The sequence below is a fragment of the Bradyrhizobium sp. Crot121 genome (assembly GCF_059512385.1).
On sequence record NZ_JCAMOR010000011.1, the window covers coordinates 1 to 114525 of the forward strand.

The 114525-nt window shown below is 62.9% G+C and carries 100 protein-coding genes and 1 pseudogene (1 of these 101 only partly in view); 66 read left to right on the forward strand and 35 right to left on the reverse strand.

The window, feature by feature from the left end:
* Nucleotides 1–390: 390 nt before the first annotated feature.
* The 13 genes from AC5ZGW_RS12790 to AC5ZGW_RS12850 form a co-directional block, all read right to left on the reverse strand.
* Nucleotides 391–1008 (reverse strand): Isoquinoline 1-oxidoreductase subunit, encoded by a 618-nt coding sequence (locus tag AC5ZGW_RS12790; protein ID WP_130222272.1) that lies wholly within the window; start codon nt 1006–1008, stop codon nt 391–393.
* A gap of 2 nt (nt 1009–1010) precedes the next feature.
* Nucleotides 1011–1526 (reverse strand): (2Fe-2S)-binding protein, encoded by a 516-nt coding sequence (locus AC5ZGW_RS12795; RefSeq protein WP_130222274.1) that lies wholly within the window; start codon nt 1524–1526, stop codon nt 1011–1013.
* Nucleotides 1523–4300, reverse strand: coding sequence for a xanthine dehydrogenase family protein molybdopterin-binding subunit (locus tag AC5ZGW_RS12800; protein ID WP_130222276.1), 2778 nt, complete (start codon nt 4298–4300; stop codon nt 1523–1525). The genes AC5ZGW_RS12795 and AC5ZGW_RS12800 overlap by 4 nt, the downstream gene beginning before the upstream one ends.
* An 87-nt stretch (nt 4301–4387) precedes the next feature.
* Entirely contained in the window at nt 4388–5479 is a 1092-nt protein-coding gene (locus tag AC5ZGW_RS12805) for a hypothetical protein (protein WP_130222278.1), read from the reverse strand.
* 226 nt (nt 5480–5705) lie between these two features.
* Nucleotides 5706–7883, reverse strand: coding sequence for a xanthine dehydrogenase family protein molybdopterin-binding subunit (locus AC5ZGW_RS12810; protein WP_130222280.1), 2178 nt, complete (start codon nt 7881–7883; stop codon nt 5706–5708).
* Between the two features lie 9 nt (nt 7884–7892).
* Nucleotides 7893–8342, reverse strand: a complete 450-nt coding sequence (locus AC5ZGW_RS12815) for a (2Fe-2S)-binding protein (RefSeq protein ID WP_028164664.1) — start codon at nt 8340–8342, stop codon at nt 7893–7895.
* A gap of 152 nt (nt 8343–8494) precedes the next feature.
* On the reverse strand, nt 8495–9886 hold the full coding sequence (locus tag AC5ZGW_RS12820) for an MFS transporter (protein WP_130222284.1): 1392 nt from the start codon (nt 9884–9886) through the stop codon (nt 8495–8497).
* Nucleotides 9887–10030: 144 nt separating this feature from the next.
* Nucleotides 10031–10816: an ABC transporter ATP-binding protein gene (locus AC5ZGW_RS12825; protein WP_130222286.1), complete on the reverse strand. Its 786-nt coding sequence runs from the start codon at nt 10814–10816 to the stop codon at nt 10031–10033.
* Nucleotides 10804–11859: a dihydrodipicolinate synthase family protein gene (locus tag AC5ZGW_RS12830; protein WP_130222288.1), complete on the reverse strand. Its 1056-nt coding sequence runs from the start codon at nt 11857–11859 to the stop codon at nt 10804–10806. Before AC5ZGW_RS12830 ends, AC5ZGW_RS12825 begins: the two co-directional genes overlap by 13 nt.
* A gap of 8 nt (nt 11860–11867) precedes the next feature.
* Entirely contained in the window at nt 11868–12689 is an 822-nt protein-coding gene (locus AC5ZGW_RS12835) for a GNAT family N-acetyltransferase (protein WP_130222290.1), read from the reverse strand.
* Entirely contained in the window at nt 12676–13713 is a 1038-nt protein-coding gene (locus AC5ZGW_RS12840; protein ID WP_130222292.1) for an NAD-dependent epimerase/dehydratase family protein, read from the reverse strand. The genes AC5ZGW_RS12835 and AC5ZGW_RS12840 overlap by 14 nt, the downstream gene beginning before the upstream one ends.
* A gap of 18 nt (nt 13714–13731) precedes the next feature.
* Nucleotides 13732–14502 carry an ABC transporter permease gene (locus AC5ZGW_RS12845; RefSeq protein WP_130222294.1) on the reverse strand — a complete coding sequence of 257 codons (771 nt, stop codon included), beginning with the start codon at nt 14500–14502 and terminating at the stop codon, nt 13732–13734.
* A gap of 188 nt (nt 14503–14690) precedes the next feature.
* Nucleotides 14691–15338, reverse strand: coding sequence for a TetR/AcrR family transcriptional regulator (locus AC5ZGW_RS12850; RefSeq protein WP_130222296.1), 648 nt, complete (start codon nt 15336–15338; stop codon nt 14691–14693).
* Nucleotides 15339–15437: 99 nt separating this feature from the next.
* On the opposite strand from AC5ZGW_RS12850, the gene AC5ZGW_RS12855 reads away from it, so the two are divergent.
* Nucleotides 15438–16466 (forward strand): ABC transporter substrate-binding protein, encoded by a 1029-nt coding sequence (locus tag AC5ZGW_RS12855; protein ID WP_130222298.1) that lies wholly within the window; start codon nt 15438–15440, stop codon nt 16464–16466.
* Between the two features lie 193 nt (nt 16467–16659).
* Complete coding sequence (locus tag AC5ZGW_RS12860) at nt 16660–18594, forward strand: alkyl/aryl-sulfatase (protein ID WP_130222300.1); 1935 nt, start codon at nt 16660–16662, stop codon at nt 18592–18594.
* 119 nt (nt 18595–18713) lie between these two features.
* Here the strand turns inward: AC5ZGW_RS12860 and AC5ZGW_RS12865 are convergent, their stop codons facing one another.
* Nucleotides 18714–19784, reverse strand: coding sequence for a glycosyltransferase family 4 protein (locus tag AC5ZGW_RS12865; RefSeq protein ID WP_028163060.1), 1071 nt, complete (start codon nt 19782–19784; stop codon nt 18714–18716).
* 311 nt (nt 19785–20095) lie between these two features.
* On the opposite strand from AC5ZGW_RS12865, the gene AC5ZGW_RS12870 reads away from it, so the two are divergent.
* The 4 genes from AC5ZGW_RS12870 (at nt 20096) to AC5ZGW_RS12885 (ending at nt 25984) form a co-directional block, all read left to right on the forward strand.
* Nucleotides 20096–21859 (forward strand): ABC transporter ATP-binding protein, encoded by a 1764-nt coding sequence (locus AC5ZGW_RS12870; protein WP_130222302.1) that lies wholly within the window; start codon nt 20096–20098, stop codon nt 21857–21859.
* Nucleotides 21860–21923: 64 nt separating this feature from the next.
* Nucleotides 21924–24125: an amylo-alpha-1,6-glucosidase gene (locus AC5ZGW_RS12875; protein ID WP_130222304.1), complete on the forward strand. Its 2202-nt coding sequence runs from the start codon at nt 21924–21926 to the stop codon at nt 24123–24125.
* Nucleotides 24126–24171: 46 nt separating this feature from the next.
* Nucleotides 24172–24651, forward strand: coding sequence for a PRC-barrel domain-containing protein (locus AC5ZGW_RS12880; RefSeq protein ID WP_456643517.1), 480 nt, complete (start codon nt 24172–24174; stop codon nt 24649–24651).
* On the forward strand, nt 24641–25984 hold the full coding sequence (locus AC5ZGW_RS12885) for an MFS transporter (RefSeq protein ID WP_130222306.1): 1344 nt from the start codon (nt 24641–24643) through the stop codon (nt 25982–25984). Before AC5ZGW_RS12880 ends, AC5ZGW_RS12885 begins: the two co-directional genes overlap by 11 nt.
* A gap of 45 nt (nt 25985–26029) precedes the next feature.
* On the opposite strand, the gene glgA is transcribed toward AC5ZGW_RS12885, so the two are convergent.
* Nucleotides 26030–27457 (reverse strand): glycogen synthase GlgA, encoded by a 1428-nt coding sequence (glgA, locus tag AC5ZGW_RS12890; protein ID WP_130222308.1) that lies wholly within the window; start codon nt 27455–27457, stop codon nt 26030–26032.
* Nucleotides 27458–27714: 257 nt separating this feature from the next.
* Here glgA and AC5ZGW_RS12895 point away from each other — a divergent pair, with 257 nt between their 5' ends.
* The 3 genes from AC5ZGW_RS12895 (at nt 27715) to AC5ZGW_RS12905 (ending at nt 31291) form a co-directional block, all read left to right on the forward strand.
* Nucleotides 27715–28896: a CaiB/BaiF CoA transferase family protein gene (locus AC5ZGW_RS12895; RefSeq protein WP_130222310.1), complete on the forward strand. Its 1182-nt coding sequence runs from the start codon at nt 27715–27717 to the stop codon at nt 28894–28896.
* A gap of 96 nt (nt 28897–28992) precedes the next feature.
* Nucleotides 28993–30063 (forward strand): alcohol dehydrogenase, encoded by a 1071-nt coding sequence (locus AC5ZGW_RS12900; protein ID WP_130222312.1) that lies wholly within the window; start codon nt 28993–28995, stop codon nt 30061–30063.
* Between the two features lie 145 nt (nt 30064–30208).
* Nucleotides 30209–31291: an isocitrate/isopropylmalate dehydrogenase family protein gene (locus AC5ZGW_RS12905; protein ID WP_130222314.1), complete on the forward strand. Its 1083-nt coding sequence runs from the start codon at nt 30209–30211 to the stop codon at nt 31289–31291.
* A 245-nt stretch (nt 31292–31536) separates the two neighbouring features.
* Here AC5ZGW_RS12905 and AC5ZGW_RS12910 read toward each other — a convergent pair whose 3' ends face one another.
* Nucleotides 31537–31932: a helix-turn-helix domain-containing protein gene (locus tag AC5ZGW_RS12910; RefSeq protein WP_130222530.1), complete on the reverse strand. Its 396-nt coding sequence runs from the start codon at nt 31930–31932 to the stop codon at nt 31537–31539.
* Between the two features lie 400 nt (nt 31933–32332).
* Between AC5ZGW_RS12910 and AC5ZGW_RS12915 the strand changes: the two genes are divergently transcribed.
* Entirely contained in the window at nt 32333–32794 is a 462-nt protein-coding gene (locus AC5ZGW_RS12915; RefSeq protein ID WP_130222315.1) for a hypothetical protein, read from the forward strand.
* Nucleotides 32795–32894: 100 nt separating this feature from the next.
* Here AC5ZGW_RS12915 and AC5ZGW_RS12920 read toward each other — a convergent pair whose 3' ends face one another.
* Entirely contained in the window at nt 32895–34217 is a 1323-nt protein-coding gene (locus AC5ZGW_RS12920) for a dicarboxylate/amino acid:cation symporter (protein ID WP_028163071.1), read from the reverse strand.
* A 121-nt stretch (nt 34218–34338) separates the two neighbouring features.
* Entirely contained in the window at nt 34339–35613 is a 1275-nt protein-coding gene (locus tag AC5ZGW_RS12925; RefSeq protein ID WP_130222317.1) for a serine hydrolase domain-containing protein, read from the reverse strand.
* Between the two features lie 133 nt (nt 35614–35746).
* Between AC5ZGW_RS12925 and AC5ZGW_RS12930 the strand changes: the two genes are divergently transcribed.
* The 8 genes from AC5ZGW_RS12930 (at nt 35747) to AC5ZGW_RS12965 (ending at nt 45716) form a co-directional block, all read left to right on the forward strand.
* A complete protein-coding gene (locus tag AC5ZGW_RS12930) occupies nt 35747–36670 on the forward strand; it encodes an intradiol ring-cleavage dioxygenase (RefSeq protein ID WP_130222319.1) in 924 nt (307 codons plus the stop codon).
* 411 nt (nt 36671–37081) lie between these two features.
* Nucleotides 37082–38401 (forward strand): CmpA/NrtA family ABC transporter substrate-binding protein, encoded by a 1320-nt coding sequence (locus AC5ZGW_RS12935; protein WP_130222321.1) that lies wholly within the window; start codon nt 37082–37084, stop codon nt 38399–38401.
* Between the two features lie 62 nt (nt 38402–38463).
* The gene (ntrB, locus tag AC5ZGW_RS12940) at nt 38464–39360 is read left to right on the forward strand and encodes a nitrate ABC transporter permease (RefSeq protein WP_028163075.1); all 897 of its coding nucleotides are present in this window, start codon (nt 38464–38466) and stop codon (nt 39358–39360) included.
* Between the two features lie 11 nt (nt 39361–39371).
* Nucleotides 39372–40166: an ABC transporter ATP-binding protein gene (locus tag AC5ZGW_RS12945; protein ID WP_130222323.1), complete on the forward strand. Its 795-nt coding sequence runs from the start codon at nt 39372–39374 to the stop codon at nt 40164–40166.
* Nucleotides 40167–40305: 139 nt separating this feature from the next.
* On the forward strand, nt 40306–40731 hold the full coding sequence (locus AC5ZGW_RS12950) for a globin family protein (RefSeq protein ID WP_130222325.1): 426 nt from the start codon (nt 40306–40308) through the stop codon (nt 40729–40731).
* Nucleotides 40732–40741: 10 nt separating this feature from the next.
* On the forward strand, nt 40742–41950 hold the full coding sequence (locus AC5ZGW_RS12955; protein ID WP_130222327.1) for an NAD(P)/FAD-dependent oxidoreductase: 1209 nt from the start codon (nt 40742–40744) through the stop codon (nt 41948–41950).
* Complete coding sequence (locus AC5ZGW_RS12960; protein WP_130222329.1) at nt 41947–44649, forward strand: nitrate reductase; 2703 nt, start codon at nt 41947–41949, stop codon at nt 44647–44649. Before AC5ZGW_RS12955 ends, AC5ZGW_RS12960 begins: the two co-directional genes overlap by 4 nt.
* A 167-nt stretch (nt 44650–44816) precedes the next feature.
* Complete coding sequence (locus AC5ZGW_RS12965) at nt 44817–45716, forward strand: SMP-30/gluconolactonase/LRE family protein (RefSeq protein ID WP_207230888.1); 900 nt, start codon at nt 44817–44819, stop codon at nt 45714–45716.
* 145 nt (nt 45717–45861) lie between these two features.
* Here AC5ZGW_RS12965 and AC5ZGW_RS12970 read toward each other — a convergent pair whose 3' ends face one another.
* Both AC5ZGW_RS12970 and AC5ZGW_RS12975 read right to left on the reverse strand, forming a co-directional pair.
* Nucleotides 45862–46788 (reverse strand): response regulator transcription factor, encoded by a 927-nt coding sequence (locus AC5ZGW_RS12970; protein ID WP_130222331.1) that lies wholly within the window; start codon nt 46786–46788, stop codon nt 45862–45864.
* Nucleotides 46778–50146, reverse strand: a complete 3369-nt coding sequence (locus AC5ZGW_RS12975; RefSeq protein WP_130222333.1) for a hybrid sensor histidine kinase/response regulator — start codon at nt 50144–50146, stop codon at nt 46778–46780. The genes AC5ZGW_RS12970 and AC5ZGW_RS12975 overlap by 11 nt, the downstream gene beginning before the upstream one ends.
* 188 nt (nt 50147–50334) lie before the next feature.
* Between AC5ZGW_RS12975 and urtA the strand changes: the two genes are divergently transcribed.
* The 7 genes from urtA to AC5ZGW_RS13010 all read left to right on the forward strand — a co-directional run bounded on the left by urtA (nt 50335) and on the right by AC5ZGW_RS13010 (nt 57143).
* Nucleotides 50335–51597 (forward strand): urea ABC transporter substrate-binding protein, encoded by a 1263-nt coding sequence (gene urtA, locus AC5ZGW_RS12980; protein WP_130222335.1) that lies wholly within the window; start codon nt 50335–50337, stop codon nt 51595–51597.
* Nucleotides 51598–51717: 120 nt separating this feature from the next.
* Nucleotides 51718–52644, forward strand: coding sequence for an urea ABC transporter permease subunit UrtB (urtB, locus tag AC5ZGW_RS12985; RefSeq protein ID WP_130222337.1), 927 nt, complete (start codon nt 51718–51720; stop codon nt 52642–52644).
* 19 nt (nt 52645–52663) lie between these two features.
* A complete protein-coding gene (gene urtC / locus AC5ZGW_RS12990; RefSeq protein ID WP_130222339.1) occupies nt 52664–53803 on the forward strand; it encodes an urea ABC transporter permease subunit UrtC in 1140 nt (379 codons plus the stop codon).
* Nucleotides 53804–53812: 9 nt separating this feature from the next.
* Entirely contained in the window at nt 53813–54568 is a 756-nt protein-coding gene (urtD, locus tag AC5ZGW_RS12995; RefSeq protein ID WP_130222341.1) for an urea ABC transporter ATP-binding protein UrtD, read from the forward strand.
* 197 nt (nt 54569–54765) lie between these two features.
* Complete coding sequence (urtE, locus tag AC5ZGW_RS13000) at nt 54766–55455, forward strand: urea ABC transporter ATP-binding subunit UrtE (protein ID WP_130222343.1); 690 nt, start codon at nt 54766–54768, stop codon at nt 55453–55455.
* Nucleotides 55456–55485: 30 nt separating this feature from the next.
* Nucleotides 55486–56715, forward strand: a complete 1230-nt coding sequence (fmdA, locus tag AC5ZGW_RS13005; protein ID WP_130222345.1) for a formamidase — start codon at nt 55486–55488, stop codon at nt 56713–56715.
* Between the two features lie 86 nt (nt 56716–56801).
* On the forward strand, nt 56802–57143 hold the full coding sequence (locus tag AC5ZGW_RS13010) for an FmdB family zinc ribbon protein (protein ID WP_028163087.1): 342 nt from the start codon (nt 56802–56804) through the stop codon (nt 57141–57143).
* Between the two features lie 7 nt (nt 57144–57150).
* Here the strand turns inward: AC5ZGW_RS13010 and AC5ZGW_RS13015 are convergent, their stop codons facing one another.
* The gene (locus AC5ZGW_RS13015; RefSeq protein ID WP_130222347.1) at nt 57151–57753 is read right to left on the reverse strand and encodes a phasin family protein; all 603 of its coding nucleotides are present in this window, start codon (nt 57751–57753) and stop codon (nt 57151–57153) included.
* A 286-nt stretch (nt 57754–58039) separates the two neighbouring features.
* Here AC5ZGW_RS13015 and AC5ZGW_RS13020 point away from each other — a divergent pair, with 286 nt between their 5' ends.
* The 3 genes and pseudogenes from AC5ZGW_RS13020 to AC5ZGW_RS13030 form a co-directional block, all read left to right on the forward strand.
* Nucleotides 58040–58342 carry a hypothetical protein gene (locus tag AC5ZGW_RS13020; RefSeq protein ID WP_130222349.1) on the forward strand — a complete coding sequence of 101 codons (303 nt, stop codon included), beginning with the start codon at nt 58040–58042 and terminating at the stop codon, nt 58340–58342.
* A 184-nt stretch (nt 58343–58526) separates the two neighbouring features.
* On the forward strand, nt 58527–59597 hold the full coding sequence (locus AC5ZGW_RS13025) for a glycoside hydrolase family 88/105 protein (RefSeq protein ID WP_130222351.1): 1071 nt from the start codon (nt 58527–58529) through the stop codon (nt 59595–59597).
* A 107-nt stretch (nt 59598–59704) separates the two neighbouring features.
* A pseudogene (locus AC5ZGW_RS13030) lies at nt 59705–59836 on the forward strand (PfkB family carbohydrate kinase); the annotation flags it as partial.
* A 362-nt stretch (nt 59837–60198) separates the two neighbouring features.
* Here AC5ZGW_RS13030 and AC5ZGW_RS13035 read toward each other — a convergent pair.
* Nucleotides 60199–61257 (reverse strand): LysR family transcriptional regulator, encoded by a 1059-nt coding sequence (locus AC5ZGW_RS13035; RefSeq protein ID WP_245474481.1) that lies wholly within the window; start codon nt 61255–61257, stop codon nt 60199–60201.
* Nucleotides 61258–61448: 191 nt separating this feature from the next.
* Between AC5ZGW_RS13035 and purU the strand changes: the two genes are divergently transcribed.
* The 4 genes from purU to AC5ZGW_RS13055 all read left to right on the forward strand — a co-directional run bounded on the left by purU (nt 61449) and on the right by AC5ZGW_RS13055 (nt 65995).
* On the forward strand, nt 61449–62321 hold the full coding sequence (gene purU / locus AC5ZGW_RS13040; protein WP_130222353.1) for a formyltetrahydrofolate deformylase: 873 nt from the start codon (nt 61449–61451) through the stop codon (nt 62319–62321).
* A gap of 19 nt (nt 62322–62340) precedes the next feature.
* Nucleotides 62341–63621 carry an aminomethyl transferase family protein gene (locus AC5ZGW_RS13045; RefSeq protein ID WP_245474465.1) on the forward strand — a complete coding sequence of 427 codons (1281 nt, stop codon included), beginning with the start codon at nt 62341–62343 and terminating at the stop codon, nt 63619–63621.
* 9 nt (nt 63622–63630) lie between these two features.
* A complete protein-coding gene (locus tag AC5ZGW_RS13050; RefSeq protein WP_130222355.1) occupies nt 63631–64539 on the forward strand; it encodes a bifunctional 5,10-methylenetetrahydrofolate dehydrogenase/5,10-methenyltetrahydrofolate cyclohydrolase in 909 nt (302 codons plus the stop codon).
* A gap of 100 nt (nt 64540–64639) precedes the next feature.
* Complete coding sequence (locus AC5ZGW_RS13055; protein WP_165435008.1) at nt 64640–65995, forward strand: MFS transporter; 1356 nt, start codon at nt 64640–64642, stop codon at nt 65993–65995.
* Between the two features lie 223 nt (nt 65996–66218).
* On the opposite strand, the gene AC5ZGW_RS13060 is transcribed toward AC5ZGW_RS13055, so the two are convergent.
* Nucleotides 66219–66560: a hypothetical protein gene (locus AC5ZGW_RS13060; protein ID WP_165435009.1), complete on the reverse strand. Its 342-nt coding sequence runs from the start codon at nt 66558–66560 to the stop codon at nt 66219–66221.
* A gap of 545 nt (nt 66561–67105) precedes the next feature.
* Here AC5ZGW_RS13060 and AC5ZGW_RS13065 point away from each other — a divergent pair.
* Genes AC5ZGW_RS13065 through AC5ZGW_RS13115 form a run of 11 tightly spaced genes read left to right on the forward strand, consistent with a single transcriptional unit; the run spans nt 67106 to nt 79614 of the window.
* Nucleotides 67106–69319, forward strand: a complete 2214-nt coding sequence (locus tag AC5ZGW_RS13065; RefSeq protein ID WP_245474466.1) for a TonB-dependent receptor — start codon at nt 67106–67108, stop codon at nt 69317–69319.
* A 31-nt stretch (nt 69320–69350) separates the two neighbouring features.
* Nucleotides 69351–69524: a hypothetical protein gene (locus tag AC5ZGW_RS13070; RefSeq protein ID WP_456643494.1), complete on the forward strand. Its 174-nt coding sequence runs from the start codon at nt 69351–69353 to the stop codon at nt 69522–69524.
* Between the two features lie 48 nt (nt 69525–69572).
* Nucleotides 69573–70001 carry a ParB N-terminal domain-containing protein gene (locus tag AC5ZGW_RS13075; RefSeq protein WP_130222361.1) on the forward strand — a complete coding sequence of 143 codons (429 nt, stop codon included), beginning with the start codon at nt 69573–69575 and terminating at the stop codon, nt 69999–70001.
* Nucleotides 70001–71392 carry a Y4yA family PLP-dependent enzyme gene (locus tag AC5ZGW_RS13080; protein WP_130222363.1) on the forward strand — a complete coding sequence of 464 codons (1392 nt, stop codon included), beginning with the start codon at nt 70001–70003 and terminating at the stop codon, nt 71390–71392. The genes AC5ZGW_RS13075 and AC5ZGW_RS13080 overlap by 1 nt, the downstream gene beginning before the upstream one ends.
* On the forward strand, nt 71374–72384 hold the full coding sequence (locus AC5ZGW_RS13085) for a PLP-dependent cysteine synthase family protein (RefSeq protein WP_130222365.1): 1011 nt from the start codon (nt 71374–71376) through the stop codon (nt 72382–72384). The genes AC5ZGW_RS13080 and AC5ZGW_RS13085 overlap by 19 nt, the downstream gene beginning before the upstream one ends.
* Entirely contained in the window at nt 72381–73520 is a 1140-nt protein-coding gene (locus AC5ZGW_RS13090; RefSeq protein WP_130222367.1) for an NAD/NADP octopine/nopaline dehydrogenase family protein, read from the forward strand. The genes AC5ZGW_RS13085 and AC5ZGW_RS13090 overlap by 4 nt, the downstream gene beginning before the upstream one ends.
* On the forward strand, nt 73520–75409 hold the full coding sequence (locus tag AC5ZGW_RS13095) for an IucA/IucC family protein (RefSeq protein ID WP_474417411.1): 1890 nt from the start codon (nt 73520–73522) through the stop codon (nt 75407–75409). Before AC5ZGW_RS13090 ends, AC5ZGW_RS13095 begins: the two co-directional genes overlap by 1 nt.
* Nucleotides 75406–76635, forward strand: coding sequence for an MFS transporter (locus AC5ZGW_RS13100; RefSeq protein ID WP_130222369.1), 1230 nt, complete (start codon nt 75406–75408; stop codon nt 76633–76635). Before AC5ZGW_RS13095 ends, AC5ZGW_RS13100 begins: the two co-directional genes overlap by 4 nt.
* A complete protein-coding gene (locus tag AC5ZGW_RS13105) occupies nt 76632–77801 on the forward strand; it encodes an ABC transporter substrate-binding protein (protein WP_130222371.1) in 1170 nt (389 codons plus the stop codon). The genes AC5ZGW_RS13100 and AC5ZGW_RS13105 overlap by 4 nt, the downstream gene beginning before the upstream one ends.
* Nucleotides 77801–78868, forward strand: a complete 1068-nt coding sequence (locus AC5ZGW_RS13110) for a FecCD family ABC transporter permease (RefSeq protein WP_130222373.1) — start codon at nt 77801–77803, stop codon at nt 78866–78868. The genes AC5ZGW_RS13105 and AC5ZGW_RS13110 overlap by 1 nt, the downstream gene beginning before the upstream one ends.
* Nucleotides 78862–79614, forward strand: a complete 753-nt coding sequence (locus tag AC5ZGW_RS13115) for an ABC transporter ATP-binding protein (RefSeq protein WP_130222375.1) — start codon at nt 78862–78864, stop codon at nt 79612–79614. Before AC5ZGW_RS13110 ends, AC5ZGW_RS13115 begins: the two co-directional genes overlap by 7 nt.
* Nucleotides 79615–79705: 91 nt before the next feature.
* On the opposite strand, the gene AC5ZGW_RS13120 is transcribed toward AC5ZGW_RS13115, so the two are convergent.
* The 8 genes from AC5ZGW_RS13120 to AC5ZGW_RS13155 are packed head-to-tail and all read right to left on the reverse strand — an operon-like array spanning nt 79706 to nt 86318.
* The gene (locus AC5ZGW_RS13120) at nt 79706–80554 is read right to left on the reverse strand and encodes a VOC family protein (protein WP_130222377.1); all 849 of its coding nucleotides are present in this window, start codon (nt 80552–80554) and stop codon (nt 79706–79708) included.
* A 22-nt stretch (nt 80555–80576) separates the two neighbouring features.
* Nucleotides 80577–81458 (reverse strand): VOC family protein, encoded by an 882-nt coding sequence (locus tag AC5ZGW_RS13125; RefSeq protein WP_130222379.1) that lies wholly within the window; start codon nt 81456–81458, stop codon nt 80577–80579.
* Nucleotides 81459–81460: 2 nt separating this feature from the next.
* Nucleotides 81461–82210: a TetR/AcrR family transcriptional regulator gene (locus AC5ZGW_RS13130; protein WP_130222381.1), complete on the reverse strand. Its 750-nt coding sequence runs from the start codon at nt 82208–82210 to the stop codon at nt 81461–81463.
* Nucleotides 82197–82520, reverse strand: coding sequence for a non-heme iron oxygenase ferredoxin subunit (locus AC5ZGW_RS13135; RefSeq protein ID WP_207230889.1), 324 nt, complete (start codon nt 82518–82520; stop codon nt 82197–82199). Before AC5ZGW_RS13135 ends, AC5ZGW_RS13130 begins: the two co-directional genes overlap by 14 nt.
* Nucleotides 82517–83278, reverse strand: coding sequence for an SDR family NAD(P)-dependent oxidoreductase (locus AC5ZGW_RS13140; protein ID WP_130222383.1), 762 nt, complete (start codon nt 83276–83278; stop codon nt 82517–82519). The genes AC5ZGW_RS13135 and AC5ZGW_RS13140 overlap by 4 nt, the downstream gene beginning before the upstream one ends.
* A gap of 12 nt (nt 83279–83290) precedes the next feature.
* Entirely contained in the window at nt 83291–83776 is a 486-nt protein-coding gene (locus AC5ZGW_RS13145; RefSeq protein ID WP_130222385.1) for an aromatic-ring-hydroxylating dioxygenase subunit beta, read from the reverse strand.
* Nucleotides 83777–83787: 11 nt separating this feature from the next.
* Nucleotides 83788–85083: an aromatic ring-hydroxylating oxygenase subunit alpha gene (locus AC5ZGW_RS13150; RefSeq protein WP_130222387.1), complete on the reverse strand. Its 1296-nt coding sequence runs from the start codon at nt 85081–85083 to the stop codon at nt 83788–83790.
* Between the two features lie 23 nt (nt 85084–85106).
* Entirely contained in the window at nt 85107–86318 is a 1212-nt protein-coding gene (locus tag AC5ZGW_RS13155; RefSeq protein WP_165435010.1) for an NAD(P)/FAD-dependent oxidoreductase, read from the reverse strand.
* Between the two features lie 172 nt (nt 86319–86490).
* Here AC5ZGW_RS13155 and AC5ZGW_RS13160 point away from each other — a divergent pair, with 172 nt between their 5' ends.
* The 6 genes from AC5ZGW_RS13160 (at nt 86491) to AC5ZGW_RS13185 (ending at nt 92442) form a co-directional block, all read left to right on the forward strand.
* A complete protein-coding gene (locus AC5ZGW_RS13160; RefSeq protein WP_245474482.1) occupies nt 86491–87522 on the forward strand; it encodes an amidohydrolase family protein in 1032 nt (343 codons plus the stop codon).
* A 4-nt stretch (nt 87523–87526) separates the two neighbouring features.
* Nucleotides 87527–88009, forward strand: coding sequence for a hypothetical protein (locus AC5ZGW_RS13165; protein ID WP_130222393.1), 483 nt, complete (start codon nt 87527–87529; stop codon nt 88007–88009).
* Nucleotides 88006–89511, forward strand: coding sequence for an AMP-binding protein (locus AC5ZGW_RS13170; protein WP_245474468.1), 1506 nt, complete (start codon nt 88006–88008; stop codon nt 89509–89511). The genes AC5ZGW_RS13165 and AC5ZGW_RS13170 overlap by 4 nt, the downstream gene beginning before the upstream one ends.
* 31 nt (nt 89512–89542) lie before the next feature.
* Nucleotides 89543–90352 carry an alpha/beta fold hydrolase gene (locus AC5ZGW_RS13175; protein WP_207230891.1) on the forward strand — a complete coding sequence of 270 codons (810 nt, stop codon included), beginning with the start codon at nt 89543–89545 and terminating at the stop codon, nt 90350–90352.
* On the forward strand, nt 90349–91128 hold the full coding sequence (locus AC5ZGW_RS13180) for a 2-keto-4-pentenoate hydratase (RefSeq protein ID WP_130222399.1): 780 nt from the start codon (nt 90349–90351) through the stop codon (nt 91126–91128). Before AC5ZGW_RS13175 ends, AC5ZGW_RS13180 begins: the two co-directional genes overlap by 4 nt.
* 81 nt (nt 91129–91209) lie before the next feature.
* Nucleotides 91210–92442 carry an ABC transporter substrate-binding protein gene (locus tag AC5ZGW_RS13185; RefSeq protein ID WP_130222401.1) on the forward strand — a complete coding sequence of 411 codons (1233 nt, stop codon included), beginning with the start codon at nt 91210–91212 and terminating at the stop codon, nt 92440–92442.
* 107 nt (nt 92443–92549) lie between these two features.
* On the opposite strand, the gene AC5ZGW_RS13190 is transcribed toward AC5ZGW_RS13185, so the two are convergent.
* Together AC5ZGW_RS13190 and AC5ZGW_RS13195 are read right to left on the reverse strand one after the other, a co-directional pair.
* On the reverse strand, nt 92550–93779 hold the full coding sequence (locus AC5ZGW_RS13190; RefSeq protein ID WP_130222403.1) for an ABC transporter substrate-binding protein: 1230 nt from the start codon (nt 93777–93779) through the stop codon (nt 92550–92552).
* A gap of 24 nt (nt 93780–93803) precedes the next feature.
* Nucleotides 93804–94943, reverse strand: coding sequence for an acyl-CoA dehydrogenase family protein (locus AC5ZGW_RS13195; RefSeq protein WP_130222405.1), 1140 nt, complete (start codon nt 94941–94943; stop codon nt 93804–93806).
* A gap of 80 nt (nt 94944–95023) precedes the next feature.
* On the opposite strand from AC5ZGW_RS13195, the gene AC5ZGW_RS13200 reads away from it, so the two are divergent.
* From AC5ZGW_RS13200 to AC5ZGW_RS13215, 4 genes are read left to right on the forward strand one after another with little or no spacing between them, the layout of a single operon-like run.
* Nucleotides 95024–95890, forward strand: coding sequence for a FadR/GntR family transcriptional regulator (locus AC5ZGW_RS13200; protein ID WP_130222407.1), 867 nt, complete (start codon nt 95024–95026; stop codon nt 95888–95890).
* Nucleotides 95891–95945: 55 nt separating this feature from the next.
* Entirely contained in the window at nt 95946–96755 is an 810-nt protein-coding gene (locus AC5ZGW_RS13205) for an enoyl-CoA hydratase/isomerase family protein (RefSeq protein ID WP_130222409.1), read from the forward strand.
* 46 nt (nt 96756–96801) lie between these two features.
* Entirely contained in the window at nt 96802–99003 is a 2202-nt protein-coding gene (locus AC5ZGW_RS13210; RefSeq protein WP_245474470.1) for an acyl-CoA dehydrogenase family protein, read from the forward strand.
* 10 nt (nt 99004–99013) lie between these two features.
* Nucleotides 99014–100201, forward strand: coding sequence for a CaiB/BaiF CoA transferase family protein (locus AC5ZGW_RS13215; RefSeq protein WP_130222413.1), 1188 nt, complete (start codon nt 99014–99016; stop codon nt 100199–100201).
* Nucleotides 100202–100232: 31 nt separating this feature from the next.
* Here AC5ZGW_RS13215 and AC5ZGW_RS13220 read toward each other — a convergent pair whose 3' ends face one another.
* A complete protein-coding gene (locus tag AC5ZGW_RS13220) occupies nt 100233–100715 on the reverse strand; it encodes a MarR family winged helix-turn-helix transcriptional regulator (RefSeq protein WP_245474471.1) in 483 nt (160 codons plus the stop codon).
* A 238-nt stretch (nt 100716–100953) separates the two neighbouring features.
* On the opposite strand from AC5ZGW_RS13220, the gene AC5ZGW_RS13225 reads away from it, so the two are divergent.
* The 12 genes from AC5ZGW_RS13225 (at nt 100954) to AC5ZGW_RS13280 (ending at nt 113591) form a co-directional block, all read left to right on the forward strand.
* Nucleotides 100954–101265 carry a hypothetical protein gene (locus tag AC5ZGW_RS13225; protein WP_130222417.1) on the forward strand — a complete coding sequence of 104 codons (312 nt, stop codon included), beginning with the start codon at nt 100954–100956 and terminating at the stop codon, nt 101263–101265.
* 39 nt (nt 101266–101304) lie between these two features.
* Nucleotides 101305–102624 carry a Rieske 2Fe-2S domain-containing protein gene (locus AC5ZGW_RS13230; RefSeq protein ID WP_130222419.1) on the forward strand — a complete coding sequence of 440 codons (1320 nt, stop codon included), beginning with the start codon at nt 101305–101307 and terminating at the stop codon, nt 102622–102624.
* A 201-nt stretch (nt 102625–102825) separates the two neighbouring features.
* Complete coding sequence (locus tag AC5ZGW_RS13235) at nt 102826–103641, forward strand: PDR/VanB family oxidoreductase (protein ID WP_463326726.1); 816 nt, start codon at nt 102826–102828, stop codon at nt 103639–103641.
* Nucleotides 103642–103676: 35 nt separating this feature from the next.
* Nucleotides 103677–104966 carry a CaiB/BaiF CoA transferase family protein gene (locus AC5ZGW_RS13240; protein WP_130222421.1) on the forward strand — a complete coding sequence of 430 codons (1290 nt, stop codon included), beginning with the start codon at nt 103677–103679 and terminating at the stop codon, nt 104964–104966.
* Between the two features lie 364 nt (nt 104967–105330).
* Nucleotides 105331–106611 carry an ABC transporter substrate-binding protein gene (locus AC5ZGW_RS13245; protein ID WP_130222423.1) on the forward strand — a complete coding sequence of 427 codons (1281 nt, stop codon included), beginning with the start codon at nt 105331–105333 and terminating at the stop codon, nt 106609–106611.
* A 26-nt stretch (nt 106612–106637) separates the two neighbouring features.
* Complete coding sequence (locus AC5ZGW_RS13250; protein ID WP_165435012.1) at nt 106638–107537, forward strand: NAD(P)-dependent oxidoreductase; 900 nt, start codon at nt 106638–106640, stop codon at nt 107535–107537.
* Between the two features lie 58 nt (nt 107538–107595).
* Nucleotides 107596–108438, forward strand: a complete 843-nt coding sequence (locus AC5ZGW_RS13255) for an ABC transporter ATP-binding protein (protein WP_130222427.1) — start codon at nt 107596–107598, stop codon at nt 108436–108438.
* Complete coding sequence (locus tag AC5ZGW_RS13260) at nt 108410–109120, forward strand: ABC transporter ATP-binding protein (RefSeq protein ID WP_130222429.1); 711 nt, start codon at nt 108410–108412, stop codon at nt 109118–109120. Before AC5ZGW_RS13255 ends, AC5ZGW_RS13260 begins: the two co-directional genes overlap by 29 nt.
* A gap of 61 nt (nt 109121–109181) precedes the next feature.
* On the forward strand, nt 109182–110063 hold the full coding sequence (locus AC5ZGW_RS13265; protein ID WP_130222431.1) for a branched-chain amino acid ABC transporter permease: 882 nt from the start codon (nt 109182–109184) through the stop codon (nt 110061–110063).
* Between the two features lie 44 nt (nt 110064–110107).
* Nucleotides 110108–111133: a branched-chain amino acid ABC transporter permease gene (locus AC5ZGW_RS13270; protein ID WP_165435013.1), complete on the forward strand. Its 1026-nt coding sequence runs from the start codon at nt 110108–110110 to the stop codon at nt 111131–111133.
* Between the two features lie 69 nt (nt 111134–111202).
* Entirely contained in the window at nt 111203–112723 is a 1521-nt protein-coding gene (locus AC5ZGW_RS13275) for an aldehyde dehydrogenase family protein (protein ID WP_463326725.1), read from the forward strand.
* 208 nt (nt 112724–112931) lie between these two features.
* Complete coding sequence (locus tag AC5ZGW_RS13280) at nt 112932–113591, forward strand: GntR family transcriptional regulator (protein WP_028163132.1); 660 nt, start codon at nt 112932–112934, stop codon at nt 113589–113591.
* Nucleotides 113592–113627: 36 nt separating this feature from the next.
* Here the strand turns inward: AC5ZGW_RS13280 and AC5ZGW_RS13285 are convergent, their stop codons facing one another.
* Nucleotides 113628–114305 (reverse strand): GntR family transcriptional regulator, encoded by a 678-nt coding sequence (locus AC5ZGW_RS13285; protein ID WP_028163133.1) that lies wholly within the window; start codon nt 114303–114305, stop codon nt 113628–113630.
* A 117-nt stretch (nt 114306–114422) separates the two neighbouring features.
* Here AC5ZGW_RS13285 and AC5ZGW_RS13290 point away from each other — a divergent pair, with 117 nt between their 5' ends.
* Nucleotides 114423–114525: the 5' portion of an enoyl-CoA hydratase/isomerase family protein gene (locus AC5ZGW_RS13290; protein WP_130222435.1), read on the forward strand. Its footprint extends 689 nt past the window's final position; the window shows 103 of its 792 coding nt (coding positions 1–103); its start codon is at nt 114423–114425; its stop codon lies beyond the right edge, outside the window.

Here is a 114525-nt window from a genome sequence, read left to right on the forward strand (position 1 = left end):
TGGAATACTGGATCGTCCGCCGGAGCCTGTCATCGGGCGGCCATTCGGCCGACCCGGTGGCGGACGATGACAGCGGAGAGCTGTTTGACATTCAAATCAGACCTCTCCCCCGTCGTCCCGGGCTTGCGTGCCACGGCGAAGCCCTTGGCGTAGCCGGGACCCGGGACCCATAACCACAGGCCGTTGTGATCTGCTCCGCTACCACCGCTTGCTCGCGCCACAACACCTCCCTGTGGTTATGGGTCCCCGCCTTCGCGGGGACGACGGCGGTGTGAGGTTCTACGGAATCGTAGGATGGGTAGAGCGCAGCAACACCCATCATTCGCGCGGCTTGCTCCGTCGCGATGGGCTTCACTGCGCTCTACCCATCCTACGGGAGAGAGTCGCAAGTCATCTCGCAGGACAAGCTGCGCCGCTCTTCGCCCATGCTTCGACGAGCGCGCCCGCCTGTTTTTGTGTGCCCGGCGCGGGGGAACGGCCGAAACCAGGCTGCCATGCCCAGCCGACCAGCGTATCTTCGCCGATGTGGTGGATCAGCTCTTCGACCTTGCGGCCGCCATTGCGGGCGGGGTCCTTGATCTGGGCACAGATCTCGGCGAGCGACTTGCCTTCCCAACCCATCTCCCGCGGCGCGAGGTGCCATTCCGGGTGGCCCGGTATACGGGCAGGCTCGAAATTGGCGTTGCCGTGACACGCCGAGCACCGTAGCGCCGCCACCCCGTGGCCGTCGGCGCCGCGTGTGACCGGCGGCTGATGCAGCCGGCCCTCGTCGCCCTGGCGCGGCCGGTCGCCGGCGGGATGGCAGTTGACGCAGCGCGGATGCGTCAGCACCTTGCCGAGTTCAGTGAACATCGCCGCCGATCGCGCGTCGCTGTCAGCGATGCCGGCAAAGCTCTCAGGCGAAGCCAGGCCGTGTGATGCGGTCTGCGAGGCCGCATAGCCCGTGACCATGCTCAGGCCGAGCGCCGCGACCACAACGACAATCCGAAAGCGCGTTTCTGAGATCATGGTCAGGCCAGATAACGCTGGGGATCGGCGAGGATCACGTCGCGGACGGCCTCGTGATATTTGATGTAGCCGGTGCAGCGGCAGATATGTCCGTCGAGCGCGTCTTCGATGGTCTTCTCGAGTTCGGTGCGTGCGACCGGCTTCTTCGCGAGACGTTCCAGGAAGACCTGGGCTTCGTTCAGGAAGCCGGCGGTACAGTAGCCGCACTGGAAGGCGAAGTGATCGATGAAGGCTTTCTGAAGCGCGGTAAGCTGGCCATTTCTCGCATGGCCCTCGACGGTCCGGATCGCCTTGCCGTTGAAGTTTGCGGCCGGCACAATGCAGGTCGGACTGGTTTCGCTGGTGCCATCGGGGTTGTCGACGATGATCGTGCAGCTCAGGCACTGTGCGGCGCCGCAGCCGAACTTGGTGCCGGTCATGCCCAGATATTCGCGCAGGAAGTCGTTCATCGAGAGATCGTCGCGCACCTCAATCGGATCGATCGCGCGGCCGTTGACCGTGATGGCAAGCCTTGTCACGCGAGCGCTCCCTTGAGCATGGCCTGGGTGACCGGCAACGACTTGAAGCGGTGGCCGGTGGCGTCGAAGATGGCGTTGAGAAGGGCAGGGACGACGGGGACCATCACGACTTCGGCCATGCCTTTCGGCGGCTCGTCCGGCGACAGTGGCGGCAGCATCTCGATCTCGAGATCGCGCAGCGGCAGATCCGATCCCCGCGCTACCAGATATTGCCCGAGGTTCCATTGCCCGTTGCCGGGACCGCCTTCGTGAGGCGGCAGCGATTCCAGCAAGGCGTAACCGACGCCCATGGCAAAGCCGCCCTGTGACTGACCGAGCACGACTTCCGGCACCAGCGGCTGTCCGCATTCGAGCACGCTGTAGGCCTTGGCGATGCGCAGCGCGCCGGTCGTGCGCTCGATCTCGACGCGAACCAGCGTGCCGCACATCGAGGCGTAGGCCGTGCCGATCCTGTTGTTGTCGGTTGGCGGAAACCACACGCTGACGCGATTGAGCGCGGTGAATTTTCCGCCGCCCCTGCGCACCGCGAGCGCGTCGATCTCCGCCTGGTGCAGCTCGCGGCCAAACCGGAAACCCGCGCGCGACCAGGCCCAGCGCGAGAAGCTGTGGGTGATCGCGCCGGTCACGAGGTTGCGCGCATGCGCGGCTGCGGCGAGCGCCGGCAGTGCGAGCGGCGGAAGGCCGGGCAGGATGAGCTGCCCATCCTTCCAGCGCGCTTTGGCTAAATCCTTCGCCCGCGGATCGGAGGGCGGGATGCGCCAGAGTTCGAGCGCCGCCGGCCACAGGCCGTAGCGGAAGATGACGCGCGCGGCCTCGGCAGCCGCATGTGTCCCGACATGCGCGCCGATCGAGGCGCTGGTGGCCGAACTGATCGCAGGCACCCAGCGCGGATTCCTCGCAGCCGCGTCCTGGGTCTTCTGATCCATCGTGTAGGGATCGCCAGAGGTGACGAGACCGAGCGCATCATAGGTATCGATCCGGGCCACCGACACTTCGTCGGCCACCGCGCCAAGATGGATCGCGACGCGGTTGGCGAGCGCGGTTCCGATGCCATTGCCCATCTCGACATGATCGCAATGGATCGAGATCCTGCCGTCGGCTGCGATCTCGACGCGTCCGAGCGAGCAGTCCGCGCCGGTGCCGTAGTCCTTGGTGACGCAGGCGACGCCGGTGCCGACCAAGACGCCGCTGCTTGCAAGCCGCGCCTTCTCCTCGGCGCGTTGCCGCCAGATCGGATGTGTCTCGAGCTTGTCCAGGATCTCGGGCGTGCGGACCGACACGATGTACGGATTTCCCGTCATGGTCCGGCCGTTCTGCTTGAGCGCATTGCGCCGCCGGAACTCGATCGGATCGAGTAGCAAGGCGTCTGCGGCCTCGTCGATCAGCACTTCGAGCGCGGTCATGGTCTGTATGGTCCCGTAGCCGCGCATCGAGCCCGCGGTCACGCCGCGCGAATGCACGGCCACCGTGGTGACGTCGACCTTCGGCACGTCATAGATGCCGATCGCCGCCGTGGCGCCGACAACCGCCACGCTCGACGAGAAGTTCGCAAGGCCGCCGCCGTCGAGCACGTGATCGGCCGCGAAAGCCTGGATCTTGCCGGTTGCGCGGTCGATCCCGATCCGGGATCGTATCTTGAACGGATGGCGTTTGATGCCGCCCTGGAACTGCTGATAACGGTCGTGCGCAAGCCGGACCGGCCGTCCCGGAAAGAACATTGCGGCCAGCGCGACATAGAGCACGAAGGGCGTGTGGTCGCGGCCGCCGAAGCCGCCGCCGATATAGGTGAACTGCGTGTTGATCTGCGCGGGCTTGAAGGGAGCGCGCGCCTGTCCGAGCAGATACGCGATCGACTCGGTGGCTTCATAGGGCGACTGGACGCCAAGCACGAGTTCGAGATTGCCGCCCCTGTTGTCGTACCAGCCGAGACCGCATTCCGGCTCGAGGAACATTGGATCGACCGACTGGGTCTCGAAGCTGCGGTCGAGCACCACCATTGCGGGGTTCTTCGCATCCAGCTCGGCGCGGATCTGCTCGCCGTACCGCGCCGCCTTGCCGTAGGGTGCCTGCGTCTCCTTCGCGAAGGAGGACCAGACCGGAAGCGTGGTGTCCTGCAGCCGCCCCGGCGTCACCCAGCCGGCCTGGATCGGCGAATACACATCGGGCGACTCGGGCGTTGGGCCGGCCACGCGCGTGAAGCGGAAGGCGGCGTAATTGGGCAGGGAGACCGGGCCGGTCTCTTCGCCTGACTTCACGAAGGTGCCGTCGCGCAGCGCCAGCCGCGCACGATCGAAGGCGTCGAACTGCTCGAAGATCAATAGCGCGACCGGCTGTCCCATATAAAGCGGCGTCTTGCCGACCGGGCAGAACAGATCGCCCGCATAGAATTCAGGGACGCGGGCGCCGATCTTCGCAAGCTCCTCGGCCGTTACCACGACCGACGGCTTCAGCGCGCCGCTCAGGCGTGCGAGGTCCATGCCGAGATAGACGCGCGTCGCATCGCTCGCGCGGACCAGGATCGCGTGCGACGTCGTGGCCGGCCATCCCGGCAGGTCGGCAGCGCGAAAATCGGAGGCGTAGAGCTTGGCGCCGGTGACCTTGGCGACGCCGTCGATGCGACCGCGGCCATCGGCCGCCGGATTCCAGTTTTGCCGTCCCGGCAACACCGCGCGCGCCGGAAAGCCCGCCGGCTCGGCCGCTCCCAATCGTGACAGGCTGAGCGCTATCCCGCTCGCCGTGACCCACTTCACGAACTCCCTTCGCGAAGGCCGCATGCCCCTTACCCCCCTCGGTCAACGCTGTCAGGCGTGCCCGATCTCAAATTATCGTTGCGCCCGAATCACGCACCGATACGAAAAACACTATCGCAAGTCCGCGATCGATGCGGGGCCGGGACCGGGCGTGACCAAGGTCGGCCATTGCTTCGAACCGAATGGCACGGCCGGCGGCAGAAACGTCGTCATGCCGCGCTTCTTGGTCTCGGCAGCAATCGCGACACGCGCATCGCCGCCCATCAATTCATAGTCCATGAGATGATAGTTGCCGAAGAACAGCGAACCGACCGAGCGATCCGCGATGATCCGCGTCAGCGATTCCAGCATGTCCGCGGGCGTCGTTGTGAACGAGATGGTTTCGATCAGGAGCAGGCGGTCATTGATGGCATCGGGACCAAAGAACTGCGCGAGCACACTGAACAGCACGTTGTTCTGGCGCGCCACATAGATGGTGTTGCTCGCGGCATAGGTCTTGTCCCAGTCGGCGCCGAGCTGGGCTTTCCAGTCCGCCAGCACGCCCATCCAGTGCGCAACCTGGGTCTCTGCCGCCCATGCAACATTCTTGGCGAGGTGTGGCGCCTGCTTCTTGCCGAAAGCCTCAAGCGTTGCAAATGGGACGACGTCCTTGGCGAGGCATTCGTCCATGAAGGCGAGGTTGTTCTGCAGGATGGCGCGGTTGTTGTCGCGCCAGCCGGCTTCCATCGGCGTGCGGTCGAGCCCATCGAGCGCCGACTGCATGCGGCTGCGATAGGCGAGCATCGAGCCGCGCCAGGATTTGTCGTCGAGATTGTCGACATAGGGGCCGGCCACTTCGGCCAAGGCCATCGTGCTGTGACCCACCGACTTCAGGAGCTGATAGACGATCGGCACCTGCGGCGCCTCTGTCGGCGCCATTCCCGGACGGTAAAGGATCATCCTGCCGCCGGCGCCGGAAAACAGCGCAAGGATGACCGGATGCTTGCTCAGGATGTTCTTCTGGAAGATCTTTGCCGCGTCGCCATACAGCTCAAACATCGCGGTGTTGAGCGCCAGCACGTCCTTGGTCGCGGTGTCGGCGGGTGTGGTGCTCGTCTTGCCGGAGATCGGCGCCATGTAGGATGGAAGGCCCTGGGCCTCCGCGCCCGCACCGCTACCGCACAACAATAAAGCCGCCACCGCCAAGCCGACGTAGCGCTGCATGCCGATTCCCCCGCCCGTGATTCGCACCGATTCCTCGCCGGGCGGCAGTATTCGGCCATTCGCCTGACGCGCAAGCGACACTTGCCGTGATCAACAGCGTTGGTTGCGGGATGATTGATGCGGTCCGTAAAATAGTGCGTTCATCGAGGAGCGGCGGACCAGTCGCTTGGTCGTCCCGGGTCAAGCCCGGAACGACTCGCTTGTCAGGTCGTGAACCACAACTTCCTTACGCGAAGCTGATGTTCTGCTGCCGTAGCGGTACCGAGCGGATGCGTTTTCCGGTCGCCGCGAAGTAGGCATTCAGCACCGCGGGCGCGGCGACGCCGATGGTCGGCTCGCCGACGCCGCCCCAGAAGCCGCCGCTCGGCATCAGGATCGTCTCCACCTTCGGCATCTCGCTGATGCGCATCGAGTTGTAGGTGTCGAAGTTGGTCTGCTCGATGCGGCCGTCCTTCACGGTGCAGCCGCCATAGAACAAAGCGGAGAGGCCGTAGACGAAGGAACCCGCGACCTGCCGTTCCACCTGCGCCGGATTGACGACGTAGCCAGGATCGGTGGCAGCGACGATGCGATGCACCTTGATCTTGCTGCCGTCGGTCACCGAGATCTCGGCGGCGCCGGCGACATAGCTGCCATAGCCCATCACCTGTGCGAGCCCGCGATAGACGCCCTGCGGCGCCGGCTTGTCCCAGCCGATCCGTTCGGCGACCGCGTTCAGCACCGCCAGATGCTTCGGATGACCCGCCATCAGTTTGCGACGGAACGCGAGCGGATCCTGGCCGACCGCATGCGCGAGTTCGTCCATGAAGCTCTCGAGATAGATCGTGTTCGGATTGATGTTGACGCCACGCCAGAAGCCCGGCGGCACATGCGGATTGCGCATCGAATGTTCGATCAACAGGTTCGGGATCGAATAGCCGATCGCCGCTTCGCCGCTGGGCGCGAGCCCCTGGAATGTCGCGGGATCCATGCCGTTGATCATGGCCTCTGGCCGTAGCCGCGCCAGGATCGACTGGCCGGAGATCCGCATGCGCAGCGCGGTCAGGTTGTTGTCGGCATCGAAGGCGCCGACCATCCGGCACTGGGTAACCGGATGATAGAAGCCGTGCTGCATGTCCTCTTCGCGCGACCACAACAGCTTGATCGGCGTGCCCTGCATCTCCTTGGCGATCAAGACCGCCTGCCGCACATAATCGCTCTGGCCGCGACGGCCGAAGCCGCCGCCCAGGATCAGCTTGTGGACGTCGCATTTCTCAGGCGGAAGGCCTGAGGCTTGCACCGCGGTGGCGAAGGCCGCTTCGCCGTTCTGCGTGCCGCACCAGACATCGAGCTTCTCGCCGGTATGGAGCGCGGTCGCGTTCATCGGCTCCATCGTGGCCTGGTTCTGGTAGGGATAGTTGTAGACGGCCTCGACCACCTTTGCGGCACGCGCGATCTCCGCCATCGCATTGCCGTTCTGGTTGCCGACGAACGCCGCCTGCGACGGCTCGAGTCCTTCGGCCAGCCATTTGCTGATCGTCTCGCTCGAGGTCTTTGCGTTCGGGCCTTCGTCCCACTCGATCGGCAGCGCATCGAGTGCAGTCTTGGCGTGCCACCAGGTGTCGGCGACGACGGCAACCCCGCTGTCGCCGACGCGCACCACCTTCTTGACGCCTTTCATGTTGGCGATCTTGGCCTCGTCAAAGCTCTTCAGCTTGCCGCCGAACACCGGGCAATCCTTGATCGCGGCGTTCAACATGCCTGGCAATTTGAAGTCGATGCCATAGACCATCGCGCCGGTGGTCTTGTCGGCGGTGTCGAGGCGCTTCAGGCCCTTGCCCGCGATCTTCCAGTCCTTCGAGTCTTTCAGCTTCACATCGGACGGCGGAGAGAGCCTGCTAGCTGCTTCCGCCACCTTGCCGTAGGTCGTGGTTCGGCCCGTCGGCAGATGGGTGATGACGCTGCTCGCGGCCGAGCATTCGGAGGCCGGCACCTTCCATTCGTTCGCGGCGGCCTGGATCAGCATCAGCCGCGCGGTGGCGCCGCCCTTGCGGACGTATTCATGCGAGCCGCGGATGCCACGGCTGCCACCGGTCGAGAAATCGCCCCAGGGCCGGCCGCGCGCGGCGCTCTGGCCCGGTGTCGGATATTCGGTCGTGACCTTCGACCAGTCGCATTCGAGTTCTTCGGCAACGAGCTGCGCGAGACCGGTGAGCGAACCCTGGCCCATCTCCGAACGCGCGATGCGGATCACCACCGTATCATCCGGACGGATCACCACCCAGGCGTTGACTTCGGGCGAGCCATCGGCGGCGCGCGCCACCGCCCCGCCAAACGGAAGATTGAAGCCGAGCGCAAGGCCGGCGCCTGCCGCGGCGGTGCCAATCACGAACGCGCGGCGGTTGAGCTTGACGTGCTGATTCATGACGGCACCTCACGCGTTCGCGACGGCGTGGATCGCCTCGCGCACCTGCGCGAAGGTGCCGCAGCGGCAGATATTGGTGATGGCCTCGTCGATGTCCTGGTCGGTCGGTTTCGGGTTGTCTTTCAGAAGCGCCGCTACCGCCATGATCATGCCGGTCTGGCAATAGCCGCATTGCGGCACGTCGTGCTCGATCCAGGCCTGCTGCACCTTGTGCAGCTTGCCCTCGGCGGCAAGGCCCTCGATCGTCGTGATTTCCTTGCCATCAACTTCGCTGACGAGCACGCCGCAGGATCGCATCGCCACGCCGTCGACATGAACGGTGCAGGCGCCGCATTGTGCGATGCCGCAGCCATATTTGGTGCCGGTCAGTCCAATGTTTTCGCGAATCGCCCAGAGCAGCGGCGTATCCGGCTCGACATCGACCTCGATTTTCTTGCCGTTAATTGTGAGGTTAGCCATCGCAATCCCCTTTTGATCCAGTTCCATCAACTAGACCTCGGGGCGAGTGTGACCCGGCCACTAGAACGATTCAAATCAAGAAAATGCGTATGCGAGGAAGCAGGAACAAACCCGAGGGCGCGGTGTTCTTGATCTCTTGCGCCTCGCGCAGATCATGCGCCCTTGGGTGCGACAGCCAGCCGCAGGAAACTCATCGCGCTTCCGAGCACCGCAAATCCGGCGCCTAGCGCGAGTGCGTAGGTGGCGCCTTCGTGGCCGGCGATGGCAAAGCAGAAAGCGGCGAGCGCGGCGCCGATGGTTTGCCCGGTCAGGCGCGCGGTCGCCACGATGCCGCTGGCGCTGCCGCTGCGGTGCGGCGGCGCACTGCTCATCAGTGCCTTCATATTGGGCGTCTGGAAAAAGCCGAATCCGATCCCGCAGATCACCATGCGCCAGACGATATCGGGGATGCTGGGGGAGGCGGGTAGTGTTGCCAAGAGCGTCATGCCGAGGCCGAGCAGGATCAACCCGATACCGCCAAGGATGCCGACCGGGTAACGGTCGGACAGGCGGCCGCCGATCGGCGCCATGATTCCAACAACCAGCGGCCAGGGCGTCATGAAGAACCCGGTCTCGACCTGCGAGCGCATCAGCACGGCTTCGAAATAGAACGGCAGCGAAACGAAGGCGAGGCCCTGGATTGCGAACGAGCAGACCGCGGTCGCTGCGGACAAGGCGAACATCGGGCGGCGGAACAGGTCGATCGGCAGCATTGGCGCCGGATGATCCCGATGCCGGTGCGTCAGCAGCCAGCCCAGCACCACCGCTCCAGCAACCTCGACCAGCACCAATCCCGGCGAGGTCTTGTGCGCGGCGCTGCCGATGCCGATGATGAAGAGACCGAGGCAGCCTGAGGCCAGCACTGCGCCGGGGAGGTCGAAGGCATGCACGGCGCGCGGCGTCTGCGGCAAGGTCTTCATGCCGATGAACAGTGCGGTCAGGCCGAACGGGATGTTGATCGCAAACAGCCACGGCCAGGTTCCGAACGCCAGGATGGCGGAGGCAATCGTCGGCCCGAGGGTGAAGGCGGTCGCGACCACCAGCGCGTTGTGGCCGAAGCCGCGACCGTGCATCCTGCTCGGGTAGACGTAGCGGACCAGCGCGGTGTTGACGCTCATCAGCCCGCTGGCGCCGAGCCCTTGCAGCGTTCGTGCAATGAGAAGGCTGTCCAGCGACCACGCGAGCGCGCAGCCGAGCGAGGCGAGCGTGAACAAGAGGAGGCCGCCGAGATAGATGCGCTCATGGCCGACGATTTCCCCGAGCGCGCCAAGTGGCAACAGCGTTGCGACCAGCGCGATCTGGTAGACGTTGACGACCCAGACGACATCGGCCGGGCTGACCTTAAGATCGGTCGCGATCGCGGGCAGGGCGATATTGGCAATCGCGGTGTCAAGCGAAGCCATCGCGAGCGCGGTGAAGATCGCAGCCACGGCCCAGCGCCGCCGCTCCGGCGGCAAGCCGTCCATGACGGGCGCGACTGGCGCCTTCGCCGCGAGCATGTCCATTGTGGTCAGATTCTCCGGAAGGACAGGATCCCGTCCTCTCGGTCATCTACTACGCGCGCACGGGTTGCCACAGGTATGCGGTTGCATGATGCGTATGCGCAATTCTGCGTTCCGGCTTGGCGTCAGCCGTCCACGCGCGGCGGATCAGGCGTTGGTGCTGAGGCCGAGCCGGTCATAGATGCGCCGGGCGTAGGCGCCGAATTCGTCCGTGGTCTTGATCGGAAGCGCGCGGGGGAGGGGCAATTCGATCGGGAAATATTCCGCCATCCGAGCGGGCCCGGCGGTGAGCACGGCGCAATGGGAGCCCAGGAACACGGCCTCCTGGATGCTGTGGGTGACGAAGATGATGGTCTTGCCGCTCTCGCGCCAGATCCGCAGCATTTCGAGATTCATCTGCTCACGCGTCAGCGCATCCAGCGCGCCGAACGGCTCGTCCATCAGGATCAGTTTCGGGTCATGGATGAACGCGCGAGCGATTGCGGTGCGCTGCTGCATGCCGCCTGAGAGCTGCTGCGGATATTTGTCCTCATAGCCGGCGAGGCCGACCATCTTGAGCAGGTCGCGGGCGCGCTCCCGCGCCGCCTTGATCGGCAGGCCGACGATCTCGGCCGGCAGCAGCACATTGTCGAGGATGGTGCGCCATTTGAGCAGCAGCGCCTGCTGGAATACCATCCCGATATCGCGCGCGGGATCGAACGGCGTCTTCGCGTTGCCGATCTTGATCGTACCGCCATCGGCGCTGTGCAGGCCGGCAAGGATCTTCAGCACGGTGGTCTTGCCGCAACCGGATGGCCCGACCAGCGCCACAAGCTCGCCCTCGGCGATGTCCATTGTGACGTCGGAGACGGCAAGGAACTCGGCTCCCTTGGACCGATAGACCTTGCGGACGTTGCGCAGGCTGATGAAAGGCTCGGCCGTCATGTCAACCATTTCTGCAGGTTCGCGGCGACGAAGCCGTCGTCCGAGAGATCGGCATGCTCGCGGCAGACGCGGTCGATCTCCTGCATCTGGCCCGGGCTGAGACCTTCGTTTGGATCGAGGCACCAGATGCCTTCCAGCAAGCCCTGGCGGCGGAGGATCTCGTGACAGCCTGCGATGCAGCCGTGGAAATTGTTGGCAACGTCGAAGAATGCGCTGTTGCAATCGGTGACGCGGGCATCGAGCGCCAGCAGATCGGCAGGCACCGTATCCTTGTGGCGCGCCGCCTTGCACATCTCGAATTGCCTGATTGCCGTCTGCGTCCACACCGACCAGTGACCGAGCAGGCCGCCTTTGAAGTAGGTGCGGGTCGTAACTCCATTCTCGCGCAGGTCGAACGGCAAGGTGAGGTCGAGCAGGATATGGTCGTCATTGCCGGTATAGAGCGCGACGCGGTCGAGGGCACCAGCCGCGGCGACGCCGCGCAACACGTCCAGGGTGCGATAGCGGTTGAACGGCGCGATCTTGATCGCGATCACATTGTCGATCGCCGCAAAGCGCCGCCAGAAGTCCGCGCTCAGGATGACGCCGCCGACCGCGGGTTGCAGGTAGAAGCCGACCAGCGGGATCTCGCGCGCGACCGCCTGGCAATGCGCGATGATGTCGTCTTCCGACGCGGTCTTCATTGCGGCGAGGCTGAGCAGGCCAGCGTGATAGCCGATATCGCGCGCGGTCCGCGCTTCGGAGATCGCCTGCTGCGTCGGGCCGGCGAGACCTGCGACCATCGCCAGTGGCCGCTTGGTCCAGTTCGCTGCCGTCTCGGCGGCGAGCTCGAGCACGGGCCGATAAAGCCCGACCTCGCGGATCGCGAATTGCGTGGTGTGGACGCCGACCGCAAGGCCGCCGGCGCCCGCGTCGATATAATAGCGCGTTAGCGCGCGCTGATGCCTCTTGTCGAGCGCGCGATTGGCGTCGAGCGCGAGCGGGTGTGCGGGCAGCACGGTGCCGTCGGCGATCAGCTTGCGTATCTCGGATTTGATCTCGCTGTGGTGCATGGCCAATCCTATCCAAATTCCGGGCCGGCGACGGCGAAGGGAAGCTCTTCGCTTTGCGTGGTGGCGCGGCCGAACCGCATGCGCTGGAACGGCCGTTCGATGTTCCAGCCCGCGGCTGTCAATCCGGCGACGAATGATTCCTGCGACGCAATCGCGTCGATCAGGAGCGGACTGGTTTCGTTTCGGCTGATCGCATCGACCAGCGCCAGCGCGTCCGCCGCGCTATCCGCGAACAGTGGTCCGATCTGGCGCGCGGTGCGGCCGTCGCGCACCAGCGCCATCGCGTTGCCGTGGGACACAATACGCGAGCCGGTGCGGGCGCCGAATTCCGCGAGCAGGCCGTTGCGCTCAAATCCCATGGCGCGCCGGTCGCGTGCGGTGAACGTGTCGATATCGGAGGCCGCGAGCGTCACGGGCGCCTCTTGCGCCGGATGTTCGAGCCGCAAGCGCCGAAGCTGCAATGTCGGCGTGAAGCCGAGTGGACCGTACACCGTGGCGCCCGCCGGCGTCGCATCGAGCCAGGTGGTGAGGCCGCGCTGTCTTGCCGCGTCGAGACAGGCATCGACCAGCCGGGTCGCGATGCCGCGGCGGCGCCAGCGTTCGGTCACCAGCACCATGCTGATCCAGGCATTACCGGCGGAATACGGCAGCAGCGCCGCAGTTGCGACCAGATGCGTTCCGTCGCGGACGCCGGACACGATGCCATTGCCGAGGAAGAAGCGCCAGTCGGCCTCGTTCTGGTTCCAGTGCGCTTCGGTCGACAGCGCGAGCCCGGCCGCAGCGTCGTCGACCCCGAGTTGGACAATGGCGACAGGCTCAGTATCGACCATCGCGCACCTCATATTTGGTGGGCTTGCCGAGGCTCGGCATCGCGCGTTCCACCCAGTCCGCGGTCCAGGCGATCAACTGCTCGGTGTCGACGACCGGCAGGCCGAACAGCTTGACCGCTAGCGAGGTGTCGGTCAGCCACGCCGTCGGCTCTTCCTTGCCGACGATCACGGGCTGACGGCCGAAGCGCGCGCCGAACCTGGCGGCGAGATCGCGCACCGCGAGGATCTCGTGGCCGCTGACATTGATGGGCGAAGTCGGCGTCGTGCAATGCGCCAGGCACCGCAGCGCCTGCGAGGCGGCATCGCCCTGCCAGATGAAATTGACATGGCCGAGGCTGACATCGATCGGTGTGCCCGAAAGCACCTTAGTCGCGATGTCGTGCAGCACGCCGTAGCGCATGTCGATCGCATAGTTCAGGCGGAACAGGCGGCCGGGTGTTGCGAATTTCCTGGAGAAGTATTCGAACATGCGCTCGCGCCCGACGCAGGATTGCGCGTATTCTCCCGGCGGGTTCGGCGCCATGTCCTCATCGGAGCCTTTGCCGTCAACCGGCACGAATGGATAGACGCAGCCGGTCGAGAACGCCACGATCCGCGACGCAGGGAAAGCCTGTGCGACCAGCGCTGGGACATGCGCATTCATCGCCCAGGTCAGCGACAGGTCGCCCTCGGCGCCGAATTTGCGGCCAGCCATGAAGATGATGTTCGGCGCCTTCGGCAGCGCCCTGATCGCGGCCTCATCCAACAGGTCGCAATTGATTGTCTCGATGCCGCGCTCCTCCAGCCAGTCCTTCACCGCGGGATCGCTGAAGCGGGCGACGCCGATGACGCGGCGGTCCGGTGCGGCGGCCTTGGCAAGGCCGGCCAGCGTCGGTCCCATCTTGCCGGCGACGCCGAGGATCATGATGTCGCCGTCGACCTTGCTGATATCGTCGATCAAGGCCTGGCTCGGCCGGCACAGCAGGTCGTCGAGCGCTGCAATATCCGGGATCGTCTTCGGCAAAGTGTCGCGCGTGAGCAGCATGGTTCTTCCCCTGGTTTCTTATTGCAGCCGGATGTCGGAGACCACGAACAGCCGTTCAAGGCCGAGCACCAGGCCGTAAAGCGCAACGCCGAGCAGAGTCAGCAGAACGACTGCCATCACCATGGCCGGGGTGTCGAGCGAGGACTGCACCTGGATCATGAGATAGCCGAGCCCGCGCTCGGAGGCGATGAACTCGCCGACGATCGCGCCGGCAACCGCCAGGATAGCGCCGACTTTCATGCCGGAAAACACGTAAGGCAGCGATCCCGGCAATTGGATCTTGCGGAACAGCGTCCAGCGCGAGCCGCGCAGCGATTTGACGAGGTCGAGCAGGTCGGGCTCGACCTCGCGCAGGCCGCGTGCGGTCGTCAGCAGGATCGGAAAGAAGCAGATGCTGAAGGCGATCAGGATGTTCGGAATGATGCCGTAGGAAAACCACACGATGATCAGCGGGCCCAACGCCACTTTCGGGATCATGTTCAGGGTCACGAACAATGGTAGCAATACGAGGCTCACCAGCGGCGACCAACTGAAGATGACGGCAAGCGCGACGCCCACCAGCGCGCCAAGGCAGAAGCCGCCGAGGATTTCAGCGGCGGTGACGAGCAGGTTCGACAGCCAGACATATTTGGCGGAGCTGAGCGTCGCGACGGTCGCGAGCGGCGAGGGCAGGATGAACTTCGGCACCTGGAACGCGTCGACCAGGACCTGCCAGAGCACGATCACGGCAAGATGCACGATCAGGATGATCGCGATGGACCGCGTGGACCGCCCGCCGTCACTGAACACCGATTGCTCCCTCGAAAATGCCGGCCGCTCCCGGCCCTCGCTCTCAGCCTAGCCCGGTCGTATCCATCTTTCAACCATCTGGTTGATTATATCGCCCCGTCATTGCGAGCGCAGCGAAGCAATCCATGGCGCCGTCCGTGGAGACGTGGATTGCTTCGCTGCGCTCGCAATGACGGCGGTGCCAGGGTCTACGGCCGGAGCGACTGCAGCACCAGGTCGGTTACGTGCCGCCGCCGGGCCCGGCGCGCGGCCGTGCTCGACAGGTCCTTGCCGAAGATCGCCGACAGCGTCGGCGTATTGGAGAAGAAGAAGTAGCTGAGTGCCGCGATCGAGATATAGAGGTGCACCGGATCGACGCCGCGTCGGAACACGCCGGCGCGCACGCCTTCATTGAGGATCTTCGAGACCATGCTGACGAGCGGCGAGTGCATGGCCTCCAGCCGGCGGGAGCCGCGGACGTGCCGGGCGCCGCCGCGGTTCTCGTCGTTCAGGAGCACGATGAAGTCGGGATGGGCGGCGAGGTGATCGAACGAGGCTTCGATCAGCTTCTTGATCGCCTGTTCGGGCGGCAGTCCCTCCAGGTTGAGCTCGCGCTCCTGCTCGCGGATCTCCTCATAGACCCATTCGAGCACGGCGAGGTAGAGCGCGTCCTTGTCGCCGAAATAATGGTAGACGAGCTGCTTGTTGACGCCGGCTCTGGCCGCGATCTCGTCGACCCTGGCGCCGGCAAGCCCGTTTTGCGCGAATTCGCGCCGCGCCGCGGTCAGGAGCTTCCGTTGCGTGGCGACGGGATCGCGTCGCTGCGGCTTTGTGTTGTCGGATCGTCTCTTCAGCATTTTCAACCAAACAGTTGACAATTACGCCTGTCCCTTGTTGCATTGGTAACGTCACAAGCAAGGTGCGACAAGGCCGGGTTGCGCACGGGGAGAGTTGCGATGAAGGGTTTGAGGCTTGCAGCCTTGACGCTGGGGTTTGCGCCGGCCTTGGCGTTTGCGCTGGCGGCGTGGGTTGCGCCGGCGCGCGCCGCCGAATCCGTCAATCTGATCCTGAACTGGACGCCGACGGCGGATCATTCGCCGTTCTATTACGCCAAGGCGCAGGGCTGGTACGAGAAGGCCGGCATCGATCTCACGATCGAGACCGGCAAGGGCTCCGGCGTCTCATCGCTGAAGGTCGGCTCCGGCGGCTCGCCGTTCGGCATCGCCGATCTCGCGACCATGCTGGTGGCCAAGAGCAAGGGCGCCGACTTGGTGGCGCTGATGAGCATCTACGCCAATACCGGGCAGACCTTCTATTGGCTGAAGAGCTACGGCGTGAACGGGGTGAAGGATTTTCCCGGCCACAAGATCGGCAACCCGCCGGGCGATGCCTCGCGCGTGATGTGGCCGGCCTTCGCCAAGGCGGCCGGGATCGCGCCTGACTCCGTCACTTTCGTCAATGTCGGCCCGACCGCGAAGATCGCGGCGCTGAAGAGCCACACGGTCGACATCATCAGCGATTTCTACAACGAGCACGATCTGAAGGCGATCGAGTTCGGTGCCGATCTCGGCTACGTCAACTGGAAGGACATCGGGCTCAATCCTTACGGCAATTCGCTGATCGTCAACGGCGCATTCCTGCAGAAGAATCCGAAACTGGTCGAGGAATTCGTGCGGGTCACGCAGAAGGCCTATGCCGCCTGCGTCGCCGACGTCGCGCCCTGCCTGAAGGCGCTGCTCGACCAGGTCTCCGGCCTCGACCGGGAGAACCAGGAACGGCAATGGGAGCGCATCAAGATCCTGATGACGGACGAGTTCACCACGACCAAGGCGCTCGGCTGGATCGACGCCGAGCGGATGAAGAAGGACTACGAGTTGGTGCACAGCTATCTCGGGATGGAAAAGCCGTTCGACGTGAACACGGCGTTTTCGACCAAGATGCTGGACACGAGCATCAAGATGGACGCGAGCAAGGTGAAGAAGTAGCGCGGCCGTTATACCACTTGCTTCCGTCATGCCCGGGCTTGTCCCGGGCATCCACGCACTTGGGCACCCGAAGGAGAGCGTGGATGGCCGGGACAAGCCCGGCCATGACGAGCATTTGACGCCATCGGTCACACGCTCATAATCCTCCTGCGTAAGCCGTGGTCGCTTTGGCTCGCGGCGGGGAGGAACAGACATGACCAACACAATCGCCAGCGAAGCTCCTAAGGACGCCTCGCCTTCCGTGGTCGCGCAGCACGCGGCGATGCTGGATGCATTGCCGTTCTCCGATACGGGTGATTTCGACGATGCCGCGCGCGGCTTCCTCGGCAGGATCGAAAACGCGCATATCGCCAACGCCCAAGGCAGAGTGGTCTGGAGTCTTGCGCCTTACGGCTTCCTCTCATCGGAGGAGGCTCCGCCCACCGTCAATCCCAGCCTGTGGCGGCAATCGCGATTGAACATGCATCACGGCCTGTTCGAGGTGGTGCCCGGGGTCTACCAGGTGCGGGGGCTCGATATCGCCAACATGACGCTGATCGAGGGCGACAGCGGCGTGATCGTGGTTGATACCCTCACCTCGATCGAGGGCGCCCGCGCCGCCATCGAGCTCTATTTCAGGCACCGCGGCAGGCGTCCGGTTGTGGCAATGCTCTTCACCCATACCCACACCGATCATTGGGGCGGCGCCCGCGGGGTGCTCGATGACGAGACATTGTCGAGCGGGCAGGTGCCGATCATCGCCCCTGACATGTTCATGGAGCATGCGGTCTCCGAGAACATCATCGCAGGCCCCGCGATGTTGCGGCGTGCGCAATATCAATTCGGGCCGTTCCTGGCGAAGGGGGCGCGGGGGCAGGTCGATTGCGGGCTCGGCAAGTCGATGGCGGCCGGATCGGTGGCACTGTTGCGGCCGACCGATCTGATCCTCGCCACCGGCGACAGGCGCGTGATTAACGGCGTCGAATTCGAGTTCCAGATGGCGCCGAACAGCGAGGCACCGGCGGAGATGCATTTCTACCTGCCGCGCTACAAGCTGCTGAACCTCGCGGAAAACTGCACCCACAATTTCCACAATCTGCTGCCGTTTCGCGGCGCCGATGTGCGCGATGCCTTGGCGTGGTCGAAATATCTCGGCGAGGCGCTCAAGCTGTGGGGCGGCAAAGCGGAGGCGATGTGCGGCCAGCATCATTGGCCGGTGTGGGGTCGAGAGCGGATCGACACCATGATCCGCCAGCAGCGCGATCTCTACAAGTTCGCGCATGACCAGACCATTCGCCTGATGAACCATGGGCTGACCGCGAGCGAAATCGCGGAGACCATTCGGCTGCCGAAAAGCCTGGAGGGCGCCTGGCACGGCCGCGGCTATTACGGCCACATCCGGCACAATGCGAAGGCGATCTATCAGAAATATCTCGGCTGGTATGACGCCAACCCCGTCAATCTCGATCCGCTGCCGCCGGTCGAGTCGGGCAAAAAATACGTTGAGTATATGGGCGGCGCGGATGCGATCCTGGAACGGGCGCGGAAGGATTTCGCCAACGGCGAATTCCGCTTCGTCGCGCAGGCGGTGAGCCATCTGGTGTTCGCCGAGCCGGGCAATGCCGCGGCCCGCGCGCTGCTCGCCGACACGTTCGAGCAGCTCGGCTATGCCGCGGAAAGCGCGACCTGGCGCAACAGCTATCTGTTCGGCGCGCAGGAGTTACGGCAGGGCATGCCGAAGGCGCCAGCGCGGCCGGCGATGCCACGCGAAACGCTCGCCGCGCTCCGCACCGGACAGCTCTGGGACGTGCTCGGCATTCGCCTCAACGGCCCCAAGGCCGATGGCAAGCGCATCGTCCTGAACTGGGAGTTCACCGACACCAATGAGACCTTCATCCTCAATTTGGAGAATTGCGCGCTGACCTATGTCGCCGACACGCAAACTGGGGACGCCGATGCAAGCTTCACGCTGGCGCGCAGCACGCTGGATGAAGTCATTGCCAAGTTGACGACGTTTCCGGAGGCGGTCGCCAGCGGCAGGGTCAGCGTCAGCGGCGATGCAACGCGGCTGACTGAGCTGATGACGCTGATGGATGAGTTTCCGCGAATGTTCGAGATCGTCGAGCCGAAGCGAACGACGGTGAGTTGACTGGCGCGTAGCGCGTAGGGTGGGCAAAGGCGCGTTAGCGCCGTGCCCACCACCAAGTGTTCGCTCGTAACGGTGGGCACGCTACGCTTTGCCAACCCTACGGCATCTCCGCTCTTCCCTCACTCCGCGCTTGCGACCAGCTTGATGCGCGGCTCGGCCGCTTCCATCAGGTCGCGATAACAGTTGAGGTAGTCGAGCGCCATGCGGCGCGCGGTGAAGCGGGTCTCGAACCGCTTGCGGATCGTCTGCCGGCTCAGCGCCGGAAGCCGGCCGACCGCGCCGACGGCGCTGGTCTCATCCTCGACGATGAAGCCGGTCAGGCCATCCTCGATGATCTCCGGCACCGAGCCGCGGTTGAAGGCGATGACCGGCGTGCCGCAGGCCATGGCCTCGATCATCACCAGGCCGAACGGCTCCGGCCAGTCGATCGGCAGCAACAGGGCGATGGCGCCGCTCAGAAACTCCGGCTTCTCGCGGTCGCTGATTTCGCCGATGAAATCTACCAGGGGGTTGTCCACGATCAGCGGACGGATGACCGCCTCGTAATATTCCTGGTCGGCGCGGTCGACCTTTGCCGCCATTTTCAAGGGGATGCCGCAGCGCATCGCGATCTTGATGGCGCGGTCGACCCCCTTTTCCGGCGCGATGCGGCCGAGCACCGCCAGATAGGACGGGTTGACCGCCTGCGGGGTCAGCAGGTTCTCCGGCAGGCCGTGATGGATCGTCTTCACCCAATTCGCCTGCGGCACCGGACGGCGCTGGGCGTTGGAGATCGAGATCACCGGCACCTCCGGGAACGTATCGAACACCGGTTGGTGCTCGGGAAGGTCCAGCCGGCCGTGCAGGGTGGTCACGAACGGCGTCGGCTGCCGCTGGAACAGCGACCACGGATAATAATCCAGATGGAAGTGGAGGAAGTCGAACTCCTCCTGATCGCATTTCTGTCGGACGCGCTCGAGCAGCACCATGTGCAGCGCGTTGGGATCGCGGACCGATCCATCCAGCCGCAATGCTTTCGGCCAGGTCGCCTCCAGCTTGCCCGAGGTCTGCGAGTCCCCACTGGCAAACAGGGTAACGTCGTGGCCTAACGTGACCAGTTCTTCAGTCAGCCAGTGCACGACCCGTTCCGTCCCGCCATAGAGCTTCGGGGGAACAGCCTCCGTCAGTGGCGCAACCTGCGCGATGCGCATGCTTTCGTCTCCTCTGTGTGATGTGGGATAATCAAGCCCAACCCCATTTGTCCGGCACCGGCATGCCGTAACGGGAACGTTCCCGCACGTGCGAAGTTCCTTTGCTGTGTGGGTCGTTCTTTCTTCCTTCACAGTGTGGTCTTGCTGATGCCATTTGCCGCGAACAAATTTTCGCAACTATCGGTGCTGCAGAATTGTTGCGCAGTGATGGCTTCGCGGTACGAAACATCGATCACTGTCCCTCACGGAATCGTGTGCGGGGCAGTTCACTAAGAAATTCACCTTGCTGCTCAACAGGTTTGCAGGCGCACATGGACAATCTTTCAGGATACGCGCACCGCCCCTTTCCTTTTGTGCTGCGCTATCTGCGGCGGCGGCCCGCATCACACGCCGTAATATTGGGGTGCGTTCTCGGTGCGGTTGCCTGCTCCGTAGGCACGCAGTACGGGGTGAAAAACCTCGTCGACAGCCTATCGGGCGGTCCCGCTCAGGCCGGCGGCGTATGGCTGGCATTCGTTCTGCTCATGTCACTGATTGCGGCAGATAATTTTCTGTGGCGGATCGCAAGCTGGATCGCGAGCTACGCTTTCGTCGGCGTCACCGGCGATCTTAGGCGCGACCTGTTCCGCCACCTCACCGGTCATGCGCCGAGCTACTTTACCGATCGCCTGCCAGGCATGTTGACCAGCCGGATCACCGCGACCTCGAACGCGGTCTATACGGTCGAGAACATGTTTGTCTGGAACGTGCTGCCGCCATGTGTTGCGACCTTCGCCGCGATCGCGCTGATCGGGACTGTAAGCCTGACCATGTCGGCGGTGCTGATCGTCATTGCGGGAACCATGGTGTTCGCGATGTTCCGCATGGCAGCCGCCGGCCGGCCGCTGCACGATGATTATGCCGACAAGGCGGCCGCCGTGGATGGCGAGATGGTCGACGTCATCAACAACATGCCGCTGGTGCGGGCGTTCTGCGGATTGAGCTTCGAGCACGCCCGGTTCGACGCGACCGTGAACCGGGAACTGACCGCCCGGGGCCGCAGCCTGCGCTACCTCGAAAAGCTGCGGCTCACTCATGCGGCGGTGACGGTGGTCCTCACCGTCTGCATGCTAGCGTGGGCGGTCAACCTTTGGCAGCAGGGCGCCGCCACCACCGGTGACGTCGTGCTGGTCTGCACGCTCGGGATCTGCATCCTGAGCGCGACGCGCGATCTGGCGGTGGCGCTGGTCGATGCCACCCAGCATGTCGCCCGCCTGATGGAGGCGCTCGCGACGCTGCTGACCCCGCATGAACTGAAGGATCACCCGGAGGCCGAGGCGTTGATCAAGAGCGGGGCTGCGATCGCCTTCAACAACATCTCGTTCCAGTACCCCGGCGGCATGCAGGTGTTCGACAAGTTCAACCTGCGTATCCAGCCCGGTCAACGGGTCGGGCTGGTCGGGCAATCCGGCGGCGGCAAGTCGACGCTGTTCACGTTGCTGCAGCGCTTCTACGACGTGGAGCGCGGCAGCATCACCATCGACGGCCAGGATATTGCGCGGGTCACGCAGCAGAGCCTGCGCGAGGCGATCTCGGTGGTGCCGCAGGACATCTCCCTGTTCCACCGCTCGATCATGGAAAACATCCGCTACGGACGGCCGAACGCGACCGACGACGAGGTGCTCCGCGCGGCGATCGCAGCGCGCTGCGACTTCATCGAGAATTTACCGGAGGGTATGGATACCATCGTCGGCGACCGCGGCATCAAGGTGTCGGGCGGGCAGCGCCAGCGCATCGCAATCGCCCGTGCGTTCCTGAAAGACGCGCCGATCCTTCTGCTCGATGAAGCGACCGCGGCGCTTGACAGCGAGTCCGAGGAGGCCATACGTGAAGCGCTGTCGCGCCTGATGCGCGGGCGCACCGTGGTCGCGATTGCCCATCGCCTGGCCACGTTGCGCAGCTTCGATCGTGTGGTCGTGCTGCAGGGCGGCCGCATCGTCGAGGACGGGCCGCCCGATATCCTTGTGCAGGGCAGGGGGCCATACCGCGAACTGGTGGTGCGCGAAATGGGCCGCCTCGCCACCCAGGCTGCCTGATCCACAATAGTTGCGTATAGTCAGCGTCCATCGCAAACCCGAGAGAGAGGCGCTCGAGGTCTAAATGGCAGCGGAGATCGTTACGCAGATTTCGACCGTGCGTGTCGTCGAGCAAATCGCGGAATCGCCCTTCTACATTCCGATGACCGGTCCCGCCGCGAGGCCGCGGCGGTCGCTTAAGCATGACGACACGTTCATCGTGCTCGACAGCCATGGCGACATCGGCGCTTCCGCCGGCGGACCCGACGGCCTGTTCAACGCCGATACGCGCTATCTCGCGCGGCTGGAAATGGTGCTCGACGACGTGCAGCCGCTGTTGCTCGGCTCGAATCTGCGCGATGACAACTCGGCGCTGACTGTCGATCTCACCAACTCCGACGTCTATCGGGGCGGCCGGCTGATGCTGCAGAAGGACACGCTGCACATCGTGCGCTCGATCTTCCTCTGGCGCGGCACCGCCTATCAGCGCATCGGTCTGCAAAATCACGGCGATCGGCTGGCGAGCTTCGATCTCACCTTGCTGTTCGACAATGATTTTGCTGATCTGTTCGAAGTGCGCGGCGAGCGCCGGCCCCGGCGTGGCGTAGGCTCGAGCAGGTTGCTCGGCCCGACCGACGTCGTGCTCGAATATGTCGGACTGGACGAACAGTCACGGATCACGGCGCTGCATTTCGATCCCAAGCCGACGCGGCTCGCGGTCAATGCCGCGACCTATCATTTCGAACTGGAGCCCAAGGCGGTCACCTCGCTGTTCATCGCGGTGTCCTGCAACAAGCCGGTCATGCACAAGCCGGTGCCGTTCTTTCGCGGGCTGCTCGCGCATCGCCGTGAGATGCGGCGCTCGACGGCTGGTGCAGCCAGCATCGAGACCTCGAACAACATCTTCAACGAGGTGCTGTGCCAGGCAATGGCCGACCTCAACATGCTGATGACGGAGACGCCGCAGGGCCGCTATCCCTATGCCGGCATCCCCTGGTACTCCACGACTTTCGGCCGCGATGGATTGATCACCGCGTTGCAGATGCTGTGGATCGATCCGCGCATCGCCAAAGGCGTCTTGAAGCGGCTTGCGTTCTTCCAGGCCAAGAGCGTCGATCCGCTTTCCGATGCCGAGCCCGGAAAGATCCTGCATGAGATGCGCGGCGGCGAGATGGCGGCGCTGCGCGAGGTGCCGTTCGCGCAATATTACGGCAGCGTCGATTCGACGCCGCTGTTCGTGCTGCTGGCCGGCCATTATTTCGAGCGCACCGGCGACGAAGCGACGCTTGCGGAACTCTGGCCCTCGATCGAGGCGGCGCTGCAATGGATCGACGGCCCCGGCGATCCAGATGGCGACGGTTTCATCGAATATCAGCGCGCGACGGAGCAGGGCCTCGCCAACCAGGGCTGGAAGGACTCCTACGACGCCATCTTCCATGCCGACGGCAGGCTGGCGGAGGGCTACATCGCGCTCTGTGAAGTGCAGGGCTATGTGTTCGCGGCCAAGCGGCTGCTGGCCAGGGTGGCGCGCCGGCTCGGCTATGCCGACAGGGCAGAGAAGCTCGACAAAGAGGCCGAGACGCTGCGCCAGCGCTTCGAGGACGCCTTCTGGTGCGAGGAACTCGGAACCTATGCGCTGGCGCTCGACGGCAAGAAGGAACCCTGCCGGGTGCGGACCTCGAATGCCGGCCAGCTCCTGTTCACCGGCATCGTGCGCGAAGACCGCGCGCGGCTGGTCGCAGCCGACCTGATGAGCCAGAGCTTCTTCTCGGGCTGGGGCATCCGCACGGTCGGCAGGAACGAGGTCCGTTACAACCCGATGTCCTATCACGATGGCTCGATCTGGCCGCACGACAATGCGCTGATCGCGCTCGGCTTCGCGCGCTACGGGCTGAAACACTCAGTGGCGCACCTGTTCAAGGGGCTGTTCGACGCCGCCAGCTACATGGATCTCCGGCGTTTGCCCGAACTGTTCTGTGGGTTCCAGCGCGAAAGGCGGCGCGGACCGGTGCTCTATCCGGTAGCCTGTGCGCCGCAGGCTTGGGCGAGTGCGACCCCCTTTACGCTGGTGGAGGCGGCGCTGGGGCTCGAATTCGACGCCGCGCGCGGCGAGATCAGGCTGCGCGATCCGCGCTTGCCGGAATTCCTAAATGAGGCGATCCTGCGCGACCTGCAGCTCGGCGCCTCCAGCGTCGATCTGCGAGTCCGCCGCCATAATGGCGAAGTGTCGCTGGAAGTGCTGCGTACACGCGGTCAAATCCAGGTGTCGATCGTGCTGACGCATTGAATGTCGGCCAGAATGTCTAGCTTTATTCCTGGATTGGAGGCCCCCGATGTGGGCGAACATGGTGATGACAATTATTGCCGCGGTCTTTGCCGCAATTGCGGCCGCCCAAGCGGCCGATGATCCGGCGGCACCGGCGCCGGCCAAACCCCCGGCTGCGCAAAAGGAACCGGCGCCTCCACCCTCGGTGACGGTGATCGGCGCCAGGGATGCGCATGGCATTCTCGGACGCGACGTGCGCAGCGCCGCCAATGAGGACATGGGACGAATTGTCGACGTGATCGTCGATCGCGAAGGCACCGTGCGCGCCGCTGTGATCGACTTCGGCGGCTTCCTCGGTGTCGGCAGCCGCAAGATCGTCGTTGACTGGAATGCACTGCATTTCGGCCAGGTCGCCAACAAGAGCGACAGTATCACGCTCGAACTGAACAAGGAGCAGGTGAGCGCGGCGCCGGAATACAAGGAGGATACGCCTCTCATCGTGCTCGGCGCTGCCGGCAGTTTGCGTCCATGGCAATATGACCATTAAAGTCGGAGATACATTGATCGCTCGTCCCTCCTCTTTAACGGACAGGATTGGCGGCGATCGCAGGCGGTCGACGGCGGACGATCACGGTGCGCCACTGGTTCCGGAGTTGCCGGCACCCGAGCCGTCGCGCAAGCCTTCATCCCAGAGCCAGCGCGGTTTAGACTGGTTCATCTTTTTCCTGGCCGATGTGCAGACCGGGTTCGGCCCGTTCGTGGCGGTCTATCTGACCACGCAGAAATGGACCCAGGTCGAGATCGGCTTCGTGCTCTCGATCGGCGGCATCATTGCGTTGCTGGGGCAGATGCCGGGCGGCGCCATCGTCGATGCGGCGCGCTCCGAAAAAATGGTCGCCGGGCTCGCGGTCGCGACCATCGGCTGCGCCGCGCTGGCCTATGCGGTGTGGCCGATCTTCCCGATCGTGGTGGCGGCAGCGACCCTGCACGCGCTCGCAAGCTGCGTGCTCGGGCCGGCGATCGCGGCGATCAGCCTCGGCTTGGTGGGGCCATATGCGATCAGCGAGCGGCTCGGGCGCAATGCCCGCTTCGCCTCGCTCGGCAACGGTTCGGCGGCAGCGCTGATGGGCGCCGCCGGGTATCTGATCTCGAGCCGTTCCGTGTTCCTGGTCACCTTCATCCTCGCGATACCGACCTTGATCGCGCTGTCGCGGATTCGCGAGAAGGAGATCGATATCGCGCAAGCCCATGGCGCCGTTGTCCGCGAGGTGCCCGACAAGAAAGCGACCAGCGTGTTCGCGCTGTGCAGCAAGCGGGCATTGCTGATCTTCGCCGTCAGCATGCTGCTGTTCCAACTCGCGAACGCGGCGATGCTGCCGCTGATGGCGGGCGTGGTGACGATGCGATCCAGTCAGTGGGCGCCGGTGCTGATCGCGGCCTGCATCATCGTGCCGCAGGCGATCGTGGCGCTCGCCTCGCCTTCGGTCGGACGCAAGGCGCAGGCCTGGGGCCGGCGGCCGCTGCTCCTGCTCGCCTTCGGCGCGCTCGTGATCCGCGGCGTGCTGTTTGCGACTGTGCACGATCCCTATCTGCTGGTGGCCGTGCAGATCTTCGACGGCATTACCGCGGCGGTATTCAGCGTCATGGTGCCCTTGATCGTGGCGGACGTCGCCTTCGGCAGCGGGCATTTCAACCTGGCGCAGGGCATCATCGGCACCGCGGTCGGAATCGGCGCATCGCTGAGCACAGTGCTCGCCGGCTATGTCAGCGACAAGTTCGGCAGCAACATCGCTTTCCTGGGCCTCGCGGGCATCGCCTCGCTCGGCCTCCTGATGATCCTCTTGATCATGCCCGAGACGCGACGAACGGCGCCGGCGTGAGTCCCCGCAGCCCGGGTTGCGCTGCGCTCCACCCGGGCTACGGCTCTACGAGATGGCCTGCGGCAGCGCCAGCTTGCGATAGAGCGCGCCGTACAAGGCGGCCGAGATGCTCCAGCTAAAGCTCCGCGCCATGGCGCTGCGGCGCATGGCGTCGAGCCGGTCCTTGGCGACGAACGCCTCGAACGCGCGGTGCACGCCGCCGAGGAAGGATTCCGCCGATGGCTGCGCGAACAGGAATCCAGTCTCGCCGTCCTGGATGGTCTCGGCCAGCCCGCCGGTCTGGTGGCCGATCGGCAGTGAGCCGAAGCGCTGCGCATACATCTGGCTCAGGCCGCAGGGCTCGAAGCGCGACGGCATCAGCGTGAAATCGCTGCCGGCAAAGATCCTTCGCGCCTGGGCGTCGTTGAAGCCGATCGCGACCCCGATCGCGTCCGGCCGCCGCCGGTGTGCTTCCACCAGGGCCTGCTCGATTCCCGGCTCGCCGGAGCCGGTGACGACGATCTGCCCGCCGGCCGCGACGATCTCATCGGCCGCAGACAGCACGAGATCGACGCCCTTCTGGTGCACCAGGCGGGCGACCAGGCCGAACATCGGGCCGCGGGAGACGGCAAGGCCAAACTGCTTGCGGACGTAATCCGCATTGGCCTGCTTGCCGGCCCAGTCGCCGACACCGAACTGCTGCGCGAGCTTGGCGTCAAAGCGCGGGTCCCAGCTCTCGTCGATGCCGTTGAGGATTCCGGTGAGCTGCGCGGCGTCGGAGCGGATGCGCAGCAGGCCCTCGAGCCCGCAGCCGAGCTCTGGCGTCGTGATCTCCTTGGCATAGGTCGCGCTGACGGTCGTCAGATGCGAAGCATAGACGATGCCGCCCTTGAGGAAGGACAGCTTGTCGTAGAACTCGAGCCCGTCGATGTGGAAGGAGCTTTCCGGCGCGCCAATCCGCCGCAACGAGTCTTTCGGGAAGAGTCCCTGATACGCGAGATTGTGGATGGTCAGGATCGAGGGGATGCGCGCGCCGCGCCAGGCCAGATAGGCGGGCGCCAGCGCGGCCTGCCAGTCATTGGCGTGGACGAGGTCGGCTGCCCAATTCTTGTCCAGACTGCCTGCGGCGAGTTCTGCCGCGGCCGACGCGAATCGCCCGAAGCGGATGTCGTTGTCCGGCCAGTCGCGTCCACTCTCGTCGCCGTAAGGGTTGCCCGGACGGTCATAGAGCTGTGGGCACAGCACGACGTAGACCGGCATGCCGTCGCGGGTCGAGGCGCGGCCGATCGAGCATGCGGGCATCTCCGCAAGCGGCGCGCATTCGCCAACGATTTCAATATGAGTGAGTTGCTCGACCACGTCCCGATATCCGGGGAGCATGATCCGGACATCGCTCAGGGGACGCAGGGCTCTGGGAAGGGCGGCTGAAACAGCAGCAAGGCCGCCGACGCGGACGAAATCGTCCATTTCAGTGGTGATGAATAAGACCCTCAAAAAAGCGCCTCGCTCCAACCTGTAAACGACTATGCAAAAATGGTTCCAGTTTTCCTTTGACGAAAATCAAAGGGCCCGCCCAGTCCGGTCTGGTTCAGACGTTTCCCTGTAGAAGCCGCTCCACCTTCTTGTTTGAGCATGGTCCCCGCGCAAGCGCTTCGCGTTTGTCGCGAGGGAAAACCGGTTTCCACTTTTCCGGATCATGCTCTAGGTTCACGCCGCGCCGATAAAAGGTACGGCTCGAGGGAGCTTTGCGAATGACGATAGTCGAGAACGATGAGGGCTATTTGACAAAGAGCCTGGGCGGCCTTCGTGTGCTTGATTTTTCGACGACGATCGCCGGCCCTCATTGCACGCGCATGCTTGCCGATCTCGGAGCGGAAGTCATCAAGATCGAGCCTGCTGAAGGCGAGATGATGCGTACCCGCCCACCGATGCGTAAGCTTTGCTCGACCGCGTTCGGCCAGCTCAATGTCGGCAAGAAGAGCCTGACGCTCGACTTGAAGTCGGCGGAAGGGGTGGAGGTGGTACGCCGCCTCGTCGCGACCGCCGACATCTTGGTCGAGAATTTCCGCCCCGGCGTGATGCAGCGCTTGAAGCTCGATTACGCCAGCCTGCGCGGGCTCAACCCGCGGCTGATCTATTGCTCGATCTCCGGCTACGGCCAGACCGGGCCGTCGGCTGGCCTGCCGGCCTATGCTCCGGTCATCCATGCCGCCTCCGGCTACGACATGGCGCATCTGGCCTACCAGGCCGGGCGGAGCAGGCCCGACTATTGCGGTATCTACATCGCCGACGTGCTGAGCGGCGTCTATGCGTTTGGCGCGATCGGAGCGGCGCTGCATCAGCGGCACAGCAGCGGGGAGGGCCAGCACATCGACGTCTCCATGCTCGAAGCGATGCTGAGCCTGACCTTGAACGAGGTGCAGTGGGCGCAGTTCAAGGTGCGGCCAACGGCGCGGCCGATGTTCGGCCCTGTTGAGACCTCCGACGGCTACGCCATGGTCGCGATCGCCAGCGAGAAGACGTTCCAGAGCTTGATGCAGGTGATCGGTCGTCCCGAATGGGTGAGCGATCCACGATTCGCCAAATATTCCGACCGCCGGGAAAATTGGGCGGCCCTGATGGATGGCGTGGAGGATTGGTCGCGCCGGGTGACGACAGAACAATGCCTCGCCGCGCTCAATGAGGAGGGCGTGCCCTCATCCGCCTATCGCACGGTGGAGCAAGCGCTGGCCGATCCGCAGCTCGCGCATCGCGGCGCTCTGGCCGAGGTCGAGGACGGCGGCGGGACCTTCAAGGTGGTCAACCTGCCGTTCCGGATGTCCGGCGCGAAGGTTGCAGCCGTAAAGCGAGTGTCGACGCTCGGCGAGCACACCCGCGCCTATCTCAAGGAGGCGGGCCTGTCCGACGCGGAGATTGCCGCATTCGCAGGCTAACAGCCGGCAAGGCTGATCGTCGCCCGCCGAGGTTTGTCTCGCGTCGGCAGACGTGGCAATGTTGCCGTAACAACAAAGAATGTTGGGAGAATAAAGATGAAGAGTTTCCAGGTTGCCGAGTTCAACGCCCCCTTGAAGGAAGTCGACCAGCCGACGCCGGAGCCGACCGGGACGCAGGTGCTGATCAAGGTGAAGGCGGCCGGCATCTGCCACAGCGATCTGCATATCTGGGAAGGCGGCTACGATCTCGGCCACGGGCGCAAGCCGCTGTCGCTGAAGGATCGCGGCGTCTCGCTGCCGCGCACGATGGGGCATGAGACCGTCGGCGAGGTGGCAGCGTTCGGGCCGGACGTGAAGCCGGGCGACACCGGTGGCCTCAAGGCCGGCGACGTGGCGCTGGTTTATCCCTGGCTCGGCTGCGGCAAATGCCCGACTTGCCTCGCCGGCGACGAGAATATGTGTGCGGTCAAGCCGAACTCGCTCGGCGTCTATTGCGACGGCGGCTACGCCGATCACATGCTGGTGCCGCATCCAAAGTACCTGCTCAACCTCAAAGGGCTCGATGCCGTCACCGCCGCGCCCTATGCCTGCTCGGGCGTGACCACCTACAGCGCACTAAAGAAGGTCGAGTTCGCCTTCGATTCGCCGATCGTGATCATCGGCGCCGGCGGCCTCGGCCTGATGGCGCTGTCGCTGCTGGAGGCGATGGGTGGCAAGGGGGCGATCGTTGTCGACATCGACGCGCGCAAGCGCGAGGCGGCGGAAGCCGCCGGCGCGCTCGGCACTGTCGACGGCGGGGCGGGCGATGCGCTGGAGCAATTGGCGAAGAAGGCGGGCGCCCCGATCCGCGCGGTGATCGACCTGGTCGGCAACGCCCAGACCACGCAACTCGGCTTCGACTGCCTGGCCAAGGGCGGCAAGCTCGTGATCGTCGGCTTGTTCGGCGGTGGCGCGACCTTCGCGCTGCCGCTGATCCCGATCAAGGCGATCACGATCCAGGGCAGCTATGTCGGCAACCTCCGCGAGACGCAGGAACTGCTCGAACTGGTCCGGACCAAGAAGATTGCGCCGATCCCGGTGACTCCTGTGCCGCTCGCCAAGGCCTATGACTCCCTGCTCGAATTGCAGAAGGGCAAACTAGTCGGCCGCGCCGTGCTGACGCCGTAGGCCGCCACCGTACTCCGCCGTCATGCCCGGGCTTGTCCCGGGCATCCACGTCTTATGGTCGTTCAGCGGTAAGAACGTGGATGGCCGGGACAGGCCCGGCGATGACGAGTTCAAAAACCTTCATTGTTTCGAATGGGGGAATCCCATGTCCGCAAACAACGCCCTCCATATCGCAGTGCTCGGCGGCGATGGCATCGGTCCGGAGGTGATGGCGCCGGCACTCGAAGTGTTGCGCAAGATCGAGGCGGCGACCGGGCTTCGATTCCGCTTCACCGAGGCACCCGCGGGCGCCAACCATTACCGAGAGACCGGCGTCTCGCTGCCGGAATCGACGGTGAGGCTGTGCGAGGAGGCGGATGCGATCCTGTTAGGAGCCTGCGGCCTGCCGTCGGTGCGCTACCCCGACAACACCGAGATCGCGCCGCAGATCGAGTTGCGCTTCCATTTCGATCTCTATGCCGGCGTGCGGCCGGCGCGGCTGATTCCGGGGGTGCCAAGCCCGATCGTCGCCGCGGAGCAGCGCGGCATCGACTTTGTCGTGATCAGGGAATCGACCGAAGGCCTGTTCGCCTCGATGGGCAAGGGCGTCGTCACCGAGGATGAGGCGCGCGAGACCATGCTGATCACGCGCAGGACCTCCGAGCGCCTGTTCGAGTTCTCGTTCCGCCTCGCCGAACGCCGCCAGGCGCGCGGCCGCGTTGGCGGCGGACTGACCTGCGTCGACAAGGCGAATGTGTTCAAGGCCTTTGCATTCTTCCGCGGCATCTTCGACGAGACCGCAAAGCGGCATCCGGATGTCAGGGCCGATCACCTTTATGTCGATGCCTGCTCGGCGCTCATGGTGAAGCGTCCGTGGGATTTCGACGTCATGGTGACGGAGAACATGTTCGGCGACATTCTCTCCGACCTTGCTGCCGGACTGATCGGCGGTATGGGCATGGCGCCGTCAGCCGACATCGGCGACCGCTACGCGGTGTTTCAGCCCTGCCACGGCACCGCGCCCGATATCATGGGGCAGGGCAAGGCCAATCCGACTGCGATGATCCTGTCGGTCGCGATGATGCTGGACTGGCTTGCCGACAAGCATGGGCTGGAGAGCGCGGCGGAAGCCGGTGAACGGATCGAGCGCGCCGTCGACAAGGCCTATGCCGGCGGCATCAAACCGATCGAGATCGGCGGCGGCAACGGCACCGCCGACATCGCCAAGGCCGTGCTGGCGCTGTTGTAGCTTCGAACCCGCGAGAAGAGGGGCCCGACGATCGCGCGACCGATTGTCGCTCTCGGCATCGATGCTGGAACGGACGCGCTTCTGCAAAAGGGCCAAATGCAAAAAGCGCCGCCATCGCGATGGCAGCGCTTCAGCAAAGCCTCGATCCGAACCAACGCATAGCCCGGTGCAGCGTTTTGCCACGGTTCGACGCGCTTGCGCGGATCGATGCGGTCCGCGCCACGAAACGGAGAAGGGCCGACGGCTCAGCCTTCGTTCGCGGCGATCGATTCCATCAAGGACACCAGTTGACGTTGAACCGTCTGGTCCTTGATCTTGCTGTAGGCTCGCAGCAACCTCAGGCTGAAAGCGCTGTCCAGGAAGAGGAGGCTTTCGACCTCGCGCGACTTGTTGTCGCCGTCGTAGAAGAACGTGACAGGCACGTCGAGCGCGGCAGCGATCTGCTGAAGGCGAGCAGCGCCGACACGGTTCACGCCCTTCTCGTACTTCTGGACCTGCTGGAAGCTGACGCCGAGCTTTTCGCCCAGCTCCGCTTGCGAGATCTTTTGCTCCACACGCCGCAGGCGAATCCGTTTGCCCAACTCAATGTCGGGCTTGCCGGCACTGCGTTGCTTCATCTTCTTTGCTGCTGATCTGTTCATTCTGGTTACCCGTCCTTCAAATCGGGAGGCCCTGCGCAGATTGGTCAGGGATTCGTCCATACTTCAGCGTTAACTTTGTCCGGATCGTGAGTTCGTCTCGCGAACCACGGTACTCCAAGCAGACTGTCGAATGGTAGCCAAACGCCGCGTGCTTTGGAAGTATCCAGATACCGGCGTGGTCAGACTACCTAAAGTCGTCAACGCCCGAGATAACTTACGATATCCCGCACTGTGTATTTGGCAAAATATTGGACAAACCACAACTACTACGGGTTGGGTCGACACAGATTTTGAACGCATGCTTACTACCGGCCTCTGCATGCGTGGTTCTACATCCCGTACTTGTACGGGACCTGAACGGCTCTGGATTTGGCCAAAAAATGACAGCGGACATAGCCGCGTGGCGCATCCCTCCCGCGCGTTAGGCGCATTAGAAGGAAAACAGAGCACCAATCACCCGCTGGACAATTTCGCAAAATTTCTGGATCATCTGTTCATTCACGCGCCCGACCACCCGCAGACCTTTGTGGAGAGGCTCATGAAGCGAAGAAATGAAACGCCGCGAATCTATCTCGCAAGTTCGGGAGCGGAAGAAATGCCGGTTGTCCATACCGAAGAACGGTTGCTCTCGCTGCTTGCGACGCTTGAGGAGTGCAGGGACTTCCTCACGGACAAGGCAAGTCCGGAAACGGCGCGTTTGCTGTCGCTGGCCATCCTCGAACTCAGGATGGAGCTGCATCAGGTGACCGACGCCGAGCTCAAGGCGCTGTGCGACCTGATGACTCCGGAGGAGCGGCCGCCGCAGGAAGTAAGGTCGGTCTCCGGCAAGCCGCTGCCGCCGTATCTGAAACTGGTCAAATAGCGCCCGTTTGCGCGTAGCCCGGATGGAGCGCAATCCGGGGCCTAGCCAGATCGTGTGGCGCCCCGGATTACGCTGCGCTCCATCCGGGCTACGATTCACCTCACCCCGCCGTCACGTCGACCAGTTCGTCGCCGTCGAGGACCCGCGTGGCCTTTTCGCGGTCGAGATCGCCTTCCCATGCCGCCACCACGACTGTCGCAACGCAGTTGCCGATCAGGTTGCCGACGGCGCGGGCCATGCCAATGAACCAGTCGACCGACAGCACCAGCACGAGGCCGATGGCGGGAATGGTCGGCACCGCATTCAGCGTCGCCGCCAGGATCACGATCGCCGAGCCCGGCACGCCATGCGCGCCCTTTGAGGTGATCAGGGAGACGCCGAGCACCAGCAACAGATCGCCGAACGACAGCGGCGTGTTGGTGGCCTGCGCGATGAACACCACCGCCAGCGTGAGATAGATCGAAAAGGCGTCGAGGTTGAACGAATAGCCGGTCGGGATCACCAGCCCGACGACGGAGTCCTTGACGCCCAACCGCTCCAGCTTGCGCATGATCTGCGGTAGCACCGCGTCGGACGACGCAGTCGCCAGCACGATGGTCAATTCCTCGCGAAGGTAGGCCAGGAATTTGAGGATATTGATGCCGGCCAGGGCCATGACGCCGCCGAGCACGCCGAACACGAAGATCGCGACCGAGATGTAGAACAGCGCGACCAGCGAGACCAGTTGCTTGAGCGAGCCGACGCCGTATTTGCCGACCGTATAGGCCACCGCGCCGAGCACGCCGAGCGGGGCGGCGCGCACGATCAGCCCCATCGCGCGGAACAGCACCGCCGAGACAGCGTCGATCATGGAGGTGACCTTCTCGCCCTTTTCGCCGCCGACCAGCGCCAGGCTGACGCCGAAGATCACCGCGAAGAACAAGACCTGCAGCACGTCGTTGCGCGCCAGCGCATCGAAGGAGGTGGTCGGAATGATGTTCAGGAGGAAAGCGCCGATGCCGCCGCCCTGCAGCTTGTGGGCGTTGTCGGCATAGGTGTTGAGGGCCTTGGCATCGAGCGTCGAGGTATCGATGTTCATGCCGTGGCCGGGCCCGAACAGATAGGCCAGCAGGAGGCCGACGACCAGCGCGATCGTCGTCATCGCCTCGAAATAGATCAGCGCCTTGACGCCGACGCGACCGACTTTCTTCAGGTCGCCGGCGCCGGCAATGCCGTGCACGACCACGCAGAACACGATCGGTGCCACGATCATCGAGATCAGCTTGAGGAAGGCGTCGCTGAAGATCTTCAGCCCGATCGCGAAGTCGGGGGCGATCACGCCGAGCGCGATGCCGAGCAGCAGCGCGGCAAGCACCTGGACGAAGAGGGATGTGTAGAGCGGCTTGCGGGTTTCGGTAGCTGCTGCGGCTGTGATGCTCGACATGGTCTGCTCCCATGGGTTTTGCCCATGCGTAGCAACTTGCATGCCAAGCACACGTCGCGACGGTTCGAAAGCTGTCGAAGTTCCGCGGCGCTTCACGCGATGCGCCGCGGAACAAAGAGGGTCAAAGGTTGCTGTCGGTGATCGCGGCGTACACCATGGTGCGCAGCTCGCGCCGCAGCGGGTAGGCGCTGGAGGGGAGCACCTGCGTCATGAAGATCGTGATCAATTCTTCCGCCGGGTCGATCCAGAACGACGTGGTTGCGGCGCCGCCCCAATTGTATTCGCCGGGGCTGCCGGCAATCAGCGTCTGCGCCGGGTTCATGGTTACGGCAAAGCCGAGGCCAAAGCCGATGCCGTTATAGGCCGCTTCCGAGAACAGCGAGCGCGACAGGGCCGGCAGGTCGACGCCGCCGGGCAGATGGTTCGACGTCATCAGCTTCAAGGTCTTCGGTCCGATCAGCCGCACGCCGCCGACCTCGCCGCCATTGAGCAGCGCGCGGCAGAAGGTGAGATAGTCGGCGGCCGTCGAGCACAATCCGCCGCCGCCTGATATCAGCGAGGGCGGCGACAGGAACGAGCTGGTGGCCGGGTCATCCTGCAGCGTCAGCCCGCCCTTGCGGTCGGCGGCATGGAACGTCATGCCGCCTTGCGGGTCGGCGGAATAGCAGGCCGCCAAGCGATGCGCCTTGTCTGCCGGCACGAAGAAATCGGTGTCGTTCATGCCGAGCGGGTTGAAGATACGCTCCTTCAGGAATTGCTCGAACGGGGTGCCGCTGATCTTGCCGATGAGATAGCCGATCACGTCGGTGGCGACAGAATAATTCCAGGCCTCACCCGGTGAGAATTCGAGCGGGATCTTGGCGAGATCCTCGATCATGCTGTCGAGCGTACCGGCCTTGACGACCTCGCCGATCTTGTTCTCGCGATAGGCTGCATCGACATTGGAGCGCTGCTGGAAGCCGTAAGTGAGCCCCGAGGTGTGCCGCAGGAGGTCGACGATCAGCATCGGCCGCGACGGCGGCTTGGTCAGGAACGCCGGCGCGGTGCCGGCCTGGAACACGCCGAGGTTCTTCCATTCCGGGATGTACTTGTGGACGGGCTCGTCGAGCGCCACGAGGCCTTGCTCGACCAGCATCATGAAGGCGACCGAGGTGATCGGCTTGGTCATGGAATAGATGCGGAAGATGGTGTCGTCCTTGACCGGCACCTTGCGCTCGACATCGGCAAAGCCTTGCACAGTCGAATGCACGATCTTGCCGCGGCGGTAGACCAGAAGCTGCGTGCCCGGAAACCGCCCGGCCTCGATGTAGCGCCGCTTCAGGTGGTCCTCGAGGCGGTCCAGCGCCGCTTGCGACATGCCGGCGGATTCGGGGGAAGCGGGGGTGGGGGCTAACATCGCTCTTCTCCGGTTTTGGGGCAGGCCTTGATAGCCGAAAAGTGTCCTGCGTTCCAATCACCTGGCGCTTACACCGTCGTGGGTCGTCGTGTAGGGTGAAGCCAAGCGAAACCAATTCGCAGGGATGGAAGCAATGCCGCAATTCAATGACACCGAGCTGACCGCCGCCGTCATCCAGAGCTTCGAGGAAACGCCGAATCCGCGGGCCAAATTCCTGCTTCAGGAATTGGTGAAGTCGCTGCACGATTATGTCCGCCGCACCGACCTCACCTTCGAGGAATGGGAATATGCGATCGATTTCCTGACCCGCACCGGTCACAAATGCACCGATATCCGCCAGGAGTTCATCCTGCTCTCCGACGTGCTTGGCGTCTCCATGCTGGTCGATGCAGTCAACCATCGCGACCGCGATGGCGCCACCGAGACCACGGTGCTCGGTCCGTTCTATGTCGGCGAGCACAAGGTGACGCCTGATGGCACCGATATCTCGGCGACGCTGCCCGGCGAGCGGCTCTACGTGCAGGCGCGCGTCACCGATCTCGACGGCAAGCCGGTCGCCGGCGCGCCGGTCGACGTCTGGCATGCCGACGACGATGGCTTCTACGATTCACAAAAGCCGAGCTATGCGACGCAGGGCCCGTCGTCGCGGGCGCGCTTCATCACCGGCGGTGACGGCCGTTTCCATTTCCGCACCATCCTGCCCTGCAGCTATCCGATCCCGACCGACGGCCCGGTCGGCGAGATGATCATGCAGACGCGGCGCCATCCGATGCGTCCCGCGCACATCCATTTCCTGGTCGCGGCGAAGGGCTATGAGCCGCTGATCACCCACGTCTTCATGGAGGGCGACAAATATCTCGACTCCGACGTGGTGTTCGGCGTCAAGGACGAGCTGGTCGCGAAGATAGAAAAGCGCACCAATCCTGTCATGCCGGACGGCACCAAGACGAGCGAGCCGTGGCATTTGATGACCTACGACTTCCGCATCAAGCCGGGCGAGGGCGCGCCGCCGGCACCGCTCGGCGTGAAGGCCGAGAAGGTCGGCGAAGACGCGTAGGCGGGGGTAGCCCGGGTGAAGCGCAGCGTAACCCGGGATCGCTCCTGACCACGCGCGCAGGGATCCCCGGGTTGCGCTGCGCTTCACCCGGGCTACCGCTCAAGCAGGGCCTGCTCATTTTTTGTGCGTCGCACAAACATTGAGCGAATCGCAAAATTTGGCGGCGGAACCGGGCGATCCGTGCGGAGCGGTGCGACTCCCAACCCGTTACATTTCTTAGAATTTTTCCAGTCTCGCGGCTTGGCACGAAGCTTGAATAGCTAGCTTGCGACGCCATTGAAGCCGTCCCTCGAAACCAATCATCCGAATTGTGACACCGCCAGACTGGGGCCTCCCCAGCACGCGACCCCGTGCGCTTCGGGGCAGTGCCACAAGCGGACGGGCATTCAGACGCAAAGGACATTTGCACGCATGACGAAGCCGACCAAAGAGACCTCCCGCCATGGCGTCAGCCGCCGCGAGATTCTGAAGGCGGCAAGCGGAACGGCCGCATTGCTGGCCGCGGCGAAACTGAATTTCCCGGCCGGCGCGTTCGCACAAGGTGCAGGTCCTGAGGTGAAGGGCGCCAAGCTCGGCTTCATCGCGCTCAGCGACGCCGGTCCGCTGTTCGTGGCCAAGGACAAGGGCATCTTCGCCAAATACGGTATGCCCGATGTCGACGTGCAGAAGCAGGCTTCATGGGGCACGACGCGCGACAATCTCGTGCTCGGCTCGGAAGGCAACGGCATCGACGGCGCGCATATCCTCACCCCGATGCCTTACCTGATCTCCGCCGGCAAGGTGACGCAGAACAACCAGCCGACACCGATGTACATCCTGGCGCGGCTCAATCTCGACAGCCAGTGCATCTCGGTCGCCGGCGAATATGCCGATCTCAAGCTCGGCGTTGACGCTACGCCGTTCAAGGCGGCGCTGGAAAAGAAGAAAGCTTCCGGCAAGGCGGTGAAGGCGGCCATGACCTTCCCGGGCGGCACCCATGATCTCTGGATCCGCTATTGGCTCGCGGCCGGCGGCATCGATCCCGACAAGGACATCGAGACCATCGTTGTCCCGCCGCCGCAGATGGTCGCCAACATGAAGGTCGGCACCATGGATTGCTTTTGCGTCGGCGAGCCATGGAATCTGCAGTTGATCCATCAGCGCATCGGCTACACCGCGGTCACGACCGGGGAAATCTGGAACAAGCATCCGGAAAAGTCGTTCGGCATGCGCGCCGCTTTCGTCGACAAATATCCGAAAGCCGCCAAGGCGCTGCTGATGGCGGTGATGGAAGCCCAGCAATGGTCCGACAAGGCGGAGAACAAGCAGGAGCTCGCTTCGATCATGGGCAAGCGGCAATGGATGAATTGCCCGGTCGAGGACGTCTATGACCGTAGCGCCGGCAAGTTCGACTATGGCATCCCCGGTAAGGTGGTCGAGAACTCGCCGCACATCATGAAGTATTGGCGCGACTTCGCGTCTTATCCGTTCCAGAGTCACGATCTCTGGTTCCTCACGGAAGACATTCGCTGGGGCAAGTATGAAGCGGGCTTCGACACCAAGGCGCTGATCGCGAAGGTCAATCGCGAAGATATGTGGCGTGAGGCCGCCAAGGAAATGGGCGTGCCCGCGTCCGAAATCCCGACCTCGACCTCGCGCGGCAAGGAGACGTTCTTCGACGGCAAGGTGTTCGATCCCGAGAATCCGTCGGCCTATCTGAAGTCGCTGTCCATCAAGCGTGTTGACGTCTGATCCGCGCAAAGCGGCGCGCATCTGCGCGTCGCCCGGCACCTGAACACGGAGAGAGATTTTCGATGTCTATGCCTGCACTGAAAACCGACGCCGCATCGACGGCACTTCCGGTTACGGCCGCGCCGGTCGTGACCATGACACCGAAGCGTGCGCCGCAGTCCGAGAAATACGCCAAGATGGCGAAGGAGGCCGCGGTGCGCGTGGTGCCGCCGCTGATCGTCGTCGCGTTCCTGCTCGTGGTTTGGGAGCTAATCTGCCGGCGCGCCGGCTCGACGCTGCCGCCGCCCTCGCGTGTGTTCAGCGATACCAAGGAACTGATCTTCGATCCGTTCTTCGATCATGGCGGCATCGACAAGGGCCTGTTCTGGCATTTGTCGGCGAGCCTGCAGCGCGTCGCCTATGGCTATTCGCTTGCCGCAATCATCGGCGTCGCGCTCGGCACGCTGGTCGGTCAATCGGTCTGGGCGATGCGCGGACTTGATCCCTTGTTCCAGGTGCTGCGCACCATCCCGCCGCTCGCCTGGTTGCCGCTGTCGCTTGCGGCCTTCCGCGACGGCCATCCGTCGGCGATCTTCGTGATCTTCATCACCTCGGTGTGGCCGATCATCATCAACACCGCCGTCGGCATCCGCAATATCCCGCAGGATTACCGCAACGTCGCCGCGGTGGTGCAGCTCAATCCGCTCGAGTTCTTCGCCAAGATCATGATCCCGGCGGCTGCTCCCTACATGTTCACCGGCCTTCGTATCGGCATCGGCCTATCCTGGCTGGCCATCGTCGCGGCCGAAATGCTGATCGGCGGCGTCGGCATCGGCTTCTTCATCTGGGACGCCTGGAATTCCTCGCACATCAGCGAAATCATCCTGGCGCTGTTCTATGTCGGCATCATCGGCTTCGTACTCGACCGCCTGATTGCGGGCGTCGCGAAGATCGTGACCCGCGGCACCGCCGTGAACTGAGGGGACATGTCATGCAGGCCTATCTGAAGCTCGACCATATCGACAAGACCTTCACCCGCGGCAATGCCACCACCGAAGTGTTGAAGGACATCAACCTGACGATCGAGAAGGGCGAGTACGTCTCGATCATCGGCCATTCCGGCTGCGGCAAGTCCACGCTGCTCAACATCGTGGCCGGGCTCACCGGTACCACCCATGGCGGCGTGCTGCTCGAGAACCGCGAGGTCAACTCGCCGGGCCCGGATCGCGCGGTCGTGTTCCAGAACCACAGCCTGCTGCCGTGGCTGACGGTCTATGAGAACGTCAAGCTCGGCGTCGACAAGGTGTTTTCCAAGACCAAGACGCGGGCCGAGCGCGACGCCTGGGTGATGCACAATCTGAACCTCGTGCAGATGGCGCATGCCAAGGACAAGCGGCCGAACGAGATCTCAGGCGGCATGAAGCAGCGCGTCGGCATTGCGCGGGCGCTCGCGATGGAGCCGAAGGTGCTCTTGCTCGACGAGCCCTTCGGCGCGCTCGATGCGCTGACCCGCGCGCATCTGCAAGATTCCGTGATGGCCCTGCACCAGAAGCTCGGCAACACCATTTTGATGATCACTCATGACGTCGACGAGGCGGTGCTGCTGTCGGACCGCATTGTAATGATGACCAACGGCCCGAGCGCACGGATCGGTGAAGTGCTGGAAGTGCCGCTGGCGCGCCCGCGCAAGCGGCTCGAGCTTGCCACCAACTCCGGCTACCTCAAGTGCCGGCAGCGGGTGCTCGAATTCCTTTACGAGCGGCATCGCTTCGTGGAAGCGGCGTAGCCGGCAGTCGTTATTGCCGGGCTAGAGCGCGCAGCGCGTCTTCGCAAAAATGACGCGGCAGTCCATCGAAGGCGGAAGATTTTCTGGGATGGATGCGTAGGTCAAGCCCGCGCACGACACGTGGAGATGGAGAGAAAGCATGACACCGGAGCAAGTCAAGCTCGTGCAAGAGAGTTTTTCGAAGGTCGCGCCGATTTCCGAGCAGGCCGCGGTCCTCTTCTATGATCGCCTGTTCGAGGTCGCACCGACGGTGAGGGCGATGTTTCCGGACGACATGACTGAACAGCGCAAGAAGCTGATGGCGGTGCTGGCTGTGGTGGTGAATGGGCTCAGCAATCTGCAATCCGTGCTGCCCGCCGCAAGCGCGCTCGCCAAGCGGCATGTGAGCTACGGGACCAAGGCGGAGCACTATTCCGTTGTAGGTGGTGCGCTGTTGTGGACCTTGGAAAAGGGCCTCGGCGAAGGCTGGACGCCAGAGATCGCGGACGCCTGGACCGCTGCCTACGGCACGCTGTCCGGCTATATGATTTCGGAAGCCTACGGCGGCACGCAGGCTGCCGAATAGAGGAAGCGCCGTGAGCGAACCGCTGGTCATTGTCGGCAATGGGATGGCGGCCGCGCGCCTGGTCGACGAATTGTCGAAGGTGGCGCTCGGGCGCTACGCCGTCGCGGTGATCGGCAGCGAGCCGCGGCTCGCCTATAACCGTGTGCTGTTGTCTTCCGTCCTTGCCGGCGAGACCACGTCGGAGGATATCGAGCTGCAGCCGGCATCGTGGTGGCGCGACCGCGGCGTGACGCTGAAATATGGCTGCATCGCCACCGAGATCGATGTCGGCCGCCGCGAATTGAAGATCGAAGGCGAAGAGAGCATCACCTTCTCGAAGCTGGTCCTGACCACCGGCTCATCGGCGCTGCGGCTCAACGTGCCCGGCGGCGAGCTCGCCGGCGTGCATACGTTCCGCGATAGCCGCGACGTCGACCTGTTGCTCGCGCTCGCCGCGCGCAAGACGCGCGTGGTCGTGATCGGCGGCGGGCTACTCGGGCTCGAGGCGGCCTATGGGCTGGCGAAAGCGGGGGCGCCAGTGACGCTGGTGCACCTGATGGACCGATTGATGGAGCGCCAGCTCGACGCACCGGCGGGCGCGCTCCTGAAATCGCTGGTCGAGCAGAAAGGCATCGAGATCCTGCTCGAGGCCAGCACCGCGCGCATCCACGGCGAGAACCGTGTCGAAGGTGTCGAGCTTGCAGACGGACGATTGATCAAGGCCGACGCGGTGATCTTCGCCGCCGGCATCCGGCCGAACATCGCGCTGGCAAAGGAAGCCGGCATTGTCGTCAATCGTGGCATCGTGGTTGACGATTGCTTACAGACCAGCGCCGAAGGCGTGTTCGCGATCGGCGAATGCGCCGAGCATCGCGGCATCTGCTACGGCCTCGTCGAGCCGGCCTATGAGCAGGCGCGGGTGCTGGCGCGGCATCTTGCCGGACAGGATGTCGCCTATGCCGGCAGCATCGTGGCAACCAATTTGAAAGTGTCCGGTGTCAGCGTGTTTTCCGCCGGCGATTTCATGGGCGCCGAGGGCAGCGAGAGCATCGTGTTCAGCGACGTTAACCACGGCAGCTACAAGAAGCTGGTGATTGCAGACGGACGCCTGACCGGCGCGGTCCTGATCGGCGACACGTCAGATGCGCTCTGGTATCTCGACCTGATCCGCAGCGCGAGGCCGATTGCCAAGATCCGCGGCGACATGATGTTCGGCCGTTCGCTGGCGGAGGCAGCATGAGCGCAGCCGATCCCGCGCTTCGCACCGTCAATACCACCTGCGCCTATTGCGGCGTCGGCTGCGGCGTGCTGGCGACGCCTGACGGCAAGGGCGGCGCCGCGATCGCGGGCGATCCCGATCATCCCGCCAATTTCGGCCGCCTGTGCTCGAAGGGCTCCGCCCTCGGCGAGACGCTGGGGCTGGACAACCGGCTGCTCTATCCGATGATCCGCTGCGACAAGGGGATGGAGCGCATCGCCTGGAGCGACGCGCTCGACCATGTCGCGCATCGCTTCAAGCACATCATCGCGCGCGATGGCCCCGGCGCCGTCGCATTCTATCTCTCCGGGCAGTTGCTGACCGAAGACTACTATGTCGCCAACAAGCTGATGAAGGGTTTCATCGGCAGCGCCAATGTCGACACCAATTCGCGGCTGTGCATGTCGTCCTCCGTGGCCGGCCATCGCCGCGCCTTCGGCGCCGACACCGTGCCCGGCTGTTACGAGGATCTCGAGCAGGCCGACCTCCTGGTGCTGGTCGGCTCCAACGCCGCCTGGTGCCATCCGGTGCTGTTCCAGCGCATGCTCGCCAACAAGCAGCAGCGCGGCGCGCGCATCGTGGTGATCGATCCACGCCGCACCCATACATCGGAAGATGCCGATCTCTTCCTCGGCCTGAAGCCCGGCACCGACACCGCGCTGTTCTGCGGCCTGCTGGTCCATCTCGTGGACAGCGGCGCGCTCGATCACCCCTATATCGAGCGCTACACCAACGGCTTCGACGAGGCTCTGGCGCGCGCCCGCGGCATGGCCGGCAGTGTCGGCGCGACCGCGCTCGCCACCGGCCTCTCCGAGCAGGACGTTGCGACGTTCTTCAACATGTTTGCCAGCACGCCGCGCGTGGTGACCTTGTATTCCCAAGGCGTCAACCAGTCGGCGCAGGGCACCGATAAGGTCAACGCCATCCTCAACTGCCATCTCGCCACGGGCCGCATCGGTAAGGTCGGCGCGTCGCCGTTCTCGCTGACCGGACAGCCGAACGCGATGGGCGGGCGCGAAGTCGGTGGGCTCGCCAACCAGCTTGCCGCCCATATGGTCTTCACGCCGCCGGATATCGACCGCGTCCGCCGGTTCTGGAAGGCGCCGCGCATCGCCACCCATGAGGGGTTGAAGGCGGTGCAGATGTTCGAGGCGATCGGGCGCGGCGAGATCAAGGCGTTGTGGGTGATGGGCACCAACCCGGCAGTATCGCTGCCGGATGCCGATGCCGCGCGTGAGGCATTGCGGAAGCTCGAACTGTTCGTGGTGTCGGAGAATGTTCGCTCCAACGACACTGTCGATGTGGGCGCGCATGTGTTGTTGCCCGCGCAGGCTTGGGGCGAGAAATCCGGCACGGTGACCAATTCCGAGCGCCGCATCTCGCGCCAGCGCGCGTTCCTGGAATCTCCGGGCGAAGCGCAGCCGGACTGGTGGATCCTTTGCGAGGTCGCAAGGCGCCTTGGTTTTGGCGCCGCCTTCGACTTCAAGTCCGCCGCGGATATCTTCCGCGAGCACGCGGCGCTCTCGGCGTTCGAGAACAACGGCATCAGGGATTTCGACATCGGCGCGCTGACGTCGCTGTCGGACGAGGCTTTTGACGCGATGGCGCCGGTGCAATGGCCGATGCGGCGGGATGCGTCGCCGCAGCCACGCTTCTTCGCCGAAGGCGGCTTCTTCGCCAATGATCGCAAGGCGCGGTTCGTCGCGCCGGAGATTCCGACGCTGCGGACCGAGACGACGCCGGCGCGGCCGCTGCGGCTCAACACCGGCCGCATCCGCGATCAGTGGCACACGATGACGCGTACCGGCGCGAGCCCGAGACTCGGCCAGCATCTGCCGGAGCCGTTCGTCGAGGTGCATCCTGACGACGCCCTGCGCTATGGTGTCAGCGATGGCAGCTTTGCACGCGTCACCACCGATTATGGGCAATGCACGCTGCGCGTCGTCGTCAGCGAGCGTCAGCAGCGCGGCATGCTGTTTGCGCCGATCCATTGGAGCGAGGCCACTGCGACCGACGCCCGCGTTGGATCGCTGGTCGCGCCCTTCACCGATCCGTTCTCCGGCCAGCCCGAGAACAAGGCGACGCCGGCTTCGATCGCTCCTTACGAATATGTGTTCCGCGGCTTTGCGCTGTCGCGCCAACCGCTGCAATTGCCTGTTCATGCCTGGGTCGCGCGCGTCGCGGTCAATGGCGGTCACGGCTATCTGTTCGCTGATAATGCCGACCTGCTCGGCTGGCAGCTCTGGCTCAGGATGAACACCGAAGGCGATCTTGCCGAATACAAGGATTTCGGCGGCGGCATCTACCGCGGCGCCTCCTTCAACGCCGGCCGCATCGAAACCTGCTTGTTCCTCGGTCCCGCCGATGATGCCGGCGACTGGAATGTGGTGAAAGGCTTGTTTGCTGCCGATGCACTCAGCGATGCGCAGCGTCGCATGTTGCTGTCAGGCAAATCGGCGGACGGCCTCGCCAACGCCGGCCCGATCGTCTGCGCCTGCTTTGGCGTCGGCCGCGCCACGATCTGCGAAACAATCGCCGCCGGCGCGGGCTCTCCTGCGGAGATCGGCGCGCAACTCAAGGCCGGCACCAATTGCGGGTCTTGTATTCCGGAATTGAAGCGGCTGATTGCGCAGACGGGAGCGCGAGATTCTGAGCTGCCTCCGTTGGCTGCTGCCAACTAGATCTCTCCCACGTCATTGCGAGCGAAGCGAAGCAATCCATCTCTCCATGCGGGGGGAGATGGATTGCTTCGTCGCTACGCTCCTCGCAATGACGGCGGAGAGGCGGTCGACTGTGTCAAGGATGTCCTCTATGGTGCCGCCCGTTCCGCTAACGGGTGAACCAAGAAATGCTGTACCTGGAAACGCCGCCGAAATTGATCGAGACCACGATCTTCTCCGCCATGCCGGACGAATTCCGCCGCAAGCAGTCAACCGAGTGGGCCGATGCCAACCGCCCGGGTCAGCCAACCGATTGCTTTATCGAAGGGCCGTCCTTCGACGCCGACGGCAATCTCTACATTGTCGACATCCCATTCGGCCGCATCTTCAAAATTTCGCCAAATAAGAAATGGTCGCTGGCCGTCGAGTATCAGGGATGGCCGAACGGGCTGAAGATCGATTCCAAAGGCCGTATCCTCGTCGCCGATTACCGGCACGGTATCATGGAGCTCGACGCGCGGGCAGGGCGGATGCTTCCGGTACTGACCTCGCGGAATTCGGAATCCTTCCGCGGCTGCAACGATCTGCACATCGCCTCCAACGGCGACATCTATTTCACCGACCAGGGCCAGACCGGGCTGCACGATCCGAGCGGCCGGGTTTATCGCCTGCGCGCGAGCGGGCAGCTCGATTGCCTGATCAACACCGGCATCAGCCCCAACGGATTGGTGCTCGATCCGCAGGAGGCCGTGTTGTTCGTTGCCATGACCCGTGACAACGCGGTGTGGCGCGCGCCGTTCATGAAGGACGGCAGCGTGTCGAAGGTCGGCCGTTTCTGCTCGATGTTCGGCCCCGGCGGTCCGGATGGGATCACAATGGATAAAGCCGGCCGGCTGTTCGTCGCCCATGTCTCGCTCGGCCACGTCTTCGTGTTCGCACCGTCAGGCGAGCTGATCGCGCGTATCAAGTCCTGCGCAGGGAATGCCGTCACCAACGTCGCCATTGGCGGCGAGAACCGCGACCGGCTCTACATCACGGAGTCCGCGACGGGCACGGTGCTGGTGGCGGATATCAGCGTGCTCGGCTGAAGAAGATGGGAAATGTAGCCACGCCGTCATGGCCGGGCTTATCCCGGCCATCCGCGCTCTTCCGAGCTGCACCAAAGAACGTGGATGCGCGGGACAAGTCCGGGCATGACGGAAAGGAGGAGCGCTGCACCACGGCGCGAACGCCTCAGGACTTCCTGTTCCTCGCATTCACCGCGATCGCCGCGGCCGCAGTGCGGTTCTCCACCCCGAGTTTGGAATAGATCTGCTCCAGATGCTTGTCGACTGTGCGCGGGCTGAGCCCCAGGATTTGCGCGATGTCGCGGTTGGTCTTGCCCTTGGAGAGCCATGACAGCACCTCGCCCTCGCGCGTGGTGAGGCCGAGTTCGCTGGAGAATTCCGCCGGCATGTCGGCGCTGGTGTCCTTCGCCAGCCGCAGCAGGAATTCGTTGACGCCAAGCTTGCCCATGTATTGCAGCCGCAATTGCTCGTTGGCTGGAAACGAGGCCATGGTCGTGGTCTTCGCTGCAGCCTTTCCCTTCTGCGTCTGCTCAAGCCATTGCGGGATCGGATCGGGCAGCGCGAGGTCGTCGCCGTCCTCCGCCAGCGTGTCCGACAGCAGCCTTTGCGCCTGCGGCGTCGCCCACAAGATCCTGCCGTGGCCGTTGACCGCGAGCAGATAGCGTCCGGAGACGTCGAGCGCAGCGCGCGCGCTCTGCGTAAGTCTCGCATTGGCGAGGTGGACGCGGATGCGCGCCAGCATTTCCTGCACCACGATCGGCTTGGTCACGTAATCGACACCGCCGGCTTCCAATCCGCGCACGATGTGCTCGGTCTCGGCGAGGCCTGTCATGAAGATGATCGGCACATGGTCGAGCCCGGCATCGCGCTTCAGCCGGCGGCAGGTCTCGAAACCATCCATGCCGGGCATGACCGCGTCGAGCAGCACGATGTCGGGCGTGATCTGGTCGACGATCCGCATCGCGGAGGCGCCGTCGAGCGCCACCATCACGGTCATGCCGGCGCCGTCGAGCGCGTCGGTCAGGAGCCGCAGCGTCTCCGGGGAGTCGTCGACGACGAGCGCGACGTCGCGCTTCTTGGTTTCAGTGGTCATAGCTGTGCAGCGCCTTCAGGGTCGCCATGTACTGATCGAGGTCGAAGCGATCGACCAACGAGCGCATCTGCGAGACGAAATCGGTATGCTCGGGATGTTCAGTGCCGATCTCCTCGAGTTTCAGCTGGATCGCGCGGATATAGCCCAATTGCCCGAGGCCGATCAGTTCCTCGATATATTTCACCGGCGGCCGCGAGCCGCTCTCCGGCTGCCACTGCGGCACGGGCACCTCGTCGGCATCGTGCTGCCAGTCGAGCTTGAGCAGCAGGCGGATGGTCTCTAACAGGCGCGGAATATCGATCGGCTTCATCAGGTAGCCGTCGTGGAACGGCTGCGCCAGCGGAGCGCCATGCGCCTCCAGCGCGCTCGCCGAGATCATCAGGATGCGTGCCTGGTGATGGCCGGCCGAGCGCAGCGCCTCGGCAACAGTCCAGCCGTCCATGCCGGGCATGGAGATGTCGAGCAGGAACAGGTCGGGCCGGCAATGCTGCGCTAGCGCGAGGCACCCGGGACCATCGGGCGCGCTGAGCAGGATGAAGCCGAGCGGCGCCAGCACTTCGCGCAAGAGATCGCGGTGGGTCGGATCGTCGTCAGTGATCAGGACGGTCTTGCGCGGGCCATGATAGCCATAGACCGGCGCATCGGTCGGCGCGCTGCGCCGCGGGTTTGTCACTTCCGACAGCAATATCTTGACGCGGAAGGTGCTGCCGGCGCCAACGGTGCTGGTCACCTTGATGTCGCCGCCCATCACGCCCGCCAGCAGCCGGCTGATGGTGAGCCCGAGACCGGTGCCGGTCTGCGGCTGCGAGACGCCGAGCGCGCCACGTTCGAACGGCGCGAAGATGCGCTCGAGATCGTCAGGCTGGATGCCCGGGCCGGTGTCGATCACCTCGAACTCGGCGACCGGGCTGCGGTAGTGCACGACGAACTGCACGTGGCCGGTTTGCGTGAACTTGATCGCGTTCGACAGCAGGTTGATCAGGATTTGCCGCAGCCGCTTCTCGTCGGCATAGACCACGACCGGCAGCACCGCCGGCCGCTTGAACACGAAATCGATGCCTTTCGCGGCTGCCTGCAGACGGAACATGCCGACGAGCTGGTCGAGGAAATCGTTCAGCCGGACCTCGTCGCGCGAGAGATAAAGCCGGCCGGCCTCGATCTTGGAGATGTCGAGGATGCCGTCGATCAAGCCGGAGAGATGGTCGGCGCTGCGACGGACCACGCGGACCTGTTCGCGCGGCCGCGTCTGCAGGGTATTGTCCTGCTCCAGCAGTTGCGCATAGCCGGAGATCGCGTTCAGCGGCGAGCGCAATTCGTGGCTCAGGCCGACGACATAGCGGCTCTTGGCGAGGTTGGCGGACTCGGCGACTTCCTTGGCGCGCTGCAGTTCGGCGTCGGTTCGCTTGTGGGCATCGATCTCCTGGATCAGCAGCGCGGTCTGCCGTCGGGTCTCTTCCTCCGCCGCGCGCCGGCTCTGCTGCGCCAGCACGAACAGCCAAGCCACCACGCCGATGATGATGATCAGCGCAAAGAACACTTTCCACAGCACGTCCGACAACAGGTTGCCGGCTTGCACGGTGGCCGAGGTCTGCAGGTAGATCAGCCCGAGCACCAGCCCGACAAGGCCCGCCGAGACCGCGAACACGCCGAGATAATGCCCGAGCTGCGAATTGATGCGGGCATAGATCGGCTGCGGCAGCAATTTGCCCAATGTCTCCGACACCTGCGACTGGATGCGCGCATGCGGCTTGCACAGGTCATGGCAGCGCGCGTCGAGCGAGCAGCACAAGGAGCAGATCGGGCCGGCATAGGCGGGGCAGGCGGCCATGTCTTCGGGCTCGAACGAATGCTCGCAGATGCAGCACTGGATCTGCTCGAGGTTCTGCCAGCTCCGTTTCGGCTTGCGCGCGATGTAGTATTTGCCATCGGTAGCCCAGGCGATCAGCGGCGCAACGATAAACGCCACCGCCAGCGCGACGAAGGCGGACAGAGCCTTTGCCGTTGGCCCGAACACGCCGTAGAAGGCGCTGATCGAGACGATGGTCGCAATCAGCATCGCGCCGACGCCGACCGGGTTGATGTCGCAGAGATGCGCGCGCTTGAACTCGATGTGCTGCGGCCGCAGGCCCAGCGGCTTGTTGATGACGAGGTCAGCAACGAGCGCACCGACCCAGGCGATCGCGACATTGGAATAGAGCGCGAGTGTCTGCTCCAGCGCCTTGTAGACGCCGATCTCCATCAACAGCAGCGCAACGACCACGTTGAAGACCAGCCAGACCACGCGGCCGGGATGGCTGTGGGTGAGGCGGGAAAAGAAATTCGACCAGGCGATCGAGCCGGCATAGGCGTTGGTCACGTTGATCTTGACCTGCGACAGGATCACAAACGTTCCCGTCAGCGCCAGCGCCAGATCCGGCTGCGACAGCACGTAGCGATAGGCCTCCAGGTACATGTTGGCGGGCTCGGCGGCGTGCTCATAGGAGACGCCGTGACTCAGCGCGAAGAAGGCGAGGAACGATCCGGCCAGCAGCTTCAGGGCGCCGAGGACGATCCAGCCGGGCCCTGCGCTGAGCAGCGCGATCCACCACGCCCGCCGCGACGTGCGCCGGTCGCGTGGCAGGAAGCGGAGGAAGTCGACCTGTTCGCCGATCTGCGCCACCAGCGAGAACACCACGGAGGCCGCAGTGCCGAACAGCAAGAGGTCGAGCTGGCCGGATGGGTCGCCATGCTCGCCGGAAAAATTGCGCCATTCGATGAACGAGCGCGGATGGGCATAGGCGATCGCTGCAAAAGGCAGGATGTGCAGCACGATCCAGATCGGCTGCGTCCACAACTGAAAGCGGCTGATCAAGGTGATGCCGTAGACCACCAGCGGGATGATCACCACGGCGCTGATGACATAGCCGATCGGCCGTGGGATGCCGAAGCACATTTCGAGCGCGGTCGCCAGGATCACTGCCTCGATCGCAAAGAAGATGAAGGTGAAGGAGGCGTAGATCAGCGAGGTGATGGTCGAGCCGATATAGCCGAAGCCGGCGCCGCGGGTTAAGAGATCGATGTCGATGCCGAACTTGGCGGCGTTATAGGCGATCGGCAGTCCGCAGCAGAAGATGATGGCGCTGACCACGAGGATGGCCGCGGTCGCGTTCATCGCGCCATAGTTCAGCGTGATGGTGCCGCCAATCGCTTCCAGCGCCAGGAATGAGATCGCACCTAACGCAGTGTTGGCAACACGGCCGGCGGACCAGCGGCGCGCGCTCTTTGCGGTGAAGCGCAGCGCATAATCCTCCAGCGTCTGGTTGGCAACCCACTGATTATACTGGCGCCTGACGCGGTCTATCCGCTGCCGCCCTGCCAATTCCCCACCTCCTGAGCCGACGTCGGTCCCGCCCGGTAGTCCCGCCCGTCCTGCTCACAAATCCCGTACCAGAACCTACGTCGCTATTTTGCGGTGCAGTATACGCAATCTTGCGTATCAGTGCGCTGCACAAATCTGGGCAATCCTCGCCTGACCATTAAGCGCGTTCTCGAACCACTGGGGTGCTCATGTCAGACGAAAAGAAACCGGGCCTGAAGTCGCCGCTTCGGCGCAAGCTACTGATGGGAATGGCGGCGCTGCCGGCCATCTCGATGCTTCCGCGCGCCTCGTTCGCAGAGGGTCCGGCAACGTCCGCGGTCAATACCACTGGCCTTGCCGTCACCGATAGCGAAGTGACCGTCGGCATCCTGCACTCCGTCACCGGCACCATGGCGATCTCGGAGACCGGATCGGTCGAAGCGGAAAAACTGGCAATCGAGCAGATCAATGCCGCCGGCGGCGTGCTCGGCCGCAAGATTAAGTTCATCCAGGAGGACGGCGCCAGCGACTGGCCGACCTTCGCCGAGAAGGCGAAGAAGCTCCTCGTCAACGACAAATGCGCCGCCGTGATGGGCTGCTGGACCTCGGCCTCACGCAAGGCAGTGCTGCCGGTTTTCGAGCAGTATAACGGCATGCTCTACTACCCGACCTTCTACGAAGGCCTCGAGCAGTCCAAGAACGTGATCTACACCGGCCAGGAAGCCACGCAGCAGATCATTGCGGGGCTGGACTGGGTCAACAAGACCAAGGGCGCCAAGACGTTCTATCTGCTCGGCTCCGACTACATCTGGCCGCGCACCTCCAACAAGATCGCGCGCAAGCACATCGAAGGCCATTTGCAGGGCGCCAAGGTGGTCGGCGAGGAGTATTTCCCGCTCGGCCACACCCAGTTCAACTCGGTCATCAACAAGATCAAGCTGACAAAGCCCGACGTGATCTACGCCATCATCGTCGGCGGCTCGAACGTCGCGTTCTACAAACAGCTCAAGGCGGCCGGCATCGACCTCTCCAAGCAGACGCTGCTGACGATCTCGGTGACCGAAGACGAGATCGACGGCATCGGCGGTGAAAACATCGCAGGCGCCTATGCCTGCATGAAGTATTTCCAGTCGCTCGACAATCCCAACAACAAGGCCTTCGTCTCTGCCTTCAAGAAGATGTGGGGCGAGAAAACGGTGATCGGTGACGTCACCCAGGCTGCCTATCTCGGCCCGTGGTTGTGGAAGCTGACGGTGGAGAAGGCCGGCAGCTTCGACATCGACAAGGTCGCGGCGGCCTCGCCGGGCGTCGAGTTCAAGGGCGCGCCGGAAGGCTATGTCCGTATCCACGAGAACCATCACCTCTGGTCGAAGACGCGCGTCGGCCGCGCCAAGGCGGACGGCCAGTACGAACTGATCTACGAGACCGCCGATCTCGTCGAGCCCGACCCGTTCCCGAAGGGCTATCAGTGAGAACGCGCCTCGGCTGAGCGCTTCTCCCAACTCGCAAGCGGCGTGGGCCGGTCGGCCCACGCGATCGCCAACGCACGCGCCAAGCGCGGGCGCAGGCCTGACCCATGCAGAGGACGGATCATGTTCGGAGACTATTCGCTCAGCGATCTCGGCGCCATCTTCGCGATGCAAGGCTTTGCCGGACTGATCCTGTTCTCGGTCTACGTGCTGATGGCGCTGGGGCTCGCCATCATCTTCGGCCAGATGGGCGTCATCAACATGGCCCATGGCGAGTTCATGATCCTCGGCGCCTATGTCACCTGGATGACGTCGAGCGCCTTCCAGCAATATCTGCCCGCGCTGTTTCCCGGCTATTTCTTCGTCGCGATGTCGTTGGCGTTCATCGCCTCCGGCGCGCTCGGCATGCTCGTCGAATGGGCGTTGATACGCCATCTCTACAAGCGCCCGCTGGATACGCTGCTTGCGACCTGGGGCCTCAGCCTGATCCTGCAGCAGGCCTATCGCTCGGTGTTCGGCGCCCGCGAGGTCGGCGTCGAACTGCCGGAGTGGATGATGGGTTCCTGGCAGACGACCGACGCGATCCAGATTCCGATCAACGGCATGTTCGTGATGGGGCTGACCGTCCTGATCACCATCGTGGTCGCCTATGTGCTGTTCTGGTCGCGTTGGGGACGTCAGGTCCGCGCCGTCGTGCAGAACCGCGTGATGGCCGGCGCCGTCGGCATCAACACCGAGAAGGTCGACCGTTACACTTTCGGCCTCGGCTGCGGCATCGCCGGCATCGCGGGCTCGGCCTTCACCATGATCGGCTCCACGGGACCGACCGCCGGCCAGCTCTACATCGTCGACACTTTCCTCGTCGTCGTGTTCGGCGGAGCGGCCTCGCTGGTCGGCACCATCGCGTCCGCCTTCACCATCTCGCAGGCGCAGTCGACCATGGAGTTCTTCCTGTCGGGCTCGATGGCGAAGGTGCTCACCCTGTTGGCGATCGTCGCGATCCTGATGATGCGGCCGCAGGGACTGTTTGCACTCAAGGTCCGCAAATAAGAACAAGCAGGCTCTGGTCATGATCATCAACTCGCGCTTTTTGAATCGCTCCGAGCTGATCGGCTTCGTCGCGCTCGCGCTACTCCTCTTCGTCATCCTGCCGCTGTCGCTGGATATCTTCCGCCTCAACCTGGTCGCCAAATATCTCACCTACGCCTTCGTCGGAATTGGCCTCGTGCTGTGCTGGGGCTATGGCGGCATTTTGAGCCTGGGGCAGGGCGTGTTCTTCGGCCTCGGTGGCTACTGCATGGCGATGTACCTGAAGCTCGAGGCCTCCAGCGTCGAGAACACCAAGATCCAGTCGACACCGGGCATTCCCGATTTCATGGACTGGAATCAGCTCACGCAGCTCCCCTTCTTCTGGAAGCCGTTCCACAGCTTCCCGATCACGCTGATCGCGATCATCCTGGTACCCGGCATCTTTGCCTTCATCATCGGCGCGGCGATGTTCAAGCGGCGCGTCGGCGGCGTCTATTTCGCGATCATCACCCAGGCGATCGCCGCGATCATGACCATCCTGATCGTCGGACAGCAGGGCTACACCGGCGGCATCAACGGCATCACCGACCTGCGCACCTTACACGGCTGGGACATTCGCACCGACCATGCCAAGTTCATCCTCTACTTCATCGAGGTCGTGCTGCTGTTCGCCTGCATCATAGCCGCACAGTTCATCCGCCTGACGAAGCTTGGCCGCATCCTGGTGGCGATGCGCGAGCAAGAGGACCGCGTCCGCTTCTCCGGCTACAGCGTCGCCAATTTCAAGATCTTTGCCTTCTGCGCCGCCGCGATCTTCGCCGCGATCGGCGGCGCGATGTTCACGCTCGAAGTCGGTTTCATGTCGCCGTCTTTCGTCGGCATCGTGCCGTCGATCGAGATGGTGATCTACACCGCCGTTGGAGGCCGGATGTCGATCTTCGGCGCGGTCTGGGGTTCGCTGCTGGTGAACTTTGCCAAGACCAGCCTGTCGGAATCCTTCCCGCAGCTCTGGCTGTTTGGCCTCGGCGCGTTGTTCATCGCGGTCGTGCTCGCGTTCCCGAACGGGCTCTCAGGCATCTGGCAGGACTATGTCCAGCCGCATATCGACCGCCTGCTGGCCTCGCGGAAATCAAAACCCGGCAACGGCTTCCCAGTCGCCGACGGCACACCGGCGGAGTGAGGAGTGGTCATGCTCATCGGTCATCAGCCCAAGGATTTCCTGCTCGCGGTCTCCGGGCTCACCGTTTCCTTCGACGGCTTCAAGGCAGTCAACGATCTCTCCTTCTATGTCGAGGACAACGAGATCCGCGTCATCATCGGCCCCAACGGGGCCGGCAAGACCACCGTGCTCGACCTGATTTGCGGCAAGACCAAAGCCACGTCAGGCTCGATCCAGTTTCGCGGCAAGGAGCTGACGAAACTACGCGAGAACGAGATCGTGCAGGCCGGCGTCGGCCGCAAGTTCCAGACGCCGTCGGTGTTCGAGGACCTCACCGTGTTCGAGAACCTCGAAATCTCCTTCCCGCGCGGCCGCACCGTCTTCGGCTCGCTCACCTTCCAGCGCGACGCCACCGTGAAACAGCGCGTCGAGGAAGTCGCCGAGATGATCTTCCTGAAGGACCGCCTCGACACCTACGCCGACGAGTTGAGTCACGGCCAGAAGCAATGGCTGGAGATCGGCATGCTGCTGATCCAGGATCCGGACCTCCTGATGCTGGACGAGCCTGTCGCCGGCATGAGCGTATCCGAGCGCGCCAAGACCGCCGAACTGCTCAACCGCATCATCAAGGGCCGCTCCGTGCTCGTCATCGAGCACGACATGAAGTTCGTCGAGGACATCGCCCACAAGGTCACCGTGCTGCACCAGGGACAGATCCTGTCCGAGGGAACGATGGAGCACGTCAAGAACGATCCGAAGGTCATCGAAGTCTATCTCGGACATTGAGCATGACGTTTCGCATAGCCGCCGCCACGCGCACCGTCGACCTCTCCCCAGCGGGGAGAGGTCGGATCGCATCGAAAGATGCGATCCGGGTGAGGGGGCTCGCGCTCTCGTGGGACCTGATTCCCTCACCCGGCGCTACGCGCCGACCTCTCCCTACGGGAGAGATGAAGAAAAGCATCCGGCTCTAGGAGGCGATCATGCTGGCAATCTCCGAACTTCATGTCGCTTATGGCCAGAGCGAGGTGCTGCACGGCCTCAACGTCTCGGTCGCGCCCAACGAGATCGTGGCGATCATGGGCCGTAACGGCATGGGCAAGACCACGCTGATGAAGTCGCTGATGGGCATTCTGCCGGCCAAGAGCGGTTCGGTGACCATGGACGGCACCGAGCTCAACAAGCTCGAAAGCTATGAGCGGGTGGCGAAGGGGCTTGCCTATGTCCCGCAGGGCCGCATGATCTTCTCCACCATGACGGTGAAGGAGAACATCGAGACCGGCCTCGTCGTGCGCGGTGAGTCCGAGGTGCCAGGCGACATCTACGAGCTGTTCCCGGTGCTGCTCGAGATGAAGAACCGCCGCGGCGGCAATCTGTCCGGCGGTCAGCAGCAGCAGCTCGCGATCGCCCGCGCGCTCGCCACCAAGCCGAAAGTGCTGCTGCTGGACGAGCCGACTGAAGGCATCCAGCCCTCGATCATCAAGGACATGGCGCGCACCCTAAAGCGCATCCGCGACGAGCGTGGCCTCTCGATCGTCGTCTCCGAGCAGGTGCTGAGCTTTGCCCTCGACATCGCCGACCGTGTGCTCGTCATCGAGAACGGCGAGATCGTCCGCGACGATCCGCGCAATGCCGTCGATGCCGCGCAGATCTCGAAGTATCTGTCCGTCTAACCAAGGAAAGTGAAAAAAGGGGAGCTTTTGATGCCAGAGACACTCATCAAGGTCGATCTCACCAAATCGGCTTACGACAACGACATGGTGCATAACCGCTGGCACCCGGACATTCCGATCGTGGCATGGGTTAATCCCGGCGATGACTTCATCATCGAGACCTATGACTGGACCGGCGGCTTCATCAAGAACAACGATTCCGCCGACGACGTGCGCGACATCGATCTCTCGATCGTGCACTTCCTGTCCGGTCCGATCGGCGTCAAGGGCGCCGAGCCCGGCGACCTCCTGGTGGTCGATCTGCTCGACGTCGGCCCGCTGAAGGAGAGCCTGTGGGGCTTCAACGGCTTCTTCTCCAAGCAGAACGGCGGCGGCTTCCTCACCGATCATTTCCCGCTGGCGCAGAAATCGATCTGGGACATCAAGGGTCTCTACACCTCCTCGCGCCACGTGCCCGGCGTCAATTTCGCCGGCCTGATCCATCCCGGCCTGATCGGCTGCCTGCCGGACCCGAAGATGCTCGCGACCTGGAACGCGCGCGAGGCCGAGTTGATCGCGACCAACCCGACCCGCGTGCCCGGACTCGCCAATCCGCCGTTTGGTCCGACCGCGCATGGCGGCCGTGCCAAGGGCGACGTGAAGGCCAAGATCGGCGCGGAAGGTGCACGCACCGTGCCGCCACGCGAACATGGCGGCAATTGCGACATCAAGGACCTCTCGCGCGGCTCGAAGATATACTTCCCGGTCTATGTGCCCGGCGGCGGCCTCTCGATGGGTGACCTGCACTTCAGCCAGGGAGACGGTGAGATCACCTTCTGCGGCGCGATCGAGATGGCCGGCTGGCTGCACATCAAGGTCGAAATCATCAAGGACGGCGTCGCGAAGTACGGCATCAAGAATCCGATCTTCAAGCCGTCGCCGATCACGCCGAACTACAAGGACTTCCTGATCTTCGAAGGCATCTCGGTGGACGAGGCCGGCAAGCAGCATTACCTCGATGTCCACATCGCCTATCGCCAGGCCTGCCTCAACGCGATCGAGTATCTGAAGAAGTTCGGCTACTCCGGCGCGCAGGCCTATTCGATCCTCGGCACTGCGCCGTGCCAGGGTCATATCTCAGGCGTGGTCGATGTGCCCAATGCCTGCGCCACGCTGTGGCTGCCGACGGAGATCTTCGATTTCGACGTGATGCCGTCGTCGGCCGGTCCGATCAAGCACATCACGGGCGACATCCAGATGCCGATCTCGCCGGACAAGTAGCTCCCTGCACGATGGATGCGGGACGACGCGTATTTGCCGCCCCGCATCCGCCGCGCAACGTCAGTCCGACCGCGCAAGGAAACAAAATGCCCGTCTACGAATATCTCTGCAACGAGTGCGGCCCGTTCAAGGACATGCGGCCGATGTCCGAATGCGACCTGCCGCAAGACTGCCCGCAATGCGAAGCGGAATCGCCGCGCGTCATCCTGACCGCCCCGAGCTTCTTCTGCATGCCCTCCGATAAGCGCAAGGCCCACGCCACCAATGAGCGCAGCGCGCACGCGCCGAAGACGCTCGACCAGTACAAGGCCTCACACGGCCCCGGCTGCGGCTGCTGCTCCGGCAAGAAGCCGGCGCGCTTGGTGACGAAGAGCAAGACCGGCGCCAAGGGCTTTCCGACCGCGCGCCCCTGGATGATCAGCCATTAGAACTTAGTTAGTGGCGCGTTGCGCGCAGCTCCAGTGTGGTTTGGGTGATCCTGGCGACGAACCCTTCGAAGCCCAAGACTCTCTGCCTGGCCAATTCGCCGTGGAGTTTGCTGATTTTCTGCGACTCGGCGATGAAAGTCTCGAAAGCCTGCTTCGCGAATTCCGTCTGAAGCTCGAACACCTTGTCGAGCGAGCGGACGGCCGCGAGCTTCTCCAGGAAGGACAAGGTCTGGTTCAGCGATTTCCTGGTGTAGTCGCTGTAGGCATCGGCGATCGTTGCAACGCTGACGGCGACGGGCTCGGCCGCTACGGTGGGGAGGGCGTGGACGGTATCAGTCGCGGAAGCCTCAACCGAAGCGCTTTCGATCGACGCGACCGGTGCGCTGATCGGCTCGTTGAACTGGATCTCCTCGCTGATCTGCTCAGGTTCACTGATTTGTTCACTGATCTGTTCCTGGGCGCCCTCCAGTTGGACCGCCACAGGCGCCGGCTCGGGAACTTGTCGTGCGCGGGCTTCCTTGCTCGGCTCGACCTTCTTGCGCTGCTGTCCTGCCTTCCCCTTGCGCTGGCTGGATTTTCCGACCGGTTTATTCCCATCCGCACTCAACATTGGAATCGCTCCGGATCTCAAATATCAACTAAGCTGGAAGCCTCCGCCATCTTTGCGCTGGATTCGCGGTTGGGCTTTGTTCTTCGCGTGGCAGTCATGTGGTGACATTTGGAAGGAGGAGCGCCAGCGGCCATCTCGTGCCCATTTCGGGCTGCGTTGGGCACGGGAACGTTTATTCTCTTAAGCACGGTGCACATACTGGGTAGCCACCGCGGCGCCGCCATTGGGGCCCAATGGAGGTCGCGCGAGTTCTCCGTGGGTCAATGGTCCAGTAGGGGAGTTGGTAATGCGGCGATTGAGGGGGCGGCGAAGGTTCAATTCTTTGACGACGCTGGCGGTTGAGGCCAATCATGTGATTGCGCTGCGGCTGATGAAGCTGATGTTGGGTGGCAGCGGGGCCCGGCGCGAAGCCGAACGCATGATTAGCGAAAAGATCGATGCGGCCGTCGAAGCCGGCACAAGGTTGATGACTGGAGCTTCGGGAGATGAAATAGTTCGTCGGTATCGACGGCGCGTCGCAGCGAATGCGAAGCGGCTCACCAAATCGAACTTGGGTCCCCTAAAACGAACACGGCGCCGACGAAAGTAATCGGCGCCGACCAATCGACGCCATGCGCGTCTCGTGGCGCAAACCGGATTTTCGCAAGCCGTCCCACTGCTGCAAAGGGCTAAAAGCGATGTTACTGTTACGATAGCGCTGTGCCGTCGCGCCGCGGTACGATCCGCCGATGGGCCGATGATAGTCAGTAGTTAGGAACGTCAGGAGCGGGAGCATGAAGGCAGTTGCACTGATGGCCATCCTGCTCACTGCTTCAGTTGCGCCGGAAACCGTGCGCACTACGGCCCAGCAAGTCGCGAGCTGGCAAATGTCGCACTTTCATGAAGTACCCCAGGCGGCTGAGACAGATTGGACACGCGCCGCCTTCTATATCGGTCTCGCAAGATGGGCCGCGACACCAGGTCAGATGAAGTACTTCGACGTGATCCGAGAGCTTGGAGAGCGCACCGATTGGCAGATCGGCAACAGCGACTGGGCGCCCCCGATCTACCTTGCGGACGATCATGCCATCGGGCAGGTCTACATTGCCGCCTATGATCATTTCGGCGATCGACGCATGATCGAGCCGACCGTGCAGCGGCTGGAATACATCCTGCAGCACCCGCCACAGGTCTCGCTCGAATTCGACAACGCAAAGTGCCTGCAGCGATGGTGCTGGTCTGACGCCATCTTCATGGGGCCGGCGACCTGGTTCGGCATTGCGCGCATCCAGAAGGACCAGCGCTTCCGTGACTATGCCGACAGGGAATTCTGGGCCACGAAAGACTTCCTATTCGATAGCCAGGAGCGCCTGTTCTACCGCGACAGCCGCTTCATCGGGAAAACTGGCGCGCATGGCGAAAAGATATTCTGGGGCCGAGGTAACGGCTGGGTACTCGCTGGGCTTGCCAACATCCTACGAGAGCTTCGTCCCGGCGACCCGCTACGCGAGAAATACGTCAACCTGTTCGTCGAGATCGCAGATCGCGTAGCGAGCCTGCAGCGCCCGGATGGCTTCTGGTCCACGTCGTTGCTCGCTCCGCCCGAGGTCGGCACTCCGGAGTCCAGTTGCACTGGATTGCTGACCTACGGCCTGGCCGCCGGGGTGCGGATGGGATTTCTTGACGCAAGGCGGTTTAGTCCAGTGATTGAACAAGGCTGGCGGGCTCTGGCATCGGCGACGGTCAACGGCCGGCTCGGCCGTGTGCAGCAGATTGGCGACAGGCCGGACGCCGTTCAGATCGCGGACACCCAGCTCTACGGGTCTGGCGCGCTCTTGTTGGCTGCATCTGAACTGGTCCACTGACATCTACTTTCCTCCGCCGGTGCGGCGGGTCCAGATTCCAATTTGAGTGGCGCTCGGCATGTCGTCGATCGGCTGTTCCCGCCCGCGACTGGCGTGAGAGCGGCCGCCTGCACCGCCAGGCCGCCTTTGCCGTCGACGTCGTCGACACCACCGGCGCGGGCGACGTCTTTCACGGCGCCTATGCGCTTGCGATCGGCGTCGGCCTCGATGTGCGCCAGGCCATGGCGTTTTCGGCAGCGACGGCTGCGCTGAAAGGATGGCCTCGCCGTGCTCGAGCGTCTCAACGATCTGACGACGGCCAAGGGAACCCCGTGGAAGGCTCGCTTTCCGGTGTTCACCGACATCAAGCAAGAGGGCGACTTCGCGCGCGCCTACTGAGACTACGCACAGTCCGGTCTTGATCGCGAGATCCGAGACCTGACATCGGTCGAGCTGTCCTCATCTAGAGCATGATCCGGAAAAGTGGACACCGGTTCTCCGAAAAAGATCATGCTCATACAAAGAGCTAGAGCGGGATGACGATTCGAAGAAAAGTCATCGCGCTCTAACGGCGCACGGCCAGACTGAGGGATCGGCTGTCATTCACGATAGCGTTCGTAGATCACCGACGCAGCGACGTGCCTTCGGACAGTGACCGCCCCGCGATCGCGGGCTCCGCGGCCTTGGCACGGGACTTGGCATAATCGGCCGACATGGCCAGCGCGGGATCGCGGTGACGCAACTCCTCGGCCACGATCGATTGAAGCCAGCGGACGGCGGGTTCGTTGTCCATCCGGCGGTGCCAGTGCTGCTTCAATTGGATCAGAGGTATGGAGACCGGCGGTGGCAGAAGCTTGAGACCCGCGTCTGCGTACCAGGCCCCGAGCGAGAACGGTACGGTGGAGATCATGTCGCTCGTCGCGATCAATTGCGGCACGCTCATGAAATGCGGCAAGTGTAGGACGACCCGGCGCTGCAACTTGAGTTCCCGGACCCGCCTTTCGAATATCTCCTGACTACGCCCCTGCTGGTTCACGACGATATGGTCCGCCGTGAGAAACTGCTCAAGCGACAGGGTGTCACCGATCGTCGGATGGTCCTTTCGAACAATGCAGGTGAAGGGGTGATCGAAGAGGTCTTCGGTCACGATATTCGGGCCGACGAGGTCCGGAAAGTAGCCTATCGCCAGATCGATCTCGCCATTTTCGAGCGCGTCCTCCAGCTGTTCGTGGGACGTCGGTACGCATCGCAGGCCTGCTCCGGGAGCCATCATGCGTATGCGTTGGAGGATCGGCGGGATGAAGATCAGAACGCCGATGTCCGAGGTCGTGACCGTGAATACGCGGTCACTCTCTTCCGGTACGAAGCGTGGCTTGCGCAGTATCTGCTCGTCGACCGTCGAGAGCACTGTTCGCACCGCTTCGGCGATCGATTCCGCAAATGGCGTCGGCCGCATTCCGCGCCCTGTCGACAGAAATAAGGGATCGCCAAAGAAGTCCCGTAGCTTTCGCAGGCCAGCGCTGGCCATCGGCTGGCTCATTCCAAGCTGACGAGAGACCGCCGACAGGTTCTGGGCGCGGAAGAGCCCGTCGAGCAGGAGAAGCAAGTTCAGATCGAGCCGTCTGATATCCATAATGCTGATAGCTTGTATTGGATAATACCGGATTTTCAATGGCGGCATTCTGCGCAATGGTGCCTCTGTAACGTCCCGTAGAGGCGACTTTGGGAGTGAAATCAGAGGCGTAGCCCCCCGGGAGGCTCAGGCCTCTCAGCCACACTTTCTCGGTCCACCTCTCATTCTTCAAACATCCGCTCACCTTACGTCGGTGCCCCTGGAATCGATCGCCCGTGGCTGCGAGGAATCGCCCGCTTATGCACGCTGAAACTGCATCGAATACGCAATATATCCTTACCCTGTCGTGTCGCGACGTGCCGGGAATCGTGGCCGATGTCTCGCGCTGCCTGTTTGAAAACGGCGGCAATATCGTCGAGGCCGCGCAGGTCGACGAGACCGTAAGCGAACGCTTCTTCATGAGGATCGGCGTCACTCTCTCAGAAGGGGGCGCGAAGGCGGCGCGGCGCGGAATCGAGGCGATCGCCCGGAAATTCGGAATGGAATGGAAGCTCCGGTCCCAAGCCGAACGCAAGCAGGTCCTGCTGTTCGTCTCCAAATTCGATCACTGTCTTGGCGATCTCTTGTACCGCCATCGGCTCGGCGAGCTCGACATGGACATCGTCGGGATTGTCTCGAACCATCCGCGCTCGGCGCTCACCGTCAGCCTGGTGGGCGATATTCCGTTCCATCACCTTCCGGTCACGAAGGAAACGAAGATGGAGCAAGAAGCGCAGATCAAGGCGCTCGTCGAGGAGACGAAAGCCGATCTCGTCGTCCTTGCGCGCTACATGCAGATCCTCTCCGACGATCTTGCGCGCCATCTCCATGGCCGCTGCATCAATATTCATCACAGCTTTCTGCCGGGATTCAAGGGAGCCAGGCCCTATCATCAAGCGCACGCGCGCGGCGTGAAGCTCATCGGGGCGACCGCGCACTTCGCAACGAGCGATCTCGACGAGGGTCCGATCATCGAACAGGACGTCGAACGAGTCAGCCACCGCGACACGCCGGAAGATCTGGTCCGCAAGGGGCGCGACATCGAGCGCCGGGTCCTCTCGCGCGCGGTCCATCTCTTCCTCGAGGACCGCATCATCATCAACGGCGAACGGACCATTGTTTTCGCCAACTGAGCAGAACGGAGAACCATCAATGCTCACACCCAAGGGCATGCGCAGGACGCCCGAAGGCTACTTCACCTCGCGTTGGGGCCTTCCCGAATATACCGACTGGATCGACGAGAGCATGTCCTGGAAGGAAACCTGCGCGCTCGGCGACTGGTCGTTCCTCTGGGAGCGGCGCTTCAAGGGACCCGATGCGCTGAAGCTGTTCTCGGACACCTCCGTCAACAGCTTCCAGAAGTTCGACATACGGCAGTCCAAACACGTCGTCCATACCACCAAACAGGGAAAGGTCATTGCGGAGGGAATCCTCACGCGCCTGTCCGACGACGAATTCATGCTGTTCGGGCGCGGCACGTTCTGGGTCGACTACGTGCGTCGCCACGGCGACTACAACGTCATATCCGCAGCCGACGACTGGTTCAATTTCCAGGTCCAAGGGCCGACGTCCGTGGCGCTGCTTGAGAAGGTCTCGAAGCAGTCGCTGAGGGACGTGAAGTTCATGCATTCGGGCGAGATCGAGATCGCCGGCTGCAAGATGCTCGCGCTGCGACAGGGTATGTCGGGCGAGATCGGTTTCGAACTGCAAGGCCCCATGGAGCAGGCTGCGGCTGTCTACGACGCTATTGTCGCCGCCGGCCAGGAGTTCGGCCTCCGCCGCATTGGCGGCCGGGCGATCTTCATCAACCACCTCGAAGCGTGCTTCCCGACGATCGTAACTGACTACATGCCTGCGATCTTCGATGAGGACATGAAGGACTATCAGGACGAATTCCGCGCAGCGATGCCGGGCTTCGCGTCCACGTTCAACATCGCCGGCAGCTTCCAGTCCGATGACATCCGGGCTTGGTACCGAAGCCCGGTCGAACTCGGCTGGGGCAAGAACATCAAGTTCGACCACGAATTCATCGGGCGCGCGGCCCTCGAGGAAGAAGTCGCCAATCCGCGGCGCGTGATCCGCACGTTGGTCTGGAACGGAGACGACGTGGCTGATGTCCACGCCTCGCTCTTCCAGAAGGAGCGGGAGCCCTACCAGTACATGGAAATGCCCCGCGACCAGCGCGGCTTCATGTATGCCGACCGCGTGCTGGGCGGCAGCAAGGACGTCGGCGTGACCACGTCGCGGGGATACAGCTACTTCTTCCGCGAGATGCTGTCACTGTGCACCATCGACGTCGATCATTCCGAGATCGGCACCGAAGTCGTCGTGGTCTGGGGCGAACCCGGACGTCGGCAGAAGCACATTCGCGCGAAGGTGGCTCCGGCGCCCTACAAGAAAGACAACCGGCGCTCCGACCTTTCCAAGGTCTGAACCGCAACCATGACCGCGCGCATCATCGACGGAAAGGCGCTCGCTGCCGAGGTTCAGAAACAGGTGGCCGAGGGCGTGGCCGCTCTCGTCGGCGGTGGCGTGGCAGTACCGGAGCTGGCCGTCGTGCTGGTCGGCTACGATCCTGCCAGCCACGTCTACGTCTCGAACAAGGTGCGGCAGACCGAAGCCGTCGGCATGCGGTCACGTCGGTTCGTGCTCGATGCGAACACGACAGAGCGACGGCTTCTGGATCTGATCGAGGAGTTAAACCGGGACCCGGCGGTGAATGGCATATTGGTCCAGTTTCCGCTGCCGCCCCACATCGATACGGCGCGCGTTGTGACCGCCATCCGTCCAGACAAGGATGTCGACGGATTCAATCCGTTGAACGTGGGACGGACTGCGGCCGGCATGCAAGGAGCCTTGGTTCCCTGCACGCCTCTCGGCGTGATGCGTCTGATCAAGTCGGTGCACGACGACATTGCGGGGCTAGGAGCACTCGTTGTGGGCGCGTCGAACGTTGTCGGCCGTCCGATGGCGCGGCTGCTGTTGCAGGAACTGTGCACGGTCTCCATTGCGCACATCCGCACGACCGACCTCGAGCGGCGATGCAGGGAAGCGGACATCCTCGTGGTCGCGACCGGCGTTCCTGGTCTGGTCCGGGGTCAGTTCATTAAGCCGGGTGCGACAGTCATCGACGTCGGCATCACCCGCATCAAGTCTGAGACAGGCGCCGAAAGGCTTGTCGGCGACGTCGCCTTCGACGAGGCGATCGACGTCGCCGGCGCGATCACGCCCGTGCCCGGTGGCGTCGGGCCGATGACCGTCGCCTGTCTGCTCGCCAACACTTTGAGCGCCGCCCAAATGGAAGCCGCCCGATCGCAGGCGGCGGGAATCGACAGGATGACCGCCGTCTGACCGGAGCCTCTGGCGAGAACAGCAAGGGCTTGCGAAGCCGCGTCGCGTGGCTTCCAGGAAGAAAAATTCGAAGATCCATAACAAAAGGGGGAGAAAGAACGTGACGACACAGGTCTTGGAAACGACAAAGCAGCCAGTCATCGACATCGGATCACTGGCCGAGGAGGGGGCGTGGAGTACCTCGCGAAAGCAGGTGCTGCTCCTGTGTGCGCTCGCCATCATTCTCGATGGTCTGGACAATCAGATTCTCGGATTCGCCATACCATCGATGATCAAGGAGTGGAGCGTCACGCGAGGCGATTTCGCGCCGGCCCTCGCGCTTGGCTTCGTCGGCATGACGATCGGCACTCCGATTGGAGGCATCGTCGGAGATTGGCTTGGACGCAAGGTGGCTCTCATCGCGTCGGTCTTTCTGTTCGGTGCGGCAACTCTGGCAATCGCCGCCGCACATGGCGTGGGTGAAGTCAGCCTGTGCCGTTTTCTGGCGGGCCTCGGGCTCGGCGGCGCGCTTCCGGCTGCGACGGCCCTGATCGCCGAATTCACCCCTAAGCGAAACCGCAGCCTGTCCGTGATGTTGGGGATCGTCTGCATTCCGATCGGCGGTATGATCGGCGGCCTGCTCGCCGCCCAGCTCCAGCCCGAGTACGGCTGGCGCATGTTGTTCGTGGTTAGCGGCGTATTGCCGATGATCGTCGCAGTGATCCTTGTGTTCGCGTTACCTGAATCTCCGCAGTACCTGTTGGCGCGTGGCGCAGATACGAAGAAGGTGGCGAAATCCGTGCGGATTCTCGACAAGACCGCTGCGGCGTCCAGCGTCTTCGTCGATCGGCGCGATGTCGGGGGTGAACGCGCATCGGTCACCGCGCTGTTCATTGCCGCCCTCCGTCGCACGACAACGGCGCTTTGGATCGCATTCTTCTTCTGCCTGTTGCCGGTTTACGTCCTTTATGCGTGGGCTCCCACTCTCCTGACCGGCAAGGGCTTTGACGTGCAGACGGCGAGCTTCGGCCTGGCGCTGTTCAACTTCGGCGGCGTCGGTGGTTGTATCGTTACCGGGTGGGCGATCGGCCGATACGGTTCGCGGGTAGCGATCCTGACGGTCGCTGGTGCGGCGACCGTCGGCGCGGCGATCCTGGCATCGATACCGCTGTCGACCGAAACCCAACCATTGCTGATGGCACTTCTATTTATCGAAGGCTTCTGTCTGCTCGGCGCGCAGGGCTCGCTGTACGCGCTGGCCGCCTACGTGTACCCGACGAACGTTCGATCGACCGGCGTTGGTGCTGCGGCCGGCTTCGGTCGAGCGGGGGCTATCGTCAGCGCATATGTCGGCACCTTCGCCCTGAATTTCGGTGCAACCATGTTCTTCGCCGTCATCGCCGGGTGTGTGGCCATTACGTTCGTGGCGGTGGCGATCATCGACATCCATCAGCCCGCGCTGCGGGCCGAACCGTAGCGATCTCGCGTCTGAAGGAGCCATCGAGAAGCGAGTATCGACCGCCGCCGGGCTCACCAAGGTCGACAGCGGTCGACGCGCGACCGGTCTTCGCGCTAACTCGTGAGGAGCTGCGAATCAACGGCAAGTACCCGCGAGTATCCATTTAGTGTGGCCCATTGCGGAAGAAAACATGACGTCTGGCGGCTTCACGATCGGCTCGATCCGGGCGATTCTGCTATCGCTATCCTTTGGCGACGCCGGTGGTGATGTCGTTCGCCAAGATGTTGAACCGTCCGGCCGTCTTCATTTGCGCAATCGATGAAGACGGCGTCGAGGGGAGAGGGAGGCCTGGTCGAACTTTCCCGCACCCGGCGCCGGGCATCGCGCCCGGCTCGTCAATGAGGTGCTCGCGCCCGCGATCGTCGGACGCAAATTCGAGAGCCTGCGCAAGCCTTCGAAATGCGCCGATCTTCAGCCTCGTCCATTTAGCGGTAGTGGTCTGGGCTACGGATTCGCAAGCGCCGATAAGATCAATGAATACGCACAGGTCCTGGGAATTGAGGCGACGGCGCTTGACGCGCAACAGTCAGTCCATGACGAGGTTTAAAGCGTTCCTGAAGAAGCGAGGCCTATTGCGTTACCGCTTCCAGGAAAAGCATGGCTCTCTGGCGAAAGCACTCTCGTCTATCTTTCCCGTCAACTTCAACAGCACTGACTTAGAATCTTCCAAAGTACCTTTGGAATACTTCCAAACATAGTGTCGCTGACTCGAGTCGATCGATGATCGAGACATTCTAAGTCGCACCGCACGCATTTGCGTTGCAGTCACGATAGCGTCTCTCTAAAGAGGCGGTGCAGATCGCCAACAATCCGAAGTTGCACATGAGGACGTAGGCAACCAGCCCGGAATGCGCATTTGCGGGGGAGCTGATTCACCGGTCGTAAGTGTCGGCCGAGCTCGGACGCAGAGAGCGGATTTTCGATCCATGGTCGTTGAAGCCCGGTCGTGGAGCCATTTCACGTTGGGCGATGTGCTGTTTGATGAGGGGCTTTCTGGAAATGCGACGTGCAGGTGAGGTTGGGGCGGTAGTTCGCTTTGGTGCGACACTGCTAGGTGGAGTGGCGTTGATGGCGTGGTTCGAATCGCCCGCTCAATCCCAAACACCGCAAGGCGGCAACTCCCTTCCTCCCATTACTGTCGATGCTCCGACGCAACGGTCGGTCCGCAGCGCGCCGACCAAACGAAATGCCGCCCGGGTCCGATCAACTTCACGGCGCCCCACGGCGCCTAGCGCCCCGCAAACCGAAACCGCTGTCGTGCAATCGCAGCCGTCGCAGCCGGGTGTCGTGCCCGCCTTTGCGGGCGGCCAGGTCGCTCAAGGCGGGCGGCTGGGACTGCTCGGAAACGCCGACACAATGAAGGCGCCGTTCAATCTGACGAGCTACACGGACAAATTCATCCGGGATCAGCAGGCGGCGACGGTTGCGGATGCCTTGATCCTGGATCCTTCCGTGCGCAGTTCCCACCCAACGGGAGGTACGGTCGATTCCTTCAACATTCGCGGCTTCCCAATTAACGAAGGCAATAGCGGTGAGTTCGCCTTCGAGGGCCTTTACGGGATCGCGCCGAACTACCGCATATTCACGGATTACATCGAACGCATCGAAGTGCTCAAGGGTCCCTCAGCTGCGCTCTCAGGGATCGCACCCAACGGCGGCGTCGGCGGCGTCATCAATGTTGTGCCTAAGCGTGCGGGAGAAGACTTGACGCGCTTCACCGCGGGTTACGGTTCGGCCGCACGGTTGGGCGGTCACTGGGATATTGCGAGGCGCTACGGCGACAGCAAGGAATGGGGCGTGCGCACCACCGGCAGCCTGCGCGACGGCGACACGCCCATTGACCGCCAGTCCGAAACGACGGGTGTCGGATCGCTGGCCCTCGACTATCAGGGCGAGCGCTTCAGGTCCTGGCTCTATCTCATCGCCCAGACCGATCGGTTCGACGCGCCGTCACGTCCTTTCCTCATGGCTCCCGGCCTACAAGTGCCGAACGCGCCGGACGGTCGGCTGAACGTGACGCAACCTTGGGAATGGTCGCGCATCAACGATCAGTCTGCCTTGTTGCGCACCGAATACGATGTAACCGATCAGGTGACGTTGTTCGCTGACGTCGGCGGATCGCGGACCGATGTCGAGCGATTCTTCGGTCTTCCGACGATCATCAATACGAGCGGCGACACGACTTCGACGCCCCAATTCTTCGGGCTTAGCGTTGATCGATACACATATGATGGCGGCGTCCGCGCCCGCTTCGATACCGGCTTCGTCCACCATGCGGTCGCCTTCCAGGCCTCCCTCTATCATGACGCGTTGAACCGGCGGCTCACCAATGGCAGTCTGGTCGCGTCGAACATCTACAATCCGACCGTGGCGCCAACTCAGTTCGCAAACGAGATCAGCGGGCGCCCCCCGCTCTCGGACAGTGAACTCACGGGGCTCTCGATTGCTGACACCTTATCTGTGCTGAATGAGCGTGTCCTGTTGACTTTGGGTGTCCGGCGCCAGGGCATCGAAGCGAACAACTATCTTTCCAATGTCGGAACACTGACGTCGTCCTACGACAAGAGCGCGACCACTCCCGTGGTCGGCCTCGTCGTCCGTCCCTGGGACAACGTCTCTCTGTACGCGAACTACATCGAAGGTCTAAGCCGGGGCGATGTTGCGCCGCAGACCGCTTCCAACTTCGGCGAAGTGCTCCCGCCCTACATCGCCAAGCAGTACGAGGCCGGCGTCAAGGTGGATTTCGGCCGGCTTGCAACCACCTTCAGCGCTTTCCAGATATCGAAGGCGAGCGGCGAGCTGTCCGCCGGGCGCTTCGCGGCGACCGCCGAACAGCAAGTCCGTGGGCTCGAGTTCAACGTCTACGGTGAACTCATGCCCGATATTCGTGTCCTCGGAGGCTTCTCGCTGCTGGATGGCACCCTGACGAAGACCGCCCTCGCGGCAAACGTGGGCAACACGCCAATCGGCGTTCCGAACGTGCAGGCCAATATTGGAGCCGAGTGGGATCTCCCGTGGGTGACCGGGCTCACTTTGAATGGGGCAGTCATCTACACGGGCAAGCAGTTCGTCGACACAGCGAACAAGCAGCCGATCCCGGATTGGACGCGTCTCGATCTCGGTGCCCGCTATACGACGGCGATCAACGGCAGGAGGACGGTTTTCCGCGCGAACGTTCAGAATGTGACCGGTACGAATTACTGGTCGAGCGTAGCCTCATTCGGAACGTTCTTCCTGGGAGCACCGCGCACGTATCTCCTGTCGATGACCGTGGACATGTAATCGCTGCTCTTGCAGTTTGGTGAGAGGCTTTATGGATGCTTATGATGGCTCGGTCGTGGGAGGAGGTGTCAGCGCATTTGTTCGCGCGTTAACCCCGCTGCTGGACACGCAGACCGAGCAGCTCGTTCGCGAACAGCCGGCGTGCCTGCAAACCCTCTGTTCCTTGTCGCTGCGCGTTGGCACCAACGACGCAGCGCCACCCTGAAGGCGCTTCCCGAACGGTTCCTGCTGACAAAAAATCAGGCTGGTCGATATGCAAGTTCGCTTCCTTTCGCCAACATGCTTGATCCCGACCGAAGAGGTCGATGCCAACCGGGTAGCGGAGCTGCAGATGCAAATCCTCCGCGCGGGTTGTTGGACTGTTCCGATCACGGCGGAGAAGGACGCTCTCTTCGTGATGGACGGTCATCACCGGCTAGCAGTCGCGCACCGCCTGCAACTGCCACTGGTGCCGGTGATTCTCTTGGACTACAGCGCAGTGCGGGTGGAGAGCTGGCGCGCGGGCCAGACGATCACGCCTGCGAGCATCCTCGCGATGGCGCGCAGCGGCCGAAAATTCCCCTGCAAGACGACGCGACATATTTTTGATCAAAGCCTGCCCAATTGCAACCTGCCGTTGGAGAGCTTGCGCCACCTTGCTCCGACAGAACGCGCCGTAGCCTATGCCGAAAGGGCAAGGTGATGACCTTGCATTGCTACAAGCCCGGCGCGGGCCTCTCACCAATTCTGCGGCCAAGCACGGCGGAGCTCTTGGCTGGCAACGGCCCGCTGCTGATCGATTGGGTCGCCCGACATGGATCTCCGGTCAATCTGATCTGGCCCGATGAGCTGCAGAAGAATATCGAGGTACTCAGAGGCGCCTTGCGAAAGAGCGGCGTCACACACGCGCTCTATTACGGAGCGAAAGTCAACAAATCGCCCGGGCTGTTGGCCGCAGCTCTGCGGGCAGGGGCCGGCATTGACGTCTCAAGCCTTTATGAGTTGCGAGATGCCAGACGGCTCGGCGCCGACGGCGCACAACTTGTGGCGACAGGCCCGGCGAAGACGGCGGCATTCCACAACGAGCTTATCAACTGCAACGCGCTCATATCGGTGGATTCACCGGAAGAGCTCGAGGATCTGATCCGCGGGCTTCCGGCAGGCGGCCCGGTTCAGCCGGTGCTGCTGCGTTTGCGTCCCGCCAACCAGGCGCAGAGTCGCTTCGGCATGCCGGCCGCGGCCATCCGGCATTGTCTGTCGCGCATTGCTGGCGAAGGCCGCTTGCGCTTTGACGGGCTGCACTTCCACCTGAGTGGCTATAGTTGGGAATCTCGCGCGCAAGCGATTAGAGAGGCCGCCGGTCTGCTCAGCGAATCCCGCGCACAAGGTTTTGCGCCGCGCATGATCGACATTGGGGGCGGGTTGCCGATCCAATATGTCGATCAGCGCGCCTATCAGGCGCATCTTGGGGCACAGATGCCCGAGGACTACCGCACCGGGAAGATACCGGATTCCTTCTATCCCTACGGGGGAGAGCTTTCCGCTGCCGAGTGGCTGCGTTGTTTGCTGAGCGCACCGATGGCCGATGGCCGCAGCTTTGCGAACTATCTTGTCCATGAGGGGCTGGTGCTGGGGATGGAGCCCGGGCGAGCACTGGCCGATCAGGCCGCGATTTCCGTCTTCCGGGTGTTGCGCGTGAAAGCCGTTGGCCCTGATGCCCATGTCGTCTTCGTCGAAGGCAGCAGCTTCAGCGCTTGCGAAACCTGGTTTGGCTCCGAATTTTTGGTCGATCCCATCCTGGTTCCGGCCACATCGCCGCCGATCGCCGCAAAATCTATCCGAGGTTATCTGGCCGGCCATAGCTGCTTGGACGAGGACGTCCTTAGCAACAGATGGCTCACCTTTCCCATCGCTCCGCGAGCGGGAGACCTTCTGGTTTACGCCAACACCGGCGGTTACCAGATGGACCTCCTGGAAAACGAATTCCATCGCCACCCGATGCCGAGCCGCCTTTGCGTGGTTCAGGATGTAAAAGGACAGCTAACGCTCGTCCCCGACACAGTAGGAGAGGCACAATGCTCTGCAGGACCGTAAGCCAGCTGATCGGCCAAACGCCGGTGATGCCGATTGCCGTGCCCAACAGCGATGCCACGCTCGTGCTGAAGCTTGAAAAGAACAATCCGGGTGGCTCCATGAAGGACCGCATGGCGCGCAGCATGGTGCTTGCCGCGCTTGAGGACGGGCGGCTCCCGCCGGGCGGCACGATCGTCGAATCGTCGTCCGGAAACACTGGGATCGGACTGGCGTTAGCCGCAGTGGAATTGGGCCTGCGCTTCATTGCCGTTGTCGATCATCACGCCGCGCCGGACAAGATCCGCATGATGCGCGCGCTGGGCGCGGAAATTCGTTATGTCGAAGGCGACTATCGGGAGGACGAGGTTGCGGTGGTGGAGCGCCAACGGCTGGCCGCCCAACTCGGCGCCCAGCTTCCTGATGCGTTGTTCATGAACCAGTCCGACAATCCGGCAAACCCGGAAGGCTATGCCGGTTTCGTCGACGAGCTCCTGGCACAGCTTCCAGACGGCATCGATGCCTTTGTCGGCTGTGTCGGCACCGGCGGGTCGATGACCGGTATCGCCCAGCGTCTGAAGCGGGTTAACCCTGCTGTCCGGACAATCGCTGTGGAACCGGCCGGCTCGATCGTCTTCGGCAAGCCTGGCCATCCCTACTACCAGTCGGGCACGGGAACGCCCGCCGGCGATGAAATCGGCAAGGTGCTCGACTATGGATGCATCGATGAAGGGGTGCAGGTCACCGACACGCAGGCCTTCGAAACAGCACGTTTTATCGCGCGGCGCCACGCGCTTCTGGTCGGGGGCTCGACCGGGGGCACCATCTACAAGGCGCTGGAATTCATTGCAGCCGGCAAGTTGTCCGGCACGGTGGTCACGCCCGTTGCCGACGGTGGCGAGAAATATCTTGGCTCGGTCTTCGACGATGAATGGATGGCCAAGCGCGATTTGTTGGATCCGACCATCGCCGCACAGCTCGACGCCTGGCTCACCGGAAGGGCGCGCGCAGCATGAAGGTGACGATCTGCGGTGCGGGGCGCACTGGGCATTTGAATGCCGTGCTCTTCAAGCAGCGTCCAGGTATCACTGTTTCCGTGCTGACGGGGGCGGCTGCCGTCGCCGATCGATGGACGAGGGGAGACGGTGTTTGGTGGGCCCAGACGCCGGACGGCCACCTCTTGAGCGGACGGCCCGACTATGTCGGCACCGATCCGAGCGAGGCACTTATAGGCACGGACATGGTGATCGTGACGCTGCCGGCCCACGCGCGGCCTGCGCTTCTACACTCCTTCGCAGGGCATCTCCCCCGGGACAAGCACGTCTATGTTGGCGCGATTCCCGGCTTTTGCGGCTTCAACTGGCTCGCAGCCGAAGCCCTTTCGGGTACGGACAATGTGGTGATCTGGGGCATGAAGGACGTGCCCCATACGGCCTTTGACTTGGTGCCAGGCGAGCGGGTGCGCATGGGAGGGGCCAAGGCTCAGCTCTTCGCGGCGCTTCATCGTCGCGAGACCGCAGCGAGCCGCGCCGAGCTCCAGGCGATGCTGGGTCACATCTATGAAGCCCCCGTCACCCTGCTGCAGGACTATCTCGAAATCACGCTGACACCGGGCAACGCATTGATGCATCCCGCCGTGCTCTATGCCCTGATCGGCCCTGGCGCGCCCTGGGAAAACAAGCCGTTTGACCGCCCCCTTTGCTGGTGGAGCGATTGCCCACGCGCCGGCGCCGAATTGCTGGAGGCCTGCGATGCGGAAAACCAGGCAATCCGCCATGCGGTCGAATTGCGCCTGGGCATTGATCTGAGTTCGGTGAAGCCGCTCCGACAGGAATTGATCGACGCTTATGGCAGCCAGATCGAGGACGACCGGACTATGTATACGCTGCTGCGAACAAACCGTGCTTATGCGGGCATTCGCGCCCCACTTGTTCCCAATCCGGACGGGCCCGGCCTTGTCATCGATCGCGCAAGCCGCGCTTTCCACGAAGACATAGCCTTCGGGCAGGCGTTGCTGGTGGAATTGGCCACGCGGCTTGAAGTGGCAACTCCCGCTATCACGAAAACCTACAACTGGGCGCTCAACTATCATGGCGGGTTCACCGAAGGCGCGCCGGCCTTTTTGCCCGCCAACTGGCCGGAGGAAGCGTAGTGGACGAGTGGATGCCTTCCTCCGCAGATGCCGAAGCTCAGGCGCGTGCCGGGCGGCTTTGGTCGGACGCATCGCGCAATGCGGTCAACCGGTTGGTCCGCTGCCTGTTCGCCGAGCGCCTTCTTGAACCGGATGCATTGTTGTGGGCGCGCGACGGCAACCAAGCATGGCTCCCCCTTTGGCAGTCACGCCGGGTCCTGCATTTCACCGACCTGCGTCGCGCGCCTGCCGGGACATTGCAAAATCGTGGTTCTGTCGAAATACTAGACGAGACCGGTGCTCGCTACCGGATCGGTGGTCCCTCCGACCTCATCCGGCAGGTCGCGCCGGCCTTGGCGATCTCGCCAGCATCGGACGGCGTCGAGCATCTCATACGCGACGTCGAGGACAGCATGCGCAACGACATCCTGGCGCGTCGTCACCGGGAGCACTGGAGCGCCGAGCTGCGAGGGAAGGTAGCCGAAGCAGGCGTGCAGGGATTCCTCGCATATCTGGAAAAGAGCCTGCCGCCGCATCTGGCGGCTATGACGCTCGATCAGTGGGGCGCGCTGGAAGGTCATCCCTTTTATCCGACATGGAAGGCCAAACCCGACCTGTCGCCCGAGGACGTCGCGGCTTTGTCGCCTGAGTTCGGTGCTCGCGTGCGCGTCCGAATAGCAGCGCTGCGCAAAGAATGGTCGTATGTGGAGAAGATGCCGCATGTCGGCAGCTATTCGGAATGGTTCTCACAAAGCTTCCCCGAGCTCTGGCGCGACTGGGCCGAAGGATTGCATAAACGTGGAAAGTCTCGCGAGGACTGGCTGCCTCTCCCTGTCCATATCTGGCACCTCGACAATTTCCTGCGCCGTGAGTTCGCGTCCGAGATTAGTTCCGAAGTTTTCGATCCGGATGGCCCGGAGGTCATAACGCTGCCGTCAATGTCGTTCCGCACAATGCTGCCGGACACACAGGAGCCGAGGCCCTTTATCAAACTGCCGGTGGCGATCTGGATGACCAGCGAACAGCGCACTCTGCAGGCCAAATCGATTTACATGGGGCCGCGTCTCAGCACCCTGATTTCCGATATTCTGTCAAAGGAGAGGGATCTTTCTGACAGGTTGGAGATCTTCACCGAAGAGCTCGGCGCAATCCTGCACCACCCCGTAACGGGCGACGAGCATCCGGGCCGCTTTCTATCGGTCGTCTACCGCAACTGCGACGCTCTGGCGCGAAATGATGGGCTGTTGCCGGTCACTGTTGCGGCACTCTTGACGGCAAGCCCGATCGATGGGCGCCCGCTCATTTGTGAATTGATTGCCAGAAGCGGCGATGAAAGTGAAGCAGCCGTATCGGCGTTCTTCCGTGCCTATGTAGGGACCGTCATCCGGCCAACGCTCGCCATGTATCTGCTTTACGGAATTGCTTTTGAGGCGCATCAGCAAAACAGCACGATCCTGTTCGATGAAACCGGCCGCCCGCGAAAACTGCTGATCCGTGATTTCGGCGACGGCCGCAGTTTTGCGCCCCTGTTCAAGGAACGAGGGTACCACCTCAAGCCCTTCACTCGCACGGGGATCTTACCCACCACATTTGATGACAATATCAGTCTTGTGCGCTCATTCGTCATCGATGCCTGCTTCGTCTGCCACCTTCATGAAGTCGCACTGTGCCTCGACCAACATTATCCACTGTCGGGCACAAGCCTTTGGCGCATCCTGCGGGAAGAGGCCGAGGCAGTTTTCGATGCGCTCAGGCCGCGCATGTTGTCGGACGCATTCTGGCAGGAAGAACGCAAGGCCTTTCTTGAGAAACCCTGGCCGAGCCGCTCCGTGCTGCGGATGCACCTGGAGCGTTATCGCGACTATCGGGTTGAGCACGAGCTGCCGAATCCACTGGCGGGAGCGGAATGACAACTGCTTCTGCCTTGTTTCGCGGCTTCGGTCCTGTTTTTGTCTTGCTGTTCGGGCTGCAATTCATTTCCATGGGCGCCATGGAAATGAGTGGTCCATTCTGGCCGATCCAAATCAAAGCGTTGAGCCCTTCCGACAGCGTCTTTGGACTCGCAGGCGTGGGTGTCTATGTGGGCCCGATGATTGGTATGTCGCTGACCAGCACCTTTTGGGGGCGAATGGGCGATCGCTACGGCAATCGGCTGATGATGGTTCGGGCGCTCGGCGGGCTAGCGGTCACGCAACTCCTTGTCGCTGTTGCACAGGATGTCTGGACGATCATCGCGTTGCGTTTCTTGCAGGGCGCCTGCGCCGGCTATATCGCCCCAGCGCAGGCCTATGGCGTGCAGATTACCGGCGGGAAGGATCGCGCAAGCCTGTTCGCCTGGCTTCAGGTTGCGACCAATGTGGGCTCGCTGGGCGGCGCCTTCCTGGGCGGGCTCATTCTCGATCGATTCCCTTTTGCTGCAGTAAATCTGACCGCCGGGGCGATTTGTGCGCTGTGCGCTGCCGTTGCCTGGTTGAGCCTGCCCGTACCGACGCCAGGAGCTGCTGCCGCCAATCCCGGAAACGCGGGTACCGCAAAGCCTACGGCGTCGACAGGTGCTCCGATCGGAGCTCTTCTTGCCTTGATGGGGATGCTGCTTGCCAGCCGCATGGTCCTGCAGGTTCCTTTCTCACTGTACATGACCCGGGTATTTGGCGCGCCGCACTGGGTCGCCGGCCTCACTTACGGACTGCTGGCGTGCGGCTTTGTCGTGGCCGCGCCCCTATGGGCGCGGCTCTTCGAGAAACGAACGCCATCCTATGTGCTGGGCGGGAGCGTGCCGATTTCGGCCGCGTGCGTTTTGGTTACGCATCTGGCGGGCAGCACGAACTCCGTTGCCGTGTTCGCGTTCCTGTATTTTATCTGGGGCGCGCTTCTTGGGGGAACGACGCCGGTGCTTCTCGCGCTCATTTCGGCAGCTGTCTCTAATGATAGGCAAGGTTCGGTTCTGGGCCTTGCGCAAGCCTGCCAGCAGGTTGCTTCTGCGAGCGGCATCGTTGCCGGTGTCGGGGTCACCCAGCTCTTTGGTCTCGAAGCCGCTTTCCCGCTCGTCGCCACGCTTTACGCCTTGTCATTTTTGTCGGCTCTCGGCATCTGGCTCAAAACTGCGCACTCCGCTCAAGAAGGAAGTCGACCATGACGGAATACCGATCGCTGCTGCACGCCGCGGTGACGGCTATTGTCCTGATCGCTTTGCTTCCAACAGCAGCATTTGCCGGCGAACCTGGACTGACACAGACACAGGCGCCGCTTACCCTCACTGATATCGCAGGCCGCCAGGTGACGCTTAACGCGCCTGTCAAACGGATGCTTCTGGGCGAAGGCCGGCAGCTCTATCTCATCGCCTCGCTGGAACCCAAAGATCCCTTGGCCCACGTCGTTGCCTGGCGCACCGATCTGATCGCGGCCGACCCGGCCACTTACGCGCAGTATCTCGAAGTGTTTCCCGAGTTGGCGAAGCTACCTTCCTTTAAGGGGCAGGAGGACAGCCTGATCGACATCGAATCGGCGATCATTCAGAAGCCTGATGTGGTGCTGCTCAATCTTGAAGCCATGCAGGCCAACAAGGACGCCAGCTACATCGAGAAGCTCGCGGCACTGAACATACCGGTTCTTTATATCGATTTTCGTCACCGTCCCCTGGAAAACACCGAGCCGACCATTCGGCTCCTGGGCAGGATCATGGGGCGCGAGGCGCGTGCGGAGGAGATCATCGCGTTCCGCCGCCAGGCCATGGCTACGGTTGCCAACGTCCTTGCCGCCAAACAACCGAAGCGCCCCAATGTGTTCGTCGAGCGGATCGGTGGCTACTCGCAGGATTGCTGCCTGTCTTTCGGCGCCGAGAATTTCGGCAAATATGTCGAACTCGCTGGCGGCCATAATATCGGCAGCGATATCATTCCTTCGACCTTCGGGCAGATCAGCCCCGAGCAGGTCATCGTCGCCAATCCCGAGCATGTGGTGGTTACCAGCGCTGACTGGCAAGCCTATGTGCCCGGGGGCCATTGGATTCCGCTTGGACCAGGGGCGGATCCTCAGGTGACGCGCAAGAAGCTCGAATGGTTCGCTACTCGCGACGCCTATACCGGTATCGCGGCAAAGAAGACGCGGAATTTTCACGGCATTTGGCACCAGTTCTACAACAGCCCATACGAATTTGTTGCCGTCCAACAATTGGCGAAGTGGTTCCACCCCGACCTGTTTGCTAATCTGGACCCCAATGCAACTTTTGCCGAATACCATCGTCGCTTCCTGCCCATCGAGTACCGGCCCGGCTATAGCGTCAGCCTTTCGGACAGCCAGTGATGACCGATGTCCATACCGAAACATTGCCCTTAGCCGGAGGCGACGCCTATCAAGCGCTCAGCGTCAGGCGATGGATCGTTCTCCTTGTGCTGGTGGTCGGTGTCTGCGTCGCATTGGTCGGTGACCTTTCGACTGGACCGGCCAGCTACAGGCTTGGAGAGGTTGTGCGCACGCTCGTTCTGCCGGCGGAAGCGGATGCGCAGATGCGCGTCATTGTCTGGTCGATCCGCATGCCGTCGGCCCTTATGGGCGTCGTGGTCGGTGTGGCGCTTGCCATCGGCGGCGCTCAGATGCAGACCATCTTGAACAATCCGCTGGCGAGCCCGTTCACGCTGGGCCTTTCCGCCGGTGCAAGCTTCGGCGCGGCCCTTGCGCTCGCCTTCGGTGTCGCGCTGGTTCCCATCGCGGGCGACTATGTCGTCGCGGCCAATGCTTTCGTCATGGCCATGGCAACCGCCTTCCTGATCCATTTGGCCAGCCTTCGGCGCGGAGCCTCGATCCATGTGATCGTGCTCTTGGGCATAGCGCTGGTTTTCAGTTTCAATACGGCACTCGCTATCGTCCAGTATTTCGCCGCCGAGCAGGCGGTCGCGGCCATCGTCTTCTGGACCATGGGCAGCCTCACCAAGGCGACATGGCCCAAGCTCGCCATCACCGCGCTGGTCGTGGGTCTAACCTTGCCGGTCTTTCTGCGCCGCCGGTGGCAGTTGACGGCCTTACGTCTTGGCGAGGCGCGCGCGGCAAGCTTCGGCATTCCCGTGCGGCGCCTGCGGCTCGAAACCCTGATCCTTGTCTCTCTTTTGACGGCGATCCCCGTCGCGTTTGTCGGCACGATCGGCTTTATCGGTCTCGTAGCTCCGCACATCGCACGCATGATGGTCGGCGAAGACCAGCGCTTCCTGCTGCCCGCGAGCGCGTTGACTGGCGCGCTGATCATGTCGTTCAGCTCCATCCTGGCCAAAATCGTGGTACCCGGCGCCGTCCTGCCGATCGGCATCGTCACCTCGGCGATCGGATTGCCGGTCTTCCTCTATTTGATTCTGAAAAGCGGAAGAGACATATGGTAGTGCTGAGCACGCATCGCCTCGGCGCCCGCTTCGGATCACGCGAGGTACTGCGTGATGTGACCCTTCCGCCCTGTTATGGCGGCGAGGTTGTGGCGGTCATTGGACCGAATGCTGCGGGCAAGTCGACGCTGTTCCGGCGCCTGGCAGCTATTCTTCCGGGGCCCGGGGAGTGCCGGTTGGAAGGTGTGCGCGATGCAGATCGCGCCGTCGCCTATATGCCTCAAGACCAAACGGCAAGCGCGGTGCTGACTGTATTCGAATCCGTCCTTCTTGCGCGTAAGCAGGTCAGCGGCTGGCGTCTGGAGAGGTCCGATCTTGTGGCGGTGGACCAGGCGCTGGCGTCACTCGATATGGGCGATCTTGCCAATGAAATCCTTTCCGAGCTGAGTGGCGGACAGCGCCAGCTCGTCGGGCTTGCTCAATGTCTCGTGCGCGAACCGCAGGTGCTGCTCTTGGACGAGCCGACCAGCGCGCTGGACATGCACCGCCAGTTGGAAGCGATGCGGCAGGTGCGCAGCCTTGCGCATGACGACGGTATGCTCGTGCTGATCGCGCTGCACCATCTCGACCTGGCGCTCAAATTCGCCGACAAGGTCGCTATCCTCTCTGATGGAACGTTGCACGATTTCGGCACGGCGGCTGAAGTCCTGACGCCGGAAAACCTTGCCGCAACCTTTCGCATCAGGGCACGTATCGAATCCTGTTCGCAAGGCAAGCCACATTTGATCGTCGACGACGCGATCTGATGTCCCACGCGCCGGTGGCATTTGGAAAGGGCCGCTCGGCTGCAGCCCGCGCATCAGGCTGCGGACCGATACCGAGTGTCGTTTGCCGCGTCTACCGCGCGCGCTTTGATTTCGATCCCCACATGCAGAGGCTTGTCGGTTCGAACCCGAACTGGCGCGGCCGATGCGATTCCTCGTCCTCGATCTCATCCACCCCGACCGAATATTCGAACACCATGCCGTCGGGCCCCTGGAAGTAAAGGAACCGCGCGCCGGACGTCGGGTGACGGCCAGGGCCGAAGACGATCAGCACCCGTTGCTCGGACAAGTGATAGAAGGATCGCAGCACGTCGTCGTTGCTTTGCACCTGATGGTTGATGTGCTGGATCCCGGGACCTCTGGCCGGCGCAAGCGCGATGGTGTGATGGATCGCGTTCACACGCATCAGCGCAATATCCCCGATGCGATCGCTGACGCGCGCGTTGCAGACCTCCGTCCAGAACTTCTCGTCGCGAACCGGATTGGTCGAATTCAAGCCGACATGACTGAAGCCAGTGATGCCGGCGTCACGCGAAGCAAAATAGCGGCGGCCATGCTGCTCCGGACGGACAACCAGCTCGATCTGGTTGCCGCTCGGATCCTTGAAGCCAATGAAGGCGCGAACCTTGCGTGCCGAGCATTCGGCGGCCGCGCCGACATGCACCGGATGACCAAGCGCGTCCAGGGTCGTGGCGGCCTCGTTCAAATCGCTCTCGTTCTCGACTTCGAATCCGATGGTCTGATCGGCCGGGTCGCCTTCAAAGTAGCACAGCGTATGCGCGCGTTCGTCTGAACGCAGATAGAGCGAGTTCCGCGACCTCTCGCTCACCTGAAGACCAAGGCATCTGGTCGCAAATGATTCCGCTTCCTCGAGGCTCGAGCTCCCTAGCCGCGCATAGGTGACATCCTTGAGCTGGATCATGGTTGCGCTCCTTTTGCAGAGATTAGGTGATGGCTTGCCGCAGCTCCGGAATCTCGGAGCATTCGCTTCCCCATTCGCATAGTGAGGAAGCTGCCGGCGCAAACTGCCTCGCATGGTGCCGGGTATCGATGTCGGCCAGCCCATGTCCGTACGAGAAGACTTGTCCTTCTGGTCCGGCAAATCGCAGAAAGATCTGGCCGGATGCTGCTTCGCGGCCTGGGCCGTGCAGGATCTTGATCTGTCGCTCCTGCGCGAAATAGTGGTTCTGCATGATCGAATCGAGACTTTCGACTCCGTAGCAGACGTCAAGCAGCCCCGCCCGATCGGAAGGGTAGAGCGCAATCCGGTGATGCTTCCGGTCGATGCTGAGATAGGCAATATCGCCGACCCAATCGCTGATCGCCGCTCCCAGGATCGTGGTCCACAGCTTCAGGTCATCCGCCATCGCGCGGCTGCGAAGGCCCACGCATTGCAGGCCGGTGACACCGGCATCGCGGCTCGGGAAGTAGCGCCGGCCGCTTACCGCCGGGCGTGACACAAGGTCGATCTCATTGCCGCTCGCGTCGCGCACGATCAGTGCGCGCCGTACAAAACGCCGGCTGCATTCCTCTGCGGACGCCTCGCGGACTTCAAATCCCTCTCGCTGCAGGGCATCGGCCGCTCGATCAACGTCATCGGCGGAGGCGACCTCCATGCCGACGCTTGACCTGTCGGCGCCTTCGACGAGACAAAGCGTGTGGAAGCGCTCGTCGGACCGGAACAGAAATTGCTCCTTGTCATCAGTGACGCGCTGAAGCCCCAGAATGTCGGTCGCGAAGGCCGCGGCGGCCGGGCCGTTCTGTACCGCAAGCCTCACATAGCAGAGCTGGATCAACGGGATAGGGGCGAAGTGCTTGGCGTCCATTTTCAACCACGGTTCTTTTGGTCGTTCGCCATCGCCGTCTGGAGGTGTTGGCGAACGATGTCGCGCCACACCTTCAGCAGGCGACTGAACTGCTCAGGATCTTTTTCGATCAGGGTTCGAACCGAATAGCCGCGGACCACGCTCAGCGTGAGCGAGAGGATATCGCTGGCGAGTTGCTTGGGAACGCCCGACGACGTCAGCGCTTCGAGCCAGGCGGCCTCGACCGAAAACCGGCTGGTGCGGGAGTTCCTGTACGTCTCCCGCTTGAGAATGCGCGAGTCGCTGTCCGCGCTCATTGCGATCGCGAGTTCGATGAAGAAATAGTCGCCGAAATAGAAATCCTGCGCGTCCTTGATGATCCCTTCGATTGGATCGTTTCCGCTGTTCTGGGCGAGGTGGGCCCGGCGGGCGCTCTCCACCAGCGAAACTTCGTTGACGTGCCTGATGACGGCGACCAGAAGATCGTGCTTGCTCTTGAAATGATGCAGCAGGGCGCCGCGCGAGACGCCCGCGAGCTCGGCCACCTCGACGGTGCGCAGGCCGCGCAGTCCGTTCGCGCGCACCAGCTTCACCGCGGCCTCGATCAATTGGGTCTGCGTCGCTTCGCTGCGCTCCGCTTGGGTTCGCTTGGGGGCGTATTTCGGCTCGCTTGAGCTGTTGCGGCGTGATTGCAGCCGTTGCCGCGCCGCGGTGCGGGGCAGGGACGCCCGGCCTCCGTGTGCGCCTGGCTTCGTCTTGTCAGCATTCGACATAAACGTCCTCTTCGCTCAGTTTGACGCGGAAGGTCTTCAGCGCGACCGTGCAGGGCATGCCGGTCGGCTGCCCATTAGTGACGTCGAACGTGCCGAAGTGCCACGGGCACTCGACGATTTTCCCCGTCAGAATGCCTTCTTCCGACAGCGAAGCCTCGCCATGGGTACACAGATCGGCCGTGGCATAGATTGCTCCGTCCACATTGTACACGGCGATGTTGGTGCCATCAGGCAGCGTTGCCTGGCGGACTTCTCCCGGCGGGAACTCGTCCAGCCTTCCGATCAGCACGTCTTTGGTCATCGTATTCATAGCATCGTGCTTCCGCCATTCACGCTGATGACCTGGCCTGTGACGAACGCGGCTTCCCTGGAGGCCAGATAGCAGACCATGGACGCGATCTCGTCCATCTCGCCGGGGCGTCCCATCGGCACCACGTCGACGAATTTTCGGATTGATTGCGGCGCCTTGGCGGCCGCGCGTTGCACCTGGGGCGTATTGACGATGCAGGGTGCAACGACATTGACGGTGATCCCGTCGGTCGCGAATTCGCGCGCGAGCCCTGTGGCGATGGCGTGAACGCCGCCCTTTGCCGCGTTGTAGGCAGCGTGATCATAAAGCCCGTTGCGGACGGAGTCGGCGCCGATATTGACGATCCGGCCGTAGCGCTTCGTCTTCATCATCGGCACGGCGTGCCACGTGCACCACAGCATCGTCCAGAGATTACGGTCGATGGTCGTCCGCAGTGTCTCAGGAGTGTGCTCCAGGAACGGCTTGATGATGCCGCCGCCGGCATTATTCACGAGGACATCGATGGTGCCGAACGCCTTCACGGCATCGCCGATCAATCGGCCGGCGACATCTTCCTTCGAGAGATCGCCGCTTCGGACCAGCGGCCGTTCGCGGCAGAGCGAGGAGAGACCGTCGGCCGTAGCGGTCAACCTATTCTCGTCGAGGTCCGAAAGCACCAGCCTGGCGCCCCCTCGGGCAAAATGCTGCGCGATCACCGCGCCGATGCCGCTGGCGGCGCCGGTGATCACCACAATCTGTTCGGCAAATCGTTTTTCCATCGGGGCTGCCTCTCAGAGCACAATGGAAATCCGGCCATGCGGACGCAGGCCTTCGCCGCCAAGCAGGCAGCGTTTCTCGCTAATCCTTATCCTGCTCTCATCGACCTTCAGGCGGTAATTGCTCGTGCCGAAATAGAGATCGGTCGTGCCGTCCTTGGTGCGGAAGGTCTGGAACACCGCGCTGACATCGACGGAATCTTCGCCTCGCCCACGGATACGCACGTTGCCGACGATGCGGCTGGTCTTGGAGTGCGGGAATTCGGCGTGCGCGGTTCGTTTCATCAGGCGCTTCACCCGCTCACCCAGCCGGAACCGGTCGTCGGCGATATAGAAGAGGTTGTTGTCCGCCGAAGCGTCCGGCGGCAGATCGGTGCAGGGGACCTCGTAGGTTGCGTCATCGGTAAAGAGCTCCAGCCATTCCGGCAGTCGCCATTGATCGAGCAGGTCTGCTTCGTGAAACAGGAAGTCTTCCACGTCTGATCGTTCGATTGCGCACATGACGATCTCCTTCAGGCTGCGACGTTCTTGATGCTGGAGATCGGCGCCGGAAACATCATGGCGTTCCACTGGGTCCAGAACGCGCGCATCTGAAGCTCGTCATTGTGGGCGGGGCGCTCCTTGCCCATTCCCTTGGAGATATCGTTCCATTGCGCTTCCTTCGCGTTATTGAAGCCGCGCTGGCAATGTTCGAGCGCCTCGGCATCGTCAGGCGTCGCGAAGCCGCCGGGCCCGAGAAATTCGAGAAAGTTGTTCAGACGATATTTGCGAGCCCATGAGGTCTCGTCGTTCGGCCCCAGAGCCCAGGCGCTGATGACCATATAATCAGCGGCCATCGGAAAGTAGGTGCGGACGGTCAGCGCCATGATGTCGTTGACGACGAGATTCGGGAAGATGAAGAGATTCCGGTTCTTGCGGGAAATGCGGTCGGCGCGTTCCTTGCCGAAGCGCTGCACCAGATTGTCGTAGAGGCGGCTGATTTCCTGCTTTCCGCTATCGCCCCACGCTGGAATCCATTGCGCGACCGGCCGCGCCCACGGCGCGCCGTATTCGAGAACGGCGTGGCCGTTGCCGAGGTCATAACCATATCCGCCGCCGCCCATGCCGCCGGCGAGGCCGTCGGTCGTGTTCATCAGATAGTCGAAGTAGCTCGCATGCGTGGTGGTCGCATGATAACCATCGATGCTGTTCTCCGTGAGCAACTTCCAGTTCGCCCGGATCGAGTATTCCTGGGTGCCGGCAATGATCGAGAGGCCCGCGTCGGTCTGATCGCAGATGAGATCGAGATATTCCTTCGCGCCGGCGAGGTAATCGACGAGAGGGACGATGTTCCTGTCAAAGGAGCCGAAGCAGAAGTCGCGGTAGGTCTCGAAGCGCGGAACCGCTTGCATGTTGGAGGATTCGCGATTTTTGAATCCTTCCGCATAGGCTTCCTCGCCGGGCTGGCTGCGCAGCTTGCCGTCGGCTCCGAACACCCATCCGTGGTAGAAGCACTGAAACGATTTCGCATTGCCTTTCCGCTCGCGGCAGACCTGCGCGCCGCGGTGAGGGCAGGTGTTGAGAAGCGCGCGAAGCGTTCCCTTGCTGTCGCGCGTGAACAGGATGCTGCGACCGGCCACGGTCCGGCTTACGAAGTCGCCGGGCTTGGGAAGCTCGGATGCATGGCCGAGATAGAGCCACGAGCGCTCGAACACGAGCTCCTTCTCCGCCTTGAATATCTCGGGATCGGTAAAGTTGCGGCGTGCAACCTTGAAGATCTGCTGGGCGGGATCAACCAGGATCGCTGGCTGACGGCTGTCGGTCTGCATGTCGTTTCCTCCGTCTGCGCTCTTCATGACGCGAGAGCTTGTTTCAAGTCGAAAGCGGGATTGGCGATGTCGGATGGATTGACCCGCTTCCGGGAAGCGGCAAGCCTTCGTAGCAGCGCCATGTCCTTGGGTGAGCTCACGGTGACGGCGCCGACCACTTCGCCGTCGCGGAGGCTGATGGTGGTGAAGCGTCCGCGCTCGACATCCCCGCGCACGATCTCGTCGGCGCCGCCGGGGTGGCCGATCACCTGGATGTTCGACTCGAATTGGTCCGACCAGAACCAGGGCGGCGCCTCGTAGCTGACATCCTGACCGACCATATTCCTGGCCGTCGCGATCGCCTGGTTCTGCGCGTTGGCCCAGTTCTCCACGCGCATCCAGCGTCCGTGCCAGTCGCTCCATTGTTCGGCGACGTCGCCGGCTGCATAGACGCCTTCGATGTCGGTCATGCCGGAGGGGCCGACACGAATGCCTTGATCGACTGCGAGCCCCGCCTGGCGGGGAAGGTCGGCCGCAGGCTCAACGCCGACACCGACGACGACGAGATCGGCCGGAACGATCCTTCCGTCGGACAACTGAATCCCTTTGGCCGTGGCGCCCACGATGGTCACGTTGCAGCAGACAGCGACGCCGCGGTCGCTGTGCAGCCGCCTCAGATATCCGCTCAGCGCTGGCGAGCCGACCTGTGGTAACAGCCGATCGGCCTTCTCCAGCACGGTGACCTCGCAGCCGCGGACGATGGCCGCCGAGGCGACCTCGAGACCGATCACGCCGCCGCCGACCAGCACCACTTTGGCGTCCTGCGTGAGATTGCGTCTGAGTTCGCGCGCATCGGCGATGCAGCGCAGATAGCAGACGCGCAATCCGCAATCGTCGAGATCGCGCAACCGACGCGGCCGCGTGCCGGTCGCTAGCAGCAGGCGATCGAATGAAATCTCGCGGCCGTCCGACAGCCCGATCGCACGACGATTCAAATCAATCGCAACAGTCGGCGTGGAGGTGCTCAGCTCGATGTCGATCGCTGCCCAATCCTGCGAATTTCGGATGAAGCGCGGTTCTTCTTCCACATTGATCAGCATGGCCTTCGAAAGTTGCGGTCGCTCGTAGGGCGGATGCTCTTCTTCGCCGAGCAAAGTGATCGGCCCGCGATGCCCGGCGGCCCGCAACGCCTCGGCTGCGCGCGCGCCGGCCTGGCCTGCGCCCACGATGACGATGCGTGTCCGGGATAGATCCAATGCGTTCACTCCCCTTGAGCGGTTCTATGCCGCTCGCAGCGCTTCTCGCGGCCGCTTGACAAGCAGGATAAAAACAATCATTCCTGTTTGTAAAGTGAATTATCCTGCGCAACTCGAAAAGCGCTTCGCTGCAGCGCAGGGATCAGGGAAGGAAAGGAGGGCGCCATTGCCAGTGGTGGATGCCCATACGCATGTCGTGCCTGCACGACTCCCGGCTGACAAGGCGCGCGACCCGCTGTGGCCGAGCGTCGAGCTTTCCGGCGACAAGGCCGCGGTGATGATTGGCGGAAAGGTGTTCCGCAAAATCGACTCGCGCTCGTGGGACGTCAGACGCAGGCTGGCGGACATGGAGGAGGACGGCACCGCAATGCAGGTGCTGTCCCCGATGCCGGAGCTGCTGTCGCATTGGTTACCGCCTGATGACGCCGAGCACCTCGCCGAGATCATCAACGAGCACATCGCCGCGATGATTGGCGAGGCTCCGCGCCGGTTCGCCGGAATCGGCATGGCCTGTGTTCAGGATGTGCCGCGCGCGCTGGCGCAATTGCAGCGCATCAAGGCGCTTGGTCTCGCCGGCATCGAAATCGGAAGTCATATCGATGGCGTCGCGCTCGGCAGCAAAGCGCTCCATCCGCTCTATGAAGCCGCTGAGGCGCTCGACCTCTGCATCTTCGTTCATCCGTTGCATCCGGCCGGGGTTGAGCGGATCGGGGCGGGACCCGAATTCGCGGCGACGGCAGCATTTCCAGTCGAGACCGCGCTTGCCGCAGTGTCGATGCTTGCGGCCGGCGTGCTCGAGAAATTTCCCAGGCTGCGCATCCTGCTCAGCCATGGCGGGGGCGCGCTCCCCTGGATCCTGCCGCGGCTCGACTGCGGCTGGTCGCTCGGCGGCGAAATGCAGAAACGGATGACGAGATCGCCAAGGGAAATCGCGCGCCGCTTCTTCTACGACTCGATTCTCTACGATGGCCCCGCGCTTCAGTTCATGTCTTCGGTCGTGGGATCGAGCCGCATCGTGGTCGGCTCCGACTATCCGTTCACCATTCGCCAAAAGCATCCCGGCGCATTTGTCCAAGCAGCGCTGCCGGACTGCCCGGGCGTTCTCGCCGACAACGCCTTCGCTTTTCTTGGCCGCGCCTTGGATCTGGAAACCCAGCATGCAGCAACTAGCGATCGTCACCCCGTCGCGTCACAGCAGGCCTAGCGTCATGATTGCCTGCCGGTCGCTGCCGCAGATGTGCCTGCTGGGTCCCGTTCCGCCGCGGACACCCGGTCGCAGCGATGCGCAGGTCCCGTCCGACGCTGCGCTCGGCGTCAGCCGCTACGGGCGTATCTCGTATGTGTATTTCTACAGCGAGGATGAGCCCGATGACGTCGCGTTCGGCCTGCTCGACATGGAGATCGCCGTTCAGCGTCGGGGCCGCAACGAATTCGCCCTGGAGATCTACTGCATCGGCGACGGCTATCAGAGCGGGCACGGCTCGAGCGCGGCGGCACCGCTCACCGTGGAGCTGAAGGCCGGCAACCGCACGGTGGCGACGACGCGCTGGAACTATCCCGATGTGCTCAATGGCCACATGGATCCACTGACATTCACGACGTCGATCACTTTGTCGGAAGCGGACTTCGAGGCGCTCGACCACGTCTATCTGCCCTCTGTTCGCGCCGAGGCGATGATATGCCTGGAGTGAAGCGGGACAGGTCGATCGTCATCGGAACGCACAGCGTTTCGTGCGACGCGCTGCTCGCACAGGGCAGGCGCGCTGCATCAGCGCTTGCGGCAGCCGGCGTCAACGAAGGCGATGCGATCGCACTCCTGATCCGGAACGATCCGATCTATTTCGAAGTGATGCAGGCAGCCTCTCTGCTCGGGGCCTATGTCGTACCGCTCAACTGGCACAGCACCGCGGACGAAATCCGTTACATCCTCGCCGATTGCGCGCCGCATGCGCTGATCGGCCATGCTGGCCTGCTGCAGGGTGTTGCGGCCGCAATTCCGGCCGACCTTCCGACGTTTTTTGCGCCGTCCGGTGCCATGGCCTCGTCGGACGCTCCTTCGTGCGCCCGCGCCTGGGCTCCGCATCGTGACGGTTTTGCCGAATGGCCGGAACCGGCGCGCGCCCCGCGCGGGACCATGATCTACACCTCCGGCACCACCGGCCGACCGAAAGGCGTGCGTCGCGCGCCGATGAACGCCGAGCAGGTGAGCAAGAACGCCGCCTTGCTGCGACAGATCTACGGCATCGAGCAAGGCATGCGCGCATTCGTGTGCGGCCCGCTCTATCATGCCTCACCCGGTGCGTTTGCCAGGCAGGCGTTTCAGCATGCCGATCTCGTGGTCTTGCAGCAAAATTTCGATCCCGAAGAATTGCTGAAGACGATCGAGGAACATCGCATCACCCATCTCACGATGGTGCCGACGATGTTCGTACGCCTGCTTCGGCTCAGCGACGCGGTCCGATCGCAGTACGACGTTTCGTCCATTCGCTGGGCGACCCACACCGGCGCCGCGTGCCCGCCTGATGTCAAACGGCACATGATCGACTGGTGGGGGCCGGTGATCCACGAAACCTATGGCGCCACCGAAACCGGACCGGCCGTCGGCTGCAACTCGCATGAATGGCTTGCCCATCCGGGTACCGTCGGCAGGGCGATGGCGGGCACGACCTTACGTATTTACGACGACGAGGGTCGCGAGCTCGGCACAGGACAGATCGGTGAAATCTACCTGCGCACGGAGGCCTATGCCGATTTCACCTATCACGGCAGGCCGGAGCAGCGCGAACAGATCGATCGGGGCGGGCTCGTGACCTGCGGCGATGTCGGCTACGTGGATGCTGACGGCTATATCTTCATCTGCGACCGCAAGCGCGACATGGTCATCTCCGGCGGCGTCAACATCTATCCCGCGGAGATCGAAAATGTCCTGGTGAACTGTCCGGGCGTACGGGACTGCGCAGTGTTCGGCGCACCCGACGAGGAGTTCGGAGAAAGCCTGATCGCCGCCATCGAAGCCGAGGGCGGGATTCGGCTTGCGGCCGAAGCCATCGCGACATTCCTGGAAGGGCATATCGCCCGATTCAAGATCCCGAAGCGGTTCGTGTTTCATGACGCGCTGCCGCGCGAGGCGAGCGGAAAAATCTTCAAGCGGAAACTGCGCGACGCCTATCTGCAGGCGAACGCGCGAGGCTAACAGAATTCATCATCGAAGTCGGAGATCAATAGTGGAACTGAAGGGTAAGCATGTCGATGTTGCGGGTACGCGCACGCACTACTACGACGTCGGGCAAGGGGAGCCCACTATCCTCATCCATGGCGGAGGGCCGGGGGCTTCCGGCCTGAGCAATTATCGCAAGAACGTCGAGGCTCTTGCGGCGCGCCGTCGCGTCATCGTGTTCGACCTTCCCGGATTTGGCGAGACCGAGGGGAAGCTGAAGGACGGCCCGATCTTCGAAGCGATGGGTGACTTCACCCGCGCCTTCATGGACGCGATCGACGTCAAGAAGGCGAGCTTCGTCGGCAATTCCCTCGGAGGCGCGACGTCGCTGATGGTCGCCTTGCGCGCGCCTGAACGAGTCAACCGGCTGGTGCTGATGGGGACCGGCGGAAGCCAGGCGATCTTCTCGCCGATGCCGACCGAAGGCCTGCGGCGGATGGCGATGTTCCATGCCGGCGAGGGGCCGACGTTGCAGAAGCTGAAGGGCGTGATCGATCTTCTGGTGTTCGATCAGTCCTCGATCACCGAAGAACTGCTGGCCGAGCGGCTCAAAGCCGCCACCCGCCCCGATGTCATCGACATCTTCAAGCGGCCGCCGCTCGATATCTGGCGTGAGAATCTCGCCGCGCTGAAGCATCGCACGCTTCTGATCTGGGGACGCGAGGATCGGGTCGTGCCGCTCGATTCAAGCTTCATCCTGCTCAAGACCATGCCGAACGCACAGCTTCACGTCTTTCCCAAGTGCGGGCACTGGGCGCAGTGGGAGAAGGCCGACGAATTCAATGCGCTGGTCGCTGACTTCCTGGACCGGCCATGAGCAATATTATTGAGAATATTGCGACACGTCTGCAGGAAGCCGAGGCGGCATGCCGCCCGATCGCGCCGATCGCAAGCGATATCGGCGAGGGGCGAGTGGAGGTGGCCTATGCGATTCAGGCCGAAGTCACGCGGCGCGGGATTGCCGGCGGCCGCCGGCTCGTGGGCCGCAAGATCGGGCTCACATCGAAAGCAGTGCAGCAGCAGCTTGGGGTCGATCAGCCCGACTACGGCGCGCTGTTTGCCGATATGGAGATCCCGACCGGCGAGCGAATCGAGGTCGCGCGACTGATCCAGCCGCGTGTCGAGGCGGAGATAGCGCTGGTCCTGGAGCGGGATCTTGCGGACGGTGGCACCACTCTCGGCGAATTGATGCGGTCGACGGCCTATGTCGTCCCCGCGCTCGAGGTGGTCGACAGCCGTATCAGCGATTGGAAGATCACGATCCTGGATACGGTGGCCGATAACGGCTCAAGCGCACGCTACGTGCTCGGCGCCTCGCCGCGCCGCCTGACCGATGTCGATCTGGAGGCCTGCGGCATGACGATGACGCGCAACGGCGCCATCGTCTCCGTCGGTTGCGGCGCCGCCTGTCTCGGCCATCCCCTGCGCGCCGCGCTCTGGCTTGCCCGCGCTATGGCCAAAGCCGGCCAACCGCTGCGGTCTGGCGATGCCGTGCTGACCGGCGCGCTGGGACCGGTGTCGCCGGTCTCCGCGGGCGAATTCTACGAAGCCAGGATTTCGGGGTTCGCTCCAGTGAGTGTTTCGTTCGTGTAGCTCACGGGGCCCTTCGCTGCCGCAGAGCAGCGGGCCCGTTGCAGCATTCAATTATAGCAAAAATGAAAGGGAGGAGCCGACATGACATTGATCTCGCGGCGAACAACCATCGCCGGCCTCGGCGCAGCGGCACTCACGTTCGGTCGAGCGTCGCGCGCACGCGCTGCAAACAATTACGGACCTGGAGTAACCGACACCGAAATCAAGCTCGGGACCACGGCACCCTATAGCGGGCCGGCGTCCGGCTATGGCGTCTACGGACAGGCGCAGACCGCTTATTTCCAGATGGTCAACGATAATGGTGGCATCAACGGCCGGAAGATCAACCTGGTTTCGCTGGATAATGCCTTTTCGCCGCCGAAAGCCGTCGAGCAGACGCGAAAGCTGGTGGAGTCGGAGGAAGTCTTTGCGATCGCCGGTTTCCTGGGAACGGCAACCAATGCCGCCGTGCAAAAATATCTCAACGCGAAGAAGGTGCCGAGCCTGTTCCTGACATCAGGTGCCGAACGCTTCAATGATCCGAAGGAGTTTCCCTGGATCGTTCCGTTCTATCCAATCTATGTCGCGCAAGGTGCGGCCTTGGCCACATTCATCCTGAATGAAAAGCCGGACGCCAAGATCGCCGTCCAATATGTCAACGACGATCTCGGCAAGGACTTCCTTCGCGGCCTGAAAAAGGGGCTGGGGGGCAAGGCGAGCGCCATCGTCAAGGAGGTCAGTCACGAGATCACCGAGCCCACCATCGACAATCAGGTCGCCGATTGCAGGGCGACCGGTGCCGATGTGTTCGTCCAGCTCACCTACTCCAAATTTGCCGCGCAAGGCATCCGGAAGGTGGCGGCAATGGGCTGGAAGCCGCTGCACGTCGTCAATTCGAATTGCAGCTCGATCGGAGGCACGCTTGCGCCGGCCGGCCTGGACAATGCGAAGGAATTGATCTCGGCATGGTGGGAGATCGTCGTGACCGATCCAAGACACCGGGACAAGCCAAGGGTGAAGGCCTATGTCGACTTCATGAAGAAATACATGCCCTCGGTCGGCATTGACGACAATACGGCGACGCCGGGCTACAACAACGCCTACATGATCGAGCAGGTTCTGAAGCGTTGCGGCAACGATCTGACGCGGGAAAACCTCTTGAAGCAGGCGACGTCGCTCAAGGGCGAACTGCCGCCGCTTTTCCTCGACGGCATCAAGGTCGAAAATTCTCCAACCGACTATCGCGCCATCCACAATCTGCAGATTTCCCGCTTCGATGGTGGGAACTGGATTCCCGTCGGCGACATGATCGATCTCGGTGCGATTGCGTCCTGAGCTCTCGCGAATCTCCGGGACCGCTGGGCGAGGGCGGCAAATGCCGCGCTCGCCTTTTCTGATGGAGAAACTGCATTCGCGAGCAACGCTGCGAACGCCCGGATGGATCACTCGGCGGACAGCGGATCGCCTGCCAGTGTCCAGCTCTCTCCGTCGAAAATCGCGATCCGAAGCGTCTTGAACGGCGTGTAGTCGTCGGGATGCATGCTGATCGAGATACCCGGTAGCATCATCGGCAGCCGTTCGCCATGGAGCGATGTCGCCTGGCGAATGAGGTTGTCCCGCGTCAACTGATCGCCGCATTTCTTCAGGGCGAGCGTCACGGCGTGGACGTTCATGTAGGCGACCAGGACGGAATAGTCGTCCGGATTGGCTGATGGCGCATATTTCTTCAGGAAGCTCTTGTAGGCCTTCACCTCTTCGTCATCGACCCATGCCGGGTCGCCGGGTTGTTTGAGGAACTGTGTCGTGACCAGACCTTTCGATGCCTCGAGGCCCGCCGGCTTCAGGATGGTCTCCACGGATGCCGTCGAGCCGCCGATTACGTGGAGCGGGCGCCACTTGAGCTCGTAGACCTTCCGGATCGATTGCGCGGCCGCCTTCGAGGACGATTGTTCAATCAGCGTGTCGATGCCGGCGGCTTTCAACTGAACGATTTGCGAATCGATCGTCGGATCGGCGAGTTCGTACGAAACCGCCGTGGCGATCTGCGCCGCCTTTTCGCCAAGCCCGGCCCGCAAGCCTTTGAGGTAGTCCTTTCCGTAATCGTCGTTCTGGTACAAGACGCCGATCTTGGCGTCGGGTTTTGCCTTCGCGATATACTTGGCGACAACGCGGCCTTCCGTCTCGAAATCAGGGTAGAGCGGCACGGTCCACGGAAAAGCCTTGGGATCGTTGAAGCGGCGTCCGCCGGCGGTGATGAAAAGCTGCGGCACCTGTTTGGAGTTCAGATATTTCTGAATCGCGACATTCGGCGCCGTTCCGATGGTGCCGACCTCAGCGAGCACGCCGACGTCCTCGATGAGCTTGCGCGACTGCTCGACCGCCTTGGGCGCACTGTAGGCGTTGTCCAGTTGCGTGAAGCTGATCTTGCGTCCGTTGATCCCGCCTTGTGCGTTCAGCATTTCGAAATAGCCGACGACGGCCCGTCCTGCGCCGGCACCGAAGGCGGAGGCGGGACCGCTGAGCGGGGTCGATTGGCCAAGCTTGATCTCGGTGTCGCTGGCTCCCGGGCTATAGGCGTGTTGTGCGTAAGCAGGTGATGCGGCGAGAAGCGCGGATATGGCGACGGCGGGCCAAATCCGGTGGATGGTCCAGGTCAAGATCGTTTCCTCCATGTTGTATTTGATTGTTCATTGTTGTTATCGCAGCAACTCGCGGGCGATCACCACGCGCTGGATCTGGTTGGTGCCTTCAAAGATCTGGGTCAGCTTGGCGTCGCGCATCATGCGTTCGACCGGATAATCCATGGTGTAGCCGTAGCCGCCGAAGATCTGGACGGCATCGGTGGTGACCTTCATGGCCGTGTCGCTGCCGATGCATTTCGCCATGCTGGCGAGCAGGTTCAATCGCTTCCAGTCGCCTTCATCGCCGGCCCGCGCGCATTCGTAGACGAGTGCGCGCGCGGCCTCGATCTGCATGGCCATGTCCGCAAGCATGAACTGCACGCCCTGGAATTCCGAGATCGATCGCTTGAACTGCTTGCGTTCCTTCGCATAGGCGATGCAGGCGTCGAGCGCGCCCTGCGCCAATCCCACCGATTGGGCGCCGATGGTCGGCCGGTTGAGATCGAGCGCGCGCATTGATGCGCGAAAGCCTTTGCCTTCCTCGCCGACGAGGTTCTCGGCCGGAACTCGCGCATTGTCGAAGAAGATCGGCGTATTCGGAGCGCCGTGAAAGCCCAGCTTTCGTTCGTGTCGCCCGAACGAGATGCCCGGCATCTGCTTCGGTTCGACGATGAAGACGCTGATACCGTCCGCACCGGCACTGTCGCTCGTCCGCGCCATCACCACAATATAGTCGGCGACGACGCCATAGCTGCACCATTGCTTGCGGCCGTTGAGGACGTAGCAGTCGCCATCTTTCCTGGCGCGGGTGTTGAGCGCTGAGACGTCCGAGCCGGCCTGTGGCTCGGAGATCGCGATCGCCGTCACGACGCCGCCCTTGGCGATGATCGGCAGGTATTTCTTGCGCTGTTCCTCTGAGCCGAAGTGAAGCAGCGGCATGATGAACATGGTGTTGAGGGCTGCGATCGAGGCGCAGGCGGGCGAGACCTTCGAGATCTCCTCGCGCGCGATGCAGGCCATCGTCAGATTGCCGTTCGGGCCGCCATATTGTTCCGGCACCCAAAGCTGCATCAGCCCCATCTCGCCGAACAGCTTCACGATCTCGAGTGGGAAACGATCAGTCTCGTCGATCTCGGCGGCGATCGGCGCCACATGCCGGGCGACCATTCTTCGGATGTTGTCGCGAAACGCGGTCTGCTCCTCGGTGAAGCTCATGGGGTTTCCGCCTGGTTTTTTGTAAGGAGCCCAAAAAAGGGACTTCCATTGAATGGGTGATCCATTTAATAATTCATCCGATGAACACCAAGTCAAGCCCTCGTAGCTCCACCCGGCCGCGGTTGGCCTCGCTCAACCGGCGGGAACGGGCCCCCGATCACCGTGCAGCCGGGGCACCGGCTGCACCGCAATTCCGGCCGATCCATACCCGCCGCGCATTCGAGGAAATATGTGAGCGTATTCGTGAGCAATTGGCGCTTGGCGTGCTGAAGCCCGGGGACAAGCTTCCGGCCGAACGCGACCTGGCCCAGCAACTCGGCGTCAGCCGCAATGTCCTGCGCGAGGCGCTGCGAAGCCTCGAGATGGCGGGCGTGCTGCGGCTGCAGAAGGGCGTCAAGGGAGGGGCCTTCATCCGCGAGGGCGATACCAGTCGCATGAACGACGTCATGCGAGACATGCTGAGCCTTGGCACGATTTCAGTGCGCGAATTGTCGGAAGCGCGTGTCCATGTACTTGATCTCGTCGTACGGCTGGCGTGTGCGAATGTGCGGGCGGCCGATCTCGACGCGCTTGAGGCGAATGTCGCGCGCACCGAACTTGCCACGCGCGAAGGCCGGCTGCTCGACCGGGTCGAGTGCTCGCGGGAGTTCTACAAGCTGCTGGCCGCGGCGACTGGAAACAAGGTGATCGCCATGATCATGGATTCGGTCACGGAGATCCACATGCGCTTCGTCTATGCCAAGGTGGCATCGAGCGGCGTCGCGATGGCCCGGCTCGCCGAGAAACGCCGGCAGTTTCTGGCCGCGCTGCGCGAGCGCAATGTCTCGTCCGCCACGCGCCTGATGCGCACGCATCTCGAATCTGTGCAGCGGATGCTGGAGCAGGATCCCGGCGCCATGTCACTTCATGTTGCCTTGGCGGAGGTCCAGCCCGGTTTCCGCCGTTGAGCGGCGGCATGTGACGACCAGCCTCGCCTGAACAAGAATATAAACGGAGGAAAATGTGTCCAGATACGCCAATTACGAGTGCCTGAAGATCGAGGTTGCGGACAAGGTGGCGACCGTGACCTTGAACCGCCCGCAGGCGCGCAACGCGATCAATCAGAAGCTGATCCGCGAACTGCGGACGATCTGGGATGACCTCGCCGATGATCACGCCGTCAATGTCGTGGTGCTGACCGGTGCCGGCGATTTCTTCAGCGTCGGTGGCGACGTGAAGGCGATGTCGGAACGGCCGGGCGGCGACGTCCTCGAGGAGGGCGAGGTCCATGATCCCATGATCAGCCGGCGCGGGGTCACCCGCCAGCTCGAGCTCGACAAGCCGATCATCGCCGCCATCAACGGCGATGCGATCGGCCTTGCGGCGACCCACGCGTTGCTGTGCGACATAACGGTGATGGCCGAAGACGCGCGGATCGGCGACACGCATGTCTCGCGGGTCGGCCTGGTCGCGGGCGACGGAGGCACCGTGATCTGGCCGCTGCTCGTTGGGATCAACAAGGCCAAGGAATTCCTGATCCGCGGCACGCTCCTAAGCGGCAAGGAGGCCGAGCGGATCGGGCTGGTCAACCATGTGGCGCCGCGCGCGGAGGTGCTGGCCAGGGCCCGCGATATCGCCGTGGAGCTTGCGAACGGCCCCACCTGGGCCATTCGTTGGACCAAGCTGTCGATCAACCAAATTGTCAAGGATCGCGTCAACATGCTGCTCGAAGCCTCTATGGCCTTGGAGCAGGTGACGTTCGAGACGGCCGACCACAAGGAGGCGACCGCGTCCTTCAAGGAGAAGCGCAAGCCGAAATTCGGCCAGGCTTAGCCCAGTCATGCGCGCGACCGAGCTCGCGACTGAAGACACGAGGGAGATGCTCCGGGATTCCCTGCGCGGATTTCTCGGCCAGCATTGGTGCGCCGACGCCATGAAGCACGGCCCGTGCCCGGAGGAGATCGCCGCCGTCTGGAGCAAGCTCGTGGGTCAGGGCGTTGCGTCGCTTGGCAGCGATCCCGACATGGGAGGGCTGCGCGAGGTCCTGGTGGTGATGGCGGAGCTGGGCCGCGCCGCATGCCCGGCGCCGATGTGGTCGGCAGCTCTCGCCAATTTCGCGCTCGCGGGAGCAAGGTCCGAGGCTTCGGTCGATTTGCTAGGGCGCCTGCATGCGGGCAGCGCGCGCATCGCGATCTCGTTTGGGGCATTTGATCCGGAGCGCGCGGCTGGAGCCATCGAGGTCACGAACATGAGGGCAAGCGGACTGCTGCGGTTTGTCGAGGCGGCGGGAAGCTGTACGCATCTGCTTGTGCCGATCAGTTCATCGGCGCTTGCGCTTGTTGCGATGGATGGCCCGGCTGTCGGCGTTGAACCAACCCGCGCGGTGGGCGCCTGGGGCCTTCACCAGGTTCGGCTGAACGCTGCGCCGGCTGAAATCATCGAAGTCGAATTCCTTGCCGTCCATGACCTATTGCGCAAGGCCAAGCTGGCGCTGATGGCGCGGGCGCACGGCGCCTCGCGGCGCGGGTTCGAACTGGCGGTCGACTATGCCAGGGAACGCCGGCAATTCGGGCAGCCGATCGGAAAGTTCCAGGCGATCCAGCACAAGCTGGCCAATTGCTTGATCCTGCTCGAAGGCGTACGCCTGATCCTCGACCATGCAGGGGAACTGCATGATCGTGGCGATCGTCATTGGCCGTATTTCGCCGATTGCGCCGCCTCCTTTTCCGCCGAGGCGCTGCGGCGTGTTTCGCTCGAGACCCAGCATACGTTCGGCGCCATCGGCTATGCCGAGGAGCACGAGGCGCCGCTGCACTTCAAGCGGGTTCATCTCGACACGATCGCGCTCGGCGGCGCAGCGCATGCAAGGCTCGGCATAGCCTCCTTCCTGCTGGATGATGGCGGTGCGGAACTGCCGCAATACGATCTTGGCCCGGCCGGCAATGCGCTGCGCGAGGAGATCCGGCAATGGTTGGAGGAGAATTGGTCGGGCGAGCGCAAGGCCGCCTTCGACGCGCAGCCGTTTGCCAAGCGTGAGTTCGATACCGAGTTCGCGCTCGAGATTGGGAAGACGGGCTGGATCGGGTTGGGATGGCCGAGCAAATTCGGCGGGCAGGGGCGCTCGCCGCTGGAGCAGATCGCCTTCATCGAAACGATGGAGCGGAGCGAAGCGCCGCGCATTGGCGCCGCGATCCAGGCCAACGCGCTGATGATGTTCGGCACGCCGGAGCAGCAGCAAAAATATCTGCCGGAGATTCTCCGCGGCGAGGCCATGCACGGCATGGGCTACAGTGAACCCCAGGCAGGCTCCGATCTCGCCGCGCTGCGCACCAGCGCCGAGCGCGATGGCGATCAGTGGATCATCAACGGCCAGAAGATCTGGACGACGACGTGGTGGGGCAAATACATGTTCCTGGCCGCGCGCACCGACAGGGACGCCAAGCCGCCGCATGCCGGCATCAGCATGTTCATCGTGCCGATGAACACGCCGGGCATCTCCATCCAGCCGGCGACGACGATGTATGACGGCTCCTTTGCCAATATCTTCTACGACAACGTCCGCATTCCCTTGGGCAACCTCGTTGGCGAGGTCGATGGCGGCTGGAAGGTATTGACCGGCGCGCTCGCCTTCGAGCGCGGCCTGGTCGGCGGCGGGATCGTCCTTAAGGTCGCCCACGCTTTCGAACAATTGCGCCGGCATATCATGGCGACCGGTAGCGACCGGCCGGTGCTTGCCGATGACCCGATCGTCCGCGACAGAATGGCCGTACTCGCGTCTGAAATCGAGGTCGGCCGTCAGTTGATGATGCATTGCGCGGAACTGGCGGCTGATGGCGTCACCCCGCCGGAATATGGCGCGATCAGCAAAGTGTTCTCCAGCGAGCTGATGGAGCGCTTCGGCGAAACCGCCCTCGACATTCTAGGCCAGCGCGCCGCGCTTTCCGAAGGGATGCCTGATGCAATCGACAATGGACGGTTCGAACAGAACCTGCGTCATTCGCTGATGTGGGTGATCAGCATTGGAACCAACGAAATTCAGCGCAGCCTGATCGCGCAACGGGCGCTTGGGTTGCCGAGATAGGAGTGGCCGCATGCCGGAGCTCAACACCGCCACCGCACCCCTGGAAGGCGTCAGGGTGCTCGATTTCTCGATCATGCTGGCTGGTCCCTATTGTGCGCGGCTGCTCTCGGACGTCGGTGCGGAGGTCATCAAGATCGAGCCGCCGGAGGGTGACGACATGCGGCTGCGTGCCCCGCTCCGCGACGGCCACAGCGCTTATTTCGGCCAGCTCAATGCCGGAAAGCGGAGCCTGGCACTCGACCTAAAGAACAGCGAAGCGATCGGCCTCGTTCACAGGCTGGTAGAGCAGACCGATATCGTCGTGGAGAATTTTCGTCCCGGTGTCATGGACCGGCTGGGACTCGGCTATGAGGCGCTGCGCGGGATCAATCCGCGCCTGATCTATTGTTCGATCTCCGGCTATGGCCAGTCCGGTCCGGCGGCGGAACGTGCGGCCTATGCCATGATCGTTCACGCAGAAAGCGGGTTCGACCGTGCGCTGATGCGGTATGCGGGCGATCGCGATCGTCCCGCAGCGGGCGCCGTGTTCGTTGCCGACCTGCTGGGAGGCATCTTCGGCTATTCGGCGATCCAGACCGCGCTTGTGCAGCGATCGCGCACCGGGCAGGGGCAGCGTATTGATGTTGCGCTGATGGATTGCATGCTGAACCTGCTCGTCTACGAACTCCAGGAGGCGCAGTTTCCGGTGCATGCGCCGCGGCCGACCTATGGTCCCGTGCGCGCCAGCGATGGCGATATCCTGATCGCGCCGGTGACGTCGCGCAATTTCGCCGCCCTTTGCGAGGTGACGGGGGACCGCGCCTTGGCCGAGGATGCCCGCTTCAACACTGTGCCGGCGCGCGGCGCAAACTGGGGCGCAATGATGCGGCAAATCGGGACGTGGACCGAGCGCCACACGGTGCGAGAATGTATCGCGGCGCTCGATCGCGCCGGCGTTCCCTGCGCCGAATATCGCGATCCCGGCGCGGCGCTGACGGATCCGCATCTTTCGCAGCGCGGCGCGTTCGCGACGATTGCTGACGGCGCAGGCGAGTTTTTCGGCGTCAATCCACCCTGGAAGATGTCGGGAGCGGACTGCTCCATGCGGCGCGAGGTGTCGGCGGTCGGCGCGCACCGCGACGAGGTGCTGTCACGGGCGCTGGGCTTGTCATCCGCGGAAATCGCCAGCCTGGCGGAAGCAGGAGCGTTCGGAAAATAGTTCGCCCGCGCCAGCAATGCTGCGGAAGAATTCAATCCTCGGATGATCCGGAAGAGCCCGATGGCGCCGCCTTTGCGATCGCCAGCATGCATTTCAGAAAATGCGCGCGATCTTCCTTGCGCAGCGGCGCCAGCATCAGGTCCTGCAGTTCAGCAGCGGACGGGACAACGCTGAAGAGGGCAGCCTCTCCCTTGGCGGTGATCTGAACCTGCACGGAGCGCCGGTCTTCCGCATTGCTCTTTTTCGAGATCAGCTTTCGCGCCGTCATCCGCTTGAGCATCTCGCTCAGCGTATTCCGGTCGCAACTGATGTGCTCCGCGAGGACCGATGGCGTGAGCGGGCCGCGTTGATACAGCGCCATGAGCACGCCGAACTGCCGGGGGGTGATGTCACTCTGGCGCGTCACTTTCTGATAGAGGACGTCGTAGCGGGCTTCGAGCAGCCGAAGAAGAAAGCCGATGCCACCTTCCAGCCGCCAGTTTCGGGCGAGCTCCGCAACTGAATCCGTCTTCATTGTCTTGTCGGCTGACATGCCGTTGTCGACCCGCGCTGTAGTCCATCTGACACCAAGTCACCATAGCCGTTAGCAGCTTGGTGTTCCGTCCTCAACCCTCGGGCCGGGTGCCGAGAGCGAGCCGGATCTGAACGCGAGTTGGACGCCGCGTCGGCCTTGCAACACAAGCGTCGATATAGTACGTACACGTAACAAATACGGACGCGAATGGATCAAGGTTCGTCCAGGGAGAATGGTTTTGGATCTGCGCCAGTTTTTGTCGATCCCGTATCTCCTTGAGGCTGAAGCCGTCGAAACCGAGCCAGGCAAGTGGCTTCTGCGGCTCGCTTATCCGGAACTGCCCGGCTGCATCGCAGAAGGGTTTGTCGTCGAAGACACGCTCAGAGAGCTCGAACGACGACGGATCGAACAGATCGTGAGCCTGGTGGAGGCGGGCAGTGAGCCTCCCATTCCCCGAAAGCCGCTTGCCGCATCCGATCCGCTCTGGACCGCCCGCGATCTGGGCTTGTCACCACGCATCGCTGCTCTCCTCGAGCGCGCGGCCAAATGAGGCCTCGCGACGAATTGTTGAATTGAGCGGAGGAAGGTCATGCTATCGCACGAAGACAATGAAAGACTGGTCCGGGTCGGGAAGGGCACGCCACTTGGCGAACTGTTCCGGCTGTATTGGATTCCCTTTCTGCCGTCAGCCGATCTCGTCAACGACGGACAGCCGAAGCGCATCCGGTTGTTGGGCGAAGATCTGGTCGCCTTCCGCGACACCGATGGCCGCGTCGGATTGGTCGATCATGCATGTCCGCATCGCAGCGCACCGCTGATCTTCGGCCGCAACGAAGATTGCGGATTGCGATGCGTCTATCATGGCTGGAAGTTCGATGTGACAGGCGCGGCGACGGACATGCCGGCCGAGCCGGTTCGCAGCCGCCTGAAAGAGCGGGTCCGGATCAAGGCCTATCCCTGCCAGGAGCGCAACGGGATGCTTTGGACCTACATGGGGCCGGATGCTGCGAGCCCTCCGCCGCTTCCGAACGTGGAGTGGAATCTGGTGCCGGCGGACCAGGTGCATGTCTCCGTGCGCGTCCAGGAGTGCAACTGGCTGCAGGCGGTCGAAGGCGAGATCGATTCCGCCCACGCGCCGCTGCTGCACGGCCGGCTCGACTCCCAGGGCACCACGAGCGCGTGGATTCAGAAGCGCGACCTCCGTCCGACGTTTGAATGCATCAAGCAGGATTTCGGGATGAGCATCGCCGCCCGGCGGAACTACGACGAGAACACACTGTACTGGCGCGTCAACCAGTTCCTCCTGCCGTTCTATACGCTCGTCCCGCCACTGTCGCCGTTCCCCGATTTGAGCGGGCACGCCTGGGTGCCGATCGATGACGAGAATACGCTGTGCATCATGTTCTCGTATCATCCCTCGCAGCCATTGGCGCAGAAGACCCGTCAGATATTCGCAGAGGGGCACAACGGTCGGGAGAGCGGGCACGCCAGCAGGCATGCACTCGTCCAGCACCCCGTGACCGTTCCCTACGCCGGATACTGGACCAAATACAATCCGCAGAACGGCTTCCAGTTCGACTATGAGGCGCAGCAGACCACCTGGTTCTCGGGGTTGCCCGGACTGTGGGTGCAAGACGGCGTTTGTCAAAGCGGTGTTTCGCCGATCTACGACCGTACCAAGGAGAACCTCTGCTCCAGCGACACCGGCATTGCGATGACGCGGCGCTTCCTGCTCGAAGCGCTCGGCACTTATCGCGATCATGGCACCAAGCCAAAGGGCGTGACCGACCCCGACGTGTTCATGGTCCGCGCCGTGTCGCTGCAACTGCCGCCGGAAGACTCGTGGGTCGACGTCGGCGCCCGCTTCATGCGCGCGCAGCTCGGCGCCGATTTCGGGTACAAGCTGTGAGCTCGTTCGCTCGTATTAAGCGCAATCATCGTGCAAGCGGAGGCGCCGGGGCTCATGGCTGAGAGCACCATGCGGGTCCGCGTCAAACGGATCGGCTACGAGGCCGAGAGCATCAATTCATACGAATTGGTCGCTCCGGGAGGCGGCGATCTCGCTCCTTTCACGGCCGGCTGTCACATCGATCTGCATCTGCTGAACGGAATGATCCGCAGCTATTCGCTCGTCAATGACCAGAGCGAACGGAAGCGCTATGTGGTCGCGATCAACAGGGATGCTGAAGGTCGGGGTGGCTCCAGGCTCATCCATGACACGGTGCGGGTCGGAGATATCATGACGATTTCGCATCCCAGGAACAACTTTGTCCTTCAGGAGGATGCGGCGCATTCGGTGCTGATCGCGGGCGGAATCGGAATCACGCCGCTGCTTTCGATGATCCGCCGCCTCGAGATGCTGGGTCGCTCCTGGGAGCTGTTTTACGCAGCCAGGACTCGGTTCGCCGCGGCGTTCCTCGACGAGCTGCATGCGCTTCGACCGGACGTTCAAGAGAACCTGCACGTGACGTTCGACCACGCGCCACTCGGCCGCAAGCTCGACCTTGCGGCGATCGTCGAAGGCGCCCCTGCGGAAGCGCATCTGTATTGCTGCGGCCCGCTGTCGATGCTCGGGGCATTCGAAGCGGCGACCACTGCTCGGCCCGCCGCTCACGTGCACGTGGAATATTTCAAGGCAAGGGAAAAGCCGGCCACCGAAGGTGGGTTTGAAGTGAGGCTTGCGCGCAGTGGCCGAACGATAACGGTTGAACCAGGCAAGACGATCCTGAACGCGCTCCTGGATGCAGGAATGACAGCGAACTACGCCTGTGCCGAAGGTGTCTGCGGCACCTGCGAGACCCGGGTGATTGAGGGAATTCCCGATCACCGCGATCAGTTTCTCAGCGCGGAGGAACGAGCGGCCAACAAAACAATGATGATCTGCTGCTCAGGTTCGAAATCAGCGACGCTCGTGCTGGATCTGTGATTGGAGATCTAAACAACAAACCGACGGGAGGAAGAATGCTGGATCAGCTCGAAGCGGAATTTCCGGAACATGCGCCGCGCCCTTCCGATGCGCCAAAAGCGCTGGATGGAATTCGGGTGATCGATTTCTCGCACTTCATCGCCGGCCCCCTCGCCACGATGATCCTCGCCGACATGGGGGCGGAGGTCGTCAAGATCGAGGCGCCGGAGAAGGGCGACGATCTTCGCCGTTATCCGCCCTTGCATCCCGATCTCAGACACGGCGCTCCGTTTCTCTGGACCAACCGCAACAAGCGCAGCGTCGCGGTCGACCTGAAGTCGCCGGAAGGCCTCAAGGTCGTGCGTGAACTGATTGCCACGGCGGACGTCGTCGTCGAGAATTTCTCGACCGGCGTGATGAAGCGACTGGGCCTCGACTACGACAATTGCCGCAGAATCAAACGTGACGTCATCTATTGTTCGGTGTCAGCCTATGGCCGGGACGGCGCCTTTGCCGATCGGCTCGGGTTCGATCCGATCGCGCAGGTCGAGAGCGGGTTCGTGTCCATGAACGGCTATGCCGATCGCGAAGGCGTGCGCGCATTGTCGCCGGTCATGGATATCTCAACGGCGATGATGGCCTCCAATGCGATCCTCGGCGCGGTGGTCGCGCGCCAGCGCAGCGGTGTCGGACAAGCCATCGAGGTGTCCCTGTTCGACACCGCGGTGCTGATGACGGGTTACGCCACGCTGCAACATCTGTTCAGCGGCGCTGATACACAGCGGCATGGCAACACGTCTCCCGATACGTGCCCGTCGGGCGTGTTCCAGGCGCAGGACCGCTCCTTCTATATCAACTGCGGCAACGACAAGATCTTTCAGCGGCTGATGGCGCAAGTGATCGGCCGCGCCGACATGGCCACGGCCCAAATCTACGCGACCGGCCCCGAACGCATTCGCCGGCGCGACGAATTGTTCGCGATTCTTGGTGAAGCTTTCGCGCAGCAGCCATGGTCGTATTGGCAATCGCGGATGCGGGCGGCGGGCGTGCCCTGCGGGCAGGTGCGCAGCGTCGGCGAGGCCATTCGTTCTCCGGAAGCGCGGGAGCGTGCGATCGTGACACGCATCCCGCATCCCACGGTCGGATGGGTGCCGAATGTGAGCCTGCCGATCCGATATTCTGAAACCCCGGTCGTGGATCCCGTCGTTGCGCCGGCCGTGGGCCAGCACACGGAGGAAGTTCTGCGCGAGGTGCTCGGCTACGACGACGCGCGACTGGCACGCCTTGCGGAAGAGGGCGCTCTCGGCGCTCGGCGCCAGCCGGCATCGGCAGACAAGCAGGCATGAGCGGGCGGAGCGATCGTACGCTCGGGGCCGCGTTGCCGTCGTCGGGATCGGTGAGACCGAGTATTATCGGCACGGCGCCTCGCCGGACGCGGAATTTAAGCTCGCGCTGAAGGCGATCCTCGCCGCCTGCAGTGATGCCGGGCGCGATCCGCGCGACATCGACGGCTTTGCTTGTACAACGACGACAGCTCCAACCAAGAATGAATAGCTGTTGCAGTGGGCAGCGCTGTCGCGCGGAGGGGCACGTCGCAGCGCAATATCCTTAGGCGCTTTATAAATATATATAGCTTGATCAAAAAAATACTTCGTGTCTTAATTCGCGCCAAGGGTGCGCAGCATCCAAAAAAGATCAGGGAGGAAGACGATGTCGCACGCGCGGCCACGCGATGCGTGGGGTTGTCTGTTGTCGTTAGCGTTGGGGGTGGGGACAGCCACCATCGTCACACCGGCGCACGCAGAGAACGGCATTACCGATACTGAAATTGTGATAGGCATTTCGGCCGCGTTGTCCGGCCCGAATGCGGGTTACGGCGCGATCGCCCGCGGCACCGAAGCGTGCTTCAATTACCTCAATGCTGAGCAGGGCGGCGTCAAGTTCGGCGACGGCAAGACGCGCAAGGTCCGGCTTGATATCTTGGATGATGCGATGGAGCCCGCGCGTGCGGTGCAGAATGCGCGTCGGCTGGTGAGCCAGTCCAAGGTGTTCGCGGTCGTCGGCAATGTCGGCACCGGCGCCAATCTCGGATCGCGGCCGTACTATAACGCCGAGCATGTGCCGCAGATGTTCATCGCAACGGGTGGCCCGATGTTCGGCGCAAAGTCCGAGGTCGAAAAGAACCCTTGGACCATGGCCGCGTGGCTCGCCTATAACACCGAAGCCGCGATCTATGCGGCGTTCATCAAGCAGAAATTCCCGGACGCCAAGATCGCGCTGCTCAACGATGACAGCGGCGGTCCATTCTTTGCTGATGCGTTCCTGAAGTCGGCCAAGGAGCTTGGTCTCAACATCGTCGCTCGCGAAGAACACACCTATAGCGAACCGACGATCAACGCGAAGATCAGCCGACTTGCCGCTTCGGGCGCCGATCTGTTCGTCGATGCGACCACGCCAAAATTCGTCGTGCAGGCTCTCAAGCAGATGGCGGCAATCAACTGGAAACCGGTGCACATCATCTGGGGTGTCGGATCGAGCATCGGTGGCGTGTTCGAGCCGGCCGGCGTCGAGACCGCCAAGGGCGTCTATAGCGGCCAGTGGATGAAGGATCAGACCAACCCGGTCTACGCCAACGACGAAGACATGAAGCTCTACGTCGCCAAGCTCAAGCAATATGGCGGCTCGCTCAATCCCGCCGACCAGAATGCGGCGGCCGGCTGGTACGCCTGCCACGCGACCAAGGGCCTGTTCGAGCGGATGGAGCAGCCGACCCGCGAGGCCTTCATGAAGGCAGCTCGCAGCATGAAGAACCAGAAGGAGCCGCTGATGCTCGATGGCATCACGCTGAACACCAATGGTGCCGAAGACGGCTACCCGATCGAGTCCGTGCAGATCTCCCAGTTCGACGGCGTGAAGTTCGTGCCGGTCGGCCCTGTCCTCAATTACGAGGGCAAGACGCCGCTCTACGAACCCCCAGCCAAGTCGCAATGACACGTCGTAACGAGGAGACAACGTCCATGACCAACAACACATTCAAGACCATCGGATTCATCGGGCTGGGCGCCATGGGCAGTCAGATGGTGAAGCATCTGAAGGGGATCGCCGACATTCTCGTCTACGATACCGATGCGGCCCGTGCGGCTGAGGCCGCTAGGGCAAGCGGTGGCCGGATCGTCGACGGTGTGAGCGGCATGAGCTCGGCTGATGCGGTGATCCTGATGCTGCCGACAAGCGCGATCGTCGATCAGGTGCTGCATGGCGCCGATGGCGGCAGGGGACTGCTCGATTATCTGCCCGCCGGCGCCATGGTGATCGACATGAGCTCGTCCGCGCCGACCAATTCGGTCGCGAACGCGGAGATCGCTGCCAAAAAGGGAATCCGCTTCATCGACGCGCCGGTCTCCGGTGGTGTCAAAGGCGCGGAGGCCGCAAGCCTGGCGATCATGGTCGGCGGTACGCAGGTTGATTTCGATCGGGCGCTGCCGGTGCTGCAGAAGATGGGCGCCAAGGTCTTCCTGGTCGGCAAGGTCGGGTCGGGCCACGCGGTCAAGGCACTGAACAACCTGCTCGCCGCCACGGCCTTTGCCGCCACCAGCGAAGTCTTCGCGGTCGGCGCCAAGTTCGGTCTTGATCCAGCGACGATGCTCAAAGTGATCGATGCGTCGTCCGGCCAGAGCTTCCAGACCACCCATGTCTGGCAGAAGGCGGTCATCGACCGCACTTTCCAGTTCGGCTTCGCGCTCGCGTTGATGGAGAAGGATGTCCGCGTGGCAATGTCGCTGTTCGACGCGATGGGATCCGATGCCCAGCTCTCGCGCACGACGGCCGCGATCTGGGCCAAGGCGCTGGCAAGCGCGGCGCCCGGCTCGGACATGACGGTCGTCGCCAAGCAGGCTGAAGCGGCCCTCGGCCTGTAACGCCGGGGAGATTGGAGAAGCAGCTTCCCTTAGCCCTCACCGTGGGGACGAAGATCGCATGAACGGCTCAACGGCTCATCTCTCCCCGCGGACGGCGCCGGCTTCCACGGCGCCGCCGAAGCTGGCGGTGGACAATCTGTCGCTCAGGTTCGGCGGCCTCGTTGCGATCAATGCACTATCGTTCCAGGTCAGGCGGGACGTCATCTGCGGCCTGATCGGCCCCAATGGCGCCGGCAAGACCAGTTTGTTCAATTGTGTCAGCCGCCTCTACAATCCGACGGAAGGCAGGATCACCTTCGACGGAACTGACATCACACACTATCGGTCGAAGGACATCGCGAAACTCGGCATTGCTCGTACGTTCCAGAACCTGGCGCTGATGAAATCGCTGACGGTCCTGCAGAATGTGATGCTCGGAGGCTATCACCACGGTCGCACCTCGCTGTTCCGCGCGCCGTTCGTGCCGGTGTCGCGGCGGTCCGAAGAAGCCGCCCAGCGCCGCGCGGCGATGGAACTGCTGGCGCGCCTGCAACTCGATCACCTGCACGATGAACGCATCGACAGCCTGCCTTATCCGACGCTCAAGCGGGTCGAGCTTGCCCGCGCGCTGGCGTCTCGTCCCTCGCTCCTGATGCTGGACGAGCCGGCTGGTGGGCTGTCGCATTCGGAGGTCGATGAACTCGCGCGGACCCTGGTCCGGGTGCGTGACGAATTCGGCATGACTTTGCTGTTGGTCGAGCATCACATGGGCATGGTGATGAATGTCTCGGACGACATCGTCGTGTTGGACTTCGGCAACAAGATCGCCGAAGGCAAACCGGCCGACGTGAAGTCGGACCCTCGCGTCATCCAGGCCTATTTGGGGAAACAGCGTGAACGTTCTCGAAATCAAGGGCGTTAGCGCCGGCTACGGGCGCATCCCGGTGCTGCACGACGTTTCGCTCGCGGTCGGCGAAAAGAGCATCGCCGTGCTGCTCGGCGCCAACGGTGCAGGCAAGACGACGACGCTGCGCGCCGTCAGCGGTATGGTCAAATATACGGGACAGATCCTGCTGGACGGCAAGGACCTGAAGGGACTGGGCCCCGACCGGATCGCGCGCCTGGGCATCGCCCACGGCGTGCAGGGACGCGGCACCTTCAGCGACCTGACCGTCGAGGACAATCTGGCGGTCGGCGCCTTCCGTCGCCGCGACAAGGCTGAGATCGCAGCGGATATCGAGCAGATGTACGCGCTGTTTCCTCGCTTGCGCGAGCGCCGCAAGCAGAAGGCGGGTAGCCTCAGCGGCGGCGAACAGCAGATGCTGGCCGTCGGCCGGGCGCTGATGCTCAAGCCGCGGGTAATGCTGCTCGACGAGCCGTCGCTCGGGCTCGCGCCGGTCATCATCGATGACCTCTACGAGGCGTTGCAACGCGTCAACCGATCGCAGGGCATCGCGATGCTGATCGTCGAGCAGAACGCCAATCTGGCTTTGGAGATTGCCAATGACGCCTACGTGCTTGAGACCGGCTCGATGGTGCTGTCGGGCACGGCCCGAGATGTGTCCGAGAACGACGGCGTCCGCGCTGCCTATCTTGGTGACTGAATATCCGCGACCGGTCTTTGCTCATGCAGGCTACTCCAATAACTGAATAGAGAAGCTGACGATGCAGTACTTCTTTCAGCAGATCGTCAACGGCATCGGGGATGGCGCGATCTACGCGTCGCTGGGCCTTGCCCTGGTGCTGATCTATCGAACGACGAACATCGCCAATTTCGCCCAAGGCGAGATGGCGACATTCTCCGCCTACATAGCCTGGCAGATGGTCGATTGGGGCGTGCCGTTGTGGTGGTCGTTTCTCATTGCCATCGTTGTATCGATGATCGTTGGCGTGCTGGCCTATCTGCTGCTGGTCCGGTCGGTTCAGCACCGGGATGAATTGACGATCGTCATCGTCACGCTCGGCCTGTTCCTGGCCTTCAATAGTTTCAACGGCGCGATCTGGGGATTTCTGCAGCTCTCATTGCCGAGCCCGTTCCCCGAGAAGAGCGTCGCCATCGGCGCGCTCAGGTTCAATGCCGAACTGGTCGGCACGATCGTAATTCTGATTGCGATCTCGAGCGGCATGTTCCTGCTGTTGCAGCATACGCGGCTCGGCACCGCACTCCGCGCCTCGGCCTCCAATGCCACATCCGCGATGCTGGTCGGCGTTCCCTTCACGGCGATGATGGCGATCGGATGGGGACTGGCGGCCGGGCTCGGGGCGGTGTCTGGCCTGTTGGTCGGTCCGAAGCTGACGCTCGATCCCAACATGATGGGCGCCATCATCATCTACGCCTTCGCTGCGGCCGTGGTCGGCGGATTGACGAGCTATCGCGGCGCGGTTGTTGGCGGTGCCATCGTCGGCATCTCGCAAGCCCTATCGATGGCTTATCTTCCCTGGCTCGGTTCCGATCTGCAGATCCTGCTGCCGCTGATGCTGATCGTCGCTGTGCTGATCATCAAGCCTGAAGGTCTGTTCGGCAGCACCGTGGTGGTGCGCGTATGAGCAGCATCGGAATTCCTGCCATGCAATCGGTTCGGCACGGCGATGTGGCCGTCACCAAGATCGGTATCGGCTTCGTACTGGCGGTGATCCTCCTCGGCATGCCGCTTGTGATTCCTGAATATCAGACATTCCAACTGACCGGCGTGATGACCTATGCCGTGGCGGCGCTGGGCCTCAACCTGATCACTGGCTATGTCGGGCAGGTCTCGCTCGGCCACAATGCCTTCTTTGCTTTGGGGTCGTATGCCGCCGTGCTTAGCGTCGTGTATCTGGGCGTCAACGATGTCCTGGGGGTTCTGATTGCGGCGATTGTCACATTCATCGCTGGCGTGCTGGCGGGTTATCCGGCCAAACGGTTGCGGGGGCTCTATCTGGCCTTGATCACGCTGATCCTCGCCGTATCCGTCATCCCACTGGTCAAGCAGTTCAAGGCCTATACCGGCGGCGCGGCCGGCCTGATGGTCGACAAGCCGGTGCCGCCGGCATGGTTCACCCTGGGCCAGGATGCATGGATCTATTACATGGTGCTGGCGTTTACCGTCGTTGTCTTCTGGCTGGTCAGGAACTTCGTCGGCGGCAGTAATGGCCGGGCGCTGGCCGGCATCCGCGAAGGCGAACTGGCCGCGTCATCGATGGGCGTCGATGTCAACAGGCTCAAGGTGATCGTGTTCGGGGTTGGTTCGATGCTGGCCGGCGTCGGTGGTGCACTCGCGACCTTTACGATCGGTTTCATTGGCCCGGACTCGTTCACGCTGATGCTGTCGATCAGCTTCCTGGCGGCCATCGTCGTGGGCGGGCTCGGAACGATCTGGGGAGCTTTGGTCGCCGGCCTGTTCCTGCAGTTCGTGCCGTCCTACGCCTCGGATCTCGGCCAGGCGTTCTCCGGTGCGGTCTATGGTGGTATCCTGATTGCGTGCATGACTCTGATGCCGAACGGGATCGTCGGCTCGCTCATGAAGATTACCAGCAGTCGGCGCGAGGCCAGGAAAGTTGCCGATAGAGCTGCTGCGAAAAGCGCCGAGAAAACGGCTGTGAAAGCCGCTGCCGATCGGGGCGTACGTGCCACCTGATCGCTCCGCCGGCTACTCATGAAAGATGCGGCTCGGCCGGTGGCTGCGACAACGATGGAAGGAAAGACCATGACTGTACAAGTTCAAATCGATGGAGGGCTGAAGGAATCCGTGAGCGAGGCGGACAGCTCCATGCGCCTTGGACCGACGCTTCAACTGTTGAATGGCGAATGGGTCGGCAGCGTCGATGGTCGCACGCTGGCGGTCGAATGCCCCGCCACCAAGACGACGATTGCCCATACCCCGCGCGCGTCAGCGCAGGACGTCGAACGCGCGGTGATCGCTGCGGAAAAGGCCTTCGTGAGCTGGAAGAAGGTGACGCCGTCCCTGCGCGGCAAGGCGCTGCTCAAGGTCGCCGACGAGCTTGAAGCCCGCGTTGAAGAATTGGCCCGCATCATCGCCCACGAAACCGGCAATGCTCTGCGTACTCAGGCGCGTCCGGAGGCGCTGACCTGCGTGGAGGTCTTCCGCTACTTTGGCGGTCTGGCAAGCGAACTGAAGGGCGATACGCTGCCGCTGGGCGATGACATCTTGAGCTACACGAGGCGTGAGCCGCTCGGCGTCGTTGGCGCCATCGTGCCCTGGAACGCGCCGGCGACATTGTCGTCGATCAAGATCGCACCGGCCGTGTGCGCCGGCAACACGCTGGTGCTCAAGCTGGCCGAAGACGCGCCATTCGCCGCCTTGTTCATCGCCGAGATCTGCAACCGGCATCTGCCGCCCGGCGTGTTGAATATCGTGACCGGCCTTGGTCCAGAATGCGGCGCAGCGCTCGCCACTCATCCGCGCATCAGCAAGCTGTCGTTCACCGGCTCAACTGCGGTCGGCCGCAGCATCCTGGCTGGCGCGGCGGACCGCATCGTGCCGGTGTCGCTCGAGCTTGGCGGCAAAAGCCCAGCTATCGTCTGCGAAGATGCCGACGAGGATTGGGTGGTTCAGGGCGTCGCATCCGCGATGCGCTTCACGCGGCAAAGCCAGTCATGCACCGCCGGATCGCGCCTGTTCTTGCACCGGTCGATCTACGACAAGTTTCTCGACAAGCTGGTCGCGCTGATGAACAGCTACAAGATCGGTAATCCTCTCGACGAAGCCACCGACATGGGGAGCCTGATCAACAACAAGCAATATGGTCGGGTCTGCGGTTACATTGAAGACGGCATCAAGAACAAGGACGTCAAGCTGATCGCCGGCGGCCTGCCGCCGAAGGAGGGCCCGTTGAGCGCCGGCTATTTCACCATACCGACGCTGTTCGCCAGCACGTCGAACAACTGGCGTCTTGCTCGGGAGGAAATCTTCGGCCCGGTGCTGGTGGCGATCCCCTGGACCGACGAGGCCGAGGTGCTGAAGATGGCCAATGACAGCCACTACGGCTTGGCCGGCTATGTATTCTCGCGCAACACGTCGCGCGCCATCCGGATGGCCCATGAGATCGATTCCGGCTGGGTCCAGGTCAACCAGGGCAAGGGCCAGATCATGGGCCAGCCCTATGGCGGCTTCAAGCAGAGCGGGCTCGGCAAGGAGATGTCGCTGGGTTCGATGCTCGAGGGCTTTTCGCGGTTGAAGACCGTAACGGTCAACTTGACGCTCTGATCGGCTTGCGTGGATTGGGGGAAACCGGGTACCGGTTTCCCGTCAATGACGGAACGCGCTTTGCGTGGAGATCATGCATGGAGGCAGACTGAAGCGCGATCGCTATTCGAACTGAAGCTATTTCCTTTTGCGTCGGGGACCTAAACGTGTCGACCATGGCCCGGACGATCGCCTTCCGAAGTTGCCAAGGACCCATGTAGTGACCGAAATGAAGGTGAGCGACCGCATTTACAGTGTTGTCGAAAGGCAGATCAGCCAGCGCGAGTTGCTGCCTGGGGATCCGGTCGACGAAGAAAACCTGATGATCCAATTCGGCGTGTCGCGTACGCCGGTGCGCGAGGCCATTCTGCGCCTCAAGGCCGAGGGGCTGGTGTCCAGCATCTCCCGCGGCGGCGCCATCGTGTCGAAGATGGATTTCGCACAGCTCCTGTCGGTGTGGGAGTTGCTGGCGGAGCTCGAAGGGCTATCGGCCCGCTACGCCTGCGAACGCATGACCAGCAAGGAGCGCGAGGCCTTGGCTGACGCCCATAAGGCGTCCCGCAGCGTTGTCGAACGTAACGACGCGCTCGGCTGGCAGCAGGCCAACATGGCGTTTCATGAGGTGCTGTATGCGGGCTCCCGCAATCCGTATCTCCGCCAGGAGATCCTGCGCATGCGTACGCGAACCAGCGCCTATCGCAATCATTCGTTCGATGCGATGGGCTACATCAGTAAAGCTTATCAATATCATGGCCTCATCCTCCAAGCCATTCTCGAACAGGATCCATCCGCCGCCGCCAAGGCGGCTACGGCGCACCTGACGCCCGGCGAGGGAGCGCCTGGCGTGATGGAAATCATGCATAAGCTTCCGAAGGCTCTGCTAGGATGAGCCACTGGCCGCCTGCTGAGAGCAGGCTGGCCGATTTCAGACCCGGGCTCGATCCGGCGGCATGGTGGGATCGCCGCTTTCCGTCTCGGCGAACCCCGCCTGCAGAACCTCCTCGCGCTTGTGACGGAGATGGGTGCGCAAGATGTGGGAGAGGCCGACGCCGTCGCGACGCTGCAGCGCGTTGAGGATCGCTTCGTGCTCATGAAGCGCTAACGCCCAACGGTCCGACGTCATCGGCGTGACATAGCGCGCGCGCCGAATACGCGCGGTGACCGAATTGTACAGACCGACGAGCACGGGATTGCCGGCCGCCGCCACGATCGCCTCGTGGATGGCTCGGTTGCAGCGGTAGTACTGAATCAGATCGCCGTTACGATAGTGATGTGCCATCGCGGCATGCGCAGCGGCGATCTCACCGATTTCTTCCTCAGTGACGCGCTCACATGCAAGCTCGCCGGCCAGGGCTTCGAGCCCCTGGCAGACCTCGAACAGGTCACGCATGTCCTTGTCAGTAAGCCTGGCTGCGCGGGAGCCGCGGTTTGGCAGCAACTGCACAAGGCCTTCGGCCGCCAGCACTTTGAGGGCTTCGCGCAGCGGTGTGCGCGAGATCTGCAGCCGTTCGCATAGATCGCGCTCGGGGATTCGGGCGCCAGGCGGAATTTCGCCGTCGAGCAGGATCGCGCGAATGCGGCTAACGACCTCCTCATGCAGCATTTCGTCGAGCCTCCGATTTGAATTCAAAAATGAAGAATATCGACCTAATCGCCCAAGTTCCAGCTTGATAATTCCCTATTTTGCATTCAAAGTTAGGAAAACGACTGGGTAGAGGAAATGGATCAGGACGTGGCGGAAGATCTCGTTTTCGAGGTCGCGAGCGGCATTGGACGGGTCACGTTCAATCGCCCTCAGGCCAGAAACGCCTTCACTTTCGAAA

What these genes read in the sequence shown, in the direction of transcription:
- AC5ZGW_RS12790 (WP_130222272.1), bottom strand. Translation starts at nt 1,008, where the DNA reads ATGATCTCAGAAACGCGCTTTCGGATTGTCGTTGTGGTCGCGGCGCTC.
- AC5ZGW_RS12800 (WP_130222276.1), bottom strand. Translation starts at nt 4,300, where the DNA reads ATGCGGCCTTCGCGAAGGGAGTTCGTGAAGTGGGTCACGGCGAGCGGG.
- AC5ZGW_RS12805 (WP_130222278.1), bottom strand. Translation starts at nt 5,479, where the DNA reads ATGCAGCGCTACGTCGGCTTGGCGGTGGCGGCTTTATTGTTGTGCGGT.
- AC5ZGW_RS12810 (WP_130222280.1), bottom strand. Translation starts at nt 7,883, where the DNA reads ATGAATCAGCACGTCAAGCTCAACCGCCGCGCGTTCGTGATTGGCACC.
- AC5ZGW_RS12815 (WP_028164664.1), bottom strand. Translation starts at nt 8,342, where the DNA reads ATGGCTAACCTCACAATTAACGGCAAGAAAATCGAGGTCGATGTCGAG.
- AC5ZGW_RS12820 (WP_130222284.1), bottom strand. Translation starts at nt 9,886, where the DNA reads ATGGACATGCTCGCGGCGAAGGCGCCAGTCGCGCCCGTCATGGACGGC.
- AC5ZGW_RS12825 (WP_130222286.1), bottom strand. Translation starts at nt 10,816, where the DNA reads ATGGTTGACATGACGGCCGAGCCTTTCATCAGCCTGCGCAACGTCCGC.
- AC5ZGW_RS12830 (WP_130222288.1), bottom strand. Translation starts at nt 11,859, where the DNA reads ATGCACCACAGCGAGATCAAATCCGAGATACGCAAGCTGATCGCCGAC.
- AC5ZGW_RS12835 (WP_130222290.1), bottom strand. Translation starts at nt 12,689, where the DNA reads ATGGTCGATACTGAGCCTGTCGCCATTGTCCAACTCGGGGTCGACGAC.
- AC5ZGW_RS12840 (WP_130222292.1), bottom strand. Translation starts at nt 13,713, where the DNA reads ATGCTGCTCACGCGCGACACTTTGCCGAAGACGATCCCGGATATTGCA.
- AC5ZGW_RS12850 (WP_130222296.1), bottom strand. Translation starts at nt 15,338, where the DNA reads ATGCTGAAGAGACGATCCGACAACACAAAGCCGCAGCGACGCGATCCC.
- AC5ZGW_RS12855 (WP_130222298.1), top strand. Translation starts at nt 15,438, where the DNA reads ATGAAGGGTTTGAGGCTTGCAGCCTTGACGCTGGGGTTTGCGCCGGCC.
- AC5ZGW_RS12860 (WP_130222300.1), top strand. Translation starts at nt 16,660, where the DNA reads ATGACCAACACAATCGCCAGCGAAGCTCCTAAGGACGCCTCGCCTTCC.
- AC5ZGW_RS12865 (WP_028163060.1), bottom strand. Translation starts at nt 19,784, where the DNA reads ATGCGCATCGCGCAGGTTGCGCCACTGACGGAGGCTGTTCCCCCGAAG.
- AC5ZGW_RS12870 (WP_130222302.1), top strand. Translation starts at nt 20,096, where the DNA reads ATGGACAATCTTTCAGGATACGCGCACCGCCCCTTTCCTTTTGTGCTG.
- AC5ZGW_RS12875 (WP_130222304.1), top strand. Translation starts at nt 21,924, where the DNA reads ATGGCAGCGGAGATCGTTACGCAGATTTCGACCGTGCGTGTCGTCGAG.
- AC5ZGW_RS12880 (WP_456643517.1), top strand. Translation starts at nt 24,172, where the DNA reads ATGTGGGCGAACATGGTGATGACAATTATTGCCGCGGTCTTTGCCGCA.
- AC5ZGW_RS12885 (WP_130222306.1), top strand. Translation starts at nt 24,641, where the DNA reads ATGACCATTAAAGTCGGAGATACATTGATCGCTCGTCCCTCCTCTTTA.
- AC5ZGW_RS12895 (WP_130222310.1), top strand. Translation starts at nt 27,715, where the DNA reads ATGACGATAGTCGAGAACGATGAGGGCTATTTGACAAAGAGCCTGGGC.
- AC5ZGW_RS12900 (WP_130222312.1), top strand. Translation starts at nt 28,993, where the DNA reads ATGAAGAGTTTCCAGGTTGCCGAGTTCAACGCCCCCTTGAAGGAAGTC.
- AC5ZGW_RS12905 (WP_130222314.1), top strand. Translation starts at nt 30,209, where the DNA reads ATGTCCGCAAACAACGCCCTCCATATCGCAGTGCTCGGCGGCGATGGC.
- AC5ZGW_RS12910 (WP_130222530.1), bottom strand. Translation starts at nt 31,932, where the DNA reads ATGAACAGATCAGCAGCAAAGAAGATGAAGCAACGCAGTGCCGGCAAG.
- AC5ZGW_RS12920 (WP_028163071.1), bottom strand. Translation starts at nt 34,217, where the DNA reads ATGTCGAGCATCACAGCCGCAGCAGCTACCGAAACCCGCAAGCCGCTC.
- AC5ZGW_RS12925 (WP_130222317.1), bottom strand. Translation starts at nt 35,613, where the DNA reads ATGTTAGCCCCCACCCCCGCTTCCCCCGAATCCGCCGGCATGTCGCAA.
- AC5ZGW_RS12930 (WP_130222319.1), top strand. Translation starts at nt 35,747, where the DNA reads ATGCCGCAATTCAATGACACCGAGCTGACCGCCGCCGTCATCCAGAGC.
- AC5ZGW_RS12935 (WP_130222321.1), top strand. Translation starts at nt 37,082, where the DNA reads ATGACGAAGCCGACCAAAGAGACCTCCCGCCATGGCGTCAGCCGCCGC.
- ntrB (WP_028163075.1), top strand. Translation starts at nt 38,464, where the DNA reads ATGTCTATGCCTGCACTGAAAACCGACGCCGCATCGACGGCACTTCCG.
- AC5ZGW_RS12945 (WP_130222323.1), top strand. Translation starts at nt 39,372, where the DNA reads ATGCAGGCCTATCTGAAGCTCGACCATATCGACAAGACCTTCACCCGC.
- AC5ZGW_RS12950 (WP_130222325.1), top strand. Translation starts at nt 40,306, where the DNA reads ATGACACCGGAGCAAGTCAAGCTCGTGCAAGAGAGTTTTTCGAAGGTC.
- AC5ZGW_RS12960 (WP_130222329.1), top strand. Translation starts at nt 41,947, where the DNA reads ATGAGCGCAGCCGATCCCGCGCTTCGCACCGTCAATACCACCTGCGCC.
- AC5ZGW_RS12965 (WP_207230888.1), top strand. Translation starts at nt 44,817, where the DNA reads ATGCTGTACCTGGAAACGCCGCCGAAATTGATCGAGACCACGATCTTC.
- AC5ZGW_RS12970 (WP_130222331.1), bottom strand. Translation starts at nt 46,788, where the DNA reads ATGACCACTGAAACCAAGAAGCGCGACGTCGCGCTCGTCGTCGACGAC.
- urtA (WP_130222335.1), top strand. Translation starts at nt 50,335, where the DNA reads ATGTCAGACGAAAAGAAACCGGGCCTGAAGTCGCCGCTTCGGCGCAAG.
- urtB (WP_130222337.1), top strand. Translation starts at nt 51,718, where the DNA reads ATGTTCGGAGACTATTCGCTCAGCGATCTCGGCGCCATCTTCGCGATG.
- urtC (WP_130222339.1), top strand. Translation starts at nt 52,664, where the DNA reads ATGATCATCAACTCGCGCTTTTTGAATCGCTCCGAGCTGATCGGCTTC.
- urtD (WP_130222341.1), top strand. Translation starts at nt 53,813, where the DNA reads ATGCTCATCGGTCATCAGCCCAAGGATTTCCTGCTCGCGGTCTCCGGG.
- urtE (WP_130222343.1), top strand. Translation starts at nt 54,766, where the DNA reads ATGCTGGCAATCTCCGAACTTCATGTCGCTTATGGCCAGAGCGAGGTG.
- fmdA (WP_130222345.1), top strand. Translation starts at nt 55,486, where the DNA reads ATGCCAGAGACACTCATCAAGGTCGATCTCACCAAATCGGCTTACGAC.
- AC5ZGW_RS13010 (WP_028163087.1), top strand. Translation starts at nt 56,802, where the DNA reads ATGCCCGTCTACGAATATCTCTGCAACGAGTGCGGCCCGTTCAAGGAC.
- AC5ZGW_RS13015 (WP_130222347.1), bottom strand. Translation starts at nt 57,753, where the DNA reads ATGTTGAGTGCGGATGGGAATAAACCGGTCGGAAAATCCAGCCAGCGC.
- AC5ZGW_RS13020 (WP_130222349.1), top strand. Translation starts at nt 58,040, where the DNA reads ATGCGGCGATTGAGGGGGCGGCGAAGGTTCAATTCTTTGACGACGCTG.
- AC5ZGW_RS13025 (WP_130222351.1), top strand. Translation starts at nt 58,527, where the DNA reads ATGAAGGCAGTTGCACTGATGGCCATCCTGCTCACTGCTTCAGTTGCG.
- AC5ZGW_RS13035 (WP_245474481.1), bottom strand. Translation starts at nt 61,257, where the DNA reads ATGCCGCCATTGAAAATCCGGTATTATCCAATACAAGCTATCAGCATT.
- purU (WP_130222353.1), top strand. Translation starts at nt 61,449, where the DNA reads ATGCACGCTGAAACTGCATCGAATACGCAATATATCCTTACCCTGTCG.
- AC5ZGW_RS13045 (WP_245474465.1), top strand. Translation starts at nt 62,341, where the DNA reads ATGCTCACACCCAAGGGCATGCGCAGGACGCCCGAAGGCTACTTCACC.
- AC5ZGW_RS13050 (WP_130222355.1), top strand. Translation starts at nt 63,631, where the DNA reads ATGACCGCGCGCATCATCGACGGAAAGGCGCTCGCTGCCGAGGTTCAG.
- AC5ZGW_RS13065 (WP_245474466.1), top strand. Translation starts at nt 67,106, where the DNA reads ATGGCGTGGTTCGAATCGCCCGCTCAATCCCAAACACCGCAAGGCGGC.
- AC5ZGW_RS13070 (WP_456643494.1), top strand. Translation starts at nt 69,351, where the DNA reads ATGGATGCTTATGATGGCTCGGTCGTGGGAGGAGGTGTCAGCGCATTT.
- AC5ZGW_RS13075 (WP_130222361.1), top strand. Translation starts at nt 69,573, where the DNA reads ATGCAAGTTCGCTTCCTTTCGCCAACATGCTTGATCCCGACCGAAGAG.
- AC5ZGW_RS13080 (WP_130222363.1), top strand. Translation starts at nt 70,001, where the DNA reads ATGACCTTGCATTGCTACAAGCCCGGCGCGGGCCTCTCACCAATTCTG.
- AC5ZGW_RS13085 (WP_130222365.1), top strand. Translation starts at nt 71,374, where the DNA reads ATGCTCTGCAGGACCGTAAGCCAGCTGATCGGCCAAACGCCGGTGATG.
- AC5ZGW_RS13090 (WP_130222367.1), top strand. Translation starts at nt 72,381, where the DNA reads ATGAAGGTGACGATCTGCGGTGCGGGGCGCACTGGGCATTTGAATGCC.
- AC5ZGW_RS13100 (WP_130222369.1), top strand. Translation starts at nt 75,406, where the DNA reads ATGACAACTGCTTCTGCCTTGTTTCGCGGCTTCGGTCCTGTTTTTGTC.
- AC5ZGW_RS13105 (WP_130222371.1), top strand. Translation starts at nt 76,632, where the DNA reads ATGACGGAATACCGATCGCTGCTGCACGCCGCGGTGACGGCTATTGTC.
- AC5ZGW_RS13110 (WP_130222373.1), top strand. Translation starts at nt 77,801, where the DNA reads ATGACCGATGTCCATACCGAAACATTGCCCTTAGCCGGAGGCGACGCC.
- AC5ZGW_RS13115 (WP_130222375.1), top strand. Translation starts at nt 78,862, where the DNA reads ATGGTAGTGCTGAGCACGCATCGCCTCGGCGCCCGCTTCGGATCACGC.
- AC5ZGW_RS13120 (WP_130222377.1), bottom strand. Translation starts at nt 80,554, where the DNA reads ATGATCCAGCTCAAGGATGTCACCTATGCGCGGCTAGGGAGCTCGAGC.
- AC5ZGW_RS13125 (WP_130222379.1), bottom strand. Translation starts at nt 81,458, where the DNA reads ATGGACGCCAAGCACTTCGCCCCTATCCCGTTGATCCAGCTCTGCTAT.
- AC5ZGW_RS13130 (WP_130222381.1), bottom strand. Translation starts at nt 82,210, where the DNA reads ATGTCGAATGCTGACAAGACGAAGCCAGGCGCACACGGAGGCCGGGCG.
- AC5ZGW_RS13135 (WP_207230889.1), bottom strand. Translation starts at nt 82,520, where the DNA reads ATGAATACGATGACCAAAGACGTGCTGATCGGAAGGCTGGACGAGTTC.
- AC5ZGW_RS13140 (WP_130222383.1), bottom strand. Translation starts at nt 83,278, where the DNA reads ATGGAAAAACGATTTGCCGAACAGATTGTGGTGATCACCGGCGCCGCC.
- AC5ZGW_RS13145 (WP_130222385.1), bottom strand. Translation starts at nt 83,776, where the DNA reads ATGTGCGCAATCGAACGATCAGACGTGGAAGACTTCCTGTTTCACGAA.
- AC5ZGW_RS13150 (WP_130222387.1), bottom strand. Translation starts at nt 85,083, where the DNA reads ATGCAGACCGACAGCCGTCAGCCAGCGATCCTGGTTGATCCCGCCCAG.
- AC5ZGW_RS13165 (WP_130222393.1), top strand. Translation starts at nt 87,527, where the DNA reads ATGATTGCCTGCCGGTCGCTGCCGCAGATGTGCCTGCTGGGTCCCGTT.
- AC5ZGW_RS13180 (WP_130222399.1), top strand. Translation starts at nt 90,349, where the DNA reads ATGAGCAATATTATTGAGAATATTGCGACACGTCTGCAGGAAGCCGAG.
- AC5ZGW_RS13185 (WP_130222401.1), top strand. Translation starts at nt 91,210, where the DNA reads ATGACATTGATCTCGCGGCGAACAACCATCGCCGGCCTCGGCGCAGCG.
- AC5ZGW_RS13190 (WP_130222403.1), bottom strand. Translation starts at nt 93,779, where the DNA reads ATGGAGGAAACGATCTTGACCTGGACCATCCACCGGATTTGGCCCGCC.
- AC5ZGW_RS13195 (WP_130222405.1), bottom strand. Translation starts at nt 94,943, where the DNA reads ATGAGCTTCACCGAGGAGCAGACCGCGTTTCGCGACAACATCCGAAGA.
- AC5ZGW_RS13200 (WP_130222407.1), top strand. Translation starts at nt 95,024, where the DNA reads ATGAACACCAAGTCAAGCCCTCGTAGCTCCACCCGGCCGCGGTTGGCC.
- AC5ZGW_RS13210 (WP_245474470.1), top strand. Translation starts at nt 96,802, where the DNA reads ATGCTCCGGGATTCCCTGCGCGGATTTCTCGGCCAGCATTGGTGCGCC.
- AC5ZGW_RS13215 (WP_130222413.1), top strand. Translation starts at nt 99,014, where the DNA reads ATGCCGGAGCTCAACACCGCCACCGCACCCCTGGAAGGCGTCAGGGTG.
- AC5ZGW_RS13220 (WP_245474471.1), bottom strand. Translation starts at nt 100,715, where the DNA reads ATGAAGACGGATTCAGTTGCGGAGCTCGCCCGAAACTGGCGGCTGGAA.
- AC5ZGW_RS13230 (WP_130222419.1), top strand. Translation starts at nt 101,305, where the DNA reads ATGCTATCGCACGAAGACAATGAAAGACTGGTCCGGGTCGGGAAGGGC.
- AC5ZGW_RS13235 (WP_463326726.1), top strand. Translation starts at nt 102,826, where the DNA reads ATGATCCGCAGCTATTCGCTCGTCAATGACCAGAGCGAACGGAAGCGC.
- AC5ZGW_RS13240 (WP_130222421.1), top strand. Translation starts at nt 103,677, where the DNA reads ATGCTGGATCAGCTCGAAGCGGAATTTCCGGAACATGCGCCGCGCCCT.
- AC5ZGW_RS13245 (WP_130222423.1), top strand. Translation starts at nt 105,331, where the DNA reads ATGTCGCACGCGCGGCCACGCGATGCGTGGGGTTGTCTGTTGTCGTTA.
- AC5ZGW_RS13250 (WP_165435012.1), top strand. Translation starts at nt 106,638, where the DNA reads ATGACCAACAACACATTCAAGACCATCGGATTCATCGGGCTGGGCGCC.
- AC5ZGW_RS13255 (WP_130222427.1), top strand. Translation starts at nt 107,596, where the DNA reads ATGAACGGCTCAACGGCTCATCTCTCCCCGCGGACGGCGCCGGCTTCC.
- AC5ZGW_RS13265 (WP_130222431.1), top strand. Translation starts at nt 109,182, where the DNA reads ATGCAGTACTTCTTTCAGCAGATCGTCAACGGCATCGGGGATGGCGCG.
- AC5ZGW_RS13275 (WP_463326725.1), top strand. Translation starts at nt 111,203, where the DNA reads ATGACTGTACAAGTTCAAATCGATGGAGGGCTGAAGGAATCCGTGAGC.
- AC5ZGW_RS13280 (WP_028163132.1), top strand. Translation starts at nt 112,932, where the DNA reads ATGAAGGTGAGCGACCGCATTTACAGTGTTGTCGAAAGGCAGATCAGC.
- AC5ZGW_RS13285 (WP_028163133.1), bottom strand. Translation starts at nt 114,305, where the DNA reads ATGCTGCATGAGGAGGTCGTTAGCCGCATTCGCGCGATCCTGCTCGAC.